The sequence below is a fragment of the Pseudomonas sp. Marseille-Q7302 genome, from assembly GCF_965111925.1.
Window position 1 is genome coordinate 4,396,807 of the sequence record NZ_CBCOPK010000001.1, and the last position, 100,580, is coordinate 4,497,386.

A 100,580-nucleotide genomic window follows, 5' to 3' on the forward strand; every position below is an offset into this window, starting at 1 on the left:
GCGCCACCACGGCGAGCTGGTCGTCCGGGCGGATGTCGCCCAGGGCGCGGTGCAGGGTGCCGTAGAGGAAGTCGTGCACCTGGCGACTGTCGCGGAAGCGCACCTCGTGCTTGGTGGGATGGACATTGACGTCCACCGTCGCCGGATCCACTTCGAGGAACAGCACGAAGGCCGGGTGACGACCGTTGTAGAGAACATCGCGATAGGCCTGGCGCACCGCATGGGCGACCAGCTTGTCGCGCACCATGCGGCCATTGACGTAGAAGTACTGCAGATCCGCCTGACTGCGGGAGAAGGTCGGCAGACCGACCCAGCCCCAGAGGCGCAGGCCGTTGCGCTCGTGCTCCAGCGGCAGGGCCTGTTCGAGAAAGGCTGGGCTGCAGACCGCGCCGACCCGGCGGCCCTGGCTCTGCGGATCGCCGGCCGGATGCAAGGCCAGCACGCTCTTGCCGTTGTGTCTCAGATGAAAACCCACGTCGAAGCGCGCCAGCGCCAGGCGCCGCACCACTTCCTGCAGGTGATCGAATTCGGTCTTCTCGGCGCGCAGGAATTTGCGTCGCGCCGGAGTGTTGAAGAAGAGGTCGCGCACCTCCACCGAGGTGCCTTGGGGATGGGCGGCGGGTTGTACCCGCGGCTGCATCTCGCGGCCTTCGGTCTCCACCTGCCAGGCCTGGTCCTCGCCCCGGTAGCGCGAGGTCAGGGTGAGGCGCGAGACCGAGCTGACCGAGGCCAGGGCTTCGCCGCGAAAGCCCAGGCTGGTGACACTTTCCAGTTCGTCCAGGTGGTAGATCTTGCTGGTGGCGTGGCGCGCCAGGGCCAGCGGCAGGTCGTCCGCCGGGATGCCATGGCCGTCGTCGCGGATACGCAGCAGCTTGACCCCGCCCTGCTCCACTTCGATATCGATGCGCCGAGCACCCGCGTCCAGGCTGTTCTCCAGCAACTCCTTGGCCACCGAGGCAGGCCGTTCGACCACCTCGCCGGCAGCGATCTGGTTGGACAGCCGCGGGCTGAGCAGCTGGATGCGCCGGGGTTCAGTCATTGCTGGCCGCCAGTTCGTGGGTGGGGATGGTCAGGACCTGGCCGGAGCGGATGCGGTCGCCCTTGAGCCGATTGGCGGCGCGCAGGGTACTCAGATCGACATCATAGCGGCGTGCGATCAGGCTCAGGCTCTCGCCGGGCTGTACGCGATGCTGGTCGATGCCGCGCACGATGCCGACCTTGCCGCCCCGCTGCTCGCGCTGCCAAGCCAGGTAGGTACCTGGCGGCGGGCGGTGCTGGAAGTACTGCACGATACCGGCTTGGATCTGCCGGGCAAGCAGCCCCTGGTGCGCGGGACTGGCCAGCTTGGCCGACTCGCTGGCATTGGTGATGAAGCCGGTCTCCACCAGGATCGAGGGGATATCCGGCGACTTCAGCACCATGAAGCCGGCCTGCTCCACCCGCGAATGCAAGAGCTTGGTGGCGCGCCCGACCTGACCAAGGATGGTCTGGCCGACCTCCAGGCTGGAGGCCACGGTGGCGGTCATGGACAGGTCCATGAGCACCCCGGCAAGCATCGGATCCTTGTTGTCCAGGGCATCGGACACCCCACCGACCTGGTCGGAGCGGTTTTCCGCATCGGCCAGCCAGCGCGCGGCCTCGGAAGTGGCTCCACGCTGGGACAGGGCGAAGACGGTGACACCCTCGGCGCTGGCGCTGGGCGCCGAGTCGGCATGGATGGAAATAAACAGGTCGGCGCCCTTCTTGCGAGCGATGACCTGCCGCTGCCGCAGCGGAATGAAGTAGTCGCTGGTGCGGGTCAGCTCGGCACGGAAACCCTTCTGCCGGTTGAGGTTGGCCTGCAGCTGCTTGGCAATGGCCAGCACCACGTTCTTCTCGTAGAGCCGGCCGCGACCTATGGCGCCCGGGTCTTCGCCGCCGTGGCCGGGATCAATGACCACCACCACGTCGCGCTTGCCACTGGGACTGGCCGGCAGGCGCGTCGCCGGCTGGGCCGGGGTGACCGGGGTGGCTGGCAGATTGGGCGTGACGGTCGCGGGAATGTCGCTGGTGGCCGGATCGGTGCCCTGGTCGTAGAGGTCGACCACCAGGCGATTGCCGTATTCCTTGTTGGGCGCCAGGGTAAAGCTCTTGGGCGTCAGGGCGCCCTTGGTGTCCAGCACCAGGCGCACCTCGCCAGGGGAGCGCTGGGCCGCCCGCAGCCCGGTGACCGGGGTGTTGCGCAGGGGCTTTTCGTTCAAGCCACCGTCGAGCTGCGCGCCGGACAGGTCGATGACGATGCGGTCCGGGGCACTGAGGGTGAAGACACTGGCCTTGACCGGACCGGTCAGGTCGAACACCAGACGGGTATTGTCAGGCGCGCGCCAGACGCGCATGCCTTTGATCTGGGTGGCGGCCAGCAGCTGACTACTGAGGATCAACAACAACAGGCCGAGTCCCGACCTGAAAAAACGCTTGCGCATGCCTGCGACCGTATAGCTGGAGAACGAGGATCGGCGCCTAAGGCGTGTTTGAAAAGTCGCCGAGCGAAGGTCAGCCAAGAAAAAAATCAGTGAAGAAGCGGAGTTTACGAAGAGTAAATGAGCATTCCGAACTGATTTTCAACACCGCCTGACCGAGCGCAGGCCTTTTTAGACAAGCCTAGGGCGCGAGGGCGGCGCACCAGGCCTCACCGTGAGCCCCCTGGCTAACCAGGCGCAGATCACGACCGTCGGCGCGTGGCGTAATGGTAATGTCCAGGTCCGGCTTTGGCAAAACGCCCTGGCCGCGCTCGGGCCATTCCACCAGGCACAAGGCCTCGGGTGTGAAGTAGTCGCGAATCCCCATGAACTCCAGTTCTTCCGGATCGGCCAGGCGATACAGATCGAAGTGATAGACCGCGCCGCTGGTCAGCTCATAGGGCTCGACCAGGGTGAAAGTGGGGCTCTTGACCGCTCCGGCATGGCCGAGGCCACGCAGGATGCCGCGCGACAGCGTGGTCTTGCCGGCACCCAGGTCGCCGTGCAGATAGAGCACACCACGACCGCCGCTGGCCTGGGCCAGGCGGGCACCCAGGGCATACATGGCGTCTTCGTCGGCGGCGTGCAGGGTCAGTTCAGGCATGGCTGGAGTTCCTCGAGCAACTGGCGGGCGACCGGGGGCAGATCGCTGGCAGCGAGACCGCGGCCCTGGCGACCCAGCTCGGCACCGGCACGACCGTGCAGCCAGGCGCCCAGGCAGGCGGCCTCGAAGGGGGGCAGCCCCTGCCCCAGCAGGGCGGCGATGATACCGGTGAGAATGTCCCCCAGGCCACCGGTAGCCATCGCCGGATGGCCTTCGCCGCACAGCGCCATGCGCCCATCCGGATGGGCGATCAGGGTGCCGAAGCCCTTGAGCAGTGCCACGCCGCCGTAGCGACGAGCCAGTTCGCGGGCGCTGCCGGGACGATCGGCTTCGATGTCCTTGATCGAGACATCCAGCAGCCGCGCCGCCTCGCCCGGATGGGGTGTCATCACCCAGGGGCCGCGCGGGGACTCGACCACCCCGGCGGCCAGCAGATTGAGGGCATCGGCGTCCCAGACCTGGGCGACGTCCAGCGTCGCGGCCGCACTGGCCAGCGCCTTGCCCCAGGCGCCCTGCCCCAGGCCCGGGCCGACGGCAAGCACATCGGCCTTCTTGGCTAGCTCCAGCACAGCGAAACTGGAATGCACCCCGGCGACCATGACTTCTGGGCGCCGCGCCAGAACCGCGGTGACGTTGCATGGCCGGGTCGCCAGGCTGAGCATGCCCGCGCCGCAGCGTAGCGCCGCCTCGCTGGTCATGATGGCCGCACCCCCGGTGCCTTCATCGCCGCCAATCACCAGCAGATGGCCGTATTGCCCCTTGTGCGCATTGAGCGGTCGCGCCGCCAGCTGCGGCAGGTTACCGGGCGCCAGACGCTGTGCGGTAGCGTGGGCGGGATTCTGCGGTTCTTCGATCAAGGGTTCGAACACCAGGCTGCCGACGTGATCCGGCCCCTTGCCGGTGAACAGTCCGAGCTTGAGACCGATGAAGGTGATGGTCAGGTCGGCTCGCACCAGGGCACCCGCCGCGGCACCGGTGTCGGCATCCAGTCCGGAGGGAAGGTCGATGGCCACCACCGGCAATTCGCTGGCGTTGATCCGTTCGATGGCGCCGGCATAGGGCTCGCGCGCCGCGCCCTTGAGGCCGGTCCCCAGCAGGGCATCGACCACCACGCCGTCCAGCGGTGCGTCCGCGCGCCAGGGCTGGATGTCCACCCCGGCAGCCAGGGCCTCGGCATGGGCCAGGGCGGCATCGCCCTTGAGCCCGGCTGGCTCGGCCAGGTACCAGACGCGTGCCTGCCACCCGGCCTTGCGCGCCAGGCTGGCGACCAGATAGCCGTCACCGGCATTATTGCCGCCGCCCGCCAGTACGCAGAGCGCGCCGGCGTGAGGCCAGCCATGGCGCAGCGAGCGCCAGGCCGCGGCAGCCGCGCGGCGCATCAATTCGAGACCGGGCAGCCCGCCGGCGATCAGTTGGGCATCGAGATCCCGCACCTGCTGGGCGCTGTAGAGCTGGAACGGCAATTCGTCGTGCATGCTGGGAAAGCCTCCGGAGTCTGGCAAAATAGGCGGCCCTCTTGCCTGCGCGTTCCCTTCGATGTCCGCTGTCGCCCTCGATCTCGCCGCCCTGGCCGACCTCATCAAAGCATGGGGTCGGGAACTGGGCTTTCAGCAGACCGGCATCGCCGGGCTGGACCTGGCACGTCACGAGGAATATCTGGAGCGCTGGCTGGCCGCCGGTTTCCACGGCGAGATGGACTATATGGCCGCGCACGGCAGCAAACGTTCGCGACCGGCCGAGCTGGTCCCGGGGACCCTGAGGGTCGTGTCCCTGCGCATGGACTACCTTCCCGGCGACACCCGCATGAGCGAGCGTCTGGCCGACGGCGCTGCGGCCTACATCTCGCGCTACGCCCTGGGCCGCGATTACCACAAGCTGATCCGCAAGCGCCTGCAGCAGCTGGCCGAGCGTATCCAGGGGGAGATCGGTCCCTTCGGCTATCGCGCCTTCGTCGACAGCGCGCCGGTGCTGGAAAAGGCCATCGCCGAACAGGCCGGCCTGGGCTGGATTGGCAAGAACACCCTGGTGCTCAATCGCAAGGCCGGCAGCTGGTTCTTTCTGGGCGAACTCTTCGTCGACGTGCCCCTGCCGGTCGACGAGCCCACCCCGCGCGACCACTGCGGCACCTGCCACGCCTGCCTGGACATCTGCCCGACCCAAGCCTTCGTCGGCCCCTATCAGCTCGACGCCCGGCGCTGCATCTCCTACCTGACGATCGAGTTCAAGGGCTCCATCCCGCTGGAGCTGCGGCCACTGATCGGCAATCGGGTGTTTGGCTGCGACGACTGTCAGCTGGTCTGCCCCTGGAATCGCTTCGCCAAGCCCACCGCCGAAGGCGACTTCAAGCCACGCCACAGCCTGGACAGCGCCAGCCTGGCCGAGCTCTTTCGCTGGACCGAAGCCGAATTCCTCAGTCGCACCGAAGGCTCGCCGCTACGCCGCGCCGGCTACGAGCGCTGGCTGCGTAACCTGGCCGTGGGCCTGGGCAATGCGCCGACCAGCATCCCGGTGCTGGAAGCCCTGAAGCTGCAGCGCGAGCATCCCTCTCCCCTGGTGCGTGAGCACGTGGAATGGGCGCTGCAGCGGCACGGCGAGGCCTGAGCGGCAGGCTAGACGTTCAGGGCCCTACCGTGGTGTAGGGGATCGGTGCCCACCAGCTGCCGTAGGGGACGCCGTACTTGTCGACATAGCTTTTGACCACCGGCGACAGCGGCCGGTACTTGCCGTTGGATTTGCCGCCATAGGGCCCCTTGGGCTCGATCTCGGCTTGGAGGGTCAGGACTTCGATGGGATCCAGGCACGGCCCCATGATCCAGACCTTGACCACCCCGCCGGGCGCCAGGCCGATGGTGAGGTCCTTGCGGTAATCCGAAGTGCGACCACTGACGGGGCATTCGGCTGGCAAGCGTTCGAGCATTTTCTTCCGCGCCCAGGCGGGAATGGCGAATACCGTCTGATAGGTCAGGGGCTCAACCAAGGATTGCCAGCGTACAGCGACCATGTAAGGCAGATCCAAACCGGTCATGTAGCGGCCTTTGCCCGATCCGATTCTTTTAGGCCACCCTTTGGCGGTAGCCGACAGACTTGCTGGCTGTCCCATGGCAACCACCCCGCCCATGGCATTGGGAAAAAAGCGGCCATCAATGTCACTGAAATTGGCTAACTCCAACCAGACCTCCATGTAATTGGGTGCCAGGAAGCCCAGGTACCAGGCGTCATAGGGCAGCTTGGGTTTGGACGCGGCGTTGATTTGGCACCCAGCCAGGCCGAGCGTGAGGATAAGGCACAGCAGCCAGCGGCTCATTCGGGATAGCCTGCTTGAGGACGATTGGGATAGACGTTGCGCCGACCAGTAGCCGTGGGAGCGTTGACGAAGAATATGCCTAGGTCGCTGAGGTCTTTACCCAGTAGCGCGTTCCAGTGAGCAGAAAGATGTACATAGTGACCGAACAGCAGGCGAGCCTCGGCCTTGTCAATATGGAGCGGAGCACCTTGGGCGTTGGCTTGCAGCTTGGTAGCGATCCCCTTTAACTCATATGGCAGGCGTAATTCAGGATCAGCTTCATCAATGGCCGCTAAGAGCACTCCGTTGGCAACAGCCATGCGATGCATTACGCGCAGGTAAACTAGAGACAGCTCCCCGCGCACCTGACGCTCCAGGCGGACTGCAGAAATAACCTCGGTTTCCGGTAGTTCGCTGCGGATACGTGGCAAGTTATTGCGCCAGGTATCGATCCTTAGGGTTGCGCAACCTGGATCAAACCAGGGCTCTCGTTGAAGTTGCGTCAGCTCAAGCTGGGCTTGGTGATAGCTCCAGGCCGCATGGCTATCGGTGCCATAGCGCTCACGTGAGACGCGCGGTCGGGTTAACAACAAGCGCTCGGTCATCTCAGGCGCATAGCCCCCACCTAGGTCAGCATGGGCGCCAGGGAGGGCTATCTCTTGATGCTGCGGTGCGACACTGGTAAGGGCGAAGTTACGACGGTACTCATCACGAGCGACTAGGTGCACCACCTTGCCTGCGCACCCTGCCGGGAGATAGAGGTTGACGCCGGGGTTGGCGATATCAGTCGGGGTAAAGTCGCCGCGCCTTGGATCAGCCACAGCAGTCACGGTGTCGAACAAGCCGATGAAGTTGAGCTTTACCTTGGCGCCTTGCCACGAAAAGCACTTAGCCAACCCCATCGCGGCAATACCGCCGCTGGTCTTGAGCACCTCGTTAGCGAAGTGCCGTGCGGCTGCGGCGCCTCGACTAAAGCCAAAGAGATCAAACTCGACCGATTCGACAATGACCTCGGGATTGATGCGTTTGAACTGATCGTAGCGCTCACCGAACGCAGCTGGAAAATTCTGAACGCACCCCAGCACACCACTGGCCCCCATGCCCGTCCCCATGGAGAAAGCGCTATCAGGTTGTCCGGCTCGAGTGCCGATACCTTCGATATAGACCGGAATAGCCGCTGACCTTTCATCTTGCTCAACGGCGCGCTGGGTATCGTCTTGGTAGAGCCGATACAATCGCACGATATTCGTATCAGCATTGGCGTAACTGCTATCGGGGTCGAGCATAAATTTCTTGCAGTACCGGGCGATGCTCTCCGCCTGGTCCTGGCGAAAGCCCTGCTCTTCCGCCCGGCAGGCGGCGCCGATGGTGGCGTTGAATTGGTTGTTGCCGGTGCCGTCGAAGAAGACGCCGATGCGCAGGGTGATGCGCTGTTCTAGCGGACGTTCCGCCTGTTCGCTGACTTCGTCCCTGGCGACGGGTGCGCCTTCCGGATGTTTGGCAGGCCCCTCGATACCCTGTCGCTCCCGGTCGCGCAGCGCCGAAGGCTTGCCCTGCCCCGGTGCCAGGCCGGTAGTGCCTGCACGGCTCGCGCAGGCAACCTTGGCCGCACCACCCGCATCCAGGCCGATGATGACGCTGCCCGAGCCGCCAATCACCACGCCGCCATGGCTGGTAATGCTGCCGAGCACCGCCGCCGGTTGGCCGTTGATGAGTACGTTGGAGATGACCGCAGCACTCAGGGCCGCGCCACAGCTACAGGCGTGGCCGAGGGTCGCGGCCGGCAGGCCATCGAAAGAGACATCGGAGGAGCCCTGAACCAGGGCGGTGGCCCCACATTTGGGGCAGGCGACGGCGTCGCCCAGGCGCGCAGCAGGTTTTCCAGACATGACCGATCTCCCTATCGGTAACTGGGCGCCTGAAAATGCCGCACAAAAGGCTCTAGGACAAGGGTTTTAGCGAAGCGTAGCGCAATCTGCCACAGCCCTAGCCGTGGGGGTCGTCCGGATAACTGAAGGTCGGCATCTGCCAATTGAATCTTAGCGCCAAGAGGCGTAGCAGCAGGCCCGCGCCGAGGGTGATGAGCAGCGCCTGCTCCTCACTCAGCCATTGACGGCAAAGCAGATAGCAACCGGCGGACAGCACCGCCACGCTGGCATAGAGCTCGCGCCTGAGGATCAGGGGCACGTCGTTGCAGAGGATGTCGCGCAGGATGCCGCCGCAGGTGCCGGTGAGGGTACCGCTGACGATGACGATGGCCGGACTCAGGCCCATCTCCAGGGCCACCTGACAGCCGATCACGGTAAAGGCCACCAGGCCCAGGGCGTCGAGTACCAGGAACAGTCGGCGCAAATAGCGCATGACCCGGGCGATGGCGACGGTGGCCAGGCCCGCACCGACGGTGAGCGCCAGATACTCCGGGTGCTTCACCCAGCCGAGCGGATAGTGCCCCAGCAGGACATCGCGCACCGAGCCGCCGCCCAGGGCGGTGACGCTGGCGATCAGCGCCACACCGAACAGGTCCATGCCGCGGCGACCGGCGGACAGGGCGCCGGTCATGGCCTCGGCGGTGATGGCGATCAGATAGAGGATGGACAGCAGCACGGCTGCGCGGCCATTAGACCTTGATGAAGTGCTCGCGGTAGTGCCGCAGTTCGGCGATGGAATCGCGGATGTCATCCAGCGCCAGGTGACTGCCGCTTTTCTTCACGCCGTCACGCACATGGGGCGCCCAGCGCGCGGCCAGCTCCTTGAGGGTGGAGACGTCCAGGTTGCGGTAGTGGAAGTAGGCTTCCAGCTCCGGCATGCGGCGATAGAGAAAGCGACGATCCTGGCAGATGCTGTTGCCGCAGATCGGGGATTTGCCCTTGGGCACCCACTGCTGCAGGAATTCCAGGGTCAGGGCCTCGGCCTGGGCGGTATCGACGGTGCTCTCGCGCACCCGCTGGGTCAGCCCCGAACCACCGTGCTGACGGGTGTTCCACTCGTCCATGCCGGCCAGAATCTCGTCCGACTGATGGATGGCCAGCACCGGCCCCTCGGCCAGCACATTGAGATCGCTGTCGGTGACGATGGTGGCCATCTCGATGATCACGTCCCGATCCGGATCCAGGCCGGTCATTTCCAGGTCGATCCAGATCAGGTGCTGCGGATTGGGGGTGGTCATGGTGAACTCCTTGATGATGGCACCAGTGTAGCAGCGCGCCTGCCGCGCACCTACCGGCGCCAGAGCAGCAGCCGGCTGCCGCGCAGATCGCCTACTTCCAGCACCCTGTCCGCTGGCTGGCCGGGTATCTCGAAGGTGTTGCTGATCAGCCAGCTGCCGGCCCGCTGCTCCGTGCGAGCCTTGTCGCCCAGGCGCGGCATGGGCGCCGGGGAGAGAAAGCAGTAGACGACGTCGAACTCGCCCAGCTCCACCCGCCAGAGATCGCGATAGCGCACCTGACAGTTGCGCCGCGGCAGGCAGCGCAGCCAGGCCAGGGCGAAGCTAAGCGGCGCCGTCTCCACGCCAACGAAGGTGGCCTGCGGAAAGCGCCGTGACAGGTCGACCAGGGTGTCGCCCAGGCCGCAGCCGAGGTCGACGAAGCGAAAGGTCGGCTCGCGCTCGGCGAGCAGTTCGGCCAGCCGCTCGCGGGTCTGGCGTCCGGTGAGATAGAGCGGCACCCGCTCGCGCAGGCTGTTCCAGTTCAGCAACAGCAGCAGCAGGAAGCCGAGCGCGGCGATACCCGCCGACAGGCCGCGACCACTGACCAGGTAGAGCGCCGGAGCGAACAGCAGATTGATGAAGACCCACCAGCGCGCCAGGCCCAGGCGCTCGCCCAGCAGCGCCGCCAGCACCGCCTGCAGGCATACCAGCAGCAGCAGCGACGGCCGCTGGCCGGTGAAGCCGGCCCACAGTCGGATACCGACGACCGCCAGCACCAAGGCGGCCAGTTGCACCAGCACGGCCAGCAACAGGGGATAGCGCGAGGCGAGATGGGCCAGCATGGGGGCTCCAGAGCGACGAGGTGTGCCAAGTTTAGGTAATCCGCGAGAGGCGGCCAATGCTAGACTCCTCGACCCTGAAACCTGCGGACTTCCCATGGCCAAACGCCACCTGACCCGTCGCCAGAGCTGGCGGATCGAAAAAATCCAGACTGAACGCGCTGCTCGCGCGGAAAAGCGCGAATCCAAGCTGGTCGACGAACTGGAAGGCGGCGATCTGGGCCCGGAACAACAGGGCCAGGTGATCGCCCACTTCGGCGTTCAGGTGGAGGTCGAAGATGGCGAAGGTCGGCTGCAGCGCTGCCACCTGCGCGCCAACCTGCCGACTCTCGTCACGGGCGACCAGGTGGTGTTTCGCGCCGGCATCCAGGGCAATGGCGTCATCGTCGCCCAGTTGCCGCGCCGTTCGGAGATCTGCCGGCCGGACATGCGCGGTCAGCTCAAGCCGGTGGCGGCCAACGTCGACCGCCTGGTGATCGTCTTCGCCCCGCTGCCCACGCCCCACGCCAATCTCATCGACCGCTACCTGGTGGCCGCCGAGCATGCCGGCATCCAGCCGCTGCTGCTGCTCAACAAGGCCGACCTGATCGACGAGCACAACGGCGCGGCGTTGGACGACCTGCTGGGCATCTACCGCGAGCTGGACTATCCGCTGCTGGAGGTGTCGGCCCACAACGGCCTGAGCATGGACCAGCTCAAGAGCGCCCTGGATGAGCACGTCAGTGTCTTCGTCGGCCAATCCGGCGTGGGCAAGTCGTCGCTGGTGAACGCCCTGCTGCCGGGCGTCGATACGCGCGTCGGGCCGCTGTCCGAGCTGACCAACAAGGGTACCCACACCACCACCACCGCCCGGCTCTTCCACTTCCCCGATGGCGGCGACCTGATCGATTCGCCCGGCATCCGCGAATTCGGCCTCAGCCACGTCAGCCGCGACGACGTCGAGGCTGGCTTCAAGGAATTCGGCGACTACCTGGGCCACTGCCGCTTTCGCGACTGCAAGCACGAGCGCGAACCCGGCTGCGCCCTGCTCGCCGCCCTGGAACGCGGTGATATCCATCCGCAGCGAATGGCCAGTTACCGGCATATCCTGGCTAGCCTGGAAGGCGAATCGCGCTACTGACGAAAACGCCGGGCAAGCCCGGCGTTTTTTATCGATCGACGACTATCAGCCAAAGACGCGGAAACGCTCGGCATCGTCCATGAAGCCCTTCTCGGGGAAGTCGCCTTCGTTGGAGCCGAAGGGCATCTGGGCGCGCAGGTGCCAGGTGTCGGGCAATTGCCACTCGGCAGCGGTCAGGGCGTCGGGCAGCGGATTGTAGTGCTGCAGGCTGGCACCGATGCCGGCATTGGCCAGGGCGGTCCACACCGAGAACTGGGCGATGCCGCTGGCCTGCTCCGACCAGATGGGGAAGTTGTCGGCATAGGCGGGATACTTGTCCTGCAGGCCGGCAACGACATGCCGATCCTCGTAGAACAGCACGGTGCCGGCGCCGGCCGAGAAGCTGTTGATCTTGCCTTCGGTAGCGGCGAAGGCGTCGGCCGGCACGATCTGCCGCAGCGCCTGCATGACGAAGCCCCAGAACTTGTCGCTCTCGGCGCCGAACAGGATCACCGCCCGCGAGCTCTGCGAGTTGAAGGCGGACGGCGACAGCTTGACCGCGTCCTGGATCAGCGCGGTGACCTGATCCTGGGCCAGCGGCAGGTTCTTGCCCAGCGCGTATTGGCTACGGCGGCGCTTGATGGTGTCGATAAAGGCGTTGCTCATCGGGAGGCTCCTGCAAGGGAATCGGAGATCGAGAGACCGCGCGCCAAGGCGCAAGGTGCCCGATCCAGCATGAAACCCCTGCAGCATAACGACCCATCCAGGCCGCAACGGACGAAAAAACCGAACGCTAGCAGCGAATTTTCCTATCGATCGGGGCCGCCGCTCAGGGCTTGCCCTGGATGACGCCGGCATCGAAGGCATTGACCTGCTGCTTGAAAGCCGCGTTATTGATAGGTTGGGCCAGGTTGCCGGTGGCGGAAACGCCGCCACTGGAGACTCCGCTCCGACTGGCGGCTGGCGCTGAGCCGGCCGCGGGCTTGGGTGCCTGATTGCCCCCAGCCCGTCCTTCGATGGCCTGTTGCGCCTTCTTGGTCAGCACGATGATGTCGATGCGGCGGTTGACCGGATTGAGCGGATGCTCGCGATCGAAGGGTGCCGAAGAGGCATAGCCGACGATCCGCGCCACCTGGTCTTCCGGATAGCCGCCCGCGATTAGTGCCCGCCGCGCTGCGTTAGCCCGGCCGGCGGACAGCTCCCAGTTGCTGAAATCGCCCTTGCCGTTGTAGCGCGCCGCATCGGTATGGCCGCTGATGCTGATCTTGTTCGGGACCTGGCGAATGGTGTCGGCCATGGCCAGCAGGATGTCCTCGAAGTAGGACTTCAGCCGCGGACTGCCGGAGTCGAACATCGGCCGGTTGTCGGCGTCGACGATCTGGATGCGCAGGCCATCCTGGGTGATCTCCAGCAGGATCTGGTCCTTGAACTTCTGCAGCTCAGGATTCTGCTCGATCTTGTTCTGCAACTCCTGCAGCAGCAGCTCCAGGCGCTCCTTCTCGACCTGCTCGGCGAGTTTTTCCGCCTGGCTCGGATCCATCTTCGCCTGGTTGGCAGCATCCTTCTGCTGCTGCGCGGCGTCGTTGGGCTGGCGCTTGTCGGACGGATCGAGCGCCTGGGTGGGGTCGGGCTCGACGCGATTGGACTCGTTGGGATCGGCACGCTCCTGCATGTCCGGATTGACCTTGTTCTGGGTCGAATCCGGTTGCGCCTGGATCTCGGGGTTCAGGGTGCGATCGGGCGCCGGGGTCGGGGTACCGCCCAGGTCGATGACATAGGGACTGGCGCTCTCGGTAAAGCCGATCGGGTCCTGGAAGTAGCCGGCGATGGCCTTCTTCTGCTCGGGGGTGGCCGAGGACATCAGCCAGAGCACCAGGAAGAACGCCATCATGGCGGTCGCGAAGTCGGCAAAGGCGATCTTCCAGGCGCCACCGTGGTGACCGGCGGCACTCTTCTTGATGCGCTTGACGATGATCGGCTGGTTGTTGTCCATCAGCTGCCCCGCATCGCCTGCTCGAGTTCACTGAAGGACGGCCGGTGCGCCGGGAACAGCACCTTGCGACCGAATTCCACGGCGACGGTGGGCGGCATGCCGCTGGCGGCGGCCACCAGGCAGGCCTTGATGGCCTCCAGTACGTTGAGTTCTTCCTTGGCGTCGTGCTCCAGGCAGGTCGCCAGCGGGCCGAAGAAGCCGTAGGCCGCGAGAATGCCGAGGAAGGTACCTACCAGCGCCGCGCCCACGTGGCCCCCGATGGCCGCCTGGTCACCCTCGCCAAGCATGCCCATGGTGATCACGATGCCCAGTACCGCGGCCACGATACCGAAGCCGGGCAGGCCGTCGGCGAGGCGGGACACGGCGTGGGAGGGATGTTCCAGATCCTCCTTGATGCCCGCCAGCTCCATGTCGAACAGGCCTTCCAGCTCGTGGGGCGCCATGTTGCCGGAGGACATCAGCCGCAGGTAGTCGGCGATGTAGGCAGTCATCCGCTCGTCCTTGAGGATGTTCGGAAACTTGCTGAAGATCGGACTGGCCTTGGGATCCTCGACGTCCGCCTCGATGGACATCATGCCCTCGCGCCGGCTCTTGTTGAGGATTTCGTAGAGCAGCTTGAGCACGTCCATGTAGAAGGCGTGGGTGAAGCGATTGCCGAACATTTTCAGCGACTTCTTGAACACCTGCATGAAGGTGCTGCCGGGGTTGGCCTGCAGAAAGGCCCCCAGGGCGGCACCGCCGATGATCAGGACCTCGAGCGGCTGGATGATCGCGGCGATCTTGCCATGCGCGAGGATGTAGCCGCCGAGGACAGCCGCGAATATCACGATGATGCCGATGATTTTTGCCATGGTTGGGAATACTGTGTGCTAAGGAAAATTGAGCCGGGGATTCACCCTCACGCCCCCTTTATCGGACCCGGCGCCCCGGACTGAAGGCCTTTCATCAAATTTCGAGGCGACCGTAGTATGTCCAGCCGCCCAAACACCGTCGAAGACTGGGTCAAACATCTGGAAGGCGTGCGCCTGCCGGTGGCGACCGCCACCGCGGAGCGCCTGCGCCGCAGCCTGGCCGATGGCCGTCTGGCGCTGCATGAAATCGCCGAGCGTCTCTGCGAATCACCGCCACTGGCGCTGGCCCTGCTGCGCGAGGCCAATCGCGGCCATGCCAGCCTTGGCGATCCCGCGGCCAGCCTCGAAGCCGTGCTCGGCCGCGTCGGCCTGGGCCCGGCGGAATACCTGATCGCTCGCCAGCCCACCCTGTCCGAGGAGCGCCTGCCGCGGCCGCTGCGGCAGCTGTGCCTGGTGAGCCAGCACGCCATGACGCTGGGAATGGGCCTGTTCGGCGTACCCCTGGCGCGGCTGTGGCCGGACATCCGCCTGGCCGCCCTGCTTTTCCTGGCGCCGCTCTGGCCGCTGGTGACCCGCTACCCCGAACTCTTCGAGGAGTGGGAACGCCGGGTGCTGGGCGAAGGCGAACCGGCGCCGAAGGTCGAGCGCGAGCTGCTGGGCGTACCGGCGATTCGCCTGTGCCAGGCGCTGGCCCGTCACTGGCAGTTGCCCGACTGGATCGTGGAAGGCTACCGCCTGCTGGACGAGGATCGTCGCCAGCTGGTGAGGGCACTGCATATCGCCCATGACGAGGATCCCCTGCAGCACCAGCAGCGACTCGACGAGGATCCCAATCTACGGCGCTGGCTGACCCATCCAGGCAACACCATCCTTCTCGCCAATGGTCTGGCCCTGGCGAGCCACCACGCCTGGGACGGTGCCCATACCCTGCGCTGGCAACGCTTTAGCGCCCTTTATCTCCAGCTGCCCCTGGCGCGGGTGCAGAGTCGCAGCCACGAACTCGCGGTGCAGGACGCCCGGCGCCATGCCCGGCCTGGTCTCTGGCATCCCGCCGAAGGGCTGCTCTGGCCACCGGGCGAGCGCCGCCTGCGACCGGTGCCCAAGGTGCAGGTCGCAGGCGAAAGCCAGGCGCAACGCTGGCGTGGCCTCTGCGAACAACTGCTGCACACCCCCAGTGCCTTCGCCACCCTGCCGCAACTGTTCGATTGCGCCCGCCAGGCCCTGGTGGCCTGCGGCCTGCCTCGGCTGCTGCTGCTGACCCCGGATCGCAATGGCCAGAAGGGCAATGTCCAGTTGCATCACGGCCTGGACGACGCCCCCGGCCTGCAACTGGATATCGCCAGCCATCCCCTGCTGGCCAAGCTGTTTGGCAGCCCCGGCCAGCTGCGCATCGACGCCGGCAATCGCACGCGGTTCGCCCCGCACCTGCCGGCCGATCTGCGCCGGTTGTTCAGCAATGAGCGGCTTTGGCTGCGCAGCCTGGGTTTTGGCGAACGGGTGGTACTGCTGGCGATCCTGGACAGCGAACTGGAGCCGGCGGACCCGCGGCGAACCGCCGCGCTGGACAAGACCTTCACCTGCATCGAGCGCGCCATCGCCACCTTTGCCAATCGTTCCAGGGTGCGACCGACCTGACGCTGGCCGGTCAACCTCGGTACACTTCACCTTTGCTACGGACCGACGGGAAATCTGTGATGCCCTTTTCCGCCCTGCCCCTGGTGATCGAGCCGACCGATCTCGCGGCGCGCCTGGATGCGCCCGAACTCATCCTGGTGGATCTCAGCAGCGCCGCCCACTATGCCGAGGGGCATCTGCCCGGCGCGCGCCATGTCGCGCCCGCCCGCACCCAGCTGGGCACCAAGCCGGCGCCCGGCCTGCTGCCCGCCCAGGCTGACCTGGAACAGCTGTTCGGCGAACTGGGCCAGCGCCCCGAAGCCGTCTATGTGGTCTATGACGATGAAGGCGGTGGCTGGGCCGGACGTTTCATCTGGCTGCTCGACGTCATCGGTCACGGTCACTATCACTACCTCAACGGCGGTCGCCAGGGCTGGATCGCCGCCGGCCTGCCGCTGAGCACCGATATCCCTGCCCCGGTCGGCAGCCCGGTCCCCCTGACCCTGCACGAGGAGCCCACCGCCAGTCGCGCCTACCTGCAGAGCCGGCTCGGCGCCGAGGACCTGGCGATCTGGGACGCCCGCGGCGCCGACGAGTATCGCGGCGAGAAGGTGCTGACCGCCCGTGGCGGGCATATCCCCGGGGCGATCAACTTCGAGTGGACCGCCGGCATGGACGCTGCGCGCCAGTTGCGCATCCGTGAGGACCTGGCCGCCGAACTGGAGCGCCTGGGCATCACTCGCGACAAGGAAGTCATTACCCACTGCCAGACCCATCACCGATCCGGCTTCACCTATCTCGCGGCCAAGGCCCTGGGCTATCCGCGTGTCAAAGCCTATGCCGGCTCCTGGGGCGAATGGGGCAACCACCCCGACACGCCCATCGAATGACTGCCAAGGACCTCTCATGAAACTGCAAGACCGACTGTTCATCCTGGCCCAGCACCTGCTGCCGCACCACCTGCTGTCGCGGGTGGTCGGCGGTTTCGCCGAGTGCCGCGCGCCCTGGTTCAAGAACCTGCTGACCCGCTGGTTCGTCCGTCACTACGACGTGGACATGCGCCAGGCGCAGGTGGAAGACCCGACCGCCTACGAGAACTTCAACGCCTTCTTCACCCGTGCCCTCAAGCCCGGTGCCCGCCCGCTGCCAGCCGAGCCCGGCGTGGTGGTCAGCCCCAGCGACGGCGCCATCAGCCAGCTCGGTCGCATCGAGCATGGCCGCATCTTCCAGGCCAAGGGGCACAGCTACAGCTTGCTGGAGCTGCTAGGCGGCGACGGCCTACGCGCCGCGCCCTTCATGGGCGGTCATTTCGCCACCATCTATCTGTCGCCCAAGGACTACCACCGGGTGCACATGCCGCTCACCGGCACTCTGAAGGAGATGGTCTATGTGCCCGGACGCATCTTCTCGGTCAATCAGCTCACCGCCGAGAACGTGCCCGAGCTGTTCGCCCGCAACGAGCGGGTGGTCTGCATCTTTGACACCGCCGTGGGCCCCATGGCGGTCATCCTGGTCGGCGCCATGATCGTCGCCAGCATCGAGACGGTCTGGGCCGGTCTGGTCACCCCGCCCAAGCGTGAACTCAAGCGTTTCGCCTACGACGAAGCGGCTCGTGCGCCCATCACCCTGCGCACGGGCGACGAGTTGGGTCGCTTCAAACTGGGCTCCACCGCCATCGTGCTGTTCGGTCCGGAGGCGGTGAATTGGTCCGCTGAACTCGGCGCGCTGTCTACCGTCAACATGGGGCAACTTTTGGGGGTTCCGACCACGCCCGCCCCCTTGACCACCGTTTCCGAGCCAAGGCCTCTAGCCTAGATGCGCGGTTTATTGCCCATCGAAACAGGAGTGCGTGCGGCGAATGGATAGCAAGAGGCCACAGCTCATGTTGCGGGTACCCACGCCCGATCAGCGCAGCCTGACGTTCTGTGACGCCACGCCGGCCGGCCTCAAGCGCTGGCTGGAACAGTTACCACGGGCCAAGCTGGGCGAGTTCGCCCGCCTGCTCTATCAGGGCTTGCTCGAACTCAACCGGCTGATCCTGACGCCAGAGGCCCGCCTGCGCCTGCTCGAGGCCTTGCGCCCGGACGTGCAGCGGGTCTGCCAGCTGCTCGAGCGCCATGTGCTGAACCAGGCCATCGTGCTCGACGAACGCTCGCGCAAGGTGGCCAATCTCTGCCAGGCGCTGCAGAACCTGCTGGCTGCCGGCTACAAGCTGATCGTGGTCGAGGAAAGCGAGCGTGGCGAACGCAGCGCCCTGCTCGCCATGGCCATCCAGCGTGCCCTGCGGGCGCTGCTCGGGCCCCTGATCCGCGCCGCGCAGCTCTATACGCCGGTCCACGACAACCTCTGGCTGGAGCTGCATCAGCTCTATCGGCTGGCCGTGACCACCGGCCTGCACAATCAGAAGGTTCGCGATGAGCTGCTGCCCGGCGACGGCAGCCAGACCATCACCCAGGCCTATTGCGCCGCCCTGCTGTTCGGCGCGGCGCGTTGCAACCAGCTGCGCCAGAGCCACATCGCCCAGTTGACGCTTCACCTGGACGACTGGGCCAATCTGGTCCGCCTGCAGGCCCCCGAGCAGAACGGCACCCTGATGGTGGTGGCGCCACAGATCGACGCCCCGCCGCGCTATCGCTCGCTGCTACGCGAAGCCAATCTCAGCGGCCTGCTGGGCCTGGCGCCGCAACAACTGGTCCAGGCCATCGAAGACTACCTCGCCCTGGCCCCGGAACAACGGCCGCGTGCCCGACTGCCGGTGCACGGCGATCTGTCCCTGGACCTGCTGCAACACCTGGTGGGCGCCTGGGGCCAGGAGGCGGATCGCGCCTTCCAACGCATGCCCGGTCAGGGCCAGGTGCAGGTCTGCATCGGCATGAGCGCCCTGCACTACCAGCTCGCGGGTGGCCAGGTGTTCGCCGACACCCTGCGGCTGTCCGCCGTGGCGGCGCCGGAAACCTTCGCACCCAAGCCCAAGGAAGACGTCTGGTCGCAGGCCTTCGATGCCGCCCCCCGCGCACCGGACGCCCTGGACTGGGATGCCGAGAACCTGGAAGAAATCCACTACGACGTCCTGCCGGGCGAAGGCGAGACGGCCAGCCCGGCCTTTCCGATCCATGCGGTGCAGGTGGTCAACCACAGTCCGGGCGGCTATTGCCTTAGCTGGAGCGGCGAAGTACCTGAGCAGCTGCAGGCGGGCGAGCTGCTTGGCGTGCGCCTGCCCGACGATCACAACTGGGGCCCGGCAGTGGTGCGCTGGGTACGCCAGGTGCCGGGCAGTGGTACCCATATGGGTGTCGAACTGCTGGCGCCTACCGCACGCCCCTGCGGGCTGCAACTGTTGCGCAAGGCCGAGCAGAACAGCCAGTACCTGCGGGCGCTGCTGCTGCCCGAGATCAAGGCCATCGACCAGGCGCCGACATTGATCGCGCCGCGCCTGCCCTTCCAGGAAGGCAGCAAGGTGCAGATCAATCAGCAGGGCAACGAGCAGCGCGGCATGCTCGACCGGCGCCGCAGCATGACCGTCAGCTTCAGCGTCTTCGAATACCACCTGCTGGAGCAGAGCAACGCCCAGGCCAATGGCGGTAGCTCTGGCGGCGGCATGCGCCAGGAAGAAGACTTTGACTCGTTGTGGAAGTCTCTGTAGCTTCCAGGGATTATCGTTATCGCCAGGGCGCGAGTAGACCATGGCTGCCGAACACAGCGCGATCCGCCTGTTGCTGCTCGAAGCATCGCAGAACGAGGCGGAACGCCTGGTCAGCCTGTTCCGCAATGCCGGACGGGCAGCGCGGGCCCAGCGCCTTGCCGATCCCGCCGGTCTCGACGAACTCCTGTCCCAGTCCTGGGACCTTGCCATCCTAGCCCCACCGTCCCCCGAGCTCGACAGCCACGCCGTGCTCCAACGGCTGCGTCACCAGGTGCCACACCTCGCGATCATCCAGCGGGTGGCCCCAGGTGATTCAGAGGCAGTGCTGACCGCCCTGCGCCAGGGGGCACGGGATGCCATTGCCAGTGACAACGACGAGCACCTGCTGCTGGCCAGCCTGCGCGAACTGGGCAATCTGGCCGATCGTCATGAGCGCCGACGCCTGGAACAGGCCCTGGCCGAAGCCGAACAGCGCTGCCAGCTGCTGCTGGCCAACGCGGTGGATGCGGTCGCCTATGTCCATGACGGCCTGCACATCCACGTCAACCTGGCCTATGTGGAGCTCCTGGGCTATCCGTCCGCAGACGATCTGGAAATTACCCCGCTGATGGATCTGATCGCCGCGGCGGACCAGCCGGCGCTGCGCGACGCCTTCCGCCAGCTGCGTGACGACCCCAGCCCGCGGGAACTGGACTGCCAAGGCGTCCGCCACGACGGCAGTACCATCGACTTGCGCCTGCGTCTGACGCCGGCCATCTATCTCGACGAACCCTGCGTGCAGCTGCACCTGCGGGAAGCGCGCGTGGCCCCCGCGGCCGAGGCCCTCGAGGAGCAGCTGCGCGAGGTGCGCTTCCAGGACACCCTGACCGGCCTGCTCAATCGCAGCCGCATGCTCGACCTGCTGGAGGATGCCCTGGAGCGCGCCCGACTGGGAGCACCGGCCAGCTTCGCCTACCTGAGCATCGACCGCTATCCGACGCTGCTGGCCGAGCTCGGCATAGACGCCATGGACGAATTGCTGGTCGCCCTGGCGGAGCGCCTGCGCGAGCACTTCGGCACCCTGGTCACCCTCTCGCGCTTCGCCGACGACGCCTTTACCGCCCTGCTGCCGCAGGCGGCCGATGCCAGCCTCGACACCACCTTCGAGCGCCTGCTCGGTCGCCAGGAGCGGAAGCCCCTGGCCCTGGCTGGGCGTAACCTGGCCATCAGCTACTCCATCGGCGTGGTCGGCCTGGACACCCATGCCAAGAGCGCGGGCGACCTGGTGGACCGCGCGCACCGCTCCGCCCGCCAGGTCGCCCAGCGCGGCGGCAACGCCTGCAAGCGCTACGATCCGCAGGAAGAGCTGGCCGCCGCAGCCAATCGCGGCAATCTGGTGGCCATGGTCAAGCAGGCGCTGCAGCAGAACGGCTTCCGCCTGCTGTTCCAGCCGGTGATCGGCCTGCGTGGCAGCAGCCATGAGTATTACGAGGCCCTCCTGCGACTGATCAACCCCCAGGGCGAGGAAGTCTCTCCAGCCGAATTCGCCCGCACCGCGCGTGACAGTGGCCTGAGCGGCCAGATCGATCGCTGGGTGATCCACCAGGCGGTGCGCCAGCTTGGCGAGCACCGTGCCCGTGGCCATGGCACCCGCATCTTCGTGCACCTCTCGGGCGCCACCCTGGGCGACCTGGAATTACTGCCCTGGCTGAGCAAGACACTGGAGGCGCAGCAGTTGGACGCCGAGGCGGTTATCTTCCAGGTGAGCGAAGAAGACCTGCTGGCCCAGCCGGAGCAGGCCCTGGCCATGGCGCAGCGGCTACGCCGCCAGGGCCATCCGATCACCCTCAGCGGTTTCGCCAGCGGCGATCAACCACTCGCCGCATTGCGTTTTCTGGTGCCCGACTACGTCAAGCTGTCGGGCAAGCTGATCAAGGACCTGGGGCAACCGGACCATCAGGAGCGCCTCAAGGCCATGGTCGCCGACCTCAGCGCCCAGAATGTCCAGACCATCGCGCCTTTCGTCGAGAGCGCCAGCGTGCTGGCCCAGCTGTGGCAGGTCGGGGTGCACTTCATCCAGGGCTATTACCTGCAGGAGCCCAGCCAGGCGATGGACTACGAGTTCCAGGCCGAGTAGCGGCGATCCTGATTGAACTAGGTGCATCGCGGCCATGGGCCGCTCCTACGAATGCTCGAGGTAAACGTAGGAGCGGCCGCATCGGCGGACCGCGATGGGAGACTCAGCCCTGGGTAAGACGATCCTCCACGCCCAGCAGATAGAGCACGCCATCCAGCCCCAACACACTGATGGACTGGCGCGCGGACTGGCGCACCAGCGGCTTGGCGCGAAAGGCCACGCCCAGGCCGGCCAGGGCCAGCATCGGCAGGTCGTTGGCGCCGTCGCCCACGGCGATGGTCTGCTCCAGCTCCAGGCCTTCACGGCTGGCCAGTTCCCGTAGCAGATCGGCCTTGCGCTGGGCATCGACGATGGGTTCGACGGCGCGGCCAGTCAGCTTGCCATCGACGATCTCCAATTCGTTGGCATAGACGTAGTCGATCCCCAGCCGGGCCTGCACCTGGCGGGCGAAATAGGTGAAGCCGCCGGAGAGGATGGCGGTCTTGTAGCCCAACCGCTTCAGTTCGGCGAACAGGCGCTCGGCGCCCTCGGTCAGGCGCAGGCCGGCACCGATGTCTGCCAGCACCTCTTCGGACAGGCCCTGCAGCAGGGCCATGCGCTCGGTGAAGCTGGCACGGAAGTCGATCTCGCCGCGCATGGCCCGCTCGGTGATGGCCGCCACCCGCTCGCCGATACCGGCGGCCTTTGCCAGCTCGTCGATGACCTCGGCCTGGATCAGGGTGCTGTCCATGTCGAACACGGCCAGACGTCTGTGCTGGCGCTGCAGGTCGTCGGGTTGCCAGCCGATGTCGGCCTGGCCTTCCTGGGCCAGCGCCAGCAGTCCGGCGCGCAGGGCCTGGGCCTCGTGCGGTTCACCGACGACGCGCAGCTCCAAGGCGGCGCGTTCGGTCGCGCCCGGCTCGCTCAGGGCGCGGATGGCGTGGATGTTCAGGCCCTGCTCCCGGCACAGCGCGGCCAGCCGGGTCAGCGGCAGATCGGCCAGGCTGCGGCCCATCAGCGTCAGGACATGGGCTTCGCCGGTGTCCGGCGCGGGCTGTGCCAGGGGCGCCACCTGCAGATCCAGCGCCTGCAGCGCCTGGACCAGCGCAGCGCCGGCACTGGCCGGGCTGACCAGCAGGGTCACCGCAGCACCGTTGTCCAGGCCTTGCTGCTGCAGCGATTCCAGCCTGGCACCGGCCGCGGCCAGGGCGCCGGTGAGGGCAGCCAACCAATCGGCGGGCAGCGTGCCCACGGCCTGGAGCCCGATAACGTCTTGCATGGCGATACCCTCGCGGAAAAGCGCGCAGTCTACCCTTTCGCTCCAGCGGTGCCGAGCCATGGGCACCGGCTGGCGGCGAGAGCCCACCGCCGGCCTCTTTTGCGGGCGAAGCCCTGCATTCGTCATTTTCGCGCCCCTGGCGCGCTGGTTATACTGGCCGAACATTTTTTGTCCAAAGAAACGATTTCTGTGACCCGCCCCGCGACCGTCAAGCCCGATAATTTCTTCCTGCTGATCTACCGAGCCCTGCGCCAGCGTCGTGTGCCGGTGGCCTTGCGCATCGTTTCCCACAGCCTGTTGCTGGTGGCTGCCGCCCTGGTGATCTATGCCGGCATCATGAGCATGCAGTTCCGCCATGCCATGCAGCAGCAGGCCGACGCCGTCGGCCAGAGCCTGGTGACCCAGACGGCCAACTCCGCCGCCGAGTTGCTGGTGGCCAACGACAACCTCAGCCTCAATGTGCTGCTGAGCAACCTGGCGCGTAATCCGCTGGTCGCCCATGCCGCGGTCTACAGCCCCGACAACCGGGTGCTGGCCGAGTCCGGCACCCGGCCGAGCCAGGGCCTGTTGACCGCCACCGATGGCATCTACAGCACGCCGATCCGCTTTCAGGACGTCACCGCCGGCCAGGTGCGCCTGGCGCTGGACATGGACCAGTTCCAGCAGCCGATGATGATCAGCCTGCAGAACATGGGGCTGCTCGGACTGATCCTGCTGGGCTTGACCCTGATCCTCAGCCTGCGGCTCGGGCGCCAGCTGTCGACTCCGCTGCTGGAGCTGCGCGTCTGGCTGCGCGACCCCGATGACCCCGCGCCGGGCGCGGGACGGCTCGACGAACTGGGCGATCTGGCCCGTCAGCTGCAGAGCCGTCTGGTGCCGCCCAAGCCGCCTAAACCGCCCAAGGCGGAAGTGACCGAGGACGACGATCCCTTCGCCGACGAGCAGGGTGGCCTGAGCATCAAGCCACCACCCGCGCGCAAGGCCGCCGCCAAGCCGGCTGTACGCAAACCGGCGGCGGCCAACGCCGAGGCCGACAGCGAGCTGGATGCCGACGCCTTCGCCGAGCTGGTGCCGGACTCCTTCACCGAGCCACCACCTACGCCAGCCCCGGTAGTGCCCACCGAGCCCGATATCGTCACCTCCGCGGTGCTGGCCATCCAGCTGGGCGCCCAGGACCAGCTCAGCCGGCTGCCGCGCAGTCGCCTCGAGCAGCTGCTGGAGCGCTATCGCGACTGCCTGCAGCAGGCCACCGAGCTCTATGACGGCGAACTGCATACCCTCAAGGACGGCGGCAGCCTGATCCTCTTCCACGAGCGCAGCGACGACGACGACTACCTGACTCGCGCCCTCTGCTGTGGCGAGATCATGCGCGCCCTGGGTCATGCGCTGCAGGTGGAAGTGGTCGGCAGCGGTGCAACCCTGCAGCTGCAGCTGGGTCTGACGCAGGGCGAACGCCTCGCTGGCCTGGAGCTTGCCCAATTGCTCGACAACACCACCGTACGCAATGCCCAGTCACTGAGCCGCCACAGTCGCAACCTGCTGCTGGTCGAGCAGAGCATCGCCGAGGACGAGCTGCTGCGTAAGCGTGCCCGCATCCGCACCATCGCCAGCCCCGCCGGGGCCAGCTGCGTGGAGCGTCTCCTGGAACCCTACTCCGCGACGCTGGAGCGTCATCTGGTCCGGCTCGAGGCGCGCTAGGGCGCCCGCCGACCCCACCTATGAGCACCCTCCTGAACCGTCTCGCCCTCGCCGCGCTGCTGCTGGCGACCTGCGTCGCCCAGGCGGCGCCCAACGCGAGCAGCGTGAGGTTGCCCGATGGCGGGGTCTATACCGGCGAGATCGTCAGCGGTCTGCTCAACGGTAGCGGTCGCATCGAGTGGCCCAATGGCAACTGGCTCAAGGGGCGCTTCAAGGACGGCCTGGCCGAGGGTCCGGGCGAGCAGCAGTTCGCCGACGGTACCTACTACCAGGGCACCTTTCGCCGCGGCCTCTACCACGGCCAGGGCAATCTGATCAGCAGCAGCGGCTGGGAATACCACGGCAGCTTCGTCAATGGCCGCATGCAGGGTCAGGGCTCCAAGCTGGACAGCGACGGGACCCAGACCATCGGCACCTTCAACGACGGCCACCTCAATGGGGTTGGCCAGTGGCAGGAGCCAGGCGGCGATCGCTATGACGGCGAATTCGTCGACGACCAGTTCGAGGGTGCCGGCGTCTATCGCAGCGCCGGGGGCGACCTCTGGCGCGGTCGCTTCAGCGCGGGTGAGCTGACCGGCAACGGCGAATTCGTCGGCAGCGATGGCAGCCAGTACCGCGGCGCCTTCCGCAACTGGAAATTCGACGGTCAGGGCGTGCTCACTAACAGCGACGCCAGTGTCTACCGCGGCAACTTCGCCGATGGCGTCTATGCCGGCATGGGCGTGCTGACCCGGGCCGACGGCCAGCTCGAACGGGGTCTCTGGGAAGGCGGCAAGCGCATCCGCGACGACCAGGGGCAATACATCGCCGATCCCCTGGAGCGCGGCCTGCTCGACCAGGGCAAGGTGCTCGATCAGGAGCTGCAGCAGATCCCGGCCTCCACTCCCGCCACCGAGCTCTATGGCCTGGTCCTGGCTGGCGACGGCGGTCAGGGCGTGTTCCAGCGTGAAGCCAACTACGTGGCCAACTTCCTCACCACCACCTGGGGCGCCCGCGATGTCGTCCATTTGATCAACGCCAAGGACATCCGCAGCGACCATCCGCTGGCCACCCGCGAGAACCTCTACCAGAGCCTGCAGGCCCTGGCCCAGCGTACTGGTCCCGAAGACCTGATCCTCATCTATCTGACCAGCCATGGCTCGGCCGACCATCAACTGGTGCTCGACCAGCCGGGCCTGGACCTCTCCAGCCTGCCGGCGGCGGAACTGGGCCGGCTGCTCGCGCCCCTGCGCGGGCGCGACAAGCTGATCATCGTCTCCAGCTGCTACAGCGGTGGCTTCATCCCACAGTTGCAGGACGACCATACCCTGGTGATGACCGCCTCCAAGGCTGATCGCACCTCCTTCGGCTGCACCGACGAAGCCGATTTCACCTATTTCGGTCGTGCGCTGTTCGCCGAGGCCTTCCAGCACACCGACGATCCCGAGCAGGCTTTCCAGCGCGCCCGCGACACCGTGGCCGTGCGCGAGAAGACCGAAGGCTTCGACCCATCCGAACCCCAGCTCTGGGCACCACCCGCCGTGCTGCAGAAGTGGCGCGCCTGGCGCGCGAGTCGCTGAGTGCCACCTTTGCCTGGGACGTTGACGAACAACCGGAACGCCTGAGGTCCAACCTGACATCAGCGGTCGCCGCTACAAGGAGAGCCCCGTGTACCTGACGCCTCAGCATGCCCTCATCGCCGGCGCCACCGGCCTGACCGGCGAACACCTGCTCGACCGCCTCCTCAATGAGCCGACGGTACCGCGGGTGCTGGCGCCGACCCGCCGCCCGCTGGCGGAGCACGTTCGGCTGGACAACCCGGTGGGCGACCTCAACAGCCTGCTGCCGACGCTGGAAGGCCCACTGGACGTGGCCTTCTGCTGCCTGGGCACTACCATGAAACAGGCCGGCTCCGAAGCGGCCTTTCGCGCCGTGGATTACGGCCTGCCCCTGGCGGTCGGTCAGCGCGCCCTGGAACTGGGCGCGCGGCACTACATCGTGGTCAGCGCCATCGGCGCCGATTCGCAGTCCTCGATCTTCTACAACAAGGTCAAGGGCGAACTGGAAGAAGCCCTGCGCGCCCAGGGCTGGACGCAGCTGACCCTGGCGCGGCCGTCGCTGCTGATCGGCCAGCGCCCGGAAGAGCGCCTGGGCGAACGCCTGGCCGCCCCGCTCTCACAGTGGCTACCCGGCAAATGGCACGGCATCGAAGCCGCTGTCCTGGCCCGCGCCCTGTGGCGCCTGGCCCTGGAAGAAAGCCAAGGCGTACGGGTGGTGGAGTCGGACGAGTTGCGCAAACTAGGGCGTTAAGGCTTGGCCGCTATCGACCGTAGGTTGGGCTGAGAAGGCTCCATCGTCGAAGCCCAACATGCCGGTGCCGAGGCAAACACTGTTGGGCGTCGCTGCGCTCAACCCAACCTACGGTAGCCTGTAGGAGCGGCCCATGGCCGCGATCCCTCTCTCATTCAGGCTTATGTTGTTAGCCCTCGCTACCAGGCCTGGGTGCATCCAATCGCGGTCGTGGACCGCTCCTACGCCGGCTGTGCCAGCGCCATCTGATCCACCTCCTGCACCAGCCAGTCGTGCAGGGCGCGCAGGCGGGGATCGGCCAGGGCACCCTGGGCGTAGAGCAGCATGTACCTCTTGTGGGCCGGCACCGAACGGCCGAAGGACGGCACCACCAGCACGCCACGGGCCAGTTCGTCTGTGATCAGGGCGCGCCGGGCGATGGCCACGCCCATGCCGGCGATGGCCGCCTCGATCGTCAAGTGGTTGCGGTTGAAGGTATGGCCCCGCCGCACATCCAGCGCCGGCGCGCCGATGCTGGCGAGATAGAACTCCCACTCGGCGTATTCGTAGCTGCCGCGCCAGGCGGTGATGTCGTGCAGCAGCGGATAGAACTCCAGGTCCTCCGGTCGCTCCAGCGGTGGCCGTCCCGCCAGCAGACTAGGGGCGCATACCGGGAAGATCTCTTCATCCATCAGCGGCGTCGAGGCCAGTCCCGGGTAGCTGCCGTCGTTGAGATCGATGGCGAGGTCGAATTCACCCTCGCGCAGCGACCAGCTGCTGTCCTCGGCCACCAGCCGCAGTTGCAGATCGGGAAAGCGTGCCTGCAACCGCGGTAGCCGCGGGGTCAGCCACTTGCCCAGGAACGAGGGGATCGACCTGAGCCGCACCACGCCGCCGAATTGGCCGGCATTGAGCCGCCGCAGTTCGGCGTCGATCAGCCCATAGGCCTGGTTGAGGGTGGTCGCCAGACGCTGGCCCTCGGCGGTCAGCTCCAGTCCACGCGCGACGCGATGGAACAGCTTGAAGCCCAGGCGCTCCTCCAGCTGGCGCATCTGCTGGCTGATGGCGCCAGGCGTCACATGCAGCTCTTCGGCACAGCGCGTGAAGGACAGATGGCGCGCGGCGCAGACGAACACCTGCAACCAGGCCTGGGTTTGAGCATTGAGGATCCGGCTCATCGATGAGTTCCGCTAAAGGATCGCTTAGAAGCTTTCGTTTGTGCGAGTTGAAGGCTTATCACCACTATGAGCCATCCGCCGGCACCTTGTCTGGCAACTATTCAAGCTCAATCAGGGATTACCGACATGGCCATCAGCGTCTTCGACCTGTTCAAAATCGGCGTGGGTCCGTCCAGCTCCCATACCGTGGGACCGATGCGGGCGGGCGCCCTCTTCGCCCAGCGCCTGGTCGACGAAGGTCTGCTGGAGCAGGTCAAGCGGGTCGAGGTGCGCCTCTATGGTTCGCTGTCGGCCACCGGGATCGGCCATGGCACCGACCGGGCGACCCTGATCGGCCTGATGGGCGAATGGCCGGATCGCGTCGATCCCGCTGCCGTCGAACCGCGCATCGAGGTCCTGCGCAACGAGCGCACCCTGTTGCTGGCCGGCCGCCAGGCGGTCCATTTCAACTGGCAGGAAGACATGCTGCTGCTGGAGGAAAGCCTGCCCTACCACCCCAATGCCATGACCCTGACCGCCTTTGGCACCACCGGTGAAGTGGCTGAAGCGACCTACTACTCCATCGGTGGCGGCTTCGTGGTGGACGCCGCCCAGGCCGCCAGCGGCGTGCTGGACAGCGATACCACCGAGCTGCCCTACGAATTCTCCAGCGGCGCCGAGCTGCTGCACCTCTGTCGCAGCCACGGCCTGGGCGTGGCCGAGCTGATGCTGGCCAACGAGAAGAGCTGGCGCTCCGAGGAAGAGATCCGCAGCGGCCTGCTGCGCATCTGGGGCGTGATGCGCGAATGCGTCCAGAACGGTCTCGCCAACGAAGGCATCCTGCCCGGCGGCCTCAAGGTGCGCCGGCGCGCTGCCCGCCTGCACCAGAGCTTGCAGGCCATCGGCAAGCCCAACGTCATCGGCTCGACCCTCTCCGCCATGGAGTGGGTCAACCTCTTCGCCCTGGCGGTGAACGAGGAAAACGCCGCCGGCGGCCGCATGGTCACCGCGCCCACCAACGGCGCGGCCGGGATCATCCCGGCGGTGCTGATGTACTACATGAAATTCAATCCCGATGCCTGCGACGACGATGTGGTGCGCTTCATGCTCGCCGCCGCCGCGGTCGGCATCCTGTGCAAGAAGAACGCCTCCATCTCCGGTGCCGAGGTGGGTTGCCAGGGCGAGGTCGGCTCGGCCTGCGCCATGGCTGCCGCCGGTCTGGCCGAGGTGCTGGGCGCCAGCCCCGCACAGCTGGAAAACGCCGCCGAGATCGGTCTGGAGCACAACCTCGGGCTGACCTGCGACCCGGTCGGTGGCCTGGTACAGGTGCCCTGCATCGAGCGCAACGCCATTGCCGCGGTCAAGGCGATCAACGCCGCCCAGATGGCCCTGCGCGGCGACGGCGAGCACTTCATCTCCCTCGACCAGGTGATCCGCACCATGAAGGAAACCGGCGCGGACATGCACGACAAGTACAAGGAAACCTCTCGCGGCGGTCTGGCCGTGACCTTCGTGGAGTGCTGAGTCGGCCTTGACGCGGGTGGCGCGGATTGCCGAGAGTCGGGTTTTCCCCTCCCAGGAAGCCCCATGAGCCTCGACTCCGTCCGCCAGCACCTCGCCCGCATCGCGCCCGACCTCGAGATCCTCGAGGCCACGACCAGTACCGCGACCGTTACCCTGGCGGCGGCCGCCCATGGCGTGGAGCCCGGGCGCATCGCCAAGACCCTGGGGCTGAAGGTAGGGGAGCAGCAACTGCTGCTGGTCGCGCGCGGTGATGCGCGGCTGGACAACCGCAAGCTCAAGGCCGCCTTCGGCGGCAAGGCCAAGCTGCTCGATGCCGCCACCGTGGAAGGCCTTACCGGGCATCCGGTGGGCGGCGTCTGCCCCTTTGGACTGGCCACGCCGCTGCCGGTCTACTGCGACGAATCGCTCAAGGCTTTCGACGAGGTGCTACCTGCTGCGGGCGCCATCCACAGCGCCGTGCGCCTCACGCCCGAGCGGCTGGCCGCCCTCAGCGAGGCGCGCTGGGTGGATGTCTGCGAGGTGGGCGATCAGCGCAGCTGATCGTTCTTTTCCACGTCGCGGCGGTCCTTGTTCAGGACCACGCAGGCGTAGTAGCCGCCGCCGAGCAGGATGAGTGCGAGCAGGCTGAAGAGAATCATGAAAACACCATCGTCCATGGCTGCCTCCGGGAGATGCCAGAAAGGGATGGATAAAGCTTAGGCCTCCGGACGCCAGCGTTACAGCAGCAGGTAGACACATGAAAAACCGGATCAGATGGGCCCGTGCTCGCTATAGTGACGGTCTCCCCTGCCCTGGCCCTGCATGAAGCGCTACGAAAGATTCGCCGACCAGCTCGCCACCCTGATGACCACCGGCGTCCTCGCTCCCGGCGATCGCCTGCCCTCGGTGCGCAGTGCCAGCCAGACGCACGGCATCAGCCCCTCCACGGTATTCCAGGCCTATTACCTACTGGAAAGCCGTGGCTTGATCGAGGCGCGGGAGAGATCCGGCTACTTCGTCCGCGAACCCGCCCGGTCACGCGACTCGGCGCCGCTGCTCGCCCCGCTGGAAGGCACCGAGGTAGCGGTGAGCGACCTGGTGTATTCGGTGCTGCAGTCCCTGCAGGATCCGGGCATCGTGCCCTTCGGCTCGGCCTTTCCCAGCCCCGATCTCTTTCCCCTGGCGCGCCTGGCCCGCAGCATGGCCCACGGCCTGCGCGACCTGCCCGCCCATGACCTCACCGCCTACGTGACCCCCGGTCATCCCGAGCTGCGTCGCCAGATCGCCCGGCGCTATGGCCTGGCCGGCATGCCCGAGGTCGGCGAAGAGCTGGTGATCACCCACGGCGCCCTGGAGGCGCTCAACCTGGGCCTGCAGAGCCTGACCCGCCCCGGCGATCTGGTCGCGGTGGAAAGCCCGGCCTTCTACGCCAGCCTGCAGGTGCTGGAACGACTGCAACTGAAGGCGGTGGAAATCCCGGTCGACCCCGAGCAGGGCCTCAATCTCGACGCCCTGGAGGAGGCCCTGGCCCGCCTGCCGATCAAGGCCTGCTGGTTCATGAGCGGCCTGCAGAATCCCACCGGGGTCAGTCTCGACGACCAGGCCCAGCAGCGCCTCTATGGCCTGCTGCGACGCCACCAGGTGCCGCTGCTGGAAGACGACGTCTATGCCGAACTCTACAGCGGCAGCGAACCGCACCGCCCGGTCAAGCGCTTCGACACCGATGGCCTGGTACTGCACTGCGGCTCCTTTTCCAAGTGCCTGGCGCCCGGCTATCGGATCGGCTGGATCGCGGCCGGACGCCAGGCGGGAGCCGTCGCGCGACTGCGGCTGATGACCACCATCACCCCCTCGATGCCAGCCCAGGCCGCCCTGGCGGACTATCTGCAGCACGGCGGCTACGATCGTCATCTGCGCCGGCTACGACTGAGTCTCGACCGGCAGCGCCAGGCCATGCTGGCCGCAGCGCGCCGCTACTTTCCGGCCGACAGCCACGTCAGCCGCCCCCAGGGCGGCTACTTCCTCTGGTTCGAATTGCCCTCCCGGGTGGACAGCCTGGCGTTGTATCGCCAGGCGCTGGCCGAGGGCATCAGCCTGGCGCCAGGGCCAATCTTTTCCGCGCAGCAGGGGTTTCGAAACTGCATCAGACTCAACTGCGGTCATCCCTGGGACGCGCGCAGCGAGGCGGCCATGGCCAAGCTCGGGGAGTTGCTGCAAGCCTGCTAGAGCCCGCCCCGCACGCTGCCCCGCCCGCCAATGGCTGCCGGCAGCGACAGCGGCAGCAACAGGGTATCGAGCAGGGCACTGCCGGGCAGGTCCAGTACCGGCCAGGCCGGGGCCTCGGCACCGAAGCGCTCCAAGGCGCAGCAGCCGCCCTGCAGGGCATAGAGATCCAGCCGGGTGCCGGCATAGACCAACGGCGCACCGGGCTTGGCGGCGTCCAGGGTGCGCGCCGTGGCGCAGCCGCCGAGGAGCAGGACGGCCGTCAGCAGCAGGCCGAGGCGCGCGACGACCCTAGTCATCGTTACCGGACAGGTGATGCTCGCCCCAGCGCGGCAGCATGTCCTGGGGGATGCCCAGGGTGTTGAGGATGCGTGCCACCACGAAGTCCACCAGGTCATCGAGGGTCTGCGGCTGGTGATAGAAGCCTGGCGAGGCCGGCAGGATGGTCACGCCCAGGTTGGACAGCTTGAGCATGTTTTCCAGATGGATGCTGGAGAACGGCGACTCGCGCGGCACCAGAATCAGTTGCCGGCGCTCCTTGAGGGCGACGTCGGCGGCGCGTTCGATGAGATTGTTACTGGCGCCGGTGGCAATGGCCGACAGGGTACCGGTGGAACAGGGACACACCACCATGGCTGCCGGGGCGCTGGAGCCGGACGCCGGCGGCGCCATCCAGTCGCTCTGGCCGAACACCCGCACCTGGCCGGGGGCCGCGCCGGTGTATTCGGTGAGAAAGGCCTGCATGGCCTGGGGCTTGGGCGGCAGCACCACGTCGGTCTCGGTGGCCATCACCAGCTGCGCGGCCTTGGAGATAAGGAAGTGCACCTCGCGCTCCTCCTGCACCAGGCAGTCGAGCAGACGCAGGCCATACTGGGAGCCGGAGGCGCCGGTCAGCGCCAGGGTGATACGTTCCGGACCGGCCATCATGCCTGCTCCAGGGCCGCGGCCAGCTTGCCGTGCAGGCCGCCGAAACCACCGTTGCTCATGATCACCACATGGGCGGGTCCGTCCAGCTCGGCCTGGACCCGCGCGATGATGGCCTCCAGGGAGTCGCAGACTACCGCAGGCACCTGACAGGCGGCGGCGGTTCCGGCCAGGTCCCAGCCCAGGTTCGGCGGGGCGTACCAGACCACACTGTCGGCACCGGTGACACTGTCTGGCAGACCGTCGCGGTGGGCGCCCAGCTTCATGGAATTGGAGCGCGGCTCGATGACGGCGATGATGCGCTCGCTGCCGACCCGGGCGCGCAGCCCCTGCAGGGTGGTGGCGATGGCGGTGGGATGGTGGGCGAAGTCGTCGTAGACGGTCACCCCGCGCACCTCGGCGACCTTCTCCATACGCCGCTTCACACTGCGGAATTCGCTCAGGGCGGCGACGCCCATGCTTGGCACCACCCCGACATGACGAGCCGCCGCCAGGGTGGCCAGGGCATTGGCCACGTTGTGCTGGCCGGTCAGCTCCCAGTTCACGGTGCCCTGGACCTCGCCGTCGAAGAGCACCTCGAAGCGAGAACCGTCCTCGGCCAGCAGGCGGGCCTGCCATTGACCGCCGGCGCCGGTGGTCTGCACCGGGGTCCAGCAGCCCATCTGTAGCACCCGCACCAGCGCCGTCTCGGCGGTGGGATGGATGATCAGGCCGCTGCTGGGAATGGTCCGCACCAGGTGGTGGAACTGCCGCTCGATGGCTGCCAGATCCGGGAAGATATCCGCGTGATCGTATTCCAGGTTGTTGAGGATGGTGGTCCGCGGCCGGTAGTGGACGAACTTGGATCTCTTGTCGAAGAAGGCGCTGTCGTATTCGTCGGCTTCCACCACGAAGAAGGGCGTACCGCCCAGGCGCGCCGAGATGCCGAAGTTCTGCGGCACCCCGCCGATGAGAAAGCCCGGGCTCATGCCGGCGTGCTCCAACACCCAGGCCAGCATGCTGGTGGTGGTGGTCTTGCCGTGGGTCCCGGCGACCGCCAGCACCCAGCGGCCCTGCAGCACATGCTCGGCCAGCCACTGAGGACCGGAGACATAGGGCAGCCCCTTGTCCAGCACGAACTCCACCGCCGGATTGCCGCGCGACAGGGCGTTGCCGATCACCACCAGGTCCGGCGCCGGATCGAGTTGCGCCGGATCGTAGCCCTGGGTCAGCTCGATGCCCTGGGCCTCCAGCTGGGTGCTCATGGGCGGATAGACGTTGGCGTCGGAGCCGGTCACGCGATGGCCGGCTTCCTTGGCCAGCACCGCGAGCGACCCCATGAAGGTGCCGCAGATACCGAGGATGTGGATGTGCATGACAGGCGGGCTCCGCTGCAAATTGAACGGCGGCAAGGTTAGCACGGGGGGCCGCGCCGCCGGAGCGATGGCCGTCGCGGATGGCGGAGCGCTGCGCTCGCCCCATCCACCGGGATTTCGACTAGAGTGCGAAGGGCATCCCTGGCTATGCGGATGCCTGTGCACGTCCGTAGGTACGCTCGCCTTAATGACAATGACAAGAGGTCGACCATGCTGAAACGCCTGCTGATTACCGTTGCAACCCTCTCTTTCGCCGGACTCGCCCTCGCCGCGGCGCCGACCAAGATCGCCGACACCGCCCTGGGCAAGGTGCTCGTCGACAGCCAGGGCATGACGCTCTACACCTTCGCCAAGGACAGCGCGGGCAAGTCCGCCTGTAACGGCCCCTGCGCCCAGAACTGGCCACCGCTGAAAGCCGAGGCCGGGGCCAAGGCCGCCGATGGCTACAGCCTGGTGACCCGTGACGACGGCAGCCAGCAATGGGCCTACCAGGGTAAGCCGCTGTATACCTGGATCAAGGACAGCAAGCCGGGCGATACCACAGGTGATGGCGTCAATCAGGTCTGGCACGTGGCCAAGCCCTGATGCCCAGGCGCTGCCTGGCAAGCAAGGGCAGCGCCTTATCTAACCAGTGGTTTAATATTTCGTAATCATTCATTTTTAATGATAAGCGAGCAGGCTTAGCCTGAAGGCCATCCCTTCCGGAGCCCTGCCATGTCGCTTTTCACCGTCGTCCCCGAGCAGGTACTCGGACCCTTCAGCCAGCTCGACCGCCCACTGGAGGTCATCCGCCAGTTCACGCCCAACTGGTTCGCCGTAACCATGGGCACGGGCATCCTGGCGCTCGCGCTGGCAGCCTTCCCCCTGCCGCTTCCCGGCCTGCATGCCATCGCCGAAGGCCTCTGGCTGCTCGATGTCCTGCTGTTCAGCCTGTTCACCGGGCTCTATGCCGCCCGCTGGCTGCTGTTCTACCAGGAAGCCCGCGAGATCTTCGCCCACGCCACGGTTTCCATGTTCCTGGGCACCATTCCCATGGGACTGGCGACCCTGATCAACGGCCTGTTGCTGTTCGGCCTGCCGCACTGGGGCGAGTCGGTGGTGACCCTGGCGCTCGGCCTCTGGTGGCTGGATGCGGCCATGGCGCTGGCCTGCGGGGTGCTGATCCCCTATCTGATGTTTACCCGCCAGGCACACCGCATCGACCAGATGACCGCGGTCTGGCTGTTGCCGGTGGTGGCCGCCGAGGTGGCCGCCGCCAGTGGTGGCCTGCTGGTGCCGCACCTGGCGGCCAGCGAGCAATTCACGGTGCTCGTCGCCAGCTATGTGCTCTGGGCCTATTCGGTGCCCGTCGCCTTGAGCCTGCTGGTGATCCTGCTCTTGCGCCTGGCGCTGCACAAGCTGCCGCCGGCCAGCATGGCCGCGTCGAGCTGGCTGGCGTTGGGACCGATCGCCACCGGCGCCCTGGGCCTGCTGGTACTGGGCGCCGATGCACCGACAGTGTTCGCCGCCCATGGCCTGGCCGGAATTGGCGAGATCGCCCAGGGCCTGGGCCTGTTGGGCGCGGTGCTGCTCTGGGGACTGGGGCTCTGGTGGCTGGCGCTGGCTGTGCTAGTGACCCATCGCCATGCCCGTGAGGGCATGCCCTTCAACCTGAGCTGGTGGGGCTTCACCTTTCCCCTGGGTGTCTATGCCCTGACCACCCTGCGCCTGGGGGAAGCCCTGGCGGCGCCCTTCTTCACCGGTCTGGGCGCCGTGCTGGTGGTGCTGCTGGCCCTGCTATGGGCCCTGGTCGCCAGCCGCACCCTGGCCGGCGCCTACCGGGGCGGTCTGTTCGTCTCGCCCTGCATCGCCCACCTCTGTGCCAACGCAGCGCGTTAGTCCTGCGGGCGCTGCAGGCCGTGCTGATGCAACCAGCGATAGAGGGTGTTGCGACTCACCCCCAGGCGCTTGGCCGCGCGGGTCATCTGCCAGTGACAGTCGTCCAGCGCCCTGCGCAGCTCCTCCCGGGCGTTGTCGACCGGGGCTGCGCATGAGGACACGGGTGCCCTGTCGCTATGGCAATCCGCTGGCAGCTCGTCCAGGCCGATATGGCCGTCTTCGCTCAGGGCTACCAGGGTGCGCAACACGGTACGCAACTGGCGGACGTTGCCAGGCCAGGGCTGGGCGAGCAGACAGGCACGCGCCGCCGGATCGAGACGGATCGACTCGCCGCGGGCTTCCTCGGCCAGCAGCAGATCGAGCAGTTCGCCGCGATCACTGCGCTCACGCAGGGCTGGCAGGGTCACCACCAGGCCGCGCAGCCGATAGTAGAGGTCTTCGCGAAAGCTGCCGGCCGCCACCAGGGCCTCCAGATCACGGTGGCTGGCGCTGACCAGGCGCAGGTCCAGGGCGCGGGGCGCGCCGCCGCCGAGGGGCACCACCTGACGCTCTTCCAGCACCCTGAGCAAACGTGTCTGCAGCGCCAGGGGCATGTCGCCGATCTCGTCGAGAAAGAGGATGCCGCCATCGGCCTGCTGCAGCTTGCCGGCCATGCCTTCCTTGCGCGCCCCGGTGAAGCTGCCGCCACGATAGCCAAACAGCTCGCTCTCGATCAGGGTTTCCGGGATGGCCGCGCAGTTGAGGGCGACGAAGGCCTGACCGGCGCGGCTGCTGGCGCGGTGCAGGGCGCTGGCGAAGGCTTCCTTGCCGGTGCCGGTCTCGCCATGCAGCAGCACCGGTACATCGCGCTCCAGGACCTTGAGCGCCCGGGTGAAATCCCGCGCCAGGGCCGGATCGGCCAGACAGATACCGCTGGGCACGGGCGTCTTGGGCACCGCTACCGGGGTGACCGGGCGCACCTGAGGGCCGCGCACCAGACCGTGGAAGCCCTGCCCCTGGCGACCACGCAGTGCCCAGCAAGCGCTGGGTTGCGGGCGGGCGCGCTCCAACAGGTCGTCCAGCCGTAGCTCGAACAGGGCCTCCATCCGCTGCCCCAACACCGCACTACGCGCCAGGCCGAGCAGCATCAGCGCGGTTTCGTTGGCGGCCTGGACGCGGCCCTCGTCGTCGAAGGCCAGCAGCCCTTCGCTGAGCAGGCCGACATAGGCCGCCTGGGCATGGAAGCGCAGCAGGTAGCCAGCGGCGTAACGGTCGAGGAAATAGCAGCTCTCGATCAGCTTGGCCGAAAGATTGACCAGCGCCATGGTGTGGAACTGGCCCTGACGCGAGGACTCCTGGCGCGCGGTGGAGACATCCAGCACCGCCAGCAGCTCGCCCGCCGGATCGAAGACCGGGCTGGCCGAGCAGGTCAGCTGGGTATGGCGGCTGCGAAAGTGTTCGTCGCGATGGATGGTCAGCGCCTGGCGCTCCACCACGCAGGTGCCGATGCCGTTGGTGCCTTCGCAGGCCTCGCTCCAGTCGGCGCCCAGCCACAGTCCGGCCTGCTGGAAGGTCTCGCGCTCGGCTTCGGCGGTCACGCAATCGAGGATCAGCCCGCGGGCATCGGTGAGCAGCACGGCATGGCCGGCGCCGCCCAACTGCTGGTGCAGGGAATTCATCTGGCCGCGGGCGATCTGCAAGACCCGCTGCTGGCGCTGGCGGTGCTCGTCGAAGCGGGCGCGTTCCAGCACCCAGGGCGCTACGCGCGCGGCCGGGTCGAGCTGGTGTTCGTCGAGACAGCGCCGCCAGGAGCGGGCGATGGCCGGATCGCTGGCCGGGCCGTCAGGGACAGCGCCGCGGGCGAGTTCGAGCACCTGGCTGGCATGACGATCGGACGGGGTGGCGGCCATTGTCGTTGTCCTCCGCGGGGGCGTCTGCGCGGCCTCCAGCATAGGCCAAATCGGTCGGACTGCGCACTCTGTCACCCCCAGGTGACAGGCTGTCACGCCAAGGGGTGACACCTCTGTCACAGTGACAGATGACGGCACTCCCTGGAAAAGCCCGCAACGTCGCATCCATGCGGGTTCGCCCGACTTGGCCCGCGCCTTGCTCAGGATCGGAGCGCCGCTTCATACAAGAACAAACAGGAGACCCACCATGCGCTACGCAGCTCCCGGCACCCAAGACGCCCTGCTGACCCTGCAGGCCCGCTACGGCAACTACATCGGCGGCGAATTCGTCGCCCCGGTGAAAGGCCAGTATTTCACCAGCACCTCCCCGGTGAACGGCTCGGTGATCGGTGAATTCCCCCGTTCCGACGCCGCCGACATCGAGCGCGCCTTGGACGCCGCCCACGCCGCCGCCGATGCCTGGGGCCGCACCTCGGTGCAGGACCGCTCGCTGATCCTGCTCAAGATCGCCGACCGCATCGAACAGAATCTGGAAAAACTGGCCGTCGCCGAGACCTGGGACAACGGCAAGGCGGTGCGCGAGACGCTCAACGCCGACGTGCCCCTGGCCGCCGATCACTTCCGCTACTTCGCCGGCTGCATCCGCGCCCAGGAAGGCAGCGCCGCCGAGATCAACGACAACACCGCCAGCTATCACTTCCACGAGCCGCTGGGCGTGGTCGGCCAGATCATCCCCTGGAACTTCCCGCTGCTGATGGCCGCCTGGAAGCTGGCCCCGGCGCTGGCCGCTGGCAACTGCGTGGTGCTCAAGCCCGCCGAGCAGACGCCGCTGTCCATTACCCTGTTCGCCGAGATCGTCGGCGACCTCCTGCCGCCCGGCGTGCTCAACGTGGTGCAGGGCTATGGCAAGGAAGCCGGCGAGGCGCTGGCCACCAGCACCCGTATCGCCAAGATCGCCTTTACCGGCTCTACCCCGGTGGGTTCGCACATCCTCTCCTGCGCGGCCAAGAACATCATTCCCAGCACCGTGGAGCTGGGCGGCAAGTCGCCCAACATCTACTTCGAAGACATCATGCAGGCCGAGCCGAGCTTCATCGAGAAGGCCGCGGAAGGTCTGGTGCTGGGCTTCTTCAACCAGGGCGAGGTCTGCACCTGCCCGTCCCGCGCCCTGGTGCAGGAATCCATCTACGCCCCCTTCATGGAAGCGGTGATGAAGAAGATCGCCCAGATCAAGCGCGGCGATCCGCTGGACACCGAGACCATGGTCGGTGCCCAGGCTTCCCAGCAGCAGTTCGAGAAGATCGTCTCCTACCTGGAGATCGCCCGCGAGGAAGGCGCCGAGTTCCTCACCGGCGGCAACGTCGAGAAACTGCAGGGCGACCTGGCCAGCGGCTATTACATCCAGCCGACGCTGCTCAAGGGCCACAACAAGATGCGCGTCTTCCAGGAGGAGATCTTCGGCCCGGTGATCGGGGTGACCACCTTCAAGGACGAAGCCGAGGCCCTGGCCATCGCCAACGACACCGAGTTCGGACTCGGCGCCGGCGTCTGGACCCGCGACATCAATCGCGCCTACCGCATGGGTCGCGGCATCAAGGCCGGTCGCGTCTGGACCAACTGCTACCACCTCTACCCCGCCCACGCTGCCTTCGGCGGCTACAAGAAATCCGGCGTCGGCCGTGAAACCCACAAGATGATGCTCGACCACTACCAGCAGACCAAGAACCTGCTGGTCAGCTACGACATCAATCCGCTGGGCTTCTTCTAAAGCGACGCCTGGATCGCGCGCCTCAGCAGGAAGTCGAGGCGCGCCTCCCACCTGACCTGGATCAACACCCGCTCCCCGTGGGTGGCCGACGCTAGAGGCAACGGCCGCCCGCGGTGGACAGGTGCGTCCCGGCGCAGGCCCCGTCTGGCTTCATCCACGCATCATGCATCCATGAGGGACTCGTCATGCCTAAAACAATGAAAGCCGCTGTCGTCACCGCCTTTGGCAAACCCCTGGAATTCCGCGAAGTCGAGGTGCCTATCCCAGGCGCCGGCCAGGTACTGGTCAAGATCGCCGCCAGTGGCGTCTGCCACACCGATCTGCACGCCGCCCAGGGCGACTGGCCGGTCAAGCCCAATCCGCCCTTCATCCCCGGTCACGAAGGCGTCGGCCATGTGGTGGCGGTGGGCACCGGGGTCACCCATGTCAAGGAAGGCGACCGGGTCGGGGTGCCCTGGCTGTATTCCACCTGTGGCCATTGCGAGCACTGCCTGGGTGGCTGGGAGACCCTCTGTGAATCCCAGCAGAACACCGGCTACTCGGTGAACGGCGGCTTCGCCGAATACACCCTGGCCGATGCCGGCTACGTCGGCCGCCTGCCGGACAACGTCGGCTTCGTCGAGATCGCGCCCATCCTCTGCGCCGGGGTCACCGTCTACAAGGGCCTGAAGATGACCGACACCAAGCCGGGCAACTGGGTGGTGATCTCCGGTATCGGCGGCCTGGGCCACATGGCGGTGCAGTACGCCCGGGCCATGGGCCTGAACGTGGCGGCGGTGGATGTGGACGACAAGAAGCTCGACCTCGCCCGCCGACTGGGCGCCGAGGTCACGGTCAATGCCCGCGAGCAGGACCCGGCGGCCTACCTGAAGAAGGAGATCGGCGGTGCCCACGGCGCCCTGGTCACGGCGGTCTCGCCCAAGGCCTTCGAGCAGGCCATCGGCATGACCCGTCGCGGTGGCACCATTGCCCTCAACGGCCTGCCGCCGGGTGACTTCCCGCTGTCGATCTTCGACATGGTGCTCAACGGCACCACGGTGCGCGGCTCCATCGTCGGCACCCGCCTGGACCTGCAGGAGGCCCTGGACTTCGCCGGCGAAGGCAAGGTCAAGGCCACGGTGAGCGCCGAGCCGCTGGAGAACATCAACGACATCTTCGCGCGCATGCACGGCGGCGGTATCGAGGGTCGGGTGGTGATCGACATGGCGCTGGGCTGAGAACCAGCGCGCCACTCCCGCGTCGGTCCCGGCGCGGGAGTGAACCTTTCGCCTACCCTGACCTCTGAGCGGCTGGCGTTTTTTCCCGGCGCCGATCTCGACCAGGCCACAAACGCTGGCCCCGGCTGCCCTTATAATCGCCGCCGGACCCTCGCACCTACGGTAGGCACGCCCCATGGAATTCAACCCGATCGACCTGATCCTGCACCTCGACGTCTATCTCAGCGGGTTGGTAGCCCAGTACGGCACCTGGATCTACGTCATCCTCTTCGCCGTGATCTTCTGCGAGACGGGCCTGGTGGTCATGCCCTTCCTGCCCGGGGACTCCCTGCTGTTCATCGCCGGTGCCATTTCCGCCCTGGGCGACATGGATCCCTATCTGCTGGCCGGCCTGCTGATGTTCGCCGCAGTGGCGGGCGACAGCACCAACTACCTGATCGGCCGCTTCGCCGGCGACAAGCTGTTCAGCAACCCCGACTCCAAGGTATTCCGCCGCGACTACCTGCTGCGCACCCAGGCCTTCTACGAGCACCACGGTGGCAAGACCATCACCCTGGCGCGCTTCCTGCCCATCATCCGTACCTTCGCCCCCTTCGTCGCCGGCGTCGGGCGCATGCACTACCCCTACTTCCTCGCCTACAGCGTGCTCGGTTCGCTGTTGTGGGTCGGCGGCCTGGTGAGCCTGGGCTACTTCTTCGGCAACGTGCCCTTCATCAAGCAGAACCTCACCGTCATGGTCCTGGCCATCATCGGCATCTCCCTGCTGCCGATGATCCTCGGCCTGATCAAGAGTCGTCGCGCCGCGGTCCAGAGCGGGGCCTGAGTCCTTGGGCTTCTGGCGCGCCTGGCGCGAGCGGCGCCTGCTGGAGCGGGTCGCCATCGCCGATGACCTCTGGGCGCGCCTGCGCCAGCGCCTGCCGATCCTCGATGGCCTGAGCGAGGAGGAAGACACCTGGCTGCGCGAGCACTGCGTGCTGTTCCTCGCCGAGAAGCGCCTCACCCTGCTCGAAGGCCTGGAACTGGACGACGGCGACCGGTTGCTGCTGGTCGCCCAGGCGCTCTTGCCCCTGCTACACCTGCCGGAAGCGGCGCTCTACCCCAATGTCCGCGAGATCGTCGTCTACCCGGACGCCTTCGTCAGCCCGCAGCGCCATCGCGACGAGGGCGGCCTGGAACACGAGTGGGACGAGGAACGCGACGGCGAAGCCTGGGACCGCGGCCAGGTGGTGCTGGCCTGGCCCGGCATCCAGGCCAGTGGCGGCTGGGAGGCCTACAACCTGGTCATCCACGAATTCGCCCATCTCATCGACCTGCTCGCCGGTGGCCTGTGCAATGGCCAGCCGCCGCTGCACGAAGGCATGCCCCAGGCCGCCTGGACCAGCGCCTTGCAGACCGCCTACGACGACCTCAATCGCCAGCTCGATGCCGATCCGGATGCGCAGACCGTCCTCGATCCCTATGCGGCGGAAAGCCCCGAGGAATTCTTCGCCGTCGCCTGCGAGTACTTCTTCAGCGCCCCCGACCTGCTCAGCGAGCACTACCCGGCGGTCTACGCACAGCTGCAGCAACTGTTCCGCCAGGACCCGCGCAGCCGTCTCGCCGCCAGCCTGGCGAGCGTGCAACACCCGACAACCCCGGGGTCCGAGGCTCGAACCCCGATCTGAAAGCGCCTATACTCCCGGCCACTTTTCCCAACCGACCAGAGGGACCCGTTCATGAGCTACAGCAAGATTCCCGCCGGCAAAGACCTGCCGAACGACATCTACGTCGCCATCGAGATTCCGGCCAACCACGCGCCGATCAAGTACGAGATCGACAAGGACAGCGACGCCCTCTTCGTCGACCGCTTCATGGCCACCCCCATGTTCTACCCGGCCAACTACGGCTACATCCCCAACACCCTGGCCGACGATGGCGATCCCCTGGACGTGCTGGTCGTGACCCCCTACCCGGTCGCGCCCGGCGCCGTGATCCGCGCCCGTCCGGTCGGCGTGCTGCACATGACCGACGAAGCCGGTGGTGATGCCAAGCTGATCGCCGTCCCCCACGACAAGCTGAGCGTCCTGTACAAGGACGTGAAGGAATACACCGACCTGCCGGCCCTGCTGCTGGAGCAGATCAAGCACTTCTTCGAGAACTACAAGGATCTGGAGAAGGGCAAGTGGGTCAAGGTCGAAGGCTGGGGCGACGCCGCCGCCGCCCGCGCCGAGATCACCAAGGCCGTGGCCGCCTACAAGGGCTGATCCGCGTTCCTCTCGAAAAGCCCGGCTCGCCGGGCTTTTCTGTTTCCGGACGTCACACCAGCCATTCCGGACTTCCTATCCGGCGGCAAAGCGACTACTCTGCACCCCTCGTCGCCATCCGCGACCCTGCGCCGATCCGCCATCTGCCGATCGCCGCTGGAGGCCCCAGGCCTCTTTCTCATCTGCCCGGCAAGGGCAACCCGGGCGGGCCGGGCTCACCAAAAATCAGCTCAACCCGCCCTCGAAAGCCGGCCACAAGCCGGCTTTTTTGCGCCTGTCGTTCAAGCACGGGCTGGGTAGTGCGGTGGGGCGCCGGCCGCCAAGCAGAGCCGCTCGCGACATTCAGGTCTGCCTGAGTCAACGAGCTGACGAAGCAGAAAGAAACTCAGACCCGCTCTGCAGGGTCGACCGGGAACGAGTCCGCCCTGAGCTGCCATCATGTCCCGTCGTCTGCGTTTGCCTCTTTTCATCCTTATCGGCCTGGTCGTCGTGCTGCTGTGCCTGCACCTGGCCGCCCCCCTGGTGATCCGCCACTACCTCAACGAGAAGCTGGCGGACATGGGCGACTATCGTGGCCAGATCGCCGACGTGGACCTGGCCTGGTGGCGCGGCGCCTATCGCATCGAAGGACTGGAGATCGTCAAGGTCAACGGCAAGGTGCCGGTGCCCTTTCTCAAGGCGCCCAGCATCGATATCGCGGTGAGCTGGCGTTCGCTGTGGCAGGACCATGCCATCGTCGGGCGCATCCTCTTCGATCACCCCGAACTCAATTTCGTCGACGGCGGTGCACGCAAGGAGCAGTCGCAGACCGGTGAAGGCACCGACTGGCAGGACCAGGTGGACAAGCTGATCTCCATCACCCTCGACGAGGTACGGGTGGTGAATGGGCGGGTGACCTTCCGCAACTTCAACTCCAAGCCCCAGGTGAACCTGGCGGCCACCGACGTCAACGCCAGCCTCTACAACCTGACCAACGCCGCCGACGCCCAGGGCGAGCGCATCGCCCACTTCGAAGGCAAGGCCGCCATCCTCGGCAGCGCCCCCCTGGAAGCCAGCGCCCGCTTCGATCCCTTCAAGGATTTCACCGACTTCGATTTCCGCCTGAGAGTCACCGACATCGACCTGCCCAAACTCAACGATTTCGCTCGCGCCTATGGCAAGTTCGATTTCCGTGCCGGTAGCGGCGACGTGGTGGTGGAGGCCAAGGCGGTGGACGGCCGGCTCAGTGGCTACGTCAAGCCGCTGATGAAGAACGTCGATATCTTCGACTGGCAGCAGGACGTCGAGAACCGCAACAAGAACGCCCTGGAAAGCGCCTGGGAAGCCGTGGTGGGCACCGCCCAGACCCTGCTCAAGAACCAGCCCCGCGACCAGTTCGCCACCCGGGTGGATCTCTCAGGCAGCGTGAAGAACCAGGACATCAGTCCGCTACAGGCTTTCTTCAATATCCTGCGCAACGCCTTCGTCCAGGCCTTCAGCGCGCGGTATGACGCGGATTGACGCTCTCGTAGGTTGGCGCTGAGCGTAGCGAAGCCCAACAGTTTAATTCTGGCGTCTGGTCGCCCTCACCCCAGCCCTCTCCCGGAGGGAGAGGGGGATGCCTAGGCTCCGTAGCGTGGAAAACCGCGCAGCGTTTTCCACGGACAGGCTCCAGTACCCGTTACAGACAATCGCGGCCATGGGCCGCTCCTACAGGCATGGATGAACCCGTAGGAGCGGCCCATGGCCGCGATCAATGCAGAGCGGCCGCATCGACGGACTGCCATGCTGCGGTCCTGAAAACCCAATCACCCGATAAACAACCGATACGCCGGATTCTCGGTCTCGTCCCAGTAGCGATAGCCGATGGCATCCAGGGTCGCCAGCAGCTCGCCCCGCTCGGCATCACTGGCTTCCAACGCGGCGAATACCCGCCCATCCGCCGCGCCGTGGTTGCGATAATGAAACATGCTGATGTTCCAGCGTCCGCCCAGGCGGTCGAGGAAGTCGAACAGCGCCCGGGGCCGCTCGGGGAATTCGAAGCGGAACACCTGCTCCTCACCGACCCGTGCCGCGTGGCCACCCACGGTGTGGCGGATATGCAACTTGGCCAGTTCGTTGTCGGTCAGGTCCAGCACCGGGAAGCCCTGGTCGCGCAGGCCCTGGATGAGGACGTCACGCGGATCGCGCTGCGGATGGGTCTGGACGCCAACGAAGATGTGGGCTTCCTGGCCGGTGTGGTACCGGTAGTTGAATTCGGTGATCTGCCGCCGGCCCAAGGCCTCGCAGAAGGCGCGAAAGCTGCCCGGCCGCTCGGGAATGGTCACGGCGATGATGGCTTCGCGTTGCTCGCCCAGCTCCGCGCGTTCGGCCACGTGCCTCAGACGGTCGAAGTTGATGTTGGCGCCGGAATCGATGGCCACCAGCACCTGGCCGCCACTGCCTGCGCGCTCGGCGTACTTCTTGATCCCGGCCACACCCAAGGCGCCGGAAGGCTCGGTGATGGAGCGGGTATCGTCGTAGATGTCCTTGATCGCCGCGCAGATCTCATCCGAGCTGACGGTGATGACCTCGTCCACATAGCGCCGGCAGATCTCGAAGGTATGGTGGCCGATCTGGGCCACGGCCACGCCATCGGCGAACAGCCCCACCCGCGGCAGGACCACCCGCTCGCCGGCGGCCATGGCCTGCTGCAGGCAGTTGGAGTCGTCCGGCTCGACGCCGATGACCTTGACCTCGGGACGCAGGTATTTCACATAGGCGGCGATGCCGGCGATCAGACCACCGCCGCCCACGGGGACGAAGATGGCGTCCAGCCGCCCGGGGTGCTGGCGCAGGATCTCCATGGCCACGGTGCCCTGGCCGGCGATGACGTCGGGGTCGTCATAGGGCGGCACGAAGGTGTAGCCCTGCTCCTCGACCAGGCGTAGCGCCTCGGCCAGGGCCTCGGGAAAGGCGTCGCCATGCAACACCACCTCGCCGCCGCGGGACTGCACGCCGATGACCTTGAGCTCGGGGGTGGTGCGCGGCATGACGATGATCGCCCGCACGCCCAGCTCACGTGCCGCCAGGGACAGGCCCTGGGCATGGTTGCCGGCGCTGGCGGTGATCACCCCGCGGGCCTTCTCGCTGGCCGAGAGGCTGGCCAGCTTGGTGTAGGCGCCACGGATCTTGAAGGAAAACACTGGCTGCAGGTCTTCGCGCTTGAGCAGCACCTGGCAGCCCAGCCGCTCGGACAGCGCCCGCGCCGGTTGCAGGGGCGTCTCGATGGCTACGTCGTAGACGGGGGCTTCGAGGATCTTGCGGGCATAGCGCTGCAAGAGAGCGGTGGCGGGTTCCTTGGCGGTCATGGTGGGCTCCTGGGGGGTTTCGTCGGGGCCCAGGAGTCAGAAAGTACAAACCCGCCTCTTGGGCGGGTCTGGTTGCGCAGCTAACGCTGTCCCGCCATCAGGTAATGGCGGTAATAATGCTGGGGCGTTGGGGGCTGCGCGTATTCATGACCGCTACCCTAGGGCGTCGACGAGCACCGCGTCAAGCAGCGCCGCCGAGTGTGGCAAAATTGCTACCCTGCTCCGCCCTTTGCTACCTTCCCGCGATCCGATCGCGTCTGCCGAGAATCCCGATGGCCCGCAAGAAAGCTCCCGACTTCGAACAATCCCTGGCCGAACTGCAGACCCTGGTGGAACGCCTGGAAAGCGGCGAGCTGTCCCTGGAGGACTCCCTCGGCGCCTTCGAACAAGGCATCCGCCTGACCCGCGAATGCCAGGGCGCCCTGGCGCAGGCCGAGCAGAAGGTGCAGATCCTGCTGGAAAAGGATGGCGAACTCACGGCCGCCCCCTTCGCTCCGGCCGGGGACGACGCATGATCGAGGCCTACCAGCAACGCTGCCAGACCCGCGTCGATACCGCCCTCGCTCCCCTCTTCAGCGCGCCCCGCGCCGAACTCGCCCGGCTCTATGCCGCCATGGCCTATAGCGTCATGGGTGGCGGCAAGCGAGTACGGCCACTGCTGGTCTACGCCGCCTGCGAAGCCCTGGGGGGCGATCCGGCGCGCGCCGACCAGGCGGCCTGCGCGGTGGAGCTGATCCACGCCTATTCCCTGGTCCACGACGACCTGCCGGCCATGGACGACGACGACCTGCGCCGCGGCCGACCCACTACCCACAAGGCCTATGACGAGGCCTGCGCCATCCTCGCGGGCGACGGCCTGCAGACCCTGGCCTTCGAGACGCTGCTGGCGGCGCCCCAGGCTGCCGCCGTGCGACTGGAGATGGTCGCCGTGCTGGCTCGCGCCAGTGGCCCGGCGGGCATGGTCGGTGGCCAGGCCATCGATCTGGAATCGGTCGGCCGGCGTATCGACCAGCCGGCGCTGGAAACCATGCACCTGCACAAGACCGGTGCCCTGATCGCCGCCAGCGTCCAGCTCGGCGCCCTGGCCAGCGAAGCCGCCGGCCCTACCGAGCGCGACGCCCTCGCCCGCTATGCCGAGGCCATCGGCCTGGCCTTTCAGGTGTGGGACGACGTGCTCGACATCGAGAGCGATACGGAAACCCTCGGCAAGCGCCAGGGCGCCGACCTCGCCCGCGACAAACCGACCTACCCGGCGCTGCTTGGCCTGGACGCCGCCAAGGCCTATGCCCTGGAGCTACGCGACACCGCCCTGGCCGCCATAGAGCCGCTGGGCGAGCCCGCCGAACCCCTGCGCGCCCTGGCCCGCTATATCGTGGAACGACGTAGCTAGACGCGCTCCAGCGGAAAAACTCGCGACCCGAGCCGCATTTGCCCCCGGGTCCGTTGTCACAGGGGCATAACAAGACGCCCTGCCCGCTGTTGGGATGCCACGCGGGCATCGGGTAAACTGCCTAATTCTCTGCGCAAAGTGATCAGCCAGATGCCCAAGACGTTTCACGAGATTCCCCGCCAGCGTCCCGCGACGCCCCTGCTCGACCGCATCGACTCGCCGGTGCAGCTGCGCCAGCTCGATGACGCCGAGCTGGAAGCCGTCGCCGACGAACTGCGCGCCTTTCTCCTGTGGACCGTGGGCCAGACCGGCGGTCACTTCGGCGCCGGCCTGGGCGTCATCGAACTGACCGTGGCCCTGCATTACGTCTTCAACACCCCGGAAGACCGGCTGGTGTGGGACGTGGGCCACCAGGCCTATCCGCACAAGATCCTCACCGGTCGTCGCGAAGGCATGGCCAGCCTGCGCCAGAAGGACGGCCTGGCCGCCTTCCCGCGCCGCAGCGAGAGCGAATACGACACCTTTGGCGTCGGTCACTCCAGCACCTCCATCGGCGCTGCCCTGGGCATGGCCATTGCCGCCCAGTTGCAGGGCATCGAGCGCAAGTCGGTCGCGGTGATCGGCGACGGCGCCCTGACCGCGGGCATGGCCTTCGAGGCACTCAACCATGCCTCGGACACCGGCGCCAACATGCTGGTGGTGCTCAACGACAACGACATGTCCATCTCGCGCAACGTTGGCGGCCTGTCCAATTACCTGGCGCGGCTGCTCTCCAGCCGTACCTACCAGCACCTGCGCGAGAACGGCAAGAAGGCCCTCTCCAAGCTGCCCGGTGCCTGGGAAATCGCCCGCCGCACCGAAGAAGCCGCCAAGGGCATGCTGGTACCCGGCACCCTGTTCGAGGAGCTGGGCTGGAACTACATCGGCCCCATCGACGGCCATGACCTGCCGACCCTGGTCACCACCCTGCGCAACCTGCGCGATGCCAAGGGTCCGCAGTTCCTCCATGTGATCACCCGCAAGGGCAAGGGCCTGTCCATCGCCGAGGCCGATCCCATCAGCTACCACGCCATCACCAAGCTGGAGCCGCTGGACGCCAAGCCCAAGCGCCCGGGTGCACCCAAGTACTCCAACATCTTTGGCGACTGGCTGTGCGACATGGCCGCCGCCGATTCCAAGCTGGTGGGCATCACCCCGGCGATGAAGGAAGGCTCCGACCTGATCCGCTTCGCCGAACGCTATCCCGAGCGCTATTTCGACGTAGCCATCGCCGAGCAGCATGCGGTAACCCTGGCCGCAGGCCTGGCCTGCGACGGCATGAAGCCGGTGGTCGCCATCTATTCCACCTTCCTGCAGCGCGGCTATGACCAGCTGATCCACGACGTGGCGGTGCAGAACCTGGACGTGCTCTTCGCCATCGACCGCGCCGGTCTGGTGGGCGAAGACGGCCCTACCCACGCCGGCAGTTTCGATCTGTCCTACCTGCGCTGCATCCCCGGCATGGTGATCATGGCGCCCAGCGACGAGAACGAGCTGCGCCGCCTGCTTACCACCGGCTATCGCCACCAGGGTCCGGCTGCGGTGCGTTATCCCCGTGGCAGCGGCCCCAACGCCGCCCTCGATCCGGGCCTGGAACCCCTGCCCATCGGTAAAGGCGTGGTGCGTCGCCAAACCAGCCTGAAGAGCGGCTCCAAGGTCGGCTTCCTGGTCTTTGGCGTGCAACTGGCCGAAGCCCTGCAGGTCGCCGAGCGTCTGGACGCCAGCGTGGCCGACATGAGATTCGTCAAGCCGCTGGACGAGGCGCTGATCCGCCAGTTCGCCGCCGACCACGACCTGTTGGTCACCGTCGAGGAAAACAGCGTCATGGGTGGCGCCGGCAGTGCGGTCAACGAGTTCCTGCAGGCCAACGCCCTGCTCCGGCCGGTACTCAACCTGGGCCTGCCGGATAGCTACATCGAACACGCCAAGCCGGCTGACATGCTGGCCGAATGCGGCCTCGATGAGGCGGGCATCGAACGCTCAGTACGCGAGCGTCTGGCCCTGGCGGACCTGGCACCGACCGGTCTGCGCAAGGAAGCCTGAGCGCAGCCTGCCGCTGGCCAGTAAAAAGGCGCCCTAGGGCGCCTTTTCCATGTCTTCGTTCTGGTGCAGATTACCGAGCATGTGACCCAGCTTGCCGGCCTTGGTCAGCAGATAGCGGCGGTTGTGCGGATTGAGCCCCTCTTGCAGAGGCACCCGCTCGGCTACGGGAATCCCCAAGGCTTCCAACGCCTTCACCTTGCGCGGATTGTTGGTCATCAACCGCAGCGAGGTGATGCCCAGGTGATCGAGCATCGGCTTGCACAGGGCATAGGTGCGCTGGTCGGCGCCAAAGCCCAGACGTTCGTTGGCTTCCACCGTATCGGCCCCGGCATCCTGCAGCTCATAGGCGCGGATCTTGTTGAGCAGGCCGATACCACGCCCTTCCTGGCGCAGATAGAGCAGCACGCCACGGCCCGCCTCGGCGATGGCACGCAACGCCGCTTCCAGCTGGAAACCACAGTCACATCTCAGGCTGAACAGCGCATCGCCGGTCAGGCATTCGGAATGCAGCCGTCCCAGCACCGGCTCGCCGTCGGCCACGTCGCCGAAGGTCAGGGCGACATGCTCCTTGCCATCGGTCTCATCGAGAAAACCGTGCATGGTGAACAGGCCGAAGGGGGTGGGCAGTTGGGAGGCGGCGACAAAGACGACGGACACCTGCAGGCTCCTGACGGGGAAAGACGTACATTGTAACCTTTTCCCCGGGTCCGGCGTCATCGCCAGGGGTTATGACGTCGATACCCAATGATCTATCAGCGCGCCTGGACGTAGAAGATGCCCTGAGCCTCGCGCCAGCCGACCCGGTTGAGGAAACTCATGCCCAGCAGACCCTGGCTGGGGTAGTTGCCCTCCAGCACCATGGCCTCCACCCCGACGACCTCCACATCCCCCAGGCGCACCTGCGTGAGCGTGGTACGCCAGGCGCGGGCATGGCCACTGGCGGTCTCCACCCAGCCCTGAGTGCCGTCCCGGTAGCGGATCCCCAGCTGGTCGGCCTGGGCGCCGCTCAGGGCCACGCTGGTGGCGCCGGTATCCACCAGCAGGGATACCGGCCGGCCGTTGACGTTGGCGGTGACCTGATAGTGACCGTTGTTGCTGCGTGGCACGCTGAATTCGCGGCGCTGCGGCGCGCTGTAGCCATCGCTGTATTCGCGATCGAGACCAAAGGCCTGGGTCCGGCCCTCGATGCGCAGCACCGCCTGCTGGGAATCCGCGCTGACCACCTCGACCTCGTCCAGCCGCTGCCCGACCTTGAGCAGCTTGCGCTGGCCATTGACGTTGATCACCGCCGCGCCGTTGAACAACCCCACGACCCTGACCTGGGGCTGCGCCCAGGCGAGCGTACCGACGGCCCAGATGAGGCCGCACGCGCCCAGTCTTTTCACTGCCCTGCTCCTTGGGCCTGCGTCTCGTCAGCCGACGAGATGACCCCAACCGATATGTAGTCCCTGAACCACCAGCCAGGCGAGGACGCCGGCCAGTACATCGTCGACCATGATGCCGACGCCGCCGCGGACATTGACATCCAGCCAGCGGATTGGCCAGGGCTTGCAGATGTCTAGCACGCGGAAGGCGACGAAACCCACCACTAGCCAGATCAACCCCGGGGGCGCCAGCCAGAAGGTGATCCAGATGCCGACCATCTCGTCCCAGACGATGCCCTCGTGGTCGTGCACGCCCAGCTCCCGGGCAACCTTGCCGCACAACCAGCAACCGAACAGGGTGAGGACCACCAACAACAACGGATAGCTCCAGCCAGTGAGCAGCTGCCACAGCGGCACGAAGGGCAAGGCGATCAGCGATCCCCAGGTACCGGGTGCCTTGGGCAGGGTGCCGGAACCCAGGCCAAAGGCCAGGAAGTGCCAGGGATCACGCCAGACCGACAGGGGGACCGGCTGGGCGGGGGCTTGGTGTTCGCTCAAGGAAGGACTCCGCTCGAAGGCGCTAGAAGTGTTGGAAACCGGTCTGCGCCAGCGTCATGGGCTGACCGTCGGCGGCGAGGACAGCAACGCCGCTGCCCGCCTCGACCCGACCGATCACCTGCGCCTGGGGCCAGGCGACGGCCAGGGCCGGGGCCTGCTCGGGCGGCAGGGTGAAGACCAGCAGATAGTCATCGCCCGCGCCCAGCGCCAGGCGCAGCACCTCGTTGGCAGGAAACAGCTCGGCCAGCGCCGGGCTCACCGGCAGCCGCGCGGCCTCCACCACCAGTCGCACGCCAGAGGCCGCGGCGATATGCCCGCAATCTGCCACCAGGCCGTCGGAGACATCCTGGGCCGCCGTCGCCCTGCCCCGCAGCCAGAGGCCGAGTTCGAATTGCGGTTGGGGCGCCCAGTAGCGCGCCAGCAGGTGCCGACTGGCGGCGCCCTCTGGAGCACGCTGGCCGAGAACGAAGGGCAAGGCGCCGCCAGCCTCGCCGGGCGCGCCGCCCAGGCACAGCAGATCGCCCGGCCGGGCGCCGCTGCGCAGCAGCGCCTGACCAGCCGGAACCCGACCGAAGACCGTGAGGGTGAGGGACAGTGGACCGCGGGTGGTATCACCCCCGACCAGGCGCAGGTCGCACCGCTCGGCCATCTGGGCGAGTCCTGCGGCGAGGCCTTCCAGCCAGCTCGGCTCGACCGCCGGCAGGGTCAGCGCCAGGGTGAAGCCCAAAGGCGCCGCACCCATGGCGGCCAGGTCGCTGGCGCTCACCGCCAGGGCGCGCTGCCCGAGGCCGAAGGCGTCCGGGCAGGGATCGGGGAAGTGCACCCCGGCGGTCAGGGTGTCGGTGGATACCGCCAGCTGCTCACCCGGAGCGGGTGCCAGCAGCGCGCAGTCATCACCGATCCCCAGGGCCACGCCCGGACCGCCGCGCGCGCAGGGCGCCGCGGCGAAATAGCGACGGATGAGTTCGAATTCACCCATGCCGACGTGGGCGATCAGCGCTTGCCGCGCAACTCGGCGCTGCGCAGCTTGGGCGCCAGCTTGTCCAGCACGCCGTTGACGAACTTGTGGCCGTCGGTGGCGCCGAAGATCTTGGCCATCTCGATGCCCTCGTTGATCACCACGCGATAGGGCACGTCGATGCGCTTGAGCAGTTCGTAGCAGGACAGCCGCAGCACGGCGAGTTCGACCGGGTCCACCTCGTCCATGGCACGGTCCAGGCAGGGCAGGATCAGGCCATCGATCTCGCTCTTGTTGGCCGGGACGCCATGGAGGACTTCATGGAAGTAGGCGCCGTCGACCTTGGCGAAGTCGTTGTCGACGCGAAACTGCGCCTCGATCTCGTTGATCGCCTGGCCCGCCATGTGCCACTGGTACAGGGCCTGGACCGACAGGCTGCGCGCTTCGCGGCGAGCAGCCAGTTTGCCGGTGGGGGCCTTCTTGCCCGCGGGCTTGCCGGCCGCGGGCGGAGTCAGATCGCCGCTCACTTGGCCTCCAGCTGCGCCAGCAGGCTGACCATTTCCAGAGCGGACAGGGCCGCTTCGGCGCCCTTGTTGCCGGCCTTGGTGCCGGAGCGCTCGATGGCCTGCTCGATGGAGTCGACGGTCAGGACGCCAAAGGACACCGGGACGCCGAATTCCATGGAGACCTGGGCCAGACCCTTGGTGCATTCGCCGGCCACGTATTCGAAGTGGGGCGTGCCGCCACGGATGACCGCGCCGAGGGCGATGATGGCGTCGAATTCGTCGCGCTGGGCGATCTTCTGCACGGCCAGCGGGATCTCGAAGGCGCCGGGGACGCGGATGATGGTCAGGTCGTCCGGCTTGATGCCGTGGCGCACCAGGGCGTCGATGGCGCCCTGCAGCAGGCTCTCGACGACGAAGCTGTTGAAGCGGCCGACCACCAGGGCGAAACGGCCCTGGGGAGCGATGAAGGTGCCTTCAAAGGTCTTGATGTTCATGTGCGGGTCCAGTTGTCAAAGAGCCGGACGGCCGGCAACTGCCAGGCCGTCCGTGGAAATCCAGGTGAAGCGCGCCGCACCACCCGGGCGGGCGCGCCAGGCGGAAGGGTCATTCTTCAGGAGGCAGATAGTCTACTACTTCCAGGTCGAAGCCGGATATGGCGTTGAACTTCATCGGTGAGCTGAGCAGCCGCATCTGACGAATGCCCAGGTCGCGCAGGATCTGCGAACCGGCACCGACGGTGCTGTAGGTGGACAGCGCCTTGGGCGCCGGGCGCGGCTCGCGCAGATGCGCCAGCAGGTCGTCGCCTTCCAGCGAGTGCCCCAGCAGCAGCACCACGCCAGCGCCTTCGCGAGCGACCCGCTCCATGGCGCTGCGCAGGCTCCAGCGACCCGGCTGGTGGACCTGCAGCAGGTCGCGCAGCGGGTCCATGTTGTGCACCCGCACCAGTGGCAGCTCCTGGCTGGCCAGGTCACCGCGGATCAGCGCCAGATGGACGTCGCCCTCCACCTCGTCGCGGTAGGTCACCAGCTTAAAGGGGCCGACTTCGGTATCGAGCTGCTGCTCGTCGATGCGCTTGACGGTGTGCTCATGAAGCAGGCGGTAGTGGATCAGATCGGCGATGGTGCCGACCTTGAGGCCGTGCTGCTCGGCGAAGGTTTCGAGTTCGTCGCGACGGGCCATGGTGCCGTCGTCGTTCATCACTTCGCAGATCACCCCGCTCTCGGCGAAGCCGGCCATGCGCGCCAGGTCGCAGGCGGCCTCGGTGTGGCCGGCGCGGGCCAGCACGCCACCGGGCTGGGCCATCAGTGGGAACATGTGGCCAGGGCTGACCACGTCGCCGGCCTTGGCGTCCTTGGCGATGGCGGCCTGCACCGTGCGCGCCCTGTCAGCGGCGGAGATGCCGGTGCTGATGCCCTCGGCGGCCTCGATGGAGACGGTGAACTTGGTGCCGAAGCCGGAGGCGTTGCGGCTGGCCATCATCGGCAGGCTGAGGCGTTCGCAGAGGCCCTTGCTCATGGGCATGCAGATCAGGCCGCGCGCATGGCGGGCCATGAAGTTGATGTGTTCGGCGGTGACGCATTCGGAGGCGATGATGATGTCGCCTTCGTTCTCGCGGTCCTCGTCGTCCATGAGGATGACCATCTTGCCCGCGCGGATGTCCTGGATGATGTCTTCGATGCTGGAAAGTGCCACGGTGTCGTCCTTAGCGCTGCAGATAGCCGTGTTCGGCAAGAAAGTTTTCGGTGACGCCGCCCTTGCTGGACTCGGCGGCCTTGTCGCCCAGCAGCAGGCGTTCCAGGTAGCGGGCCAGGAGGTCCACCTCCAGGTTCACCCGCCGACCGGCGCGGTAGTCGGCCATGATGGTCTCGCCAAGGGTGTGGGGCACGATGGTCAGCTCGAACTCGGCGCCGTCCACCGCGTTCACCGTGAGGCTGACGCCGTCCACGGTGATGGATCCCTTTAGGGCGATGTAACGGGCCAGCTCGGCCGGGGCGCGCAGACGGAATTGCACGGCACGGGCGTTATCGGCGCGGGAAACCACTTCGCCGAGGCCGTCCACGTGGCCGCTGACCAGGTGGCCGCCGAGACGGCTGGTGGGCATCAGCGCCTTTTCCAGGTTGACCCGGCTGCCAGGCTTGAGCCCACCCAGGCTGGTAAGGCTCAGGGTCTCGCGACTGACGTCGGCCCAGAAGCCGTCACCAGGCAATTCCACGGCGGTGAGGCAGACCCCGTTGACGGCGATGCTGTCGCCGAGCTTGACGTCGGCAAGGTCGAGCTTGCCGGTGGCGACATAGAGGCGCACGTCTCCGCCCTTGGGCGTGAGGGCGCGGATCTCGCCGAGGGCTTCGATGATTCCGGTAAACATCAGCTCAGGCCTCCAAGAGGCGGAGCCGAAACGGCGGTGCAGCTAGACATCGACGAACTCCTGTTTCGGTGAAAAAACAGGGCGTACGGACAGAAGGGAAATCAGACGGACGAGGGGCTCGCACCCCTGCCAGGCGAGGCTATCCCGTTCTCTCTCATCCGGACTATGACCGTCGGCCCCGGAATCCAACCGGGTCTGCTGACCTCCCCCGCCGCAGAGGGCAAGGGAGCGCTCGCGGGCTCGTCCCGAGTCGATCGGGCATTACCGCCGGTGGGGAATTGCACCCCGCCCTGAGAACTCGCTACCCGCAGGCAGCGCAGGTTTTGTAACACAGTTCGCCGCCAGGGGGCCAGGGGCGTCAGGTGTCGCGCCGGGGCCGGGCGATCAGGTGCAGGTCCGCGCCCACCGGCGTGGCACTGAGGATTTCCAGCTGCGGTGCCTCGGCCAGGTGCTCCAGCGGCCAGTCCAGCAGCGGCCGGGCACTGGAGCCGAGGAACTTGGGCGCCAGGAACAGATGGTATTCATCGACCAGCCCGGCCTGGGCGAAGGCACCGGCAAGGCGCGGTCCGGCTTCCACCAGGACGTCGTTGACCTGCTCGCTGCCCAGTCGGGTCAGCAGGGCGGCCAGATCGACCTGGCCCTGGGCGCCAGGCAACGCCAGGTAGTCGTGACCAGCAGCGGCATAGGCAGGCGCCTCGGCGGCCATACCGGCCACTCGCGCCGCGCCGGCCTGGAAGAACGGGGCCGTGAGCGGCACCCGGCCGCGACCGTCCACCAGCAGCCGCTGCGGCGTGCGCAGGGTGGCCAGCTCCAGTTCGTCACCGCTCAGGCCCAGCTCGGCCTGGCGCACGGTCAGGCGGGCGCCGTCGGCCAGCACGGTATCGGCGCCGGTGATCACCACGCCCGCTTCGGCCCGTAGCCGCTGGACACTCTGGCGCGCCAGCGGCCCGGTGATCCACTGGCTCTCGCCATTGGCCATGGCGGTGCGACCGTCCAGACTCAGTGCCAGCTTGACCCGCACGAAGGGCCGCCCGGTCAGCATGCGCTGGATGAAGCCGGCATTGAGCGCCCGGGCTTCGGCTTCCAGCACCCCGGCGCGGGTGGCGATGCCAGCGGCGGCGAGACGGGCGAGGCCACGGCCGGCCACCAGCGGATTGGGATCGGTCATGGCTGCCACCACCTCGGCCACGCCAGCCGCGACCAGGGCGTCGGCGCAGGGCGGTGTGCGGCCATGGTGGCTGCAGGGTTCCAGGGTCACATAGGCGGTGGCGCCGCGCGCGGCTTCCCCCGCCTGGCGCAGGGCATGCACCTCGGCATGGGGACCGCCGGCCTGGCGGTGCCAGCCCTCGCCCACTATCCGACCGTCCCGGACGATGACGCAGCCCACCCGGGGATTGGGCGCGGTGCTGTAGCGGCCGAGCGCCGCCAGCGCCAGGGCGCGGGCCATCCAGAATTCGTCATTCATCTCGTTGGCAGCGCTCATACCGGCTGCTTGCCCGGATCCTGGGCCAGGCGCTCGATCTCGTCGCGAAACTCGGCCAGGTCCTGGAATTGCCGATAGACCGAGGCGAAGCGGATATAGGCCACCTGGTCCAACTTGCGCAACTCGTCCATCACCAGTTCGCCCACCACCCGCGAACGGATCTCCCGCTCGCCGGTGGCGCGCAGCCGGTGCTTGATCAGGGCGATGGCCTCTTCCAGGCGCTCGACGCTGACCGGGCGCTTTTCCAGGGCGCGCTGCATGCCGGCGCGCAACTTGTCTTCGTCGAAGGGCTGGCGGGTCCCGTCCTGCTTGATCAGTCGCGGCAGGACCAGCTCGGCGGTTTCGAAAGTGGTGAAGCGTTCCTGGCAGGCCAGACATTCACGCCGCCTGCGCACCTGCTCGCCGGCCGCAACCAGCCGGGAATCCGTGACCTTGGTGTCGTGGGCGCCGCAGAAGGGACAATGCATGGGAGAGTCGACCGCCGGAAGGGAAAGCCCTCATGGTACCCGATCACCCCTCGTCGGGAACCTCCGGGTACCGGACGAATCGACAGCCAGAGGCCGCCAGGCTATAAGAGCGCACTCTACTCGACGGCCACTCCTCAACCTCCCGTGCAGCCCTCGCGGGCCGCGACCTACGGATCCTGCCATGACCCCACGCGTCCTACTGCCCCTGCTGCTCACCGGTCTGCTCGTGGCGTGCTCCAGCCCACCCGAAACCACGCCGCCGCAGCCCACCACCCCGGCCGACGAGCCGGTTCCGGTGGCGGGTGCTCCTACCCCGGCCAATTTGCGCGAGATCTCCGGCGTCTTGCGCAATGCCCAGGGCCTGGTCCCGGCCGGTGCCCAGGTCGAGATCGCCCTGCTGGCGGTCAACGCCAAGGGCCTGCCCCAGCGCCTGCTGGCCAGCGAGACGGTGACCGGCAAGGGCGCGCCCCTGGCCTTCCGCCTGCCCTTCAACCCGGACATCTTCCCCACCCGTCCGGACCTCAAGGTGGAATTCCACGCCCGTCTGATCCAGGCCGGTCAACTGGCCAGCTACCTGCCACCGGTCGGTGTGGGCGGGCCGACCACGCAGAACCTCGGCGAACTGGTGCTGAACCAGACTCCGTGACCCCGCCCTCCGACCTTGCCGACGCCCTGGTGGCGCTGCTTGGCGACGCCCGCCTCCGCCTGCAGGCCTTGCCCGGCAGTACGCTATCCTTGTGGCTGGTCGATCCCGCCAACATGACGCGGGCCTTTTCCCCGGCGGAAACCCAGCGCCTGCTGGAGGCGCCGCCCTACTGGGCCTTCTGCTGGGCCAGTGGTCTGGCCCTGGCGCAGTGGATAGTCGCGAACCCCGCGGTAGTCGCTGGGCGCCAGGTACTGGATTTCGGCAGCGGTTCGGGCATCGCCGGTCTCGCCGCCGCCCAGGCCGGCGCGGCGCGGGTGGTCTGTTGCGACCTCGATCCATTGGCACTGGCCGCCTGTCGTGCCAATGCCCAGGCCAACGGCCTGCAGATCCAGACGCTGGCCGATTTCCAGGCCAGCACCGAGCGCTTCGAGCTGATCCTGGCCGCCGACGTGCTCTACGACCGCGCCAACCTGTCCCTGCTAGGATCGCTGCAGAGCCGTGCCGACAGCCTATTGCTGGCCGACTCGCGCGTACGCGACCTGGTCCACCCCGGTTTCAGCCGCCTCGCCGAACTCCAGGCCTGCACCCTGCCGGATCTGGCGGAGCCGGAAGAATTCCGCCGCGTGACGCTCTATCAGGGCTGAGCCACCTGCCTTGTTTCCAAGGGCGGCGCCCCCACCTATAGTGCATCTTTCGTCTGCCGAGTCCGCCATGAGCCAGGTCCCTTACATTTTCGACGCCACCCTCGACACCTTCCAGCAACAGGTCATCGACGCCTCCTTCAGCACTCCGGTGCTGGTGGACTTCTGGGCCGAGTGGTGCGCGCCCTGCAAGGTGCTGATGCCGCTGCTGGCCAAGATCACCGAGTCCTATGGCGGCGCCCTGCACCTGGCCAAGGTCAACTGCGACATCGAGCAGGAACTGGTGATGAGATTCGGCATCCGCAGCCTGCCGACGGTGGTGCTGTTCAAGGACGGCCAGCCGGTGGACGGCTTCGCTGGCGCCCAGCCGGAGTCGGCCATCCGTGCCCTGCTCGAACCCCATGTCCAGGCCTTGCCACCGGCCGCGGAAGATCCGCTGGAAGCCGCCCAGGCGCTGTTCGCCGAAAGCCGTTTCGCCGAGGCCGAGGCGCTGCTCAAGGCGCTACTGGAAGAGGACAACAGCAACGCCCTGGCGCTGATCCTCTATGCCCGCTGCCTGGCCGAGCGCAATGAACTGGACGATGCCCAGGCGGTACTGGATGCGGTCAAGGGCGATGAACACAAGCAGGCCCTGGCCGGCGCACGTGCCCAGCTGACCTTTCTCCGCCAGGCCGCCAGTCTGCCCGAGGTCGCCGAGCTCAAGAGCCGCCTAGCTCGCGATGCCGGTGATGACGAAGCCGCCTACCAGCTGGCCGTGCAGCAACTTGCCCGCCAGCAGTACGAACCGGCGCTGGATGGCCTGCTCGACCTGTTCCGCCGCAATCGTGGCTATGGCGACGACCTGCCGCGCAAGACCCTGGTGCAGGTCTTCGATCTGCTCGGCAACGACCACCCGCTGGTCGCCACCTATCGCCGCCGCCTGTACCAGGCGCTGTACTAAGCGCCTATCGATAACGGCTGCGTCGCCCTGGGCGCAGCCTTATCCACAGCCAGCGCCCGCCTGGCGTTGTGGACCTTTCGTAGCGTGGAAAACCGCCCAGCGTTTTCCACCACCTGTGCCCAGCTTCACCCCTGCCAGATATAGAACTGCGCCTCCCCGACCCGCTCCATGCGCACCTGGGGACTGTGCCTCAGCCGGACCAGCAGCTGCTTGGCCACGCCCAGATTGCCGGTCAGCTTTTCCAGCGCCACGAGGATGTCCGGTCCGCTGAGCCGGCCAGCGGAGCTGAGCAGCTTGACCACCTGATCCCAGAGCATGTCGCCTCCCGACTTGGGCCCGCTGGGTGCGGCGGCCACCGCCGCAGCAGGCAGGGGCGCCTCCGTCGGCCGCAGGGCCGCGGCCAGGCGCTGCCAGTCGGCCTCATCCAGTTCCACCGTGAGATCCACGGGCTGGCTGCCGATGGTTCCGCGAATGCGTACCATGGTGTTCTCCTCGTCGTGCAGAGGCCCATGCTCCCACAGCCACCGGCCGACGCCAAACCAAGGTTGCAGCGCGGAAAAGCAACAACATAACATAGCGCCTTTCCGTTCACTGGAAGCCCACCATGCGCCTGCCCCTGCTGACCTTCTGCCTTGCCGCCGCACTCGTCCAACCGGCCCTTGCCCATGACGACCATGACGAACACGAACACGGCGCCCTGGGTGCCCATGTGCACGGCGAATCCCACCTCGATCTGGCGCACACCGATACGGGCCTGGAGTTGCAGTGGCGCAGTCCGGCGGCCGATCTGCTGGGTTTCGAACATGCACCGCGCAACCAGAAGGAGCAGGACGCCGTCGCCGCGCTCCGGCAGAGCCTGGAGAATCCTCAGGCACTGGTGAAGCTGCCCGCAGCAGCCAATTGCCAATTGGCCGAAGCCAGTGCCATCAGTCCGCTGTTCGCCAAGGACGCCAGCGCCAGCGGTCATCTGGATGTGGAAGCCACCATGAGCTTCACCTGCAGCAAGCCGACCGCCCTCGACGGTCTGGACCTCTCCGGCTGGTTCGCCCGCTTTCCCAACAGTCACAGTGTCGAAGTGCAGGCCATCGTCGCCAGTGGCCAGCAGGGCGCCGAGCTGACGGCTCAGCAACCGCGACTGAAGTGGTAGGACGGCCATGAGCACCGCGCCCCTGGTCGAGATCCGGGACCTTGGCTTCGCCTGGCCTGGCCAGGCGGAATGCCTGGATATCCAACACTTCCAGCTGGCGCGCGGTGAGGCGCTGTTTCTCGAAGGCCCCTCGGGTAGCGGCAAGACCACCCTGCTCGGCCTGCTCGGCGGCGTGCAGCGCCCCAGCCGCGGCCAGGTCCGGCTGCTCGGTCAGGATCTGGGGCAACTCGCCACTGCCCGGCGCGATCGTTTTCGCGTCGACCACACCGGCTTTCTCTTCCAGCAGTTCAACCTGCTGCCCTTTCTCTCGGTGCTGGACAATGTCCTGCTGCCCTGTCAGTTCTCCAGACTGCGCCACGAGCGTGCCCGCGCGCGCCATGGCGATCCACAGGACGCTGCCCTGACCCTGCTGCGCGCCCTGGGCCTGAGCGATCCCGACCTGCCCCGACGCCCGGCCCGCGAATTGTCCATCGGCCAGCAGCAGCGGGTCGCCGCCGCTCGCGCCCTGATCGGCCAGCCGGAACTGGTGATCGCCGACGAACCCACCTCGGCGCTGGATATCGATCACCGCGACGCCTTCCTGCAGCTGCTGTTCGCCGAATGCGCCGCAGCCGGCGCCGGCCTGCTGTTCGTCAGCCACGATCGCGGCCTGGCAGGTCATTTCGACCGCCACCTCACCCTGGCCCAGCTCAACGCTGCCCGCGCGGAGACCTAGGATGCCCCTCCTTCAGCTGGCCTGGGCCAGCCTGCGCAATCGTCGCGCTACCGCCCTGCTCACCATCTTCACCATCGCCGTCTCGGTGGCCCTGCTACTAGGCGTCGAACGGCTGCGCACCGAGGCCAAGGCCAGCTTCGCCAGTACCATCGCCGGCACCGACCTGGTGGTGGGCGCCCGCTCCGGCGCGGTCAACCTGCTGCTCTATTCGGTGTTCCGCATTGGCAATGCCACCAACAACATCCGCTGGGAAAGCTACGAAAAGCTCGCCGCCGATCCTCGCGTCGCCTGGACCATCCCGCTGTCGCTCGGCGATTCCCACCGCGGCTACCGGGTGCTGGGCACCGACGGCAACTACTTCACTCACTATCACTATGGGCGCAACCAGCCCCTGCGCCTGGTCCAGGGCCGGCCCTTCAACGACGTCTTCGAGGTCGTGTTGGGCGCCGAGGTGGCCAAGGCGCTGCACTACCGGCTGGGCGACAAGATCGTGCTGGCCCATGGCGTCGCCACCATCAGCCTGACCGAGCACAGCGACCATCCCTTCACCGTGGTCGGCATCCTCGCGCCCACCGGCACCCCGGTCGATCGCACCCTGCACATTCCGCTGAGCGGCATGACCGCCCTGCACCTGGACTGGCGCGGCGGCATGCCCGGCCCCTCGCTCAGCGATGCCGAGGTGCGCCAGCGCGACCTCACCCCGCAGGATCTCACGGCCGCTCTGGTCGGCCTCAAGAGTCGGGTAGCCACCTTCGCGGTGCAGCGTGCGGTCAACAGCTATACCGGCGAGCCCTTGCTGGCGATCCTGCCCGGCGTGGCCCTGCAGGAACTCTGGGGTCTGCTCGGCACCGCAGAACAGGCGCTGCTGGTGATGTCGCTGTGCGTGGTGCTCACTGGTCTGGTGGGCATGCTTACCGCCCTGCTCGCCAGCCTCAACGAACGGCGGCGGGAGATGGCCATCCTGCGTTCGGTGGGCGCCCAGCCGCGGCATCTGTTCGGCTTGCTGCTGGCCGAAGCACTGGCCCTCACCCTGGCCGGCTGCCTGGGCGGCCTGGCCCTGCTCTATGGCGCCATCGCCCTGGGCCGCCCCTGGCTGCTGGCGGAATACGGTCTGGCATTGCCGCTGGACTGGCCCTCGCTCTACGATGGGCAACTGCTCGGCGGCATCCTGCTCGCCGCCCTGGTGCTCGGCTGCATTCCGGCCTGGCGCGGCTGCCGCCAGGCCCTCACGGACGGGTTGTCCGTGCGACTATGAACGAGGCCCCACCATGCGCCTGGCGCTCCTGCTGTTGCTCTGCTGGCTGCCCTGGGCCCAGGCCGAACCCCGTCAACTCGCCTGGCGCGAGCTGGTACCGGCCGATGCGCCGCGCTTCAACCCGGGCAGCATCGACCACGGTCTCGGCGAAGACGGCCCGGCCGCCAGCCAGCCCTGGCCGGACGCTCCGACGGTAGCGGCGCTGGATGGCCAGGACGTGCGCCTGCCCGGATACGTGGTCCCCCTGATGGTTACCGACGAGGGCGAGGTCACCGAGTTCCTCCTGGTCCCCTACTACGGCGCCTGCATCCACGTGCCACCGCCACCCGGCAATCAGATCGTCTACGTCAAGGGCAGCCACGACCTCTGGCTGTCCAAGCTGCACCTGCCCTATTGGGTGGAAGGCCGCCTGGGCGTGGGCAGCCAGCGCAGCGAGGTGGCCGTCGCCGGCTACTGGCTGCAGGCGCAGCGCATCCTTCCCTACATCCTCAAGGGCGACGGCTCCTGAGGGGATATGCCCGACCCTTGAGCGAGATCAAGAGTCTGACATTTAAGCTTCGCTAGGCTGCTCCCAGCCCTTTTTCAATGCTTCCGGAGCCCTAGCCATGCGTCCTCTCTTCCGCCTCAGCCTGCTCGCCCTCGCCTTGGCCGCCCCCCTCGCCCAGGCCCACCAGGCCGGCGACATCATCCTGCGTGCCGGTGCCATCACCGTCGATCCCCACGAGCGCAGCTCCGACGTCAAGATCGATCGAGGCGCCCTGAGCGGCGCCAACCTCGGCGGCAAGGCGACCATGGACAGCGACACCCAGCTGGGGCTGAACGTCGCCTACATGCTGACCGACCACCTGGGCTTAGAACTGCTGGCGGCCACGCCCTTCGAGCATGAGGTCAACATCAAGGGCACCGGGCTGGACGCCGCCAATGGCAAGCTGGGCACTCTCAAGCACCTGCCGCCGACCCTGAGCCTGGTCTACTACCCCCTGGACGCCAAGGCGACGTTCCAGCCCTATGTCGGCGCCGGCCTCAACTACACCTGGATCTATGACGAGCACGTCGGCAGCGGCGCCAGCGCGGCCGGTTTCGACAACTTCCGTGCCGACAATTCCTGGGGCTGGTCCGCCCAGGTCGGCGCTGATCTCATGCTCACCGACCGGGTCATGCTCAATGCCCAGGTCCGCTACATCGACATCTCGACCACCGCCCACGTCGATAACACCGCCCTCGGCGCTCGGGCCAAGGTCGATCTGGACGTGGATCCCTGGGTGTACATGGTCGGCCTGGGCTATCGCTTCTAACCTACTGCCCGCCACTAGCACCGTAGGTTGGCGCTGAGGCAGCTCCAGCGTCGAAGCCCAACAGGCTAGGGGTTGCCCCTGGCCTCCCCGATTAGTCTCGTAGCAGCGCCGCCAGCCCCGTGCCCATGGCCGTGGGCTGGCTGAAGTCGAAGCGCTCGCGCAGACGACGGTTGTCCGCCTTCGAATGGCGGATGTCCCCCGCCCGCGCCGCACCATGGGTCACCTGCGGCAGGCCACCGAGCACCTGGCCGATCTCGGCCAGGAGGCCGTTCAGGCTGATGGTCTCGCCGCGCCCTACGTTCACCGCCCCAGCTGTCACCTCGGGAGCTTCCAGCGCCTGCACCAGGATACCCACCAGGTCGGCCACATAGACGAAATCGCGGGTCTGCTCGCCGTCACCAAAGACCGTGATCGGCGTCTGGCGGCGGGCGCGCTCGGTAAAGATGCTGATCACCCCCGAATAGGGCGAGGACGGATCCTGGCGCGGGCCATAGATATTGAAGAAGCGAAAGATCGCCGGCTCCAGGCCGTGCTCGCGGCGATAGAAGTCGAAGTAGTACTCGCCAGCCAGCTTATCCGCTGCATAGGGCGTCAACGGCGCCTTGGGCAGCTCCTCGTCGATGGCCTGGCCCTGGCCGTTGGCGCCGTAGACCGCCGCGCTGGAGGCATAGACCACCCGCTTGATCCCGGCCTTGCGCATGGCCTCGCACAGATTCAGGGTACCGATGAAATTGGCCCTGTGGGTGCCCACCGGGTCTTCCACCGAGGCCTGCACCGAGGCCACCGCGGCCAGGTGTACCACCGCTGCGCAGCCAGTTACCGCGGCTTCCAGCGTCGCGGTATCGGCCACGTCGCCCACCCGCAGCTCGATACCTTCATTGTCCAGCGGCAGATTCTCGCGCTTGCCGGTACTCAGGTCGTCCAGTATCCGTACCCGTTTGCCCCGCGCCAGCAGCGCATCGGCCAGGTGGGAGCCGATGAAACCGGCACCGCCAGTGATCAGAATGGGCGCATCACTCATCGAAACCTACCTCGTCCTGCCGAAAGCCCTGCAACAGCGCCGGCAGCTCCTGCTGCCAGCGCCGCGCCTTGATTCCAAAGGTGTTGAGCAGCTTGCGACTGATCAGCACCCCCTGTTGTGGCTCTTCCGCGGCATCCGCACGCTCCAGGTGCGTCACCTCCTGCCATTCGCAGCGCACCGGCCGGTCGAATTCCTGCCAGAGCTGAGCGACGGTTTCGCCCAGGCCCAGCTCCGACACCGCTTCCTGGGCACCGTAGTGATAGGTCCCCCAGAGCGGCGCGCCGCAGTCGAGCTGCTTGACCACGGCCAGCAGCACTCGGGCAACATCACCCACCGTGGTCGGATTGCCGCGCCGATCACCCGCCAGGGGAACGACCTGCTCGGTACCCAGTTGCTGTAGCAGACGTCCCAGGCGACCGTCGCAGGAATCGTCCAGCACCCAGCCCAGGCGCAGCAGGATATGCATCGGGCACAGAGCCCTGACCAGCTGCTCGACCCGCCAGAGCGCTTCGCCCCGCGCCCCGGGAGGCCGCGGAAGATCCTTTTCACTATAGCCGGCCACGCGCGAGCCATCGAACAGCTGATAACCGGAGGGTTGGATCAAGGGAATCTGGTAGTGCTGACAGAGGCCGGCCAGGCGTTGGACGGCGAGCGCCTGACGCTGCATCAACGCCGGATCGAAATCCGCCGCCTGCAGCCAGTCGCGATAATAGGCGAGATTGATCACCGCCCCCGGACGTACCCGGTCGAGCACCTCGGTCAGCCCGGCGGCGTACCAGCCCTCCGCCGGGGTCTCGGGGGCAACGAATTCGATGCCCGCTTCGGCACCGGCGGCGAGTAGCGCCTTGCCCAGGGCGCTCTCCCCGCCCACTACTAGAAGACGCATACGCATGACTTGGAACAGCCTTCAGACCAGCATAAACAGGCGTCGAAAAAGTCGACGGACATCAATCAACATAGCGCGTCGCGCCAACCTTGCTCAAGCATCGGCGGTAACGGCTGCCGGTTGTTCGCGGCTTTGCTCACGCAGCGTATGGTTGGCGGCGCTCTTGAGATTGGGCAGCAGCCGACAGATCAGCGCCAGCTGGGTGCACACCAGCCGGTAGCCATCGTCGTTGTCGTCGGCCGCGGCTTCCAGCTCGTCGGCGAGGCTGCTTTCCTCCTCGGCGGTAGGCGGCAGACTGCGTCGCTCCGCCACCGCTGCGGCGATGGCCTCCATGCCCTCGGCGATGCGCGTCACGGCGCGCTCCACCAGAGCATCGTGCTCGGCCGCCTCCAGCTGGCGGCGATGCGCGCCCAACGCCGACAGATAGCCCAGCAGCGTGTTGGACAGTGCCAGGTAGCGAAAGCCCGCCTCCAGGTTGCGGCGGAAGTGCCCGGGATCGCGCAGCATGTTGGCCAGCGCGGCCGACAGTGTCGCATCGGCGTTATGGGCATTGCGCCGCGCCACACGGTAGTCGAGATCGTCCCGCTTGCCGGTCCGGTACTGCTCGTGCAACCGGCGCAGATAGAGCGCATTGGTGCGCAGGGTATTGGCCATCACCTGATGCAGGCGCCGCCCCTGCCAGTCCGGCAGGACGAAGAACACCGCCAGCACCGCGATCAGGCAGCCCAGCAGGGTATCCAGCAGCCGCGGCCAGATCAGCATGAAGCCATTGCCCACCTGGTTGAAGCAGAACAGCACCATCAAGGTGATGGCCGCGGTAGCGATGGTGTAGCGATCCGTGCGGGTGATAAAGAACACCAGCCCGGCGACCAGCGCCAGCAGCAGCTGGACTTCCGGCTGAGCGAACAGCTCCAGCAAGGCACTACCCAGCAGCAAGCCGATCACCGTGCCCACGATCCGCTGCACCAGGCGCACCCGGGTCGCCCCGTATTGCGGTCGGCAGACGAATACCGTGGTCAATAGGATCCAGTAGCCGTTCACCGGGTGGATCAGGTGCAGCACGCCATAGCCGGCCATCAACGCCAGGGCCATGCGCAGGCCATGGCGGAACAGCAACGAGGTTGGGGTCAGCTGCAGGCGGATGCGCCGAAACACCTCGGGCAGGGAGCGCGCAGCGGGATCCAACAGGCTGGTGTCCAGATCCGCCGCGCCCGAATCACTGTTGCCCGCTTCGGAGAACTGCCGTTCCAGGGTCGAAAGGTTATGGCCGAGCAGATCCAGGGAGCGCAACAGACCCCGCCAGCGCGGATTCTGCTGCTGCTTGAGATACTCCAGCGATGCCTGCAGATCGGTCAGACCCTGTTGGCTCTGCTGACCGTATTCGAAGGGCTGGCCGAGCCGGATCGCCTCGCCCATGTTGAGACAGGCGCTGGCCTGCAGCTTGAGCAGGCGCTGGCAGCGAAACAGGATGTCGCTATGGAAGAAGGCCTCGGTCAGGGCGCTGTAGGGATAGTGGGAGGAGCTGGCACGCTCATGGATGTCCTGCGCCATGAAATAGAGGCGGAAGTAACGTCCGGAGCGCGCCCCAGGCCGCCCCGAGCGGCCGAAGCGATTGAGGATGGTCGCCTTGGCCTGGTTCAGCGCCTGCACCACCTTGCCGTTCTGCTGCGCCAGGAGCACGCGTCGCCGGTGCAGGTCCACCCCGCGCACTGGCTCGAGCATCTCGGCCTTGAGCCTGAGCAGGGTCCCTAGCTCGCCATAGAGGGCGGATAGATTCTGGCGTACCGGTTGGTGGGCGAAGAGCGCGCACCAGAGCACCGAGAGCAGGCCATACCACAGGGCGCCGGCCAGCAGGTGCGCCGGCTCGTACCACAGCGGTACCTGGGCGCCGAGGCGCTGATCCACGCCGATCATGGCATAGATGGACAGGATCACCGTCGCCTGAGCCACCGAGGCATAACGCTCGCCGATGGCACCCAGCATCGTCAGGCTGAAGGTGGCCAGGCCCAGGCCCGCCACGAAAATCCAGGGATAGGGAAACAGCAGCTCAACGGCGAAGGCAGCGACCGCGAAGCACAGCAGCGTCACCACCAACGACTTGAGACGACCTAGCCAGCTGTCGTCGGTTTCCGCCAGGGCACTGGCGATAATGCCGAGGAACACCGGCGATAGCGCCCGCAAATCGCCGAGCGACCAACAGACGGCCATGGCGCCGCTCAGGGCGACAAAGACGCGAACGCCATAGCTGGCCTTTTCGTGCGCCCATAGCTGGCGCAAAGACACTCCAAACACAGTCATGACGGGAGAGCGAGCCTCGTGTTTTCGCGCTTGATGCGAACCTTAGCACTGCGACGTCGCAAGCGGCGTCCGAGACAGCCTTTCCCGCATTTTTTTCACGGACAAAAAAAGCCCGGCATGCGCCGGGCTTTTCCTTTCCTCTGTGTCAGGCCACTTCGCTGGGATCTATTCCCAGGCCCTTGGCGATACCCATCCCATAGGCGGGGTCGGCCTTGAGGAAGTGACCGATCTGCCGCAGCTGGACATCACGGGTCACCGAACCCATGGCCCCGACGATGTTGCCGATCAGTAGCGCCTGCTGGTCCGCATTCATCAGGCGGAACAGCGCACCGGCCTGGCTGTAGTAGTCCTCGTCCACCCGGTGATCGTAGCGATCGGCGGGACCTGCAAAGTTCAGCGCGGGCTCTCGATACTGCGGCGCCTGCTTGGGCGTGTGGCCATAGCTGTTCGGCTCGTAGTTCGGCTGCGAACCACCATTGCCATCGAAGCGCATGGCACCATCCCGCTGGTTGTTGGCATAGGGGCAACGGGGAGCGTTGACTGGCAGTTGCTGGTAGTTGGTCCCCACCCGATACCGCTGGGCATCGGCGTAGGCGAATACCCGGCCCTGCAGCATGCGATCGGGCGACAGGCCTATGCCCGGCACCACGTTGCTCGGTGCAAAGGAGGCCTGCTCCACTTCGGCAAAGTAGTTCTGCGGATTGCGGTTGAGTTCCAGCACGCCCACTTCCTGCAACGGGTACTCCTGCTGCGACCAGACCTTGGTCACATCGAAGGGATTCTCGGCACGACCGGCTGCCTCCTGTTCGCTCATCACCTGGATGCACATCTTCCAGCGCGGGAATTCACCGCGCTCGATGGCCTGGAACAGGTCGCGCTGGCTGTAGTCCGGATCTGTACCTGCCAGGCGCGCCGCTTCGGCAGGCGCCAGGTTCTTGATCCCCTGCTGACTCTTGAAGTGAAACTTCACGAAGTGCCGCTCGCCCTGGGCGTTGATCAGGCTGAAGGTGTGGCTACCGAAGCCATGCATGAAGCGATAGCCATCCGGAATGCCGCGATCGGAAAAAAGGATGGTCACCTGATGCAGCGACTCCGGCGACAGCGACCAGAAGTCCCACATCATCTGAGGGCTCTTCAGGTTGCTCCAGGGATCGCGTTTCTGGGTATGGATGAAGTCGGGAAACTTGAGGGGATCACGGATGAAGAACACCGGGGTGTTGTTGCCGACGATGTCCCAGTTACCTTCCTCGGTATAGAACTTCAGGGCAAAGCCACGCGGATCGCGCTCGGTATCCGCCGAGCCGCGCTCGCCACCCACGGTGGAAAAACGCAGGATGGTCTCGGTCTGCTTGCCAACGGTGGCGAACAACTTGGCGCTGGTCAGGTGGGTGATGTCCTGGGTGACGGTAAAGGTGCCATAGGCAGCAGACCCCTTGGCGTGCACCCGACGCTCGGGAATGACTTCCCGATTAAAATGCGCCAGCTTCTCGACCAGATGGAAGTCGTCGAGCATCAGCGGGCCACGGGGACCGGCGGTACGGGAATTCTGATTATCGGCCACCGGGATGCCGCTGGCGGTGGTGAGGATCTTGGTGTCAGTCACAGGTTTTCTCCCTCTGGATCGCGTTGGCTGATCGCTTGGGAGAAGTATCGCCATGGCAATACTTTAGGACTAATTTATTGATCCTAGCACCCTGATAGAGAAAACCAGGAGAACCCATATTGCCCGCATTGCTCTAGCCGAATGCCGGACATGAAAAAGCCGGGCAAGAGCCCGGCTTTTCCTGGAAGGCAGCTACTTATTCAGCAGCTTGTTCCACAGTACCACCAACAGGGCGGTCGATCAGCTCGACGTACGCCATGGGCGCGTTGTCGCCAGCGCGGAAGCCGCACTTCAGGATGCGCAGGTAGCCACCCGGACGGTTGGCGTAGCGCTTGCCCAGGTCGTTGAACAGCTTGCCAACGGCAGCTTTCGAACGGGTACGGTCGAAAGCCAGGCGACGATTGGCGACGCTGTCTTCCTTGGCCAGGGTGATCAGCGGCTCGGCAACGCGGCGCAGTTCCTTGGCTTTCGGCAGGGTAGTTTTGATCAGCTCGTGCTCGAACAGCGACACAGCCATGTTCTGAAACATGGCCTTGCGGTGTGCGCTCGTGCGGCTCAGATGACGACCACTTTTACGATGACGCATGATTGAAATTCCTTCCCAAACTATCGTTCGGTGAACAATGACGATCAGGCAGTAGCCTTGTCGTCCTTCTTAAGGCTTGCAGGGGGCCAGTTGTCCAGGCGCATACCGAGCGACAGACCACGGGAGGCCAGGACGTCCTTGATTTCGGTCAGGGACTTCTTGCCCAGGTTCGGGGTCTTGAGCAGCTCCACTTCGGTACGCTGAATCAGGTCACCGATGTAGTAGATGTTCTCCGCCTTGAGGCAGTTAGCCGAACGAACGGTCAGTTCCAGATCGTCTACCGGACGCAGCAGGATCGGATCGATCTCGTCTTCCTGCTCGACCACGACCGGCTCGCTGTCGCCCTTGAGGTCGACAAACGCTGCCAGCTGCTGCTGCAGGATGGTGGCGGCACGGCGGATGGCTTCTTCCGGATCCAGGGTACCGTTGGTTTCCAGGTCAAGCACGAGCTTGTCCAGGTTGGTACGCTGTTCGACCCGGGCGTTTTCCACCACATAGGCCACGCGACGAACCGGGCTGAACGTAGCATCGAGCTGGAGACGACCGATTGCGCGGGTTTCGTCTTCTTCGCTCTGACGCGCATCGGCGGGCTCATAGCCACGACCGCGCGCGATTTTCAGCTTCATGTTCAGCGAACCGTTGTCCGCCAGGTGGGCGATGACGTGCTCACCGTTGACGATCTCGACGTCGTGATCGACCTGAATGTCGGAGGCCAGAACTGGCCCCTGACCTTTCTTGCTCAGACTCAGAGTGACTTCGTCACGGCCGTGCAACTTGATGGCCAGACCCTTGAGGTTGAGCAGGATCTCGATCACGTCTTCCTGCACGCCTTCGATGGCGCTGTACTCGTGCAGAACACCGTCGATCTCTGCTTCGACTACCGCGCAGCCAGGCATGGAGGACAACAGGATACGCCGCAGCGCGTTGCCCAAGGTATGGCCGAAACCACGCTCGAGAGGCTCGAGGGTGATCTTGGCACGGGTCTGACTAACCGCCTGCACATCAATATGGCGGGGGGTCAGGAACTCATTTACCGAACTCTGCATGGATGCACCTACTTTCTAGCCCTTACTTGGAGTAGAGCTCGACAATCAGGTTTTCGTTGATGTCGGCGGAGAGATCACCACGGGCCGGCACGTTTTTGAAGGTGCCTTCCTTTTTCTCGGTGCTCACTTCGACCCACTCAACCCGGCCACGCTGGCCGCACAGCTCGAGAGCTTGAGCGATACGCAGCTGGTTTTTGGCCTTTTCACGGACCGCGACGACGTCGCCGACCTTGACCTGATAGGAGGGAATGTTAACGGTCTGACCGTTGACGGTGATCGACTTGTGGGAGACCAGCTGGCGCGATTCAGCGCGAGTGGCACCAAAGCCCATGCGATACACCACGTTGTCCAGACGGCATTCGAGCAGCTGCAGCAGGTTCTCACCGGTAGCACCCTTGCGACGGGCAGCTTCCTGGTAGTAACCGGCGAACTGACGCTCGAGCACGCCATACATACGGCGAACTTTCTGCTTTTCACGCAGCTGCAGACCGTAATCGGACAGACGACCGCGACGCTGACCATGCTGGCCAGGAACGGTTTCCAGCTTGCACTTCGAGTCGAGGGCACGAGCGCCGCTCTTCAGGAAGAGGTCAGTGCCTTCGCGGCGGGACAGTTTGCACTTGGGACCAATGTAACGAGCCATTTCTCACTGTCTCCTATTACACGCGACGCTTCTTCGGCGGACGGCACCCGTTATGCGGGATAGGCGTCACGTCGGTGATGCTGGCGATCTTGTAACCACAGGCATTCAGGGCGCGAACAGCGGACTCACGGCCGGGGCCGGGACCTTTGACGTTCACGTCCAGATTCTTCAGACCATATTCCAGAGCGGCTTGGCCGGCACGTTCGGCAGCGATCTGCGCAGCGAACGGGGTGCTCTTACGGGAGCCACGGAAGCCGGAGCCACCGGAGGTCGCCCAGGACAACGCATTGCCCTGACGATCGGTGATGGTCACGATGGTGTTGTTGAAAGACGCGTGGATATGGGCGATGCCATCAACCACTGTCTTTTTGACTTTCTTACGAGGACGAGCAGCAGGTTTTGCCATGACTAGATTCCTGTCGATTCGCGGATGCGATTACTTGCGGATCGGCTTGCGCGGGCCCTTACGGGTACGGGCATTGGTCTTGGTACGCTGACCACGGACCGGCAGACCACGGCGGTGACGCAGACCGCGGTAGCAACCCAGATCCATCAGGCGCTTGATGTTCATGTTGATTTCGCGGCGCAGGTCACCCTCGGTGAGGATTTTGGCGACCTCGTTACGCAGCTGATCGACCTGCTCGTCGCTCAGTTCTTTGATCTTGACGGTCGGCTCGATGCCGGTGGCCGCGCAGATCTTCTGAGAGGTGGTGCGACCGACACCATAGATGTAGGTCAGCGAGATAACAGTATGTTTGTTATCTGGAATGTTGACGCCTGCAATACGGGCCATTCAGAAAAACTCCAATTGACAGCTACCGACGCCCCGGAAGCCAAGAAAAGGGCGCGCGATATTAACGCTGTAGGAACAAATGATCAACCCGGCAGCACACTAGCTGCCGGGTTAGACGCGTGGTTCACACTCAGCCTTGGCGCTGCTTGTGACGCGGTTCAGCGCTGCAGATCACGCGTACGACGCCTTCGCGACGAATGATCTTGCAGTTACGGCACAGCTTCTTGACCGATGCACGAACTTTCATGACAACTCCTCTAACCTTACGGGTAACGGATCAGCGCATCATGCCGCTGCCGTATCCCTTCAGGTTGGCTTTCTTCATCAGGGACTCGTATTGATGAGATACAAGATGGGATTGGACCTGAGACATGAAGTCCATGACCACTACCACCACGATCAGCAACGAGGTCCCGCCGAGATAGAACGGCACGTTCGCCGCGACCACCAGGAACTGGGGCAACAAGCACACCGCCGTCATGTACAGGGCACCGAACATGGTCAGACGGGTCAGCACGCCATCGATATAGCGTGCGGACTGCTCACCAGGACGGATACCCGGAATGAACGCGCCGGATTTCTTCAGGTTCTCAGCCACGTCTTTTGGGTTGAACATCAGCGCCGTATAGAAGAAGCAGAAGAAAATGATCCCTGCACTAAACAGCAAGATGTTCAGCGGCTGACCGGGAGCGATGGCCTGAGCCACGTCCTGCAACCAGCCGAGCCCTTCGGACTGACCGAACCACGAACCGAGCGACGCCGGGAACAGCAGGATGCTACTGGCGAAGATCGCCGGAATGACACCAGCCATGTTCACCTTGAGCGGCAGATGGCTGTTCTGCGCAGCGAAGACCTTGCGGCCCTGCTGACGCTTGGCGTAGTGCACGGCGATACGACGCTGCCCACGCTCGATGAACACCACGAAGGCAATGATGGCGACCGCCACCACACCGACCATGATCAGTGCGAAGATGTTGATATCGCCCTGCCGTGCCGACTCGAAGGACTGACCGATGGCGCGAGGCAAGCCCGCGACGATGCCGGCGAAGATCAGCATCGAGATGCCATTGCCGATACCGCGCTCGGTGATCTGCTCACCCAGCCACATCATGAACAGAGCGCCGGCGACAAAGGTGGTGACAGCAACGAAATAGAAGCTGAAGCCCACGCTGAACGCAACGCCCTGACTGGCGAGTCCTACCGACATCCCGGTGGCCTGAACGAGCGCCAGAACCAGCGTGCCGTAACGGGTGTACTGGCTGATCTTGCGACGACCAGACTCACCCTCTTTCTTCAATTGCTCCAGCTGTGGGCTGATCGCGGTAAGCAGCTGCATGATGATCGATGCCGAGATGTACGGCATGATCCCCAGTGCAAAGATGCTCATCCGCTCCAGCGCACCACCGGAGAACATGTTGAAGAGGCTAAGAATGGTCCCCTCGTTCTGCCTGAACAGTGCGGCCAGCTGATCGGGATTGATACCCGGAACAGGGATGTGCGCACCGATCCTGTAGACGATGATCGCCAGGAACAGGAATCGGAGGCGGGTCCACAGCTCGGACATACCACCGGTCTTGCTGAGCGCAGAGAGAGCACCTTGCTTAGCCATTTATTCCTCGATCTTGCCGCCAGCTGCTTCGATGGCTGCACGTGCGCCCTTGGTGGCACCAATGCCCTTCAGGGTGACGGCACGAGTGACGTCGCCGGACAGCACAACCTTGACACGCTTGATGTCGCGGCTGATCACGTTGGCGTCTTTCAGCGCCTGCAGATCGACCACATCGACATCGACCTTGGCCAGCTCGGAGGTACGAACCTCGGCGCGGTCCAGGGCTTTCAGCGATACGAAGCCGAACTTCGGCAGACGACGGTGCAGCGGCTGCTGGCCACCCTCGAAACCGGGGGCAACCTTGCCACCGGAGCGGGAGGTCAGACCCTTGTGGCCGCGGCCACCGGTCTTGCCCAGGCCGCTACCGATACCACGACCGGGACGCAGCTTCTCGCGGCGAGCGCCGGGGGCGGAACGCAGATCGTTCAATTTCATGACTTAACCCTCCACACGCAGAAGGTAGTAGGCCTTGTTAATCATGCCGCGATTCTCAGGGGTGTCCTGAACTTCGACGGTATGATTGATGCGACGCAGGCCGAGACCCTTGACGCAAGCCTTGTGATTGGCCAGACGGCCATGGACGCTCTTGATCAGCGTGACCTTTACGGTTGCATTAGCCATGATCAGAGGATCTCCTCGACGCTCTTGCCACGCTTGGCAGCAACAGCTTCCGGCGCCTGCATGTGCTTGAGACCTTCAAAGGTCGCATACACCACGTTTACCGGGTTGGTGGAGCCGTAGCACTTGGCCAGGACGTTCTGCACACCGGCCACTTCCAGCACGGCGCGCATGGCACCGCCAGCGATGATGCCGGTACCGTCGGAAGCGGGCTGCATGTACACCTTGGAGGCGCCATGGGCAGCCTTGACCGGGTACTGCAGAGTAGTGCCGTTCAGATCCACCTGGATCATGTTGCGGCGAGCAGCTTCCATAGCCTTCTGGATAGCGGCAGGCACTTCACGCGCCTTGCCACGGCCGAAGCCAACGCGGCCTTTGCCATCGCCAACCACGGTCAGAGCGGTGAAGGCGAAGATACGGCCGCCTTTCACGGTTTTGGCTACGCGGTTAACTTGAACCAGCTTCTCGATGTAGCCTTCGTCGCGCTTTTGATCGTTATTTGACATGACTTAGAACTCCAGCCCGCCTTCACGAGCAGCGTCGGCCAGCGCCTTGACGCGACCATGGTACTTGAAGCCAGAACGGTCAAAGGCCACCTGGGTAACGCCAGCGGCCTTGGCACGCTCGGCGACCAGCAGACCAACTTTCTTGGCCGCCTCGACGTTGCTGGTAGCGCTCTCGCGCAGTTCTTTGTCCAGCGTAGAAGCACTGGCCAGGACCTTGCCGCCGTCGGCCGCGATGACCTGGGCATAGATGTGCTGGGAAGAGCGGTACACGCACAGACGGACCACTTCCAGTTCGCGCATCTTCAGGCGAGCCTTGCGAGCGCGACGCAGTCGGGTTTCTTTCTTGACGGTCATTTGCTATGCCCTACTTTTTCTTGGCTTCTTTACGGTGGACGACTTCGTCGGCATACCGTACACCCTTGCCCTTGTAAGGCTCTGGCGGACGGAAACCACGAATCTCAGCCGCGACCTGGCCGACCAGCTGCTTGTCGATACCCTTGATCAGGATTTCGGTCTGGTTGGGGGTTTCTGCGGTGATGCCTTGCGGCAGGTCGTAGTCCACGGGGTGAGAGAAGCCCAGAGCGAGGTTCAGCACCTGACCTTTGGCCTGGGCCTTGTAGCCCACACCGACCAGTTGCAGCTTGCGCTCGAAGCCCTGGCTGACGCCGACCACCATGTTGTTGACCAGGGCACGGGTAGTGCCGGCCATCGCACGGGTCTGCTGATCACCATTGCGAGCAGCGAAACGCAGCTCACCGGACTCTTGGGTGACTTCAACGGACGGATGGACCTTCAGTTCCAGAGCGCCCTTGGCACCCTTGATCGAAAGAGCCTGACCGGCCAGATTAACTTCGACGCCTGCAGGCAGTCTTACAGGGTTTTTAGCAACGCGAGACATGCTGATTCCCCTTAGAAGACTGTGCAGAGCACTTCGCCGCCAACACCAGCAGCACGGGCTGCGCGATCAGTCATCACACCTTTGTTGGTGGAAACGATCGACACGCCCAGACCACCACGCACTTTCGGCAGCTGGTCAACGGCTTTGTACTGGCGCAGACCGGGACGGCTGCTACGCTTCAGCTCTTCGATGACAGGCTTGCCTTCGAAGTACTTCAGCTCGATGGACAGCGACGGCTTGGATTCCGCGCTGACCTGAAAATCCGCGATGTAACCTTCGTCCTTGAGGACTTTGGCAACGGCAGCCTTCAGCTTGGAAGAAGGCATGCTCACAACGGCCTTTTCAGCCATCTGGGCATTACGGATACGAGTTAGCATGTCTGCTAACGGGTCCTGCATACTCATGGGCTATTAGCTCCTAATACAGAAATTGAGCCTACCGGCTCTCAAAATCGCCCCTCGGCAATAGGCCGATTCGGGCGAGCCGAGCATTCTAGAGATCAGCCTGAAACGAATCAAGCCCCAAAAGGGGCTTGATTCATTTACCGCGATGAAAGGCGCTAGCTGTTACCAGCTGGCCTTCACCAGGCCGGGCACGTCACCGCGCATGGCTGCTTCACGCAGCTTGATGCGGGACAGACCGAACTTGCGGTACACGCCATGCGGACGACCGGTCAGGCGGCAGCGGTTACGCATGCGGCTAGCGCTGGCGTCACGGGGCTGCTTCTGCAGGGCGACCTGGGCATTCCAACGATCCTCGGGGGAGGCGTTGACATTACCGATGGTCGCCTTCAGCTCGGCGCGCTTCTTGGCGTACTTGGCAACCGTCTGCTGACGCTTCAGCTCGCGGTTAATCATGCTTTGCTTAGCCATCTGAAGACCTCAATCAGTTACGGAACGGGAAGTTGAACGCGCGCAGCAGCGCACGGCCTTCCTCGTCGGTACGAGCGGTGGTGGTCAGGGTGATGTCCATACCACGCAGCGCATCGATCTTGTCGTAATCGATTTCCGGGAAGATGATCTGCTCTTTCACGCCCATGCTGTAGTTGCCACGACCATCAAAGGACTTGGCATTCAGGCCGCGGAAGTCACGCACGCGCGGCAGGGAGATGGACAGCAGACGATCCAGGAATTCGTACATGCGATCGCTACGCAGGGTCACCTTGACGCCGATCGGCCAGCCTTCGCGAATCTTGAAGCCAGCAATGGAGTTGCGGGCATAAGTCACGACCGGCTTTTGACCAGCGATCTTTTCCAGGTCAGCTACAGCGTTGTCGATGATCTTCTTGTCACCGACCGCTTCGCCCAGACCCATGTTCAAGGTGATCTTGGTGATACGCGGAACTTCCATCACGTTACCCAGCTGAAGCTGCTCTTTCAGCTTGGGCGCGATTTCCTTCCGATAAATCTCTTTCAATCGAGCCATGGTGATCTACCTAGCAGCTTCAGGCCTGGACCGCTTTTTGGGTCGACTTGAAGATACGAATCTTCTTGCCGTCTTCGACTTTGAAACCAACGCGGTCAGCCTTGTTGGTCTCGGAGTTGAAAATGGCAACGTTGGAGACATGCAGAGGAGCTTCTTTCTCTACGATGCCACCCTGAACGCCCAGCATGGGGTTGGGCTTGGTGTGGCGCTTGACCAGGTTGACCCCACCAACGACCAGACGGTCATCGGCGAGCACCTTCAGCACCTTGCCACGTTTGCCCTTGTCCTTGCCGGCAATGACGATTACCTCGTCTTCACGACGAATCTTTTGCATGTCGGCTACTCCTTACAGCACTTCGGGGGCAAGGGAGACGATCTTCATGAACTTCTCGGAGCGAAGTTCACGGGTCACCGGCCCAAAGATACGGGTGCCAATCGGCTCTTGCTTGTTGTTCAGCAGAACCGCGGCGTTGCCGTCGAAGCGGATGATGGAACCGTCGGTGCGACGGACGCCGTGCTTGGTACGCACGACGACAGCAGTCATCACCTGACCTTTCTTCACCTTGCCGCGCGGAATTGCTTCCTTGACGGTGACTTTGATGATGTCGCCGATGCCGGCGTAACGGCGGTGGGAACCGCCGAGCACCTTGATGCACATCACGCGACGAGCGCCGCTGTTGTCGGCGACGTCAAGCATGGATTGAGTCTGGATCATGGCTCTCTACCCTTATACCTGAACGGCGCGCTCGACGACGTCAACCAGGGTCCACGCCTTGGTCTTGGCCAGCGGGCGGGTTTCGCGAATGGTGACCAGGTCACCAATGCGGCACTGATTGGTTTCGTCGTGAGCGTGCAGCTTGGTGGAACGCTTCACGTATTTGCCGTAGATCGGGTGCTTGACGCGACGCTCGATCAGTACGGTGACGGTTTTGTCCATCTTGTCGCTGACCACTCGGCCGGTCAGCGTACGGACAGTTTTTTCAGCTTCAGCCATGATCACTTACCTGCCTGCTGGTTCAGCACAGTCTTGACGCGAGCGATGTCGCGCTTCACTTGCGAGAGCATGTGAGACTGACCCAACTGGCCAGTTGCCTTCTGCATACGCAGATTGAACTGTTCACGCAGCAGGTTGAGAAGCTGCTCGTTCAGCTCCTCTACGGATTTCTCACGCAAATCTTTCGCTTTCATCACATCACCGTCCGCTTAACAAAGGAGGTTTCGAGCGGAAGCTTGGCAGCGGCCAGGGCGAACGCCTGACGAGCCAGATCCTCGGAAACACCCTCGATCTCGTACAGGACCTTGCCCGGCTGGATCTGGGCTACCCAGTACTCGACACTACCCTTACCTTTACCCATCCGCACTTCGAGAGGCTTCTTGGTGACAGGCTTGTCAGGGAAGACGCGGATCCAGATCTTGCCGCCACGCTTCACGTGACGGGTCAGCGCACGACGTGCGGATTCGATCTGGCGAGCGGTCAGACGGCCACGGCCGACAGCCTTCAGCGCGTACTCGCCGAAGCTGACCTTGCTACCACGATGAGCCAGACCACGGTTGTGGCCGGTCATCTGCTTACGGAATTTTGTACGCTTGGGTTGCAGCATGTTGCGTACTCCTTACTTAGCAGCAGCTTTTTTGCGCGGAGCCGGGGCGATGGGCTTGAGCTCTTCCTGGCGGCCACCAATGACCTCACCCTTGAAGATCCAGACCTTCACACCGATCACACCGTAGGTGGTGTGAGCTTCCGCAGTGGCGTAGTCGATATCGGCACGCAGGGTGTGCAGGGGCACACGACCTTCGCGATACCACTCGGTACGGGCGATTTCAGCACCGCCCAAACGACCGCTCACCTGAATCTTGATGCCTTTGGCACCAATGCGGATCGCGTTCTGTACGGCGCGCTTCATGGCGCGACGGAACATCACACGACGCTCAAGCTGCTGCGCAACACTCTGCGCAACCAGGGCACCGTCGAGCTCCGGCTTGCGGATCTCTTCGATGTTGATGTGCACAGGCACACCCATTCTTGCGGTCAGGTCCTGACGCAGCTTCTCAACATCCTCACCCTTCTTGCCGATCACGATACCGGGACGGGCGGTGTGGATGGTGATGCGTGCGGTTTGAGCCGGACGATGAATATCGATACGGCTTACGGACGCGCTTTTTAGTTTGTCCTGGAGGTACTCACGAACCTTCAGGTCGGCCAGCAGATAATCCGCATAAGTGCGCTTATCCGCGTACCAGACCGAAGTGTGCTCCTTGACGATACCCAGGCGAATGCCATTGGGATGTACTTTCTGACCCATCTGATCGACTCCGTTACTTGTCCGCAACCTTGACCGTGATATGGCAAGACCGCTTCACGATGCGATCAGCACGACCTTTGGCACGCGGCATGATGCGCTTGAGCGAACGACCTTCGTTTACGAAGACAGTGGAAACCTTCAGGTCATCCACGTCGGCGCCTTCATTGTGCTCTGCGTTGGCCACGGCCGACTCGAGCACTTTCTTCATGATCTCAGCGGCTTTCTTGCTGCTGAAAGTCAACAGGTTGAGCGCTTCGCCCACCTTCTTCCCGCGGATCTGGTCGGCGACCAAGCGGGCTTTCTGGGCGGAGATACGAGCGCCCGACAGCTTAGCGGCTACTTCCATCTTCCTTACCCCTTAACGCTTGGCTTTCTTGTCAGCCGCATGACCGCGATAGGTGCGGGTAGCAGCGAACTCGCCGAGTTTGTGGCCTACCATGTCTTCGTTCACCAGAACGGGGACATGTTGACGACCGTTGTGCACAGCAATGGTCAGACCGACCATTTGCGGCAGGATCATCGAACGACGCGACCAAGTCTTGATCGGCTTGCGGTCGTTCTTTTCCACCGCGACTTCGATCTTCTTCAACAGGTGAAGATCGATAAAAGGACCTTTCTTCAGAGAACGGGGCACAGTCGAATCCTCTACTGATTACTTGCCGCGACGGACAATCATCTTGTCGGTACGCTTGTTGGAGCGCGTCTTGAGACCCTTGGTCTTGACGCCCCATGGCGAAACCGGATGACGGCCACCGGAAGTACGACCCTCACCACCACCATGCGGGTGATCAACCGGGTTCATGGCAACACCACGAACGGTCGGACGAACACCGCGCCAGCGGGTGGCACCGGCCTTACCCAGCGAACGCAGGCTATGCTCACCATTGGACACTTCGCCCAGGGTGGCACGGCACTCCGACAGCACCTTGCGCATTTCACCGCTGCGCAGACGCACGGTGACGTAGGCGCCTTCGCGGGCAACCAGCTGAGCGGAGGTACCAGCGGAACGAGCGATCTGAGCGCCTTTACCGGGCTTCAGCTCGATACCGTGAACGGTGCTACCGACCGGCACGTTACGCAGCGGCAGGTTGTTGCCAGCCTTGATGGGCGCGCCAGCGCCGGACATGAGCTGATCACCAGCAGCAACGCCCTTGGGGGCGATGATGTAGCGACGCTCGCCGTCGGCGTACTTCAGCAGAGCGATGTGAGCAGTACGGTTCGGATCGTATTCGATACGCTCAACGACGGCAGGGATGCCATCCTTGTTGCGACGGAAATCGACCAGACGGTAGTGCTGCTTGTGACCACCGCCAATGTGGCGAGTGGTGATACGACCATTGTTGTTACGGCCGCCGGACTTGCTCTTCTTCTCCAGCAAAGGAGCGTAAGGCGCGCCTTTGTGCAGATCAGAGTTGACCACCTTGACCACAAAGCGGCGGCCAGCGGAGGTCGGCTTGCATTTTACGATTGCCATGATGCCCCCTGATTACTCGGCGCTGCTGGAAAAGTCGAGATCCTGGCCCGGCTGGAGCGCGATGTACGCTTTTTTCCAGTCGTTACGCTTGCCCAGACCACGAGCGGTGCGCTTGGTCTTGCCCTGAACGTTCAGGGTGCTGACGCTGCGAACCTTGACCTCGAACAGCTGCTCGACGGCCTTCTTGATTTCCAGCTTGGTTGCATCGGTGGCAACCTTGAATACGAACTGCTTCTGGCTGTCCGCCAGCATGGTGGCCTTCTCGGAGATGTGCGGGCCAAGCAGCACTTTGAATACGCGTTCCTGGTTCATGCCAGCAGCTCCTCGAATTTCTTCACGGCGGACACAGTGACCAGCACCTTGTCGTAGGCGATCAGGCTGACCGGGTCGGAACCCTGGACATCACGCACGTCGACGAAAGGCAGATTGCGGGCGGCCAGATACAGGTTCTGGTCGACAGCATCGGTCACGATCAGCACGTCGCTCAGGCCCAGGCCGTCCAGCTTGCTGACCAGGGTCTTGGTCTTGGGCGCGTCGACGGCAAAGTCGTCAACCACGACCAGACGATCCAGACGGACCAGCTCGGCGAGGATGGAGCGCAGGGCAGCGCGGTACATCTTCTTGTTCAGCTTCTGGCTGTGGTCCTGGGGCTTGGCTGCGAAAGCCACGCCACCGGAGCGCCAGATGGGGCTGCGGATGGTACCGGCACGGGCACGACCGCTGCCCTTCTGACGCCAGGGCTTCTTGCCGCCACCACTGACTTCGGAACGGGTCTTCTGGGCACGGGTGCCCTGACGACCGCCAGCCATGTAGGCCACGACTGCCTGGTGAACCAGGGTCTCGTTGAATTCACCGCCGAAGGTGTGCTCGGAGACTTCGATAGCTTGAGAGCCATTCACATTGAGTTGCATGTTCTCTCTCCTCTCAACCACGGGCCTTGACGGCGGGACGTACGATCACGTCACCACCCGGCGCGCCGGGGACGGCACCCTTGACCAGCAGCAGGTTGCGCTCGGCGTCTACACGCACGACTTCCAGCGACTGAACGGTTACACGCTCCGCACCCAGGTGACCGGACATTTTCTTGCCCTTGAACACTCGACCAGGAGTCTGGCACTGGCCGATGGAACCAGGTGCACGGTGGGAAACGGAGTTACCGTGGGTGTTGTCCTGACCACGGAAGTTCCAGCGCTTGATGGTACCGGCGTAGCCCTTACCTTTGGACTGACCAGTGACATCAACCATCTGACCGGCTTCGAACAGGGCTACGGTGACTTCGTCACCAGCCTTGTACTCACCGTCTTCCAGGCGGAATTCGAGGACGCTACGACCAGCAGCAACGCTGGCCTTGGCGAAGTGACCGGCTTGCGCCTTGGTCACGCGGGAAGCACGACGCTCGCCCACGGTCACCTGAATGGCACGGTAGCCATCGGTTTCTTCGCTTTTGAATTGGGTTACACGATTCGGCTCGATCTCAATGACCGTAACCGGAACGGAAACGCCTTCTTCGGTGAAAACGCGGGTCATACCGCATTTACGACCGACTAAACCAATCGTCATGTTGAGAACCTCTTGAGTGTACGGGGCTTTCACCCGCTATGGCCGCCCATTTCAGAGCGTTACACGACTGAAACCTTGACGGTCTCAGCCGAGGCTGATTTGCACTTCAACGCCAGCGGCGAGATCGAGCTTCATCAGCGCATCGACGGTCTTGTCGGTGGGCTGAACGATGTCGAGCACACGCTTGTGGGTACGGATTTCGTACTGGTCACGAGCGTCCTTGTTGACGTGCGGAGAAATCAGCACTGTGTAACGTTCCTTGCGGGTAGGCAGAGGAATCGGACCACGCACCTGAGCACCAGTACGTTTCGCGGTTTCCACGATTTCCTGGGTGGATTGATCGATCAGGCGATGATCAAAAGCCTTCAACCGAATACGGATTTGTTGATTTTGCATTTGACCTCAGACTCCAAGCTTTCCCCTCGGGCAAAAAGGTGCCCGATTAAAGGAGGCGCAATTCTAAGGATGTCGCCGACCGCTGTCAAGAACGCCTCTTTTGCCATCTGTCAATTTCATGAGGCAAGAAAAAAGGCCCCGAAGGGCCTTTTTTCGTTTCAGATCAATCGATTACTCGATGATCTTGGCAACCACGCCGGCGCCGACGGTACGACCGCCCTCACGGATGGCGAAACGCAGACCATCTTCCATCGCGATCGGAGCGATCAGGGTGACAACCATCTTGATGTTGTCGCCCGGCATCACCATCTCGACGCCTTCCGGCAGTTCGCAGTTACCGGTCACGTCAGTGGTACGGAAGTAGAACTGCGGACGGTAGCCCTTGAAGAACGGAGTGTGACGACCGCCTTCTTCCTTGGACAGCACGTACACTTCGCACTCGAACTTGGTGTGCGGCTTGATGGTGCCCGGCTTGGCCAGAACCTGGCCACGCTCGACGTCTTCACGCTTGGTGCCACGCAGCAGGACGCCGACGTTCTCACCGGCACGACCTTCGTCCAGCAGCTTGCGGAACATTTCAACGCCGGTGCAGGTGGTCTTGACGGTGGCCTTGATGCCCACGATCTCGACTTCTTCCTGGACCTTGACGATGCCACGCTCGACACGACCGGTTACCACGGTGCCACGACCGGAGATCGAGAACACGTCTTCGATCGGCATCAGGAACGGCTTGTCGATGGCACGCTCGGGCTCGGGGATGTAGGAGTCCAGGGTTTCGACCAGCTTGCGCACGGCAGAAACGCCCATCTCGTTGTCATCCTGGCCGTTCAGGGCCATCAGCGCGGAGCCGATCACGATCGGAGTGTCGTCGCCCGGGAAGTCGTAGGTGTTCAGCAGATCGCGAACTTCCATTTCGACCAGTTCCAGCAGCTCGGCGTCGTCAACCATGTCGGCCTTGTTCAGGAACACGACGATGTAGGGAACGCCTACCTGACGGGACAGCAGGATGTGCTCGCGGGTCTGCGGCATGGGGCCGTCAGCAGCCGAGCAAACCAGGATCGCGCCGTCCATCTGGGCAGCACCGGTGATCATGTTCTTCACGTAGTCAGCGTGGCCGGGGCAATCGACGTGCGCGTAGTGACGGGTCGCCGAATCGTACTCAACGTGGGAAGTGTTGATGGTGATACCGCGAGCCTTTTCTTCCGGCGCGTTGTCGATCTGGTCGAAACCACGAGCGGAACCGCCCCAGGTGTCGGCACAGACTTTGGTCAGCGCTGCGGTCAGAGTGGTCTTGCCATGGTCAACGTGACCGATGGTGCCCACGTTCAGGTGCGGTTTGTTACGTTCGAATTTTTCTTTAGCCACGAGATAAAACCTCTAGTCAAAGCGCTGATTAAGCTTGTTTCTTGATGATGGCTTCGGCGATGTTCGACGGAGCTTCGGAGTACTTGGAGAACTCCATGGAGTAGCTTGCGCGACCCTGAGACATGGAGCGGACATCCGTAGCGTAGCCAAACATCTCGCCCAGCGGAACCTCGGCACGGATGACCTTGCCGGTCACGGTGTCTTCCATACCCTGGATCAGGCCACGACGACGGTTCAGGTCGCCCATGACGTCGCCCATGTAGTCTTCCGGGGTCACGACCTCGACCTTCATGATCGGCTCGAGCAGCACGGCACCACCCTTCTGGGTGAGCTGCTTGGTCGCCATGGAGGCAGCGATCTTGAATGCCATCTCGTTGGAGTCGACGTCATGGTAGGAACCATCGAACACAGCGGCCTTCAGACCGAGCAGCGGATAGCCGGCAACGATACCGTTCTTCATCTGCTCTTCGATGCCCTTCTGGATCGCCGGGATGTATTCCTTCGGAATCACACCGCCCACGACTTCGCTCACGAACTCCAGACCTTCCTGACCTTCGTCAGCCGGTGCGAAGCGGATCCAGCAATGACCGAACTGACCACGACCACCCGACTGGCGAACGAACTTGCCTTCGATCTCGCAGGTGTTGCGGATGGTTTCGCGGTAGGCGACCTGAGGCTTACCGATGTTCGCTTCCACGCCGAATTCGCGCTTCATGCGGTCCACCAGGATGTCCAGGTGCAGCTCGCCCATGCCGGAGATGATGGTCTGACCGGACTCTTCGTCGGTCTTGACTCGGAACGAGGGATCTTCCTGAGCCAGCTTGCCCAGTGCGATGCCCATCTTCTCCTGGTCGGCCTTAGTCTTCGGCTCGACGGCGACCGAAATCACCGGCTCCGGGAAGTCCATGCGCTCGAGGATGATCGGCTTCTCGATCGAGCACAGGGTGTCACCGGTGGTGACGTCCTTCATGCCGATCAGGGCGGCGATGTCGCCAGCACGAACTTCCTTGATCTCTTCACGGGTGTTGGCGTGCATCTGCACCATACGGCCGACGCGTTCTTTCTTGCCTTTCACCGAGTTGATGACGGAGTCACCGGAGCTCAGGACGCCCGAATAAACGCGAGCGAAGGTCAGGGTACCGACGAAGGGGTCGGTCGCGATCTTGAACGCCAGAGCCGAGAAGGGCTCATTGTCGTCTGCATGACGCTCGTCGGCGATTTCCTCGTTGTCCGGGTTGGTACCCTTGATCGCGGGAATCTCGATGGGCGCCGGCAGGAAGTCGATCACGGCGTCCAGAACCAGGGGCACGCCCTTGTTCTTGAAGGACGAACCGCAGACGGCCGGGACGATTTCGCAGGCGATGGTACGCTGACGCAGGCCGGCCTTGATCTCGTCGATCGACAGCTCGCCGCCTTCCAGGTACTTGTTCATCAGCTCTTCGTTGGCTTCGGCCGCAGCCTCGACCATGTTGGAGCGCCACTGCTCGGCGTCAGCCAGCATGTCCGCAGGAATGTCTTCCTCGCGGTAGGTCATGCCCTGGTCGTCGTCGTTCCAGAAGATGGCCTTCATCTTCAGCAGGTCGATCTGACCCTGGAAGTTGTCTTCCGAGCCGATGGCCAGCTGAACCGGGACCGGAGTGTGGCCCAGGCGCTTCTTGATCTGCTCGACAACGCGCAGGAAGTTGGCACCGGCACGGTCCATCTTGTTGACGTAGACGATACGCGGTACGCCGTACTTGTTGGCCTGACGCCATACGGTTTCGGACTGGGGCTCGACACCGGAGGTGCCGCAGAACACCACTACCGCACCATCCAGCACGCGCAGGGAACGCTCCACCTCAATGGTGAAGTCCACGTGGCCGGGGGTATCGATGATGTTCACGCGGTACTTGTCGTACTGCTTGGTCGAACCGGACCAGAACGCGGTGGTGGCAGCGGAGGTGATGGTGATACCACGCTCCTGCTCCTGCACCATCCAGTCCATGGTCGCAGCGCCGTCATGAACCTCACCCATTTTGTGGTTCACGCCGGTGTAGAACAGAATCCGCTCGGTAGTAGTCGTCTTACCTGCGTCCACGTGGGCGCAGATACCGATGTTCCGGTAGCGGTTAATAGCGGTTGTACGAGCCATAAGGTCCTCGCTTAATTGGAAGCGCTAGGCTTAGAAGCGGTAGTGCGAGAAGGCCTTGTTGGCTTCTGCCATGCGATGCACGTCTTCGCGCTTCTTGACTGCGGCACCCTTGCCTTCAAAAGCGTCCATGAGTTCACCCGCCAGGCGCAGAGCCATGGACTTTTCGCCGCGCTTGCGCGCGGAGTCCACCAGCCAGCGCATGGCCAGGGCATTACGACGGGAAGGACGAACCTCAACCGGCACCTGGTAGGTAGCACCGCCGACACGGCGGGACTTCACTTCGACCAGCGGAGCGATGGCGTCGAGCGCTTTTTCGAAAACTTCCAGGGGTTCGGCATTCTTGGAACGCTCTTTGACCTTGTCCAGAGCACCATAAACGATACGCTCGGCAACGGCTTTCTTGCCGCTCTCCATCACGTGGTTCATGAACTTGGCCAGGATCTGGCTTCCGTATTTCGGATCGTCAAGTATTTCGCGCTTGGCCGCTACACGACGTCTTGGCATTGATAAGCCCTCAAAACGGTCTTCAGGTTAGCTCGGGACACGCTGCCCGACCTTACTCTTATCGACTCGAACAAAAAGAAAGGTGATTACTTCGGACGCTTGGTGCCGTACTTGGAACGGCCCTGCTTGCGGTCCTTCACACCGGTGGTGTCCAGCGAGCCGCGCACGGTGTGATAACGCACACCCGGCAGATCCTTGACCCGGCCACCGCGGATCAGCACGACGCTGTGTTCCTGCAGGTTGTGACCTTCACCACCGATGTAGGAGGTGACTTCGAAGCCGTTGGTCAGACGCACACGGCAGACCTTCCGCAGTGCGGAGTTGGGCTTCTTGGGAGTGGTGGTGTACACGCGAGTGCACACGCCACGACGTTGCGGGCAGTTTTGCAGCGCAGGCACGTCGGATTTCTCGACGAGACGCTTGCGTGCACTACGCACCAGCTGGTTGATAGTTGCCATCTATAGCTCCACTGATTGTCTTGCGACATAAACGAAATGACAGAACGTTAGTCCTGCCCATTTTCGGGGAACGAAAGTCTAAAGAGCTTAGGCGCTCCAGTCAAGACAAAGCCCCCGGACGCCTGGGGCGCCGGGGGCTTTGTCAAGCGAGACCTGCTACCGAACTCAGCTGGCGCTAGAGTTCAGCGCTTCGGTCAGAGCGGCCTCGGCCTCGCTGGCGCTCACGCGCTGCGGCTTGCCGAGTTCGCGCTGACGCTTGCGCTCGCTGTGGTAGGCCAGACCGGTACCGGCCGGGATCAGACGACCCACCACCACGTTTTCCTTCAGGCCGCGCAGGAAGTCGCGCTTGCCAGTCACGGCAGCCTCGGTCAGGACACGGGTGGTCTCCTGGAACGAAGCAGCCGAGATGAAGGACTCGGTGGACAGCGAGGCCTTGGTGATACCCAGCAGAACACGCTCGTACTTGGCGACGAAACGATCGTTGCCGACCAGCTGCTCGTTCTCTTCCAGGACGTGGGTCAGTTCGACCTGGTCGCCCTTGATGAAGCTCGAATCACCGGTATCGCTCACCTCGACCTTGCGCAGCATCTGCCGCAGGATGGTCTCGATGTGCTTGTCGTTGATCTTCACGCCCTGCAGGCGGTACACGTCCTGGATCTCGTTGACGATGTACTTGGCCAGCGCGCTGACACCCAGCAGGCGCAGGATGTCGTGCGGGTTGCTCGGACCATCGGAGATGACTTCGCCGCGGCTTACCTGTTCGCCTTCGAAGACGTTCAGGTGGCGCCACTTCGGAATCAGCTCCTCATAGGGATCGGTGCCGTCGGTCGGAGTAATGACCAGGCGACGCTTGCCCTTGGTTTCCTTGCCGAAGGAGATGGTACCGCTGATCTCAGCCAGGATTGCCGGCTCCTTGGGACGACGCGCCTCGAAGAGATCGGCCACGCGGGGCAGACCACCGGTGATGTCGCGGGTCTTGGAGGTTTCCTGGGGGATACGTGCGATGACGTCACCCACATGCACCTTGGCACCGTCACTCAGGTTGACCAGCGCGTTCGGCGGCAGGAAGTACTGGGCCGGTACGTCGGTACCCGGCAGCAGCAGGTCCTTGCCATTGGCGTCGATCAGCTTGACCGCCGGACGGATGTCCTTGCCGGAAGTCGGGCGATCCTTGGCGTCGAGCACCTCGATGTTGGTCAGACCGGTCAGTTCGTCGGTCTGGCGCTTGATGGTGATGCCCTCCTCCATACCGACGAAGGCCACGGTACCGTCCATCTCGGTGACGATGGGGTGGGTGTGCGGGTCCCACTTGGCGACGATAGCGCCAGCGTCGACCTTGTCGCCTTCCTTGACCGAAATCACGGCACCGTAGGGCAGCTTGTAGCGCTCGCGCTCACGACCGAATTCATCGGCAATGGCCAGCTCGCCGGAACGGGATACGGCAACCAGGGCGCCATCGGCACGTTCGACGTGCTTCAGGTTGTGCAGCCGGATGGCACCGCCGTTCTTGACCTGGACGCTGTCGGCCGCGGAGGTCCGGCTGGCCGCACCACCGATGTGGAAGGTACGCATGGTCAGCTGGGTACCCGGCTCACCGATGGACTGGGCGGCGATGACGCCGACCGCTTCACCGATGTTGACCTGGTGACCGCGAGCCAGATCGCGACCGTAGCACTTGGCGCAGATGCCATGACGGGTTTCGCAGGTGATCGGCGAACGCACCACGACTTCGTCGACGCTGTTGAGCTCGAGGAACTCGACCCAGCGCTCGTCGACCAGGGTGCCTGCAGGCACGATGATCTCTTCGGTACCCGGCTTGGGCACGTCACGGGCGATGACTCGACCCAGAACGCGCTCACCCAGGGGCTCGACCACGTCACCGCCTTCGATGTGCGGGGTCATGATCAGGCCGCGCTCGGTACCGCAATCGACCTCAGTCACTACCAGATCCTGGGCCACGTCGACGAGACGACGGGTCAGGTAACCGGAGTTCGCGGTCTTCAGTGCGGTATCCGCCAGACCCTTACGGGCGCCGTGGGTGGAGATGAAGTACTGGAGTACGTTCAGGCCTTCACGGAAGTTGGCGGTGATGGGCGTTTCGATGATGGAGCCGTCCGGCTTGGCCATCAGGCCACGCATGCCGGCGAGCTGACGAATCTGGGCCGCGGAACCCCGGGCGCCGGAATCGGCCATCATGTACATGGAGTTGAAGGACTCCTGGTCGACTTCCTTGCCCTCACGGTCGATGACCTTCTCTTTCGAGAGGTTGGTCATCATCGCCTTGGACACTTCGTCGTTGGCCTTCGACCAGAGGTCGATCACCTTGTTGTACTTCTCGCCCTGGGTCACCAGGCCGGAGGCGTACTGGCTCTCGATCTCCTTCACTTCGGCGGTGGCGGCATCGATGATGCGAGCCTTCTCGTCCGGAATGACGAAGTCATTAACGCCGATGGAGACGCCAGACAGGGTCGAATAGGCGAAACCGGTGTACATCAACTGGTCGGCGAAGATGACGGTGTCCTTCAGACCCACCACGCGGTAGCAGTGGTTGATCAGCTTGGAGATGGCCTTCTTCTTCATCGACTGGTTGACCACGTCGTACGGCAGACCGGCGGGCACGACCTGGAACAGCAGCGCACGGCCGACGGTGGTGTCGACGATGCGGGTGTTCTTGGTCAGGCTGCCGTCCTTGTGACGGATGGTCTCGTTGATGCGCACCTTGACCTTGGCGTGCAGTGCGGCTTCGCCGGCACGGAAGACGCGATCGACTTCCTGCAGGTCGGCGAACACGCGGCCCTCGCCCTTGGCGTTGATGGCTTCGCGGGTCATGTAGTACAGACCCAGAACCACGTCCTGCGACGGCACGATGATCGGCTCGCCGTTGGCGGGCGACAGGATGTTGTTGGTCGACATCATCAGGGCGCGCGCTTCCAGCTGGGCTTCCAGCGTCAGCGGCACGTGCACGGCCATCTGGTCACCGTCGAAGTCGGCGTTGTACGCGGCGCAGACCAGCGGGTGCAGCTGGATGGCCTTGCCTTCGATGAGGACCGGCTCGAACGCCTGGATACCCAGGCGGTGCAGGGTCGGGGCGCGGTTGAGCAGCACGGGGTGTTCGCGGATGACTTCGGCGAGAACGTCCCAGACCTCGGGCAGCTCGCGCTCGACCATCTTCTTGGCGGCCTTGATGGTGGTCGCCATGCCACGGGCTTCCAGCTTGCCGAAGATGAAAGGCTTGAACAGCTCCAGGGCCATCTTCTTGGGCAGGCCGCACTGGTGCAGACGCAGGGTCGGACCCACGGTGATCACGGAACGACCGGAGTAGTCGACGCGCTTGCCCAGCAGGTTCTGACGGAAACGACCCTGCTTGCCCTTGATCATGTCGGCCAGGGACTTCAGCGGGCGCTTGTTGGAACCGGTAATGGCGCGACCGCGACGGCCGTTATCCAGCAGGGCGTCGACGGCTTCCTGCAGCATGCGCTTCTCGTTGCGCACGATGATGTCGGGCGCGGCGAGGTCGAGCAGCCGCTTGAGGCGGTTGTTCCGGTTGATGACGCGACGATAGAGGTCGTTCAGGTCGGAGGTCGCGAAGCGGCCGCCATCCAGCGGCACCAGCGGACGCAGGTCCGGCGGCAGCACGGGCAGCACGGTCATGACCATCCACTCCGGCTTGTTGCCGGAGCCCTGGAAGGCTTCCATCAGCTTGAGGCGCTTGGACAGCTTCTTGATCTTGGTCTCGGAATTGGTCTGCGGAATCTCTTCGCGCAGGCGGCCGATCTCGTGCTCCAGATCAATGGCGCCGAGCAGCTGGAATACGGCTTCCGCACCCATGCGGGCGTCGAAGTCGTCACCGAACTCTTCCAGGGCCTCGAAGTACTGCTCGTCGTTGAGCAGCTGATACTTCTCGAGGGTGGTCATGCCCGGATCGATCACCACGTAGCTCTCGAAATAGAGCACGCGCTCGATGTCACGCAGGGTCATGTCCAGCAGCAGGCCGATACGGGACGGCAGCGACTTCAGGAACCAGATGTGGGCAACAGGCGAAGCCAGCTCGATGTGGCCCATGCGCTCGCGGCGCACCTTGGCCAGGGCGACTTCCACGCCGCACTTCTCGCAGATCACGCCGCGATGCTTGAGACGCTTGTACTTTCCGCACAGGCACTCGTAGTCCTTGACCGGGCCAAAGATCTTGGCGCAGAACAGACCGTCGCGCTCCGGCTTGAAGGTACGGTAGTTGATGGTCTCCGGCTTCTTAACTTCACCGAACGACCAGGAGCGAATCATCTCGGGCGAGGCCAGACCGATACGGATGGCATCGAACTCCTCGAGTTGACCCTGGTTTTTCAACAGATTGAGCAAGTCTTTCAAGGCCTTTCCTCCTCACGGACCGGATGCGGCCGCCGCGCGGCCGCATCCTCTAGGGTCTCGTGTTATTCGGTTTCCAGTTCGATATCGATGCCGAGCGAGCGGATTTCCTTGATCAACACGTTGAAGGACTCGGGCATGCCGGCCTCCATGCGGTGATCCCCGTCCACGATGTTCTTGTACATCTTGGTCCGGCCGTTCACATCGTCCGACTTCACCGTGAGCATTTCCTGCAGGGTGTAAGCCGCGCCATAGGCCTCCAGTGCCCAGACCTCCATCTCCCCGAAACGCTGACCACCGAACTGCGCCTTACCACCCAGCGGCTGCTGGGTAACCAGGCTGTAGGAACCAGTGGAACGGGCGTGCATCTTGTCGTCCACCAGGTGGTTCAGCTTGAGCATGTACATGTAGCCAACGGTAGTGGTGCGCTCGAAGGCGTTGCCAGTGCGGCCATCGTACAGGCGCATCTGACCGCTCTCGGGCAGATCGGCCAGCTTCAGCATAGCCTTGATCTCGCGCTCCTTGGCACCGTCGAATACCGGCGTGGCCATGGGAACACCGCCACGCAGGTTCTTAGCCAGGTCGAGGATTTCCTGGTCGCTCAGGTCGTCCAGCTTCTCCTGGCGGCCACCGATCTCGTTATAGATCTCGTGCAGGAAGCCACGCAGTTCGGCGACCTTGCGCTGCTCTTCGAGCATCAGGTTGATCTTCTCGCCCAGGCCCTTGGCCGCGAGGCCCAGGTGGGTTTCAAGGATCTGACCGACGTTCATCCGCGAGGGTACGCCCAGCGGGTTGAGCACGATGTCCACCGGTGTGCCGTTGGCGTCGTAGGGCATGTCTTCGACCGGCATGATCACCGAGACCACACCCTTGTTACCGTGACGACCGGCCATCTTGTCGCCCGGCTGGATGCGGCGCTTGATGGCGAGGTAGACCTTGACGATCTTCAGTACGCCCGGTGCCAGGTCATCGCCCTGCTGCAGCTTGCGCTTCTTGTCTTCGAACTTGTCGTCCAGCAGCTGGCGACGGTCGGACAGGTAGGCCTGGGCCTTTTCCAGCTGCTCGTTGTGAGCATCTTCCGCCATGCGCAGCTTGAACCACTGACCGCGCTCGAGGCCATTCAGGTACTCGTCGGTGATGACGGCACCCTTCTTGACTGCCGGACCGCCCTCGGCGACTTGACCCACCAAGGCCTGACGCAGACGCTCGAAGGTCGCGCCTTCGACGATGCGGAACTCTTCGTTCAGATCCTTACGGATCTCGTCGAGCTGGGACTTCTCGATGGCCAGGGCGCGGGAGTCACGCTCGACGCCGTCACGGGTGAAGACCTGGACGTCGATGACGGTACCCTTGGTGCCGGTGGGCACTCGCAGGGAGGTGTCCTTAACGTCGCTGGCCTTCTCACCGAAGATGGCGCGCAGCAGCTTCTCTTCCGGGGTCAGCTGGGTTTCGCCCTTGGGCGTGACCTTGCCGACCAGGATGTCACCGGCACCGACCTCGGCACCGACATAGACGATACCCGCCTCGTCCAGCTTGTTCAGCGCAGCCTCACCCACGTTCGGGATGTCGGAGGTGATCTCCTCCGGGCCGAGCTTGGTGTCACGGGCCACACAGGTCAGTTCCTGGATGTGGATGGTGGTGAAGCGGTCTTCCTGAACCACGCGCTCCGACAGACAGATGGAGTCTTCGAAGTTGAAGCCGTTCCAGGGCATGAAGGCCACGCGCATGTTCTGACCCAGTGCCAGCTCGCCCATGTCGGTCGAGGGGCCATCGGCCAGGATGTCGAACTTGGCCACCTGATCACCCTTGCTCACCAGCGGACGCTGGTTGATGCAGGTGTTCTGGTTGGAACGGGTGTACTTGGTCAGGTTGTAGATGTCGACGCCGGCTTCACCGGTCTCGACTTCGTCATCGTTGACACGCACCACGATACGGCTGGCATCGACGGAGTCGATCACACCGCCACGGCGAGCCACGACGCAGACGCCGGAGTCACGGGCGACGTTGCGCTCCATGCCGGTACCTACCAGCGGCTTGTCCGAACGCAGGGTCGGCACGGCCTGACGCTGCATGTTGGAACCCATCAGCGCGCGGTTGGCGTCGTCGTGCTCGAGGAACGGAATCAGCGAGGCAGCGACGGAAACGACCTGCTTGGGCGAAACGTCCATCAGGGTGACGTCTTCGGGCGCCTTCACGGTGAATTCGTTCAGGTGACGCACGGCCACCAGCTCGTCGATCAGCCGGTTGTTCTCATCCAGCCCTGCGGAGGCCTGGGCGATCACGTGGTTGGCTTCTTCGATGGCCGACAGGAAAACGATCTCGTCGGTGGCCACGCCGTCCTTGACCATGCGATACGGGCTTTCGAGGAAGCCGTACTGGTTGGTGCGGGCATAGGCAGCCAGGGAGTTGATCAGGCCGATGTTCGGGCCTTCCGGCGTTTCGATCGGGCAGACCCGGCCGTAGTGCGTCGGGTGTACGTCACGAACTTCGAAACCGGCGCGCTCACGGGTCAGACCGCCCGGGCCGAGCGCGGAGACACGACGCTTGTGGGTGATCTCCGACAGCGGGTTGTTCTGGTCCATGAACTGGGACAGCTGGCTGGAGCCGAAGAATTCCTTGATCGCGGCAGCCACCGGCTTGGCGTTGATCAGATCCTGCGGCATCAGGCCTTCGCTTTCGGCCATGGACAGGCGTTCCTTGACGGCACGCTCCACCCGCACCAGGCCCACGCGGAACTGGTTCTCGGCCATTTCACCGACGCAACGGACACGGCGGTTACCCAGGTGGTCGATGTCGTCGACGATGCCCTTACCGTTACGGATGTCGACCAGGGTCTTGAGCACGTCGACGATGTCTTCGCGGCTGAGGACACCCGAGCCTTCGATGGCGTCGCGACCGATACGGCGGTTGAACTTCATGCGGCCGACGGCGGACAGGTCGTAACGCTCGGCGCTGAAGAACAGGTTGTTGAACAGGGTCTCGGCAGCTTCCTTGGTCGGCGGCTCGCCAGGACGCATCATCCGGTAGATCTCGACCAGGGCTTCCAGCTGGTTGCCGGTGGAGTCGATCTTCAGGGTATCGGAGATGAAGGGACCACAGTCGATGTCGTTGGTGTACAGCGTCTCGAACCGCACGACATTGGCCTTGGCCATCTTGGCCAGAATGTCCAGGGTCAGTTCGGTGTTGCACTCGGCGATGATCTCGCCAGTGGACGGATGCACGACGGCCTTGGCGGTGGTACGGCCAATGACGTAATCGAAGGGTACTTCCAGCTCGCTCAGACCGGACTTTTCCAGCTGATTGATGTGGCGAGCGGTCACACGGCGGCCCTGCTCCACGATCACCTTGCCGCTGCCATCCTTGATGTCGAAGCTGGCAATGTCGCCGCGCAGACGCTGGGGTACCAGCTCGAACGTCAGCATTTCACCTTTGATATGGAAGGTGTTGGTGTCATAGAACGCATCCAGCACCTCTTCGGTGCTGTAGCCGAGCGCGCGCAGCAGTACCGAGGCCGGCAGCTTGCGGCGACGGTCGATACGGACGAACACAGCGTCTTTGGGATCGAACTCGAAGTCCAGCCAGGAGCCGCGGTAGGGAATGATGCGTGCCGAGTACAGCAGCTTGCCCGAGCTGTGCGTCTTGCCGCGGTCGTGATCGAAGAACACGCCCGGGCTGCGGTGCAGCTGGGACACGATGACACGCTCGGTACCATTGATGATGAAGGTACCGTTCTCGGTCATCAAGGGGATTTCCCCCATGTAGACTTCCTGCTCCTTGATGTCCTTGATCGCCTTGTTCGACGACTCACGGTCGAAAATGATCAGGCGAACCTTGACTCGCAGCGGGACGGCGAAGGTCACGCCGCGCAGGACGCATTCCTTCACATCGAAAGCCGGCTCGCCCAGGCGATAGCCGACGTATTCCAGGGCCGCATTGCCGGAATAGCTGATAATCGGGAAAACGGACTTGAAGGCCGCATGCAGGCCGATATCGCGGAACTGGTCTTTGCCTGCGCCCGCCTGCAGGAATTCGCGGTACGAATCCAGTTGGATAGCCAGCAAATAGGGCACGTCCATGACGTGCGGCAACTTGCTAAAGTCCTTGCGGATACGTTTTTTCTCAGTGTATGAGTAAGCCATCAGCGTTCCCCAGCTTGGTCACCAGCTTGTTTGGCCTCTCCGACGGGAGCAGCCGGAAAATCGTGCAAACCCTTTGGTTTGCCGCACCCCGAGAGCGAGGTGGATACAGCGCATCTTGTCAGGCGGATATGCTCGCTCTGTACAAAACGGCAAAAGGCCGGTGGCGTTCGCCACCAGCCATCAGCCGAACGTGAAACGTTGCGGCTGTAGACGCAAGAACCGAACTTACTTGAGCTCGACCTTGGCGCCTGCTTCTTCCAGAGCCTTCTTGGCAGCTTCGCCTTCCTCTTTGGAGACGCCTTCCTTGACCACGCCCGGGGCGCCGTCAACGACAGCCTTGGCTTCTTTCAGGCCCAGGCCGGTCAGTTCACGAACGACCTTGATGACGTTCACTTTCTTGTCGCCGGTCTCGGTCAACATGATGGTGAATTCGGTCTGCTCTTCGACGACGGCAGCGGCAGCAGCCGGGCCAGCGGCGGCGGCGGCAGCAGCGGTCACGCCGAACTTCTCTTCCATCGCCTTGATCAGTTCCACCACTTGCATGACGGACATTTCGGATACGGCGTTGATGATGTCTTCGTTGGTCAGAGCCATGACTCTAGATTCCTATAACAGGGTGCGGCTTCAGGCCGCAAATAATAAGAAAGACTTGCAGGAAACGCAGCACGCACGATTAGGCGGCGGCAGCTTCCTTTTGGTCGCGAATGGCGGCGAGGGTACGAGCCAGCTTGCTGGTAGCGCCCTGGATGACACTCATCAGCTGAGACACAGCTTCGTCGTAGGTCGGCAGGGTTGCCAGTACGTCGATCTGGTTAGCCGGGATGAGCTTGCCTTCGAACGCGGCGGCCTTGATCTCGAACTTGTCCTGACCCTTGGCGAAATCCTTGAAGATACGGGCGGCGGCGCCCGGATGCTCCTTGGAGAACGCGATCAGGGTCGGGCCCTTGAAGGTGTCGTTGAGAACGTCGAAAGACGTGCCTTCAACGGCACGACGCAGCAGGGTGTTACGTACGACACGTACATAGACACCAGCCGCGCGGGCCTCTTTACGGAGTCCGGTCATGGCACCCACAGTCACGCCACGGGCATCGGCCACGACAGCGGACAGGGCACCTTGGGCAGCCTCGTTGACTTCAGCGACGATAGCCTTCTTGTCTTCGAGTTTGATTGCCACGGGTTTAACTCCTGGATGTTACCGTTTCGCCCGATGGACTGGGCGGCGTTTTGGTGTCTGACTCGGTAACCGAATCGGGAGCACCATCTGCGTAGGCTGGGGTTTCCCCGGTTTAAGACTTGCGTCCCCTACGGTCTTGGACAGCCCCCGCCAGGCAGGGACCCCAATCTTGACGCCGCGCCCGAAGGCACAGCGACTTGTATCTTGCTTAGGCTTCCAGGGAAGCCTGATCGATCTGCAGACCCGGGCCCATGGTGGAGCTCAGGGTGATGCGCTTGACGTAGATGCCCTTGGAGGTCGAGGGCTTCAGGCGCTTCAGGTCGGCCAGCAGAGCTTCAACGTTCTGCTTCAGCTTCACGGGCTCGAAATCGATCTTGCCAACGGAAGCGTGGATAATGCCGTTCTTGTCGGTACGGAAACGCACCTGACCAGCCTTGGCATTCTTGACGGCGGTAGCGACGTCCGGGGTCACGGTGCCAACCTTGGGGTTGGGCATCAGACCGCGCGGGCCGAGCAGCTGACCCAACTGACCGACAACGCGCATGGCATCCGGCGAGGCGATGACCACGTCGTAGTTCAGGTCGCCGCCCTTCATCTCGGCAGCCAGGTCGTCCATGCCGACTCTTTCAGCACCGGCAGCCAGCGCGGCTTCGGCGTTGGCACCCTGGGTGAACACGGCAACGCGAACCGACTTGCCAGTGCCATTGGGCAGCACGGTGGCGCCACGAACGACCTGGTCGGATTTACGCGGATCCACACCCAGGTTCACGGAGACGTCGATGGACTCCTTGAACTTGATGGTGGACAGCTCGGCCAGCAGGGCCGCAGCTTCTTCGAAGCCGTACTGCTTACCGGCCTGGATTTTTTCGGCGATAGCCTTTTGACGCTTAGTGAGCTTGGCCATTACACGCCCTCCACATTCAGACCCATGCTACGAGCGGAACCGGCGATGGTGCGCACAGCGGCGTCCATATCGGCGGCGGTGAGATCGGCATTCTTGGTCTTGGCGATCTCTTCCAGCTGGGCACGGGTGACGGTACCAACCTTCTGGCTGTTGGGACGAGCGGAACCGCTCTGGATGCCAGCAGCCTTCTTGAGCAGCACGGATGCCGGGGTGCTCTTGATTTCGAAGGTGAAGCTACGGTCGCTGTACACGGTGATGATCACCGGAGTGGGCAGACCGGGCTCCATGCCCTGGGTGCGGGCGTTGAACGCCTTGCAGAATTCCATGATATTGACGCCGTGCTGACCCAACGCCGGGCCGACTGGCGGGCTCGGGTTGGCTTGGGCGGCCTTAACCTGCAGCTTGATGTAAGCCTGAATCTTCTTAGCCATGTGCTACTCCAATGATGGGTTCAACGCCCCGTGGGGCTCCCCAATTACTTGCTATATCCCAGTGACGACAAAACCCCGCAGCCTGGGCTACGGGGTGAGGGATGTGGACAACCTAGACCTTTTCGACCTGGCTGAACTCGAGCTCCACAGGGGTCGACCGACCAAAGATCAGTACCGCCACATGGATGCGGCTCTTTTCGTAATTCACTTCTTCGACGACACCATTGAAGTCGGCGAACGGACCGTCTACGACTCGAACCGTCTCACCCGCCTCGAACAAGGTTTTCGGCTTGGGCTTGTCGCTACTATCGGAGACACGACGCAGAATCGCATCCGCCTCACGATCGGTGATGGGTGCCGGCTTGTCGGCGGTACCGCCGATGAAGCCCATGACGCGAGGGGTATCCTTGACCAAGTGCCAAGTCCCTTCGTTCATCTCCATCTGCACCAGGACATAGCCCGGGAAAAACTTGCGCTCGCTTTTACGCTTCTGGCCATTGCGCATTTCCACCACTTCTTCGGTGGGCACCAGAATGTCGCCGAACTGGTCTTCCATTTCGTGCAGCTTGACGCGTTCGATCAACGAACGCATGACATGCTTCTCGTAACCCGAGTAGGCATGCACGACGTACCAACGCTTAGCCACGGCGAACCCTTTCAACCAACAATCGTGGAAACTAGCCAACCGAGCAGGGAGTCGAGCCCCCACAACAACAAAGCCATCACGAGCACCACGGCGACCACGATCAGCGTGGTCTGGGTGGTCTCTTGCCGAGTAGGCCAGACAACCTTGCGAATCTCGGTACGGGCGTCTTTCAGCAAACCGAAGAAGGCTTGCCCTTTGGCAGTCTGCAGGGCAACAAAGGCAGCGATAGCTGCCAGCACCAACAGACCTACCACTCGATACAGGATGGACTGAGCAGCGAAGTAATGATTGGCAACAACACCGATCACCACCAGAACGACAACCACCAGCCACTTCAGCGCATCGAAGCGCGACTCTTTGGCTTCCGCCTTGATGCTCATTGCATGAATCCTGTAAGGAGTGCCAGATATAAATCTGGCAGGCCAGGAGGGAATCGAACCCCCAACCTGCGGTTTTGGAGACCGCCGCTCTGCCAATTGAGCTACTGGCCTGTAACTTGAATCAGGCCGACCATTATGCCGGCCTAACAGCCCAAGATCAATCGATTACTCGATGATCTTGGCAACCACGCCGGCGCCGACGGTACGACCGCCT

The 100,580-nt window shown here is 64.6% G+C and carries 107 protein-coding genes, 1 tRNA gene and 1 riboswitch (1 of these 109 running past the window's edge); of the genes, 32 read left to right on the plus strand and 76 right to left on the minus strand.

From position 1 onward, the window contains the following. From mutL to ACWPW1_RS20485, 4 genes are all read right to left on the minus strand, one after another. Window positions 1–1,039: the 5' portion of a DNA mismatch repair endonuclease MutL gene (mutL, locus tag ACWPW1_RS20470; RefSeq protein ID WP_454253855.1), read on the minus strand. It extends 860 nt beyond the left edge of the window; the window shows 1,039 of its 1,899 coding nt (coding positions 1–1,039); the start codon lies at window positions 1,037–1,039; its stop codon lies beyond the left edge, outside the window. Further along, window positions 1,032–2,462, minus strand: coding sequence for an N-acetylmuramoyl-L-alanine amidase (locus tag ACWPW1_RS20475; protein WP_271653213.1), 1,431 nt, complete (start codon window positions 2,460–2,462; stop codon window positions 1,032–1,034). Before ACWPW1_RS20475 ends, mutL begins: the two co-directional genes overlap by 8 nt. Before the next feature lie 178 nt (window positions 2,463–2,640). After that, a complete protein-coding gene (gene tsaE, locus ACWPW1_RS20480) occupies window positions 2,641–3,102 on the minus strand; it encodes a tRNA (adenosine(37)-N6)-threonylcarbamoyltransferase complex ATPase subunit type 1 TsaE (RefSeq protein ID WP_059316395.1) in 462 nt (153 codons plus the stop codon). Further along, window positions 3,090–4,577 (minus strand): NAD(P)H-hydrate dehydratase, encoded by a 1,488-nt coding sequence (locus tag ACWPW1_RS20485; RefSeq protein WP_454253856.1) that lies wholly within the window; start codon window positions 4,575–4,577, stop codon window positions 3,090–3,092. Before ACWPW1_RS20485 ends, tsaE begins: the two co-directional genes overlap by 13 nt. 61 nt (window positions 4,578–4,638) lie before the next feature. On the opposite strand from ACWPW1_RS20485, the gene queG reads away from it, so the two are divergent. After that, window positions 4,639–5,703, plus strand: a complete 1,065-nt coding sequence (queG, locus tag ACWPW1_RS20490) for a tRNA epoxyqueuosine(34) reductase QueG (RefSeq protein WP_454253857.1) — start codon at window positions 4,639–4,641, stop codon at window positions 5,701–5,703. A gap of 16 nt (window positions 5,704–5,719) precedes the next feature. On the opposite strand, the gene ACWPW1_RS20495 is transcribed toward queG, so the two are convergent. From ACWPW1_RS20495 to ACWPW1_RS20515, 5 genes are all read right to left on the minus strand, one after another. Next, on the minus strand, window positions 5,720–6,406 hold the full coding sequence (locus ACWPW1_RS20495; protein ID WP_454253858.1) for a DUF2931 family protein: 687 nt from the start codon (window positions 6,404–6,406) through the stop codon (window positions 5,720–5,722). Next, on the minus strand, window positions 6,403–8,274 hold the full coding sequence (locus ACWPW1_RS20500) for a PAAR domain-containing protein (protein ID WP_454253859.1): 1,872 nt from the start codon (window positions 8,272–8,274) through the stop codon (window positions 6,403–6,405). Before ACWPW1_RS20500 ends, ACWPW1_RS20495 begins: the two co-directional genes overlap by 4 nt. Window positions 8,275–8,371: 97 nt before the next feature. Next, window positions 8,372–8,986: a trimeric intracellular cation channel family protein gene (locus ACWPW1_RS20505; protein ID WP_059316956.1), complete on the minus strand. Its 615-nt coding sequence runs from the start codon at window positions 8,984–8,986 to the stop codon at window positions 8,372–8,374. 16 nt (window positions 8,987–9,002) lie between these two features. Then, window positions 9,003–9,551: an oligoribonuclease gene (orn, locus tag ACWPW1_RS20510; protein ID WP_059316402.1), complete on the minus strand. Its 549-nt coding sequence runs from the start codon at window positions 9,549–9,551 to the stop codon at window positions 9,003–9,005. A 50-nt stretch (window positions 9,552–9,601) separates the two neighbouring features. Continuing rightward, window positions 9,602–10,372 (minus strand): class I SAM-dependent methyltransferase, encoded by a 771-nt coding sequence (locus ACWPW1_RS20515; RefSeq protein WP_059316403.1) that lies wholly within the window; start codon window positions 10,370–10,372, stop codon window positions 9,602–9,604. A 94-nt stretch (window positions 10,373–10,466) separates the two neighbouring features. On the opposite strand from ACWPW1_RS20515, the gene rsgA reads away from it, so the two are divergent. After that, window positions 10,467–11,489: a small ribosomal subunit biogenesis GTPase RsgA gene (gene rsgA / locus ACWPW1_RS20520; protein WP_271653222.1), complete on the plus strand. Its 1,023-nt coding sequence runs from the start codon at window positions 10,467–10,469 to the stop codon at window positions 11,487–11,489. A gap of 45 nt (window positions 11,490–11,534) precedes the next feature. On the opposite strand, the gene ACWPW1_RS20525 is transcribed toward rsgA, so the two are convergent. From ACWPW1_RS20525 to motA, 3 genes are all read right to left on the minus strand, one after another. Then, window positions 11,535–12,134: a nitroreductase family protein gene (locus ACWPW1_RS20525; RefSeq protein WP_454253860.1), complete on the minus strand. Its 600-nt coding sequence runs from the start codon at window positions 12,132–12,134 to the stop codon at window positions 11,535–11,537. 163 nt (window positions 12,135–12,297) lie between these two features. Continuing rightward, window positions 12,298–13,461: a flagellar motor protein MotB gene (locus tag ACWPW1_RS20530; protein WP_059316406.1), complete on the minus strand. Its 1,164-nt coding sequence runs from the start codon at window positions 13,459–13,461 to the stop codon at window positions 12,298–12,300. Continuing rightward, complete coding sequence (gene motA / locus ACWPW1_RS20535) at window positions 13,461–14,312, minus strand: flagellar motor stator protein MotA (RefSeq protein WP_059316407.1); 852 nt, start codon at window positions 14,310–14,312, stop codon at window positions 13,461–13,463. The genes ACWPW1_RS20530 and motA overlap by 1 nt, the downstream gene beginning before the upstream one ends. Window positions 14,313–14,429: 117 nt before the next feature. Between motA and ACWPW1_RS20540 the strand changes: the two genes are divergently transcribed. From ACWPW1_RS20540 to ACWPW1_RS20560, 5 genes are read left to right on the plus strand one after another with little or no spacing between them, the layout of a single operon-like run. Beyond that, window positions 14,430–15,947 (plus strand): HDOD domain-containing protein, encoded by a 1,518-nt coding sequence (locus ACWPW1_RS20540; protein ID WP_323149697.1) that lies wholly within the window; start codon window positions 14,430–14,432, stop codon window positions 15,945–15,947. A gap of 56 nt (window positions 15,948–16,003) precedes the next feature. Continuing rightward, complete coding sequence (locus ACWPW1_RS20545) at window positions 16,004–16,816, plus strand: rhodanese-like domain-containing protein (protein WP_454253861.1); 813 nt, start codon at window positions 16,004–16,006, stop codon at window positions 16,814–16,816. 16 nt (window positions 16,817–16,832) lie between these two features. Further along, on the plus strand, window positions 16,833–17,741 hold the full coding sequence (gene asd / locus ACWPW1_RS20550) for an archaetidylserine decarboxylase (RefSeq protein ID WP_454253862.1): 909 nt from the start codon (window positions 16,833–16,835) through the stop codon (window positions 17,739–17,741). 43 nt (window positions 17,742–17,784) lie between these two features. Then, window positions 17,785–19,569 carry a molecular chaperone gene (locus ACWPW1_RS20555; RefSeq protein ID WP_454253863.1) on the plus strand — a complete coding sequence of 595 codons (1,785 nt, stop codon included), beginning with the start codon at window positions 17,785–17,787 and terminating at the stop codon, window positions 19,567–19,569. Between the two features lie 40 nt (window positions 19,570–19,609). After that, the gene (locus ACWPW1_RS20560; protein WP_454253864.1) at window positions 19,610–21,685 is read left to right on the plus strand and encodes an EAL domain-containing protein; all 2,076 of its coding nucleotides are present in this window, start codon (window positions 19,610–19,612) and stop codon (window positions 21,683–21,685) included. Window positions 21,686–21,788: 103 nt separating this feature from the next. Here ACWPW1_RS20560 and serB read toward each other — a convergent pair whose 3' ends face one another. Beyond that, the gene (gene serB / locus ACWPW1_RS20565) at window positions 21,789–22,943 is read right to left on the minus strand and encodes a phosphoserine phosphatase SerB (protein ID WP_059316413.1); all 1,155 of its coding nucleotides are present in this window, start codon (window positions 22,941–22,943) and stop codon (window positions 21,789–21,791) included. A 189-nt stretch (window positions 22,944–23,132) separates the two neighbouring features. On the opposite strand from serB, the gene ACWPW1_RS20570 reads away from it, so the two are divergent. The 3 genes from ACWPW1_RS20570 to ACWPW1_RS20580 all read left to right on the plus strand — a co-directional run bounded on the left by ACWPW1_RS20570 (window position 23,133) and on the right by ACWPW1_RS20580 (window position 26,930). Continuing rightward, window positions 23,133–24,641 carry an AhpA/YtjB family protein gene (locus tag ACWPW1_RS20570; protein WP_454253865.1) on the plus strand — a complete coding sequence of 503 codons (1,509 nt, stop codon included), beginning with the start codon at window positions 23,133–23,135 and terminating at the stop codon, window positions 24,639–24,641. Between the two features lie 20 nt (window positions 24,642–24,661). After that, window positions 24,662–26,200, plus strand: coding sequence for a C13 family peptidase (locus ACWPW1_RS20575; protein ID WP_454253866.1), 1,539 nt, complete (start codon window positions 24,662–24,664; stop codon window positions 26,198–26,200). Between the two features lie 88 nt (window positions 26,201–26,288). Next, window positions 26,289–26,930: an oxidoreductase gene (locus tag ACWPW1_RS20580; RefSeq protein WP_059316416.1), complete on the plus strand. Its 642-nt coding sequence runs from the start codon at window positions 26,289–26,291 to the stop codon at window positions 26,928–26,930. 221 nt (window positions 26,931–27,151) lie between these two features. On the opposite strand, the gene ACWPW1_RS20585 is transcribed toward ACWPW1_RS20580, so the two are convergent. After that, the gene (locus ACWPW1_RS20585; protein ID WP_323149217.1) at window positions 27,152–28,087 is read right to left on the minus strand and encodes a LysR substrate-binding domain-containing protein; all 936 of its coding nucleotides are present in this window, start codon (window positions 28,085–28,087) and stop codon (window positions 27,152–27,154) included. 126 nt (window positions 28,088–28,213) lie between these two features. Here ACWPW1_RS20585 and ACWPW1_RS20590 point away from each other — a divergent pair, with 126 nt between their 5' ends. Together ACWPW1_RS20590 and ACWPW1_RS20595 are read left to right on the plus strand one after the other, a co-directional pair. Further along, window positions 28,214–29,590 (plus strand): L-serine ammonia-lyase, encoded by a 1,377-nt coding sequence (locus ACWPW1_RS20590; RefSeq protein WP_313649824.1) that lies wholly within the window; start codon window positions 28,214–28,216, stop codon window positions 29,588–29,590. Window positions 29,591–29,653: 63 nt separating this feature from the next. Beyond that, window positions 29,654–30,130, plus strand: coding sequence for a YbaK/EbsC family protein (locus tag ACWPW1_RS20595; RefSeq protein ID WP_323149219.1), 477 nt, complete (start codon window positions 29,654–29,656; stop codon window positions 30,128–30,130). Here ACWPW1_RS20595 and ACWPW1_RS20600 read toward each other — a convergent pair. Beyond that, window positions 30,118–30,246, minus strand: a complete 129-nt coding sequence (locus ACWPW1_RS20600; RefSeq protein WP_257721101.1) for a hypothetical protein — start codon at window positions 30,244–30,246, stop codon at window positions 30,118–30,120. The two genes, ACWPW1_RS20595 and ACWPW1_RS20600, sit on opposite strands and share 13 nt — an antisense overlap. Before the next feature lie 145 nt (window positions 30,247–30,391). On the opposite strand from ACWPW1_RS20600, the gene ACWPW1_RS20605 reads away from it, so the two are divergent. Continuing rightward, the gene (locus ACWPW1_RS20605) at window positions 30,392–31,795 is read left to right on the plus strand and encodes an aminotransferase-like domain-containing protein (protein WP_454253867.1); all 1,404 of its coding nucleotides are present in this window, start codon (window positions 30,392–30,394) and stop codon (window positions 31,793–31,795) included. On the opposite strand, the gene ACWPW1_RS20610 is transcribed toward ACWPW1_RS20605, so the two are convergent. Genes ACWPW1_RS20610 through mpl form a run of 3 tightly spaced genes read right to left on the minus strand, consistent with a single transcriptional unit; the run spans window position 31,792 to window position 34,071 of the window. After that, a complete protein-coding gene (locus ACWPW1_RS20610) occupies window positions 31,792–32,091 on the minus strand; it encodes a YceK/YidQ family lipoprotein (protein ID WP_454253868.1) in 300 nt (99 codons plus the stop codon). The genes ACWPW1_RS20605 and ACWPW1_RS20610 overlap by 4 nt on opposite strands. Continuing rightward, complete coding sequence (ubiX, locus tag ACWPW1_RS20615) at window positions 32,084–32,716, minus strand: flavin prenyltransferase UbiX (RefSeq protein WP_007161189.1); 633 nt, start codon at window positions 32,714–32,716, stop codon at window positions 32,084–32,086. Before ubiX ends, ACWPW1_RS20610 begins: the two co-directional genes overlap by 8 nt. After that, window positions 32,716–34,071, minus strand: coding sequence for a UDP-N-acetylmuramate:L-alanyl-gamma-D-glutamyl-meso-diaminopimelate ligase (gene mpl, locus ACWPW1_RS20620; protein ID WP_454253869.1), 1,356 nt, complete (start codon window positions 34,069–34,071; stop codon window positions 32,716–32,718). The genes ubiX and mpl overlap by 1 nt, the downstream gene beginning before the upstream one ends. Window positions 34,072–34,281: 210 nt before the next feature. Here mpl and ACWPW1_RS20625 point away from each other — a divergent pair, with 210 nt between their 5' ends. Then, complete coding sequence (locus ACWPW1_RS20625; protein WP_271653235.1) at window positions 34,282–34,656, plus strand: COG4315 family predicted lipoprotein; 375 nt, start codon at window positions 34,282–34,284, stop codon at window positions 34,654–34,656. 129 nt (window positions 34,657–34,785) lie between these two features. Continuing rightward, complete coding sequence (locus ACWPW1_RS20630; RefSeq protein WP_454253870.1) at window positions 34,786–35,949, plus strand: SLAC1 family transporter; 1,164 nt, start codon at window positions 34,786–34,788, stop codon at window positions 35,947–35,949. On the opposite strand, the gene ACWPW1_RS20635 is transcribed toward ACWPW1_RS20630, so the two are convergent. Next, on the minus strand, window positions 35,946–37,838 hold the full coding sequence (locus ACWPW1_RS20635) for a sigma-54-dependent Fis family transcriptional regulator (RefSeq protein ID WP_454253871.1): 1,893 nt from the start codon (window positions 37,836–37,838) through the stop codon (window positions 35,946–35,948). The two genes, ACWPW1_RS20630 and ACWPW1_RS20635, sit on opposite strands and share 4 nt — an antisense overlap. Window positions 37,839–38,085: 247 nt before the next feature. On the opposite strand from ACWPW1_RS20635, the gene exaC reads away from it, so the two are divergent. The 6 genes from exaC to ACWPW1_RS20665 all read left to right on the plus strand — a co-directional run bounded on the left by exaC (window position 38,086) and on the right by ACWPW1_RS20665 (window position 44,566). Beyond that, entirely contained in the window at window positions 38,086–39,606 is a 1,521-nt protein-coding gene (gene exaC / locus ACWPW1_RS20640) for an acetaldehyde dehydrogenase ExaC (RefSeq protein ID WP_454253872.1), read from the plus strand. 185 nt (window positions 39,607–39,791) lie between these two features. Next, window positions 39,792–40,823, plus strand: a complete 1,032-nt coding sequence (gene adhP, locus ACWPW1_RS20645; protein WP_454253873.1) for an alcohol dehydrogenase AdhP — start codon at window positions 39,792–39,794, stop codon at window positions 40,821–40,823. Window positions 40,824–40,998: 175 nt separating this feature from the next. After that, entirely contained in the window at window positions 40,999–41,646 is a 648-nt protein-coding gene (locus tag ACWPW1_RS20650) for a DedA family protein (protein WP_271653239.1), read from the plus strand. A gap of 4 nt (window positions 41,647–41,650) precedes the next feature. Then, window positions 41,651–42,487 (plus strand): M90 family metallopeptidase, encoded by an 837-nt coding sequence (locus ACWPW1_RS20655; RefSeq protein ID WP_454253874.1) that lies wholly within the window; start codon window positions 41,651–41,653, stop codon window positions 42,485–42,487. 51 nt (window positions 42,488–42,538) lie between these two features. Further along, entirely contained in the window at window positions 42,539–43,066 is a 528-nt protein-coding gene (gene ppa / locus ACWPW1_RS20660) for an inorganic diphosphatase (protein ID WP_454253875.1), read from the plus strand. 438 nt (window positions 43,067–43,504) lie between these two features. Then, the gene (locus tag ACWPW1_RS20665) at window positions 43,505–44,566 is read left to right on the plus strand and encodes an AsmA family protein (protein ID WP_271653241.1); all 1,062 of its coding nucleotides are present in this window, start codon (window positions 43,505–43,507) and stop codon (window positions 44,564–44,566) included. A 287-nt stretch (window positions 44,567–44,853) separates the two neighbouring features. On the opposite strand, the gene ilvA is transcribed toward ACWPW1_RS20665, so the two are convergent. After that, the gene (gene ilvA / locus ACWPW1_RS20670) at window positions 44,854–46,395 is read right to left on the minus strand and encodes a threonine ammonia-lyase, biosynthetic (RefSeq protein WP_454253876.1); all 1,542 of its coding nucleotides are present in this window, start codon (window positions 46,393–46,395) and stop codon (window positions 44,854–44,856) included. Between the two features lie 272 nt (window positions 46,396–46,667). On the opposite strand from ilvA, the gene ACWPW1_RS20675 reads away from it, so the two are divergent. The 3 genes from ACWPW1_RS20675 (at window position 46,668) to dxs (ending at window position 49,867) form a co-directional block, all read left to right on the plus strand. Then, window positions 46,668–46,910 carry an exodeoxyribonuclease VII small subunit gene (locus ACWPW1_RS20675; protein WP_059316431.1) on the plus strand — a complete coding sequence of 81 codons (243 nt, stop codon included), beginning with the start codon at window positions 46,668–46,670 and terminating at the stop codon, window positions 46,908–46,910. Beyond that, entirely contained in the window at window positions 46,907–47,785 is an 879-nt protein-coding gene (locus ACWPW1_RS20680; protein WP_313649801.1) for a farnesyl diphosphate synthase, read from the plus strand. Before ACWPW1_RS20675 ends, ACWPW1_RS20680 begins: the two co-directional genes overlap by 4 nt. Window positions 47,786–47,935: 150 nt before the next feature. After that, window positions 47,936–49,867: a 1-deoxy-D-xylulose-5-phosphate synthase gene (gene dxs, locus ACWPW1_RS20685; protein ID WP_454253877.1), complete on the plus strand. Its 1,932-nt coding sequence runs from the start codon at window positions 47,936–47,938 to the stop codon at window positions 49,865–49,867. A gap of 33 nt (window positions 49,868–49,900) precedes the next feature. Here dxs and ribA read toward each other — a convergent pair whose 3' ends face one another. The 10 genes from ribA to nrdR all read right to left on the minus strand — a co-directional run bounded on the left by ribA (window position 49,901) and on the right by nrdR (window position 57,568). Beyond that, window positions 49,901–50,524, minus strand: coding sequence for a GTP cyclohydrolase II (gene ribA / locus ACWPW1_RS20690; RefSeq protein ID WP_454253878.1), 624 nt, complete (start codon window positions 50,522–50,524; stop codon window positions 49,901–49,903). Between the two features lie 95 nt (window positions 50,525–50,619). Further along, complete coding sequence (locus ACWPW1_RS20695) at window positions 50,620–51,252, minus strand: retropepsin-like aspartic protease family protein (RefSeq protein ID WP_454253879.1); 633 nt, start codon at window positions 51,250–51,252, stop codon at window positions 50,620–50,622. A gap of 27 nt (window positions 51,253–51,279) precedes the next feature. Further along, window positions 51,280–51,789 (minus strand): phosphatidylglycerophosphatase A family protein, encoded by a 510-nt coding sequence (locus ACWPW1_RS20700; RefSeq protein WP_271653245.1) that lies wholly within the window; start codon window positions 51,787–51,789, stop codon window positions 51,280–51,282. Between the two features lie 22 nt (window positions 51,790–51,811). Further along, window positions 51,812–52,768 carry a thiamine-phosphate kinase gene (gene thiL, locus ACWPW1_RS20705; RefSeq protein ID WP_454253880.1) on the minus strand — a complete coding sequence of 319 codons (957 nt, stop codon included), beginning with the start codon at window positions 52,766–52,768 and terminating at the stop codon, window positions 51,812–51,814. Window positions 52,769–52,782: 14 nt separating this feature from the next. Further along, complete coding sequence (gene nusB / locus ACWPW1_RS20710; RefSeq protein ID WP_059316438.1) at window positions 52,783–53,274, minus strand: transcription antitermination factor NusB; 492 nt, start codon at window positions 53,272–53,274, stop codon at window positions 52,783–52,785. Further along, on the minus strand, window positions 53,271–53,747 hold the full coding sequence (ribH, locus tag ACWPW1_RS20715) for a 6,7-dimethyl-8-ribityllumazine synthase (protein ID WP_007161209.1): 477 nt from the start codon (window positions 53,745–53,747) through the stop codon (window positions 53,271–53,273). Before ribH ends, nusB begins: the two co-directional genes overlap by 4 nt. A 109-nt stretch (window positions 53,748–53,856) precedes the next feature. Next, window positions 53,857–54,945 (minus strand): bifunctional 3,4-dihydroxy-2-butanone-4-phosphate synthase/GTP cyclohydrolase II, encoded by a 1,089-nt coding sequence (gene ribBA / locus ACWPW1_RS20720; RefSeq protein WP_454253881.1) that lies wholly within the window; start codon window positions 54,943–54,945, stop codon window positions 53,857–53,859. A gap of 10 nt (window positions 54,946–54,955) precedes the next feature. Continuing rightward, the gene (locus tag ACWPW1_RS20725) at window positions 54,956–55,618 is read right to left on the minus strand and encodes a riboflavin synthase (protein ID WP_059316440.1); all 663 of its coding nucleotides are present in this window, start codon (window positions 55,616–55,618) and stop codon (window positions 54,956–54,958) included. A gap of 142 nt (window positions 55,619–55,760) precedes the next feature. Next, window positions 55,761–55,920, minus strand: a riboswitch (FMN riboswitch). A gap of 56 nt (window positions 55,921–55,976) precedes the next feature. After that, the gene (gene ribD / locus ACWPW1_RS20730; protein ID WP_454253882.1) at window positions 55,977–57,101 is read right to left on the minus strand and encodes a bifunctional diaminohydroxyphosphoribosylaminopyrimidine deaminase/5-amino-6-(5-phosphoribosylamino)uracil reductase RibD; all 1,125 of its coding nucleotides are present in this window, start codon (window positions 57,099–57,101) and stop codon (window positions 55,977–55,979) included. Further along, window positions 57,098–57,568: a transcriptional regulator NrdR gene (nrdR, locus tag ACWPW1_RS20735; RefSeq protein ID WP_007161213.1), complete on the minus strand. Its 471-nt coding sequence runs from the start codon at window positions 57,566–57,568 to the stop codon at window positions 57,098–57,100. Before nrdR ends, ribD begins: the two co-directional genes overlap by 4 nt. A gap of 181 nt (window positions 57,569–57,749) precedes the next feature. Between nrdR and ACWPW1_RS20740 the strand changes: the two genes are divergently transcribed. The 3 genes from ACWPW1_RS20740 (at window position 57,750) to trxA (ending at window position 59,795) form a co-directional block, all read left to right on the plus strand. Next, window positions 57,750–58,214 carry a YbaY family lipoprotein gene (locus ACWPW1_RS20740; RefSeq protein ID WP_059316442.1) on the plus strand — a complete coding sequence of 155 codons (465 nt, stop codon included), beginning with the start codon at window positions 57,750–57,752 and terminating at the stop codon, window positions 58,212–58,214. Beyond that, the gene (locus ACWPW1_RS20745) at window positions 58,211–58,858 is read left to right on the plus strand and encodes a class I SAM-dependent methyltransferase (RefSeq protein ID WP_454253883.1); all 648 of its coding nucleotides are present in this window, start codon (window positions 58,211–58,213) and stop codon (window positions 58,856–58,858) included. Before ACWPW1_RS20740 ends, ACWPW1_RS20745 begins: the two co-directional genes overlap by 4 nt. A 67-nt stretch (window positions 58,859–58,925) precedes the next feature. After that, complete coding sequence (gene trxA / locus ACWPW1_RS20750) at window positions 58,926–59,795, plus strand: thioredoxin (protein ID WP_454253884.1); 870 nt, start codon at window positions 58,926–58,928, stop codon at window positions 59,793–59,795. Window positions 59,796–59,920: 125 nt separating this feature from the next. Here trxA and ACWPW1_RS20755 read toward each other — a convergent pair whose 3' ends face one another. Next, window positions 59,921–60,277: a hypothetical protein gene (locus ACWPW1_RS20755; RefSeq protein WP_454253885.1), complete on the minus strand. Its 357-nt coding sequence runs from the start codon at window positions 60,275–60,277 to the stop codon at window positions 59,921–59,923. Between the two features lie 122 nt (window positions 60,278–60,399). Between ACWPW1_RS20755 and ACWPW1_RS20760 the strand changes: the two genes are divergently transcribed. From ACWPW1_RS20760 to ACWPW1_RS20780, 5 genes are all read left to right on the plus strand, one after another. Further along, window positions 60,400–60,942: a ZrgA family zinc uptake protein gene (locus tag ACWPW1_RS20760; RefSeq protein ID WP_454253886.1), complete on the plus strand. Its 543-nt coding sequence runs from the start codon at window positions 60,400–60,402 to the stop codon at window positions 60,940–60,942. A gap of 7 nt (window positions 60,943–60,949) precedes the next feature. Next, complete coding sequence (locus tag ACWPW1_RS20765; protein WP_454253887.1) at window positions 60,950–61,657, plus strand: ABC transporter ATP-binding protein; 708 nt, start codon at window positions 60,950–60,952, stop codon at window positions 61,655–61,657. Window position 61,658: 1 nt separating this feature from the next. Next, complete coding sequence (locus ACWPW1_RS20770) at window positions 61,659–62,912, plus strand: ABC transporter permease (protein WP_313649717.1); 1,254 nt, start codon at window positions 61,659–61,661, stop codon at window positions 62,910–62,912. Between the two features lie 13 nt (window positions 62,913–62,925). Then, a complete protein-coding gene (locus ACWPW1_RS20775; RefSeq protein ID WP_271653255.1) occupies window positions 62,926–63,420 on the plus strand; it encodes a DUF3299 domain-containing protein in 495 nt (164 codons plus the stop codon). A 97-nt stretch (window positions 63,421–63,517) separates the two neighbouring features. Continuing rightward, window positions 63,518–64,207: an OmpW family outer membrane protein gene (locus ACWPW1_RS20780; RefSeq protein ID WP_313649718.1), complete on the plus strand. Its 690-nt coding sequence runs from the start codon at window positions 63,518–63,520 to the stop codon at window positions 64,205–64,207. Window positions 64,208–64,298: 91 nt separating this feature from the next. Here the strand turns inward: ACWPW1_RS20780 and ACWPW1_RS20785 are convergent, their stop codons facing one another. From ACWPW1_RS20785 to ACWPW1_RS21005, 45 genes are all read right to left on the minus strand, one after another. Beyond that, window positions 64,299–65,228: an NAD-dependent epimerase/dehydratase family protein gene (locus ACWPW1_RS20785; RefSeq protein WP_454253888.1), complete on the minus strand. Its 930-nt coding sequence runs from the start codon at window positions 65,226–65,228 to the stop codon at window positions 64,299–64,301. Further along, the gene (locus ACWPW1_RS20790) at window positions 65,221–66,120 is read right to left on the minus strand and encodes a sugar nucleotide-binding protein (RefSeq protein ID WP_174523153.1); all 900 of its coding nucleotides are present in this window, start codon (window positions 66,118–66,120) and stop codon (window positions 65,221–65,223) included. The genes ACWPW1_RS20785 and ACWPW1_RS20790 overlap by 8 nt, the downstream gene beginning before the upstream one ends. Window positions 66,121–66,207: 87 nt before the next feature. Further along, window positions 66,208–68,412 carry a YccS family putative transporter gene (yccS, locus tag ACWPW1_RS20795; RefSeq protein ID WP_174523154.1) on the minus strand — a complete coding sequence of 735 codons (2,205 nt, stop codon included), beginning with the start codon at window positions 68,410–68,412 and terminating at the stop codon, window positions 66,208–66,210. 145 nt (window positions 68,413–68,557) lie between these two features. Further along, entirely contained in the window at window positions 68,558–70,015 is a 1,458-nt protein-coding gene (locus tag ACWPW1_RS20800; protein ID WP_454253889.1) for a catalase, read from the minus strand. A gap of 196 nt (window positions 70,016–70,211) precedes the next feature. Next, window positions 70,212–70,601 carry a 50S ribosomal protein L17 gene (rplQ, locus tag ACWPW1_RS20805; RefSeq protein WP_007161227.1) on the minus strand — a complete coding sequence of 130 codons (390 nt, stop codon included), beginning with the start codon at window positions 70,599–70,601 and terminating at the stop codon, window positions 70,212–70,214. A 44-nt stretch (window positions 70,602–70,645) separates the two neighbouring features. After that, window positions 70,646–71,647, minus strand: a complete 1,002-nt coding sequence (locus ACWPW1_RS20810) for a DNA-directed RNA polymerase subunit alpha (protein WP_059316454.1) — start codon at window positions 71,645–71,647, stop codon at window positions 70,646–70,648. 22 nt (window positions 71,648–71,669) lie between these two features. After that, window positions 71,670–72,290 carry a 30S ribosomal protein S4 gene (gene rpsD, locus ACWPW1_RS20815; RefSeq protein ID WP_059316455.1) on the minus strand — a complete coding sequence of 207 codons (621 nt, stop codon included), beginning with the start codon at window positions 72,288–72,290 and terminating at the stop codon, window positions 71,670–71,672. 16 nt (window positions 72,291–72,306) lie between these two features. After that, window positions 72,307–72,696 carry a 30S ribosomal protein S11 gene (gene rpsK, locus ACWPW1_RS20820; protein WP_003281811.1) on the minus strand — a complete coding sequence of 130 codons (390 nt, stop codon included), beginning with the start codon at window positions 72,694–72,696 and terminating at the stop codon, window positions 72,307–72,309. A gap of 30 nt (window positions 72,697–72,726) precedes the next feature. Next, window positions 72,727–73,083, minus strand: coding sequence for a 30S ribosomal protein S13 (rpsM, locus tag ACWPW1_RS20825; protein WP_059316456.1), 357 nt, complete (start codon window positions 73,081–73,083; stop codon window positions 72,727–72,729). A 130-nt stretch (window positions 73,084–73,213) separates the two neighbouring features. Continuing rightward, window positions 73,214–73,330: a 50S ribosomal protein L36 gene (gene rpmJ / locus ACWPW1_RS20830; protein ID WP_002555468.1), complete on the minus strand. Its 117-nt coding sequence runs from the start codon at window positions 73,328–73,330 to the stop codon at window positions 73,214–73,216. 30 nt (window positions 73,331–73,360) lie between these two features. Further along, entirely contained in the window at window positions 73,361–74,692 is a 1,332-nt protein-coding gene (gene secY / locus ACWPW1_RS20835; protein ID WP_027599183.1) for a preprotein translocase subunit SecY, read from the minus strand. Then, window positions 74,693–75,127: a 50S ribosomal protein L15 gene (gene rplO, locus ACWPW1_RS20840; RefSeq protein WP_007161232.1), complete on the minus strand. Its 435-nt coding sequence runs from the start codon at window positions 75,125–75,127 to the stop codon at window positions 74,693–74,695. 3 nt (window positions 75,128–75,130) lie between these two features. Then, window positions 75,131–75,313, minus strand: coding sequence for a 50S ribosomal protein L30 (gene rpmD / locus ACWPW1_RS20845; RefSeq protein ID WP_059316457.1), 183 nt, complete (start codon window positions 75,311–75,313; stop codon window positions 75,131–75,133). 2 nt (window positions 75,314–75,315) lie between these two features. After that, window positions 75,316–75,816: a 30S ribosomal protein S5 gene (gene rpsE, locus ACWPW1_RS20850; protein WP_059316458.1), complete on the minus strand. Its 501-nt coding sequence runs from the start codon at window positions 75,814–75,816 to the stop codon at window positions 75,316–75,318. A gap of 3 nt (window positions 75,817–75,819) precedes the next feature. After that, on the minus strand, window positions 75,820–76,170 hold the full coding sequence (gene rplR, locus ACWPW1_RS20855; RefSeq protein WP_059316459.1) for a 50S ribosomal protein L18: 351 nt from the start codon (window positions 76,168–76,170) through the stop codon (window positions 75,820–75,822). Between the two features lie 10 nt (window positions 76,171–76,180). Then, window positions 76,181–76,714: a 50S ribosomal protein L6 gene (rplF, locus tag ACWPW1_RS20860; RefSeq protein WP_017640286.1), complete on the minus strand. Its 534-nt coding sequence runs from the start codon at window positions 76,712–76,714 to the stop codon at window positions 76,181–76,183. Window positions 76,715–76,725: 11 nt separating this feature from the next. Then, window positions 76,726–77,118, minus strand: coding sequence for a 30S ribosomal protein S8 (gene rpsH, locus ACWPW1_RS20865; protein WP_017640285.1), 393 nt, complete (start codon window positions 77,116–77,118; stop codon window positions 76,726–76,728). Between the two features lie 162 nt (window positions 77,119–77,280). Further along, window positions 77,281–77,586, minus strand: a complete 306-nt coding sequence (rpsN, locus tag ACWPW1_RS20870) for a 30S ribosomal protein S14 (protein ID WP_017640284.1) — start codon at window positions 77,584–77,586, stop codon at window positions 77,281–77,283. Between the two features lie 13 nt (window positions 77,587–77,599). After that, window positions 77,600–78,139, minus strand: a complete 540-nt coding sequence (rplE, locus tag ACWPW1_RS20875) for a 50S ribosomal protein L5 (protein ID WP_007161239.1) — start codon at window positions 78,137–78,139, stop codon at window positions 77,600–77,602. 19 nt (window positions 78,140–78,158) lie between these two features. After that, window positions 78,159–78,473 carry a 50S ribosomal protein L24 gene (gene rplX / locus ACWPW1_RS20880; protein ID WP_059316460.1) on the minus strand — a complete coding sequence of 105 codons (315 nt, stop codon included), beginning with the start codon at window positions 78,471–78,473 and terminating at the stop codon, window positions 78,159–78,161. Window positions 78,474–78,485: 12 nt separating this feature from the next. Beyond that, window positions 78,486–78,854: a 50S ribosomal protein L14 gene (gene rplN / locus ACWPW1_RS20885; RefSeq protein WP_007161241.1), complete on the minus strand. Its 369-nt coding sequence runs from the start codon at window positions 78,852–78,854 to the stop codon at window positions 78,486–78,488. A 12-nt stretch (window positions 78,855–78,866) separates the two neighbouring features. Then, the gene (gene rpsQ, locus ACWPW1_RS20890; RefSeq protein WP_007161242.1) at window positions 78,867–79,133 is read right to left on the minus strand and encodes a 30S ribosomal protein S17; all 267 of its coding nucleotides are present in this window, start codon (window positions 79,131–79,133) and stop codon (window positions 78,867–78,869) included. A gap of 2 nt (window positions 79,134–79,135) precedes the next feature. After that, on the minus strand, window positions 79,136–79,327 hold the full coding sequence (gene rpmC / locus ACWPW1_RS20895) for a 50S ribosomal protein L29 (protein ID WP_454253890.1): 192 nt from the start codon (window positions 79,325–79,327) through the stop codon (window positions 79,136–79,138). Beyond that, complete coding sequence (gene rplP, locus ACWPW1_RS20900) at window positions 79,327–79,740, minus strand: 50S ribosomal protein L16 (protein WP_017640282.1); 414 nt, start codon at window positions 79,738–79,740, stop codon at window positions 79,327–79,329. The genes rpmC and rplP overlap by 1 nt, the downstream gene beginning before the upstream one ends. Window positions 79,741–79,752: 12 nt before the next feature. Then, the gene (rpsC, locus tag ACWPW1_RS20905) at window positions 79,753–80,442 is read right to left on the minus strand and encodes a 30S ribosomal protein S3 (protein ID WP_059316461.1); all 690 of its coding nucleotides are present in this window, start codon (window positions 80,440–80,442) and stop codon (window positions 79,753–79,755) included. Window positions 80,443–80,455: 13 nt separating this feature from the next. Beyond that, complete coding sequence (rplV, locus tag ACWPW1_RS20910) at window positions 80,456–80,788, minus strand: 50S ribosomal protein L22 (protein ID WP_007161246.1); 333 nt, start codon at window positions 80,786–80,788, stop codon at window positions 80,456–80,458. 12 nt (window positions 80,789–80,800) lie between these two features. Next, the gene (rpsS, locus tag ACWPW1_RS20915; RefSeq protein WP_010796754.1) at window positions 80,801–81,076 is read right to left on the minus strand and encodes a 30S ribosomal protein S19; all 276 of its coding nucleotides are present in this window, start codon (window positions 81,074–81,076) and stop codon (window positions 80,801–80,803) included. Between the two features lie 18 nt (window positions 81,077–81,094). Then, a complete protein-coding gene (gene rplB / locus ACWPW1_RS20920) occupies window positions 81,095–81,916 on the minus strand; it encodes a 50S ribosomal protein L2 (protein WP_059316462.1) in 822 nt (273 codons plus the stop codon). 12 nt (window positions 81,917–81,928) lie between these two features. Continuing rightward, the gene (gene rplW, locus ACWPW1_RS20925; protein ID WP_007161249.1) at window positions 81,929–82,228 is read right to left on the minus strand and encodes a 50S ribosomal protein L23; all 300 of its coding nucleotides are present in this window, start codon (window positions 82,226–82,228) and stop codon (window positions 81,929–81,931) included. Beyond that, window positions 82,225–82,827 (minus strand): 50S ribosomal protein L4, encoded by a 603-nt coding sequence (gene rplD / locus ACWPW1_RS20930; protein ID WP_007161250.1) that lies wholly within the window; start codon window positions 82,825–82,827, stop codon window positions 82,225–82,227. Before rplD ends, rplW begins: the two co-directional genes overlap by 4 nt. Window positions 82,828–82,840: 13 nt before the next feature. Continuing rightward, window positions 82,841–83,476, minus strand: coding sequence for a 50S ribosomal protein L3 (rplC, locus tag ACWPW1_RS20935; protein WP_007161251.1), 636 nt, complete (start codon window positions 83,474–83,476; stop codon window positions 82,841–82,843). An 84-nt stretch (window positions 83,477–83,560) separates the two neighbouring features. Further along, the gene (rpsJ, locus tag ACWPW1_RS20940) at window positions 83,561–83,872 is read right to left on the minus strand and encodes a 30S ribosomal protein S10 (RefSeq protein WP_003243886.1); all 312 of its coding nucleotides are present in this window, start codon (window positions 83,870–83,872) and stop codon (window positions 83,561–83,563) included. Between the two features lie 171 nt (window positions 83,873–84,043). Further along, window positions 84,044–85,237, minus strand: coding sequence for an elongation factor Tu (gene tuf, locus ACWPW1_RS20945; RefSeq protein WP_059316463.1), 1,194 nt, complete (start codon window positions 85,235–85,237; stop codon window positions 84,044–84,046). A gap of 28 nt (window positions 85,238–85,265) precedes the next feature. After that, window positions 85,266–87,368: an elongation factor G gene (fusA, locus tag ACWPW1_RS20950; protein ID WP_059316464.1), complete on the minus strand. Its 2,103-nt coding sequence runs from the start codon at window positions 87,366–87,368 to the stop codon at window positions 85,266–85,268. A 30-nt stretch (window positions 87,369–87,398) separates the two neighbouring features. Continuing rightward, entirely contained in the window at window positions 87,399–87,872 is a 474-nt protein-coding gene (gene rpsG, locus ACWPW1_RS20955; protein WP_007163088.1) for a 30S ribosomal protein S7, read from the minus strand. An 86-nt stretch (window positions 87,873–87,958) separates the two neighbouring features. Beyond that, a complete protein-coding gene (rpsL, locus tag ACWPW1_RS20960) occupies window positions 87,959–88,330 on the minus strand; it encodes a 30S ribosomal protein S12 (protein ID WP_058765563.1) in 372 nt (123 codons plus the stop codon). Window positions 88,331–88,495: 165 nt separating this feature from the next. Then, window positions 88,496–92,695 carry a DNA-directed RNA polymerase subunit beta' gene (gene rpoC / locus ACWPW1_RS20965; RefSeq protein ID WP_007163090.1) on the minus strand — a complete coding sequence of 1,400 codons (4,200 nt, stop codon included), beginning with the start codon at window positions 92,693–92,695 and terminating at the stop codon, window positions 88,496–88,498. 62 nt (window positions 92,696–92,757) lie between these two features. After that, window positions 92,758–96,831: a DNA-directed RNA polymerase subunit beta gene (rpoB, locus tag ACWPW1_RS20970; RefSeq protein ID WP_059316465.1), complete on the minus strand. Its 4,074-nt coding sequence runs from the start codon at window positions 96,829–96,831 to the stop codon at window positions 92,758–92,760. Between the two features lie 225 nt (window positions 96,832–97,056). Further along, window positions 97,057–97,425 (minus strand): 50S ribosomal protein L7/L12, encoded by a 369-nt coding sequence (gene rplL / locus ACWPW1_RS20975; protein WP_059316466.1) that lies wholly within the window; start codon window positions 97,423–97,425, stop codon window positions 97,057–97,059. Between the two features lie 79 nt (window positions 97,426–97,504). Then, window positions 97,505–98,005: a 50S ribosomal protein L10 gene (gene rplJ, locus ACWPW1_RS20980; RefSeq protein ID WP_059316467.1), complete on the minus strand. Its 501-nt coding sequence runs from the start codon at window positions 98,003–98,005 to the stop codon at window positions 97,505–97,507. Between the two features lie 208 nt (window positions 98,006–98,213). Then, window positions 98,214–98,909, minus strand: coding sequence for a 50S ribosomal protein L1 (rplA, locus tag ACWPW1_RS20985; RefSeq protein ID WP_017641867.1), 696 nt, complete (start codon window positions 98,907–98,909; stop codon window positions 98,214–98,216). Then, window positions 98,909–99,340: a 50S ribosomal protein L11 gene (rplK, locus tag ACWPW1_RS20990; protein WP_007163095.1), complete on the minus strand. Its 432-nt coding sequence runs from the start codon at window positions 99,338–99,340 to the stop codon at window positions 98,909–98,911. The genes rplA and rplK overlap by 1 nt, the downstream gene beginning before the upstream one ends. A gap of 112 nt (window positions 99,341–99,452) precedes the next feature. Further along, window positions 99,453–99,986: a transcription termination/antitermination protein NusG gene (gene nusG / locus ACWPW1_RS20995; RefSeq protein WP_007163096.1), complete on the minus strand. Its 534-nt coding sequence runs from the start codon at window positions 99,984–99,986 to the stop codon at window positions 99,453–99,455. A gap of 11 nt (window positions 99,987–99,997) precedes the next feature. Beyond that, window positions 99,998–100,366, minus strand: a complete 369-nt coding sequence (gene secE, locus ACWPW1_RS21000) for a preprotein translocase subunit SecE (RefSeq protein WP_059316468.1) — start codon at window positions 100,364–100,366, stop codon at window positions 99,998–100,000. 35 nt (window positions 100,367–100,401) lie between these two features. After that, window positions 100,402–100,477: transfer RNA gene (locus tag ACWPW1_RS21005), tRNA-Trp, on the minus strand. Window positions 100,478–100,580 lie beyond the last annotated feature (103 nt).

What these genes read in the sequence shown, in the direction of transcription:
- ACWPW1_RS20475 (WP_271653213.1), bottom strand. Translation starts at nt 2,462, where the DNA reads ATGCGCAAGCGTTTTTTCAGGTCGGGACTCGGCCTGTTGTTGTTGATC.
- tsaE (WP_059316395.1), bottom strand. Translation starts at nt 3,102, where the DNA reads ATGCCTGAACTGACCCTGCACGCCGCCGACGAAGACGCCATGTATGCC.
- ACWPW1_RS20485 (WP_454253856.1), bottom strand. Translation starts at nt 4,577, where the DNA reads ATGCACGACGAATTGCCGTTCCAGCTCTACAGCGCCCAGCAGGTGCGG.
- queG (WP_454253857.1), top strand. Translation starts at nt 4,639, where the DNA reads ATGTCCGCTGTCGCCCTCGATCTCGCCGCCCTGGCCGACCTCATCAAA.
- ACWPW1_RS20495 (WP_454253858.1), bottom strand. Translation starts at nt 6,406, where the DNA reads ATGAGCCGCTGGCTGCTGTGCCTTATCCTCACGCTCGGCCTGGCTGGG.
- ACWPW1_RS20500 (WP_454253859.1), bottom strand. Translation starts at nt 8,274, where the DNA reads ATGTCTGGAAAACCTGCTGCGCGCCTGGGCGACGCCGTCGCCTGCCCC.
- orn (WP_059316402.1), bottom strand. Translation starts at nt 9,551, where the DNA reads ATGACCACCCCCAATCCGCAGCACCTGATCTGGATCGACCTGGAAATG.
- ACWPW1_RS20515 (WP_059316403.1), bottom strand. Translation starts at nt 10,372, where the DNA reads ATGCTGGCCCATCTCGCCTCGCGCTATCCCCTGTTGCTGGCCGTGCTG.
- rsgA (WP_271653222.1), top strand. Translation starts at nt 10,467, where the DNA reads ATGGCCAAACGCCACCTGACCCGTCGCCAGAGCTGGCGGATCGAAAAA.
- ACWPW1_RS20525 (WP_454253860.1), bottom strand. Translation starts at nt 12,134, where the DNA reads ATGAGCAACGCCTTTATCGACACCATCAAGCGCCGCCGTAGCCAATAC.
- ACWPW1_RS20530 (WP_059316406.1), bottom strand. Translation starts at nt 13,461, where the DNA reads ATGGACAACAACCAGCCGATCATCGTCAAGCGCATCAAGAAGAGTGCC.
- motA (WP_059316407.1), bottom strand. Translation starts at nt 14,312, where the DNA reads ATGGCAAAAATCATCGGCATCATCGTGATATTCGCGGCTGTCCTCGGC.
- ACWPW1_RS20540 (WP_323149697.1), top strand. Translation starts at nt 14,430, where the DNA reads ATGTCCAGCCGCCCAAACACCGTCGAAGACTGGGTCAAACATCTGGAA.
- asd (WP_454253862.1), top strand. Translation starts at nt 16,833, where the DNA reads ATGAAACTGCAAGACCGACTGTTCATCCTGGCCCAGCACCTGCTGCCG.
- ACWPW1_RS20555 (WP_454253863.1), top strand. Translation starts at nt 17,785, where the DNA reads ATGGATAGCAAGAGGCCACAGCTCATGTTGCGGGTACCCACGCCCGAT.
- ACWPW1_RS20560 (WP_454253864.1), top strand. Translation starts at nt 19,610, where the DNA reads ATGGCTGCCGAACACAGCGCGATCCGCCTGTTGCTGCTCGAAGCATCG.
- serB (WP_059316413.1), bottom strand. Translation starts at nt 22,943, where the DNA reads ATGCAAGACGTTATCGGGCTCCAGGCCGTGGGCACGCTGCCCGCCGAT.
- ACWPW1_RS20575 (WP_454253866.1), top strand. Translation starts at nt 24,662, where the DNA reads ATGAGCACCCTCCTGAACCGTCTCGCCCTCGCCGCGCTGCTGCTGGCG.
- ACWPW1_RS20585 (WP_323149217.1), bottom strand. Translation starts at nt 28,087, where the DNA reads ATGAGCCGGATCCTCAATGCTCAAACCCAGGCCTGGTTGCAGGTGTTC.
- ACWPW1_RS20590 (WP_313649824.1), top strand. Translation starts at nt 28,214, where the DNA reads ATGGCCATCAGCGTCTTCGACCTGTTCAAAATCGGCGTGGGTCCGTCC.
- ACWPW1_RS20595 (WP_323149219.1), top strand. Translation starts at nt 29,654, where the DNA reads ATGAGCCTCGACTCCGTCCGCCAGCACCTCGCCCGCATCGCGCCCGAC.
- ACWPW1_RS20600 (WP_257721101.1), bottom strand. Translation starts at nt 30,246, where the DNA reads ATGGACGATGGTGTTTTCATGATTCTCTTCAGCCTGCTCGCACTCATC.
- ACWPW1_RS20605 (WP_454253867.1), top strand. Translation starts at nt 30,392, where the DNA reads ATGAAGCGCTACGAAAGATTCGCCGACCAGCTCGCCACCCTGATGACC.
- ACWPW1_RS20610 (WP_454253868.1), bottom strand. Translation starts at nt 32,091, where the DNA reads ATGACTAGGGTCGTCGCGCGCCTCGGCCTGCTGCTGACGGCCGTCCTG.
- ubiX (WP_007161189.1), bottom strand. Translation starts at nt 32,716, where the DNA reads ATGGCCGGTCCGGAACGTATCACCCTGGCGCTGACCGGCGCCTCCGGC.
- mpl (WP_454253869.1), bottom strand. Translation starts at nt 34,071, where the DNA reads ATGCACATCCACATCCTCGGTATCTGCGGCACCTTCATGGGGTCGCTC.
- ACWPW1_RS20625 (WP_271653235.1), top strand. Translation starts at nt 34,282, where the DNA reads ATGCTGAAACGCCTGCTGATTACCGTTGCAACCCTCTCTTTCGCCGGA.
- ACWPW1_RS20630 (WP_454253870.1), top strand. Translation starts at nt 34,786, where the DNA reads ATGTCGCTTTTCACCGTCGTCCCCGAGCAGGTACTCGGACCCTTCAGC.
- ACWPW1_RS20635 (WP_454253871.1), bottom strand. Translation starts at nt 37,838, where the DNA reads ATGGCCGCCACCCCGTCCGATCGTCATGCCAGCCAGGTGCTCGAACTC.
- exaC (WP_454253872.1), top strand. Translation starts at nt 38,086, where the DNA reads ATGCGCTACGCAGCTCCCGGCACCCAAGACGCCCTGCTGACCCTGCAG.
- adhP (WP_454253873.1), top strand. Translation starts at nt 39,792, where the DNA reads ATGCCTAAAACAATGAAAGCCGCTGTCGTCACCGCCTTTGGCAAACCC.
- ACWPW1_RS20650 (WP_271653239.1), top strand. Translation starts at nt 40,999, where the DNA reads ATGGAATTCAACCCGATCGACCTGATCCTGCACCTCGACGTCTATCTC.
- ppa (WP_454253875.1), top strand. Translation starts at nt 42,539, where the DNA reads ATGAGCTACAGCAAGATTCCCGCCGGCAAAGACCTGCCGAACGACATC.
- ACWPW1_RS20665 (WP_271653241.1), top strand. Translation starts at nt 43,505, where the DNA reads ATGTCCCGTCGTCTGCGTTTGCCTCTTTTCATCCTTATCGGCCTGGTC.
- ilvA (WP_454253876.1), bottom strand. Translation starts at nt 46,395, where the DNA reads ATGACCGCCAAGGAACCCGCCACCGCTCTCTTGCAGCGCTATGCCCGC.
- ACWPW1_RS20675 (WP_059316431.1), top strand. Translation starts at nt 46,668, where the DNA reads ATGGCCCGCAAGAAAGCTCCCGACTTCGAACAATCCCTGGCCGAACTG.
- ACWPW1_RS20680 (WP_313649801.1), top strand. Translation starts at nt 46,907, where the DNA reads ATGATCGAGGCCTACCAGCAACGCTGCCAGACCCGCGTCGATACCGCC.
- dxs (WP_454253877.1), top strand. Translation starts at nt 47,936, where the DNA reads ATGCCCAAGACGTTTCACGAGATTCCCCGCCAGCGTCCCGCGACGCCC.
- thiL (WP_454253880.1), bottom strand. Translation starts at nt 52,768, where the DNA reads ATGGGTGAATTCGAACTCATCCGTCGCTATTTCGCCGCGGCGCCCTGC.
- ribH (WP_007161209.1), bottom strand. Translation starts at nt 53,747, where the DNA reads ATGAACATCAAGACCTTTGAAGGCACCTTCATCGCTCCCCAGGGCCGT.
- ACWPW1_RS20725 (WP_059316440.1), bottom strand. Translation starts at nt 55,618, where the DNA reads ATGTTTACCGGAATCATCGAAGCCCTCGGCGAGATCCGCGCCCTCACG.
- ribD (WP_454253882.1), bottom strand. Translation starts at nt 57,101, where the DNA reads ATGAGCGCTGCCAACGAGATGAATGACGAATTCTGGATGGCCCGCGCC.
- nrdR (WP_007161213.1), bottom strand. Translation starts at nt 57,568, where the DNA reads ATGCATTGTCCCTTCTGCGGCGCCCACGACACCAAGGTCACGGATTCC.
- ACWPW1_RS20740 (WP_059316442.1), top strand. Translation starts at nt 57,750, where the DNA reads ATGACCCCACGCGTCCTACTGCCCCTGCTGCTCACCGGTCTGCTCGTG.
- trxA (WP_454253884.1), top strand. Translation starts at nt 58,926, where the DNA reads ATGAGCCAGGTCCCTTACATTTTCGACGCCACCCTCGACACCTTCCAG.
- ACWPW1_RS20755 (WP_454253885.1), bottom strand. Translation starts at nt 60,277, where the DNA reads ATGGTACGCATTCGCGGAACCATCGGCAGCCAGCCCGTGGATCTCACG.
- ACWPW1_RS20760 (WP_454253886.1), top strand. Translation starts at nt 60,400, where the DNA reads ATGCGCCTGCCCCTGCTGACCTTCTGCCTTGCCGCCGCACTCGTCCAA.
- ACWPW1_RS20765 (WP_454253887.1), top strand. Translation starts at nt 60,950, where the DNA reads ATGAGCACCGCGCCCCTGGTCGAGATCCGGGACCTTGGCTTCGCCTGG.
- ACWPW1_RS20770 (WP_313649717.1), top strand. Translation starts at nt 61,659, where the DNA reads ATGCCCCTCCTTCAGCTGGCCTGGGCCAGCCTGCGCAATCGTCGCGCT.
- ACWPW1_RS20775 (WP_271653255.1), top strand. Translation starts at nt 62,926, where the DNA reads ATGCGCCTGGCGCTCCTGCTGTTGCTCTGCTGGCTGCCCTGGGCCCAG.
- ACWPW1_RS20780 (WP_313649718.1), top strand. Translation starts at nt 63,518, where the DNA reads ATGCGTCCTCTCTTCCGCCTCAGCCTGCTCGCCCTCGCCTTGGCCGCC.
- ACWPW1_RS20785 (WP_454253888.1), bottom strand. Translation starts at nt 65,228, where the DNA reads ATGAGTGATGCGCCCATTCTGATCACTGGCGGTGCCGGTTTCATCGGC.
- ACWPW1_RS20790 (WP_174523153.1), bottom strand. Translation starts at nt 66,120, where the DNA reads ATGCGTATGCGTCTTCTAGTAGTGGGCGGGGAGAGCGCCCTGGGCAAG.
- yccS (WP_174523154.1), bottom strand. Translation starts at nt 68,412, where the DNA reads ATGACTGTGTTTGGAGTGTCTTTGCGCCAGCTATGGGCGCACGAAAAG.
- rplQ (WP_007161227.1), bottom strand. Translation starts at nt 70,601, where the DNA reads ATGCGTCATCGTAAAAGTGGTCGTCATCTGAGCCGCACGAGCGCACAC.
- ACWPW1_RS20810 (WP_059316454.1), bottom strand. Translation starts at nt 71,647, where the DNA reads ATGCAGAGTTCGGTAAATGAGTTCCTGACCCCCCGCCATATTGATGTG.
- rpsD (WP_059316455.1), bottom strand. Translation starts at nt 72,290, where the DNA reads ATGGCTCGTTACATTGGTCCCAAGTGCAAACTGTCCCGCCGCGAAGGC.
- rpsK (WP_003281811.1), bottom strand. Translation starts at nt 72,696, where the DNA reads ATGGCAAAACCTGCTGCTCGTCCTCGTAAGAAAGTCAAAAAGACAGTG.
- rpsM (WP_059316456.1), bottom strand. Translation starts at nt 73,083, where the DNA reads ATGGCCCGTATTGCAGGCGTCAACATTCCAGATAACAAACATACTGTT.
- rpmJ (WP_002555468.1), bottom strand. Translation starts at nt 73,330, where the DNA reads ATGAAAGTTCGTGCATCGGTCAAGAAGCTGTGCCGTAACTGCAAGATC.
- secY (WP_027599183.1), bottom strand. Translation starts at nt 74,692, where the DNA reads ATGGCTAAGCAAGGTGCTCTCTCTGCGCTCAGCAAGACCGGTGGTATG.
- rplO (WP_007161232.1), bottom strand. Translation starts at nt 75,127, where the DNA reads ATGAAATTGAACGATCTGCGTTCCGCCCCCGGCGCTCGCCGCGAGAAG.
- rpmD (WP_059316457.1), bottom strand. Translation starts at nt 75,313, where the DNA reads ATGGCTAATGCAACCGTAAAGGTCACGCTGATCAAGAGCGTCCATGGC.
- rpsE (WP_059316458.1), bottom strand. Translation starts at nt 75,816, where the DNA reads ATGTCAAATAACGATCAAAAGCGCGACGAAGGCTACATCGAGAAGCTG.
- rplR (WP_059316459.1), bottom strand. Translation starts at nt 76,170, where the DNA reads ATGACCGTCAAGAAAGAAACCCGACTGCGTCGCGCTCGCAAGGCTCGC.
- rplF (WP_017640286.1), bottom strand. Translation starts at nt 76,714, where the DNA reads ATGTCTCGCGTTGCTAAAAACCCTGTAAGACTGCCTGCAGGCGTCGAA.
- rpsH (WP_017640285.1), bottom strand. Translation starts at nt 77,118, where the DNA reads ATGAGTATGCAGGACCCGTTAGCAGACATGCTAACTCGTATCCGTAAT.
- rpsN (WP_017640284.1), bottom strand. Translation starts at nt 77,586, where the DNA reads ATGGCTAAGCAAAGCATGATTAACCGCGAGCTGAAGCGTCAGCAGACG.
- rplE (WP_007161239.1), bottom strand. Translation starts at nt 78,139, where the DNA reads ATGGCTCGATTGAAAGAGATTTATCGGAAGGAAATCGCGCCCAAGCTG.
- rplX (WP_059316460.1), bottom strand. Translation starts at nt 78,473, where the DNA reads ATGCAAAAGATTCGTCGTGAAGACGAGGTAATCGTCATTGCCGGCAAG.
- rplN (WP_007161241.1), bottom strand. Translation starts at nt 78,854, where the DNA reads ATGATCCAGACTCAATCCATGCTTGACGTCGCCGACAACAGCGGCGCT.
- rpsQ (WP_007161242.1), bottom strand. Translation starts at nt 79,133, where the DNA reads ATGGCTGAAGCTGAAAAAACTGTCCGTACGCTGACCGGCCGAGTGGTC.
- rpmC (WP_454253890.1), bottom strand. Translation starts at nt 79,327, where the DNA reads ATGAAAGCGAAAGATTTGCGTGAGAAATCCGTAGAGGAGCTGAACGAG.
- rplP (WP_017640282.1), bottom strand. Translation starts at nt 79,740, where the DNA reads ATGCTGCAACCCAAGCGTACAAAATTCCGTAAGCAGATGACCGGCCAC.
- rpsC (WP_059316461.1), bottom strand. Translation starts at nt 80,442, where the DNA reads ATGGGTCAGAAAGTACATCCCAATGGCATTCGCCTGGGTATCGTCAAG.
- rplV (WP_007161246.1), bottom strand. Translation starts at nt 80,788, where the DNA reads ATGGAAGTAGCCGCTAAGCTGTCGGGCGCTCGTATCTCCGCCCAGAAA.
- rplB (WP_059316462.1), bottom strand. Translation starts at nt 81,916, where the DNA reads ATGGCAATCGTAAAATGCAAGCCGACCTCCGCTGGCCGCCGCTTTGTG.
- rplW (WP_007161249.1), bottom strand. Translation starts at nt 82,228, where the DNA reads ATGAACCAGGAACGCGTATTCAAAGTGCTGCTTGGCCCGCACATCTCC.
- rplD (WP_007161250.1), bottom strand. Translation starts at nt 82,827, where the DNA reads ATGCAACTCAATGTGAATGGCTCTCAAGCTATCGAAGTCTCCGAGCAC.
- rplC (WP_007161251.1), bottom strand. Translation starts at nt 83,476, where the DNA reads ATGACGATTGGTTTAGTCGGTCGTAAATGCGGTATGACCCGCGTTTTC.
- rpsJ (WP_003243886.1), bottom strand. Translation starts at nt 83,872, where the DNA reads ATGCAAAATCAACAAATCCGTATTCGGTTGAAGGCTTTTGATCATCGC.
- fusA (WP_059316464.1), bottom strand. Translation starts at nt 87,368, where the DNA reads ATGGCTCGTACAACCGCTATTAACCGCTACCGGAACATCGGTATCTGC.
- rpsG (WP_007163088.1), bottom strand. Translation starts at nt 87,872, where the DNA reads ATGCCAAGACGTCGTGTAGCGGCCAAGCGCGAAATACTTGACGATCCG.
- rpsL (WP_058765563.1), bottom strand. Translation starts at nt 88,330, where the DNA reads ATGGCAACTATCAACCAGCTGGTGCGTAGTGCACGCAAGCGTCTCGTC.
- rpoB (WP_059316465.1), bottom strand. Translation starts at nt 96,831, where the DNA reads ATGGCTTACTCATACACTGAGAAAAAACGTATCCGCAAGGACTTTAGC.
- rplL (WP_059316466.1), bottom strand. Translation starts at nt 97,425, where the DNA reads ATGGCTCTGACCAACGAAGACATCATCAACGCCGTATCCGAAATGTCC.
- rplA (WP_017641867.1), bottom strand. Translation starts at nt 98,909, where the DNA reads ATGGCCAAGCTCACTAAGCGTCAAAAGGCTATCGCCGAAAAAATCCAG.
- rplK (WP_007163095.1), bottom strand. Translation starts at nt 99,340, where the DNA reads ATGGCTAAGAAGATTCAGGCTTACATCAAGCTGCAGGTTAAGGCCGCC.
- secE (WP_059316468.1), bottom strand. Translation starts at nt 100,366, where the DNA reads ATGAGCATCAAGGCGGAAGCCAAAGAGTCGCGCTTCGATGCGCTGAAG.